97 protein-coding genes and 1 riboswitch are annotated in these 115,343 nt (G+C 63.2%); of the genes, 40 read left to right on the plus strand and 57 right to left on the minus strand.

Annotated features, from left to right (window positions below):
• Positions 1-262: 262 nt before the first annotated feature.
• Positions 263-1,009 (plus strand): sulfite exporter TauE/SafE family protein, encoded by a 747-nt coding sequence (locus tag RB548_RS17805; protein WP_331372544.1) that lies wholly within the window; start codon positions 263-265, stop codon positions 1,007-1,009.
• An 87-nt stretch (positions 1,010-1,096) separates the two neighbouring features.
• Here RB548_RS17805 and trmD read toward each other — a convergent pair whose 3' ends face one another.
• The 7 genes from trmD to RB548_RS17840 form a co-directional block, all read right to left on the minus strand.
• Positions 1,097-1,807: a tRNA (guanosine(37)-N1)-methyltransferase TrmD gene (trmD, locus tag RB548_RS17810; protein ID WP_331375006.1), complete on the minus strand. Its 711-nt coding sequence runs from the start codon at positions 1,805-1,807 to the stop codon at positions 1,097-1,099.
• An 11-nt stretch (positions 1,808-1,818) separates the two neighbouring features.
• A complete protein-coding gene (rimM, locus tag RB548_RS17815; protein WP_331372545.1) occupies positions 1,819-2,382 on the minus strand; it encodes a ribosome maturation factor RimM in 564 nt (187 codons plus the stop codon).
• Between the two features lie 101 nt (positions 2,383-2,483).
• Positions 2,484-2,858: a 30S ribosomal protein S16 gene (gene rpsP / locus RB548_RS17820; protein ID WP_331372546.1), complete on the minus strand. Its 375-nt coding sequence runs from the start codon at positions 2,856-2,858 to the stop codon at positions 2,484-2,486.
• A gap of 36 nt (positions 2,859-2,894) precedes the next feature.
• Positions 2,895-3,230, minus strand: a complete 336-nt coding sequence (locus RB548_RS17825) for a chorismate mutase (RefSeq protein WP_331372547.1) — start codon at positions 3,228-3,230, stop codon at positions 2,895-2,897.
• A gap of 14 nt (positions 3,231-3,244) precedes the next feature.
• Positions 3,245-4,813 carry a signal recognition particle protein gene (ffh, locus tag RB548_RS17830; RefSeq protein ID WP_331372548.1) on the minus strand — a complete coding sequence of 523 codons (1,569 nt, stop codon included), beginning with the start codon at positions 4,811-4,813 and terminating at the stop codon, positions 3,245-3,247.
• A 260-nt stretch (positions 4,814-5,073) separates the two neighbouring features.
• Positions 5,074-5,721 (minus strand): cysteine hydrolase, encoded by a 648-nt coding sequence (locus RB548_RS17835; protein WP_331372549.1) that lies wholly within the window; start codon positions 5,719-5,721, stop codon positions 5,074-5,076.
• Entirely contained in the window at positions 5,718-6,191 is a 474-nt protein-coding gene (locus tag RB548_RS17840; protein WP_331372550.1) for a MarR family winged helix-turn-helix transcriptional regulator, read from the minus strand. The genes RB548_RS17835 and RB548_RS17840 overlap by 4 nt, the downstream gene beginning before the upstream one ends.
• 123 nt (positions 6,192-6,314) lie before the next feature.
• On the opposite strand from RB548_RS17840, the gene RB548_RS17845 reads away from it, so the two are divergent.
• The 6 genes from RB548_RS17845 to RB548_RS17870 all read left to right on the plus strand — a co-directional run bounded on the left by RB548_RS17845 (position 6,315) and on the right by RB548_RS17870 (position 12,863).
• Positions 6,315-7,331 (plus strand): MBL fold metallo-hydrolase, encoded by a 1,017-nt coding sequence (locus tag RB548_RS17845; protein ID WP_331372551.1) that lies wholly within the window; start codon positions 6,315-6,317, stop codon positions 7,329-7,331.
• A gap of 93 nt (positions 7,332-7,424) precedes the next feature.
• On the plus strand, positions 7,425-8,330 hold the full coding sequence (dapF, locus tag RB548_RS17850) for a diaminopimelate epimerase (RefSeq protein WP_331375007.1): 906 nt from the start codon (positions 7,425-7,427) through the stop codon (positions 8,328-8,330).
• The gene (mtaB, locus tag RB548_RS17855; RefSeq protein WP_331372552.1) at positions 8,327-9,601 is read left to right on the plus strand and encodes a tRNA (N(6)-L-threonylcarbamoyladenosine(37)-C(2))-methylthiotransferase MtaB; all 1,275 of its coding nucleotides are present in this window, start codon (positions 8,327-8,329) and stop codon (positions 9,599-9,601) included. Before dapF ends, mtaB begins: the two co-directional genes overlap by 4 nt.
• Positions 9,602-9,835: 234 nt before the next feature.
• On the plus strand, positions 9,836-11,392 hold the full coding sequence (ftsY, locus tag RB548_RS17860; protein WP_408642421.1) for a signal recognition particle-docking protein FtsY: 1,557 nt from the start codon (positions 9,836-9,838) through the stop codon (positions 11,390-11,392).
• A gap of 248 nt (positions 11,393-11,640) precedes the next feature.
• Entirely contained in the window at positions 11,641-12,273 is a 633-nt protein-coding gene (locus tag RB548_RS17865; protein WP_331372554.1) for a septation protein A, read from the plus strand.
• Positions 12,270-12,863, plus strand: coding sequence for a DUF2585 domain-containing protein (locus RB548_RS17870; protein ID WP_331372555.1), 594 nt, complete (start codon positions 12,270-12,272; stop codon positions 12,861-12,863). The genes RB548_RS17865 and RB548_RS17870 overlap by 4 nt, the downstream gene beginning before the upstream one ends.
• Positions 12,864-13,130: 267 nt before the next feature.
• Here the strand turns inward: RB548_RS17870 and RB548_RS17875 are convergent, their stop codons facing one another.
• The 5 genes from RB548_RS17875 to ccmA form a co-directional block, all read right to left on the minus strand.
• Entirely contained in the window at positions 13,131-13,739 is a 609-nt protein-coding gene (locus tag RB548_RS17875; protein WP_331372556.1) for a DsbE family thiol:disulfide interchange protein, read from the minus strand.
• A complete protein-coding gene (gene ccmD, locus RB548_RS17880; protein WP_331372557.1) occupies positions 13,736-13,912 on the minus strand; it encodes a heme exporter protein CcmD in 177 nt (58 codons plus the stop codon). Before ccmD ends, RB548_RS17875 begins: the two co-directional genes overlap by 4 nt.
• Complete coding sequence (locus RB548_RS17885; RefSeq protein WP_331372558.1) at positions 13,909-14,679, minus strand: heme ABC transporter permease; 771 nt, start codon at positions 14,677-14,679, stop codon at positions 13,909-13,911. The genes ccmD and RB548_RS17885 overlap by 4 nt, the downstream gene beginning before the upstream one ends.
• 106 nt (positions 14,680-14,785) lie before the next feature.
• Positions 14,786-15,445, minus strand: coding sequence for a heme exporter protein CcmB (gene ccmB / locus RB548_RS17890; protein ID WP_331372559.1), 660 nt, complete (start codon positions 15,443-15,445; stop codon positions 14,786-14,788).
• A complete protein-coding gene (gene ccmA, locus RB548_RS17895; protein ID WP_331372560.1) occupies positions 15,442-16,065 on the minus strand; it encodes a heme ABC exporter ATP-binding protein CcmA in 624 nt (207 codons plus the stop codon). The genes ccmB and ccmA overlap by 4 nt, the downstream gene beginning before the upstream one ends.
• Before the next feature lie 270 nt (positions 16,066-16,335).
• Between ccmA and acnA the strand changes: the two genes are divergently transcribed.
• From acnA to RB548_RS17910, 3 genes are all read left to right on the plus strand, one after another.
• Positions 16,336-19,026 (plus strand): aconitate hydratase AcnA, encoded by a 2,691-nt coding sequence (gene acnA / locus RB548_RS17900; RefSeq protein WP_331372561.1) that lies wholly within the window; start codon positions 16,336-16,338, stop codon positions 19,024-19,026.
• A gap of 174 nt (positions 19,027-19,200) precedes the next feature.
• Complete coding sequence (locus RB548_RS17905) at positions 19,201-19,974, plus strand: DUF1223 domain-containing protein (protein WP_331372562.1); 774 nt, start codon at positions 19,201-19,203, stop codon at positions 19,972-19,974.
• Positions 19,975-20,283: 309 nt separating this feature from the next.
• Positions 20,284-20,691, plus strand: a complete 408-nt coding sequence (locus RB548_RS17910; protein WP_331372563.1) for a DUF2794 domain-containing protein — start codon at positions 20,284-20,286, stop codon at positions 20,689-20,691.
• A 151-nt stretch (positions 20,692-20,842) separates the two neighbouring features.
• Here the strand turns inward: RB548_RS17910 and RB548_RS17915 are convergent, their stop codons facing one another.
• The 4 genes from RB548_RS17915 to RB548_RS17930 form a co-directional block, all read right to left on the minus strand.
• Complete coding sequence (locus RB548_RS17915; RefSeq protein WP_331372564.1) at positions 20,843-21,403, minus strand: GNAT family N-acetyltransferase; 561 nt, start codon at positions 21,401-21,403, stop codon at positions 20,843-20,845.
• Positions 21,404-21,701: 298 nt separating this feature from the next.
• A complete protein-coding gene (locus tag RB548_RS17920; RefSeq protein ID WP_331372565.1) occupies positions 21,702-22,439 on the minus strand; it encodes a Bax inhibitor-1/YccA family protein in 738 nt (245 codons plus the stop codon).
• Between the two features lie 211 nt (positions 22,440-22,650).
• Positions 22,651-25,206, minus strand: coding sequence for an ABC transporter permease (locus RB548_RS17925; RefSeq protein ID WP_331372566.1), 2,556 nt, complete (start codon positions 25,204-25,206; stop codon positions 22,651-22,653).
• Positions 25,203-25,928: an ABC transporter ATP-binding protein gene (locus RB548_RS17930; protein ID WP_331372567.1), complete on the minus strand. Its 726-nt coding sequence runs from the start codon at positions 25,926-25,928 to the stop codon at positions 25,203-25,205. The genes RB548_RS17925 and RB548_RS17930 overlap by 4 nt, the downstream gene beginning before the upstream one ends.
• 72 nt (positions 25,929-26,000) lie before the next feature.
• Here RB548_RS17930 and RB548_RS17935 point away from each other — a divergent pair, with 72 nt between their 5' ends.
• Both RB548_RS17935 and thpR read left to right on the plus strand, forming a co-directional pair.
• Positions 26,001-26,642 (plus strand): arylesterase, encoded by a 642-nt coding sequence (locus tag RB548_RS17935; protein WP_331372568.1) that lies wholly within the window; start codon positions 26,001-26,003, stop codon positions 26,640-26,642.
• A gap of 114 nt (positions 26,643-26,756) precedes the next feature.
• Positions 26,757-27,347 (plus strand): RNA 2',3'-cyclic phosphodiesterase, encoded by a 591-nt coding sequence (gene thpR / locus RB548_RS17940; RefSeq protein ID WP_331372569.1) that lies wholly within the window; start codon positions 26,757-26,759, stop codon positions 27,345-27,347.
• Here the strand turns inward: thpR and RB548_RS17945 are convergent.
• Positions 27,284-27,760 (minus strand): low molecular weight protein-tyrosine-phosphatase, encoded by a 477-nt coding sequence (locus RB548_RS17945; RefSeq protein ID WP_331372570.1) that lies wholly within the window; start codon positions 27,758-27,760, stop codon positions 27,284-27,286. The genes thpR and RB548_RS17945 overlap by 64 nt on opposite strands.
• Positions 27,761-27,961: 201 nt before the next feature.
• Between RB548_RS17945 and RB548_RS17950 the strand changes: the two genes are divergently transcribed.
• From RB548_RS17950 to RB548_RS17980, 7 genes are all read left to right on the plus strand, one after another.
• A complete protein-coding gene (locus tag RB548_RS17950) occupies positions 27,962-28,279 on the plus strand; it encodes a 4a-hydroxytetrahydrobiopterin dehydratase (protein WP_136505355.1) in 318 nt (105 codons plus the stop codon).
• A 152-nt stretch (positions 28,280-28,431) separates the two neighbouring features.
• On the plus strand, positions 28,432-28,812 hold the full coding sequence (locus RB548_RS17955; protein ID WP_331372571.1) for a YkvA family protein: 381 nt from the start codon (positions 28,432-28,434) through the stop codon (positions 28,810-28,812).
• 403 nt (positions 28,813-29,215) lie between these two features.
• On the plus strand, positions 29,216-29,719 hold the full coding sequence (locus RB548_RS17960) for an invasion associated locus B family protein (RefSeq protein ID WP_331372572.1): 504 nt from the start codon (positions 29,216-29,218) through the stop codon (positions 29,717-29,719).
• Positions 29,720-30,052: 333 nt separating this feature from the next.
• Positions 30,053-31,228, plus strand: a complete 1,176-nt coding sequence (rlmN, locus tag RB548_RS17965) for a 23S rRNA (adenine(2503)-C(2))-methyltransferase RlmN (RefSeq protein WP_408642422.1) — start codon at positions 30,053-30,055, stop codon at positions 31,226-31,228.
• Positions 31,229-31,596: 368 nt separating this feature from the next.
• Entirely contained in the window at positions 31,597-32,550 is a 954-nt protein-coding gene (locus tag RB548_RS17970; RefSeq protein WP_331372574.1) for an ABC transporter substrate-binding protein, read from the plus strand.
• Between the two features lie 132 nt (positions 32,551-32,682).
• The gene (locus tag RB548_RS17975) at positions 32,683-33,561 is read left to right on the plus strand and encodes an ABC transporter permease (protein ID WP_331372575.1); all 879 of its coding nucleotides are present in this window, start codon (positions 32,683-32,685) and stop codon (positions 33,559-33,561) included.
• The gene (locus tag RB548_RS17980) at positions 33,558-34,352 is read left to right on the plus strand and encodes an ABC transporter ATP-binding protein (RefSeq protein ID WP_331372576.1); all 795 of its coding nucleotides are present in this window, start codon (positions 33,558-33,560) and stop codon (positions 34,350-34,352) included. Before RB548_RS17975 ends, RB548_RS17980 begins: the two co-directional genes overlap by 4 nt.
• A 236-nt stretch (positions 34,353-34,588) precedes the next feature.
• Here RB548_RS17980 and RB548_RS17985 read toward each other — a convergent pair whose 3' ends face one another.
• Positions 34,589-35,230, minus strand: coding sequence for a LysE family translocator (locus tag RB548_RS17985; RefSeq protein ID WP_331375008.1), 642 nt, complete (start codon positions 35,228-35,230; stop codon positions 34,589-34,591).
• A gap of 224 nt (positions 35,231-35,454) precedes the next feature.
• Between RB548_RS17985 and RB548_RS17990 the strand changes: the two genes are divergently transcribed.
• Positions 35,455-36,672, plus strand: a complete 1,218-nt coding sequence (locus RB548_RS17990; protein WP_331372577.1) for an argininosuccinate synthase — start codon at positions 35,455-35,457, stop codon at positions 36,670-36,672.
• Between the two features lie 70 nt (positions 36,673-36,742).
• On the opposite strand, the gene RB548_RS17995 is transcribed toward RB548_RS17990, so the two are convergent.
• The 5 genes from RB548_RS17995 to RB548_RS18015 all read right to left on the minus strand — a co-directional run bounded on the left by RB548_RS17995 (position 36,743) and on the right by RB548_RS18015 (position 41,683).
• Positions 36,743-37,981 carry a multidrug effflux MFS transporter gene (locus tag RB548_RS17995; protein ID WP_331372578.1) on the minus strand — a complete coding sequence of 413 codons (1,239 nt, stop codon included), beginning with the start codon at positions 37,979-37,981 and terminating at the stop codon, positions 36,743-36,745.
• On the minus strand, positions 37,978-38,469 hold the full coding sequence (locus tag RB548_RS18000; RefSeq protein WP_331372579.1) for a MarR family winged helix-turn-helix transcriptional regulator: 492 nt from the start codon (positions 38,467-38,469) through the stop codon (positions 37,978-37,980). Before RB548_RS18000 ends, RB548_RS17995 begins: the two co-directional genes overlap by 4 nt.
• A gap of 149 nt (positions 38,470-38,618) precedes the next feature.
• Positions 38,619-40,445: an ABC-F family ATP-binding cassette domain-containing protein gene (locus RB548_RS18005; RefSeq protein WP_331372580.1), complete on the minus strand. Its 1,827-nt coding sequence runs from the start codon at positions 40,443-40,445 to the stop codon at positions 38,619-38,621.
• A gap of 4 nt (positions 40,446-40,449) precedes the next feature.
• Positions 40,450-41,100 (minus strand): thiamine diphosphokinase, encoded by a 651-nt coding sequence (locus tag RB548_RS18010; RefSeq protein ID WP_331372581.1) that lies wholly within the window; start codon positions 41,098-41,100, stop codon positions 40,450-40,452.
• A 97-nt stretch (positions 41,101-41,197) separates the two neighbouring features.
• A complete protein-coding gene (locus tag RB548_RS18015) occupies positions 41,198-41,683 on the minus strand; it encodes a GNAT family N-acetyltransferase (RefSeq protein WP_331372582.1) in 486 nt (161 codons plus the stop codon).
• Positions 41,684-41,874: 191 nt separating this feature from the next.
• Positions 41,875-41,989, plus strand: a riboswitch (TPP riboswitch).
• Between the two features lie 51 nt (positions 41,990-42,040).
• On the opposite strand from RB548_RS18015, the gene thiB reads away from it, so the two are divergent.
• The 5 genes from thiB to ampC all read left to right on the plus strand — a co-directional run bounded on the left by thiB (position 42,041) and on the right by ampC (position 48,703).
• Positions 42,041-43,060, plus strand: a complete 1,020-nt coding sequence (gene thiB / locus RB548_RS18020) for a thiamine ABC transporter substrate binding subunit (protein ID WP_331372583.1) — start codon at positions 42,041-42,043, stop codon at positions 43,058-43,060.
• Between the two features lie 31 nt (positions 43,061-43,091).
• Entirely contained in the window at positions 43,092-44,696 is a 1,605-nt protein-coding gene (gene thiP, locus RB548_RS18025) for a thiamine/thiamine pyrophosphate ABC transporter permease ThiP (protein ID WP_331372584.1), read from the plus strand.
• A complete protein-coding gene (locus tag RB548_RS18030) occupies positions 44,693-45,421 on the plus strand; it encodes a thiamine ABC transporter ATP-binding protein (protein ID WP_331372585.1) in 729 nt (242 codons plus the stop codon). Before thiP ends, RB548_RS18030 begins: the two co-directional genes overlap by 4 nt.
• Before the next feature lie 412 nt (positions 45,422-45,833).
• On the plus strand, positions 45,834-47,279 hold the full coding sequence (locus RB548_RS18035) for a M48 family metalloprotease (RefSeq protein WP_456299998.1): 1,446 nt from the start codon (positions 45,834-45,836) through the stop codon (positions 47,277-47,279).
• A gap of 233 nt (positions 47,280-47,512) precedes the next feature.
• A complete protein-coding gene (gene ampC / locus RB548_RS18040) occupies positions 47,513-48,703 on the plus strand; it encodes a class C beta-lactamase (RefSeq protein WP_331372587.1) in 1,191 nt (396 codons plus the stop codon).
• A 127-nt stretch (positions 48,704-48,830) separates the two neighbouring features.
• On the opposite strand, the gene RB548_RS18045 is transcribed toward ampC, so the two are convergent.
• From RB548_RS18045 to RB548_RS18075, 7 genes are all read right to left on the minus strand, one after another.
• Positions 48,831-49,697, minus strand: a complete 867-nt coding sequence (locus RB548_RS18045; protein WP_331372588.1) for an RNA polymerase factor sigma-32 — start codon at positions 49,695-49,697, stop codon at positions 48,831-48,833.
• A gap of 475 nt (positions 49,698-50,172) precedes the next feature.
• The gene (locus tag RB548_RS18050) at positions 50,173-50,742 is read right to left on the minus strand and encodes a CarD family transcriptional regulator (RefSeq protein WP_209604301.1); all 570 of its coding nucleotides are present in this window, start codon (positions 50,740-50,742) and stop codon (positions 50,173-50,175) included.
• A gap of 411 nt (positions 50,743-51,153) precedes the next feature.
• Positions 51,154-51,492 (minus strand): ferredoxin FdxA, encoded by a 339-nt coding sequence (gene fdxA / locus RB548_RS18055; protein WP_283960910.1) that lies wholly within the window; start codon positions 51,490-51,492, stop codon positions 51,154-51,156.
• A gap of 298 nt (positions 51,493-51,790) precedes the next feature.
• The gene (locus tag RB548_RS18060) at positions 51,791-52,204 is read right to left on the minus strand and encodes an RNA-binding S4 domain-containing protein (protein ID WP_331372589.1); all 414 of its coding nucleotides are present in this window, start codon (positions 52,202-52,204) and stop codon (positions 51,791-51,793) included.
• Between the two features lie 7 nt (positions 52,205-52,211).
• Positions 52,212-55,205: a DEAD/DEAH box helicase gene (locus tag RB548_RS18065; protein WP_331372590.1), complete on the minus strand. Its 2,994-nt coding sequence runs from the start codon at positions 55,203-55,205 to the stop codon at positions 52,212-52,214.
• A gap of 683 nt (positions 55,206-55,888) precedes the next feature.
• A complete protein-coding gene (gene phbB / locus RB548_RS18070; RefSeq protein WP_331372591.1) occupies positions 55,889-56,614 on the minus strand; it encodes a beta-ketoacyl-ACP reductase in 726 nt (241 codons plus the stop codon).
• Positions 56,615-56,804: 190 nt separating this feature from the next.
• A complete protein-coding gene (locus RB548_RS18075) occupies positions 56,805-57,986 on the minus strand; it encodes an acetyl-CoA C-acetyltransferase (protein ID WP_331372592.1) in 1,182 nt (393 codons plus the stop codon).
• A gap of 224 nt (positions 57,987-58,210) precedes the next feature.
• Between RB548_RS18075 and phaR the strand changes: the two genes are divergently transcribed.
• Entirely contained in the window at positions 58,211-58,789 is a 579-nt protein-coding gene (phaR, locus tag RB548_RS18080; RefSeq protein WP_136505331.1) for a polyhydroxyalkanoate synthesis repressor PhaR, read from the plus strand.
• Between the two features lie 254 nt (positions 58,790-59,043).
• Here phaR and rpmF read toward each other — a convergent pair whose 3' ends face one another.
• From rpmF to mtgA, 3 genes are all read right to left on the minus strand, one after another.
• Entirely contained in the window at positions 59,044-59,229 is a 186-nt protein-coding gene (gene rpmF / locus RB548_RS18085) for a 50S ribosomal protein L32 (RefSeq protein ID WP_003535764.1), read from the minus strand.
• Between the two features lie 202 nt (positions 59,230-59,431).
• A complete protein-coding gene (locus tag RB548_RS18090; protein WP_331372593.1) occupies positions 59,432-60,079 on the minus strand; it encodes a glutathione S-transferase family protein in 648 nt (215 codons plus the stop codon).
• Between the two features lie 77 nt (positions 60,080-60,156).
• The gene (gene mtgA, locus RB548_RS18095) at positions 60,157-60,894 is read right to left on the minus strand and encodes a monofunctional biosynthetic peptidoglycan transglycosylase (RefSeq protein ID WP_408642423.1); all 738 of its coding nucleotides are present in this window, start codon (positions 60,892-60,894) and stop codon (positions 60,157-60,159) included.
• A gap of 173 nt (positions 60,895-61,067) precedes the next feature.
• Between mtgA and RB548_RS18100 the strand changes: the two genes are divergently transcribed.
• The 3 genes from RB548_RS18100 (at position 61,068) to RB548_RS18110 (ending at position 63,867) form a co-directional block, all read left to right on the plus strand.
• Positions 61,068-61,979 (plus strand): polyprenyl synthetase family protein, encoded by a 912-nt coding sequence (locus RB548_RS18100; RefSeq protein WP_331372594.1) that lies wholly within the window; start codon positions 61,068-61,070, stop codon positions 61,977-61,979.
• 5 nt (positions 61,980-61,984) lie between these two features.
• Positions 61,985-63,040 (plus strand): histidinol-phosphate transaminase, encoded by a 1,056-nt coding sequence (gene hisC / locus RB548_RS18105; protein WP_331372595.1) that lies wholly within the window; start codon positions 61,985-61,987, stop codon positions 63,038-63,040.
• Between the two features lie 185 nt (positions 63,041-63,225).
• Positions 63,226-63,867 carry a LysE family translocator gene (locus RB548_RS18110; RefSeq protein WP_331372596.1) on the plus strand — a complete coding sequence of 214 codons (642 nt, stop codon included), beginning with the start codon at positions 63,226-63,228 and terminating at the stop codon, positions 63,865-63,867.
• Between the two features lie 68 nt (positions 63,868-63,935).
• On the opposite strand, the gene ispG is transcribed toward RB548_RS18110, so the two are convergent.
• From ispG to RB548_RS18130, 4 genes are all read right to left on the minus strand, one after another.
• On the minus strand, positions 63,936-65,189 hold the full coding sequence (gene ispG / locus RB548_RS18115) for a flavodoxin-dependent (E)-4-hydroxy-3-methylbut-2-enyl-diphosphate synthase (protein WP_331372597.1): 1,254 nt from the start codon (positions 65,187-65,189) through the stop codon (positions 63,936-63,938).
• A 293-nt stretch (positions 65,190-65,482) separates the two neighbouring features.
• Positions 65,483-66,679, minus strand: coding sequence for an MFS transporter (locus RB548_RS18120; protein ID WP_331372598.1), 1,197 nt, complete (start codon positions 66,677-66,679; stop codon positions 65,483-65,485).
• 32 nt (positions 66,680-66,711) lie between these two features.
• The gene (locus RB548_RS18125; protein WP_331372599.1) at positions 66,712-67,098 is read right to left on the minus strand and encodes a VOC family protein; all 387 of its coding nucleotides are present in this window, start codon (positions 67,096-67,098) and stop codon (positions 66,712-66,714) included.
• Complete coding sequence (locus tag RB548_RS18130) at positions 67,095-67,877, minus strand: DeoR/GlpR family DNA-binding transcription regulator (protein WP_331372600.1); 783 nt, start codon at positions 67,875-67,877, stop codon at positions 67,095-67,097. The genes RB548_RS18125 and RB548_RS18130 overlap by 4 nt, the downstream gene beginning before the upstream one ends.
• A gap of 292 nt (positions 67,878-68,169) precedes the next feature.
• Between RB548_RS18130 and RB548_RS18135 the strand changes: the two genes are divergently transcribed.
• The 3 genes from RB548_RS18135 (at position 68,170) to RB548_RS18145 (ending at position 70,768) form a co-directional block, all read left to right on the plus strand.
• Positions 68,170-68,943: an amino acid ABC transporter substrate-binding protein gene (locus RB548_RS18135; RefSeq protein ID WP_331375010.1), complete on the plus strand. Its 774-nt coding sequence runs from the start codon at positions 68,170-68,172 to the stop codon at positions 68,941-68,943.
• Positions 68,944-69,329: 386 nt separating this feature from the next.
• Entirely contained in the window at positions 69,330-70,010 is a 681-nt protein-coding gene (locus tag RB548_RS18140; protein ID WP_331372601.1) for an amino acid ABC transporter permease, read from the plus strand.
• Positions 70,007-70,768: an amino acid ABC transporter ATP-binding protein gene (locus RB548_RS18145; protein ID WP_331372602.1), complete on the plus strand. Its 762-nt coding sequence runs from the start codon at positions 70,007-70,009 to the stop codon at positions 70,766-70,768. The genes RB548_RS18140 and RB548_RS18145 overlap by 4 nt, the downstream gene beginning before the upstream one ends.
• A gap of 153 nt (positions 70,769-70,921) precedes the next feature.
• Here RB548_RS18145 and pyc read toward each other — a convergent pair whose 3' ends face one another.
• Positions 70,922-74,377, minus strand: coding sequence for a pyruvate carboxylase (pyc, locus tag RB548_RS18150; protein ID WP_331372603.1), 3,456 nt, complete (start codon positions 74,375-74,377; stop codon positions 70,922-70,924).
• Between the two features lie 182 nt (positions 74,378-74,559).
• On the minus strand, positions 74,560-75,300 hold the full coding sequence (locus tag RB548_RS18155) for a helix-turn-helix transcriptional regulator (protein WP_331372604.1): 741 nt from the start codon (positions 75,298-75,300) through the stop codon (positions 74,560-74,562).
• A gap of 388 nt (positions 75,301-75,688) precedes the next feature.
• On the opposite strand from RB548_RS18155, the gene RB548_RS18160 reads away from it, so the two are divergent.
• Positions 75,689-77,446 carry a glucan ABC transporter ATP-binding protein/ permease gene (locus RB548_RS18160; protein ID WP_331372605.1) on the plus strand — a complete coding sequence of 586 codons (1,758 nt, stop codon included), beginning with the start codon at positions 75,689-75,691 and terminating at the stop codon, positions 77,444-77,446.
• A gap of 85 nt (positions 77,447-77,531) precedes the next feature.
• Complete coding sequence (locus RB548_RS18165) at positions 77,532-77,909, plus strand: hypothetical protein (RefSeq protein WP_331372606.1); 378 nt, start codon at positions 77,532-77,534, stop codon at positions 77,907-77,909.
• A 34-nt stretch (positions 77,910-77,943) separates the two neighbouring features.
• Here RB548_RS18165 and RB548_RS18170 read toward each other — a convergent pair whose 3' ends face one another.
• The 3 genes from RB548_RS18170 to RB548_RS18180 all read right to left on the minus strand — a co-directional run bounded on the left by RB548_RS18170 (position 77,944) and on the right by RB548_RS18180 (position 89,323).
• Positions 77,944-79,152 (minus strand): OpgC family protein, encoded by a 1,209-nt coding sequence (locus tag RB548_RS18170; RefSeq protein WP_331372607.1) that lies wholly within the window; start codon positions 79,150-79,152, stop codon positions 77,944-77,946.
• 308 nt (positions 79,153-79,460) lie between these two features.
• Complete coding sequence (ndvB, locus tag RB548_RS18175) at positions 79,461-88,070, minus strand: cyclic beta-(1,2)-glucan synthase (protein WP_331372608.1); 8,610 nt, start codon at positions 88,068-88,070, stop codon at positions 79,461-79,463.
• A gap of 359 nt (positions 88,071-88,429) precedes the next feature.
• On the minus strand, positions 88,430-89,323 hold the full coding sequence (locus RB548_RS18180; RefSeq protein ID WP_331372609.1) for a LysR family transcriptional regulator: 894 nt from the start codon (positions 89,321-89,323) through the stop codon (positions 88,430-88,432).
• Positions 89,324-89,436: 113 nt separating this feature from the next.
• On the opposite strand from RB548_RS18180, the gene hglS reads away from it, so the two are divergent.
• The 4 genes from hglS to RB548_RS18200 all read left to right on the plus strand — a co-directional run bounded on the left by hglS (position 89,437) and on the right by RB548_RS18200 (position 95,147).
• Complete coding sequence (hglS, locus tag RB548_RS18185) at positions 89,437-90,837, plus strand: 2-oxoadipate dioxygenase/decarboxylase HglS (RefSeq protein ID WP_331372610.1); 1,401 nt, start codon at positions 89,437-89,439, stop codon at positions 90,835-90,837.
• A 10-nt stretch (positions 90,838-90,847) separates the two neighbouring features.
• On the plus strand, positions 90,848-92,269 hold the full coding sequence (locus tag RB548_RS18190; RefSeq protein ID WP_331372611.1) for an FAD-binding oxidoreductase: 1,422 nt from the start codon (positions 90,848-90,850) through the stop codon (positions 92,267-92,269).
• Between the two features lie 86 nt (positions 92,270-92,355).
• Positions 92,356-93,888, plus strand: coding sequence for an L-piperidine-6-carboxylate dehydrogenase (amaB, locus tag RB548_RS18195; RefSeq protein WP_331372612.1), 1,533 nt, complete (start codon positions 92,356-92,358; stop codon positions 93,886-93,888).
• A gap of 26 nt (positions 93,889-93,914) precedes the next feature.
• On the plus strand, positions 93,915-95,147 hold the full coding sequence (locus RB548_RS18200; protein ID WP_331372613.1) for a pyridoxal phosphate-dependent aminotransferase: 1,233 nt from the start codon (positions 93,915-93,917) through the stop codon (positions 95,145-95,147).
• 199 nt (positions 95,148-95,346) lie between these two features.
• Here the strand turns inward: RB548_RS18200 and RB548_RS18205 are convergent, their stop codons facing one another.
• Positions 95,347-95,895: a cupin domain-containing protein gene (locus tag RB548_RS18205; RefSeq protein WP_331372614.1), complete on the minus strand. Its 549-nt coding sequence runs from the start codon at positions 95,893-95,895 to the stop codon at positions 95,347-95,349.
• Positions 95,896-96,041: 146 nt separating this feature from the next.
• Between RB548_RS18205 and RB548_RS18210 the strand changes: the two genes are divergently transcribed.
• Positions 96,042-97,379, plus strand: a complete 1,338-nt coding sequence (locus RB548_RS18210) for an aspartate aminotransferase family protein (protein ID WP_331372615.1) — start codon at positions 96,042-96,044, stop codon at positions 97,377-97,379.
• A 284-nt stretch (positions 97,380-97,663) separates the two neighbouring features.
• Here the strand turns inward: RB548_RS18210 and RB548_RS18215 are convergent, their stop codons facing one another.
• The 9 genes from RB548_RS18215 to RB548_RS18255 all read right to left on the minus strand — a co-directional run bounded on the left by RB548_RS18215 (position 97,664) and on the right by RB548_RS18255 (position 107,688).
• Positions 97,664-98,935: a glycerate kinase type-2 family protein gene (locus RB548_RS18215; RefSeq protein WP_331372616.1), complete on the minus strand. Its 1,272-nt coding sequence runs from the start codon at positions 98,933-98,935 to the stop codon at positions 97,664-97,666.
• 4 nt (positions 98,936-98,939) lie between these two features.
• Positions 98,940-99,257, minus strand: a complete 318-nt coding sequence (locus tag RB548_RS18220; RefSeq protein WP_331372617.1) for a Dabb family protein — start codon at positions 99,255-99,257, stop codon at positions 98,940-98,942.
• Between the two features lie 13 nt (positions 99,258-99,270).
• Positions 99,271-100,926 carry a GMC family oxidoreductase gene (locus tag RB548_RS18225; RefSeq protein ID WP_331372618.1) on the minus strand — a complete coding sequence of 552 codons (1,656 nt, stop codon included), beginning with the start codon at positions 100,924-100,926 and terminating at the stop codon, positions 99,271-99,273.
• 183 nt (positions 100,927-101,109) lie between these two features.
• Positions 101,110-101,883: a 3-ketoacyl-ACP reductase gene (locus RB548_RS18230; RefSeq protein WP_331372619.1), complete on the minus strand. Its 774-nt coding sequence runs from the start codon at positions 101,881-101,883 to the stop codon at positions 101,110-101,112.
• Complete coding sequence (locus RB548_RS18235) at positions 101,880-103,388, minus strand: GMC family oxidoreductase (protein WP_331372620.1); 1,509 nt, start codon at positions 103,386-103,388, stop codon at positions 101,880-101,882. The genes RB548_RS18230 and RB548_RS18235 overlap by 4 nt, the downstream gene beginning before the upstream one ends.
• Positions 103,389-103,396: 8 nt before the next feature.
• A complete protein-coding gene (locus tag RB548_RS18240) occupies positions 103,397-104,509 on the minus strand; it encodes an ABC transporter ATP-binding protein (RefSeq protein ID WP_331372621.1) in 1,113 nt (370 codons plus the stop codon).
• A 4-nt stretch (positions 104,510-104,513) separates the two neighbouring features.
• On the minus strand, positions 104,514-105,395 hold the full coding sequence (locus RB548_RS18245) for a carbohydrate ABC transporter permease (protein WP_331372622.1): 882 nt from the start codon (positions 105,393-105,395) through the stop codon (positions 104,514-104,516).
• On the minus strand, positions 105,395-106,273 hold the full coding sequence (locus RB548_RS18250; protein ID WP_331372623.1) for a carbohydrate ABC transporter permease: 879 nt from the start codon (positions 106,271-106,273) through the stop codon (positions 105,395-105,397). Before RB548_RS18250 ends, RB548_RS18245 begins: the two co-directional genes overlap by 1 nt.
• Positions 106,274-106,443: 170 nt before the next feature.
• Complete coding sequence (locus tag RB548_RS18255; protein ID WP_408642382.1) at positions 106,444-107,688, minus strand: ABC transporter substrate-binding protein; 1,245 nt, start codon at positions 107,686-107,688, stop codon at positions 106,444-106,446.
• Between the two features lie 330 nt (positions 107,689-108,018).
• On the opposite strand from RB548_RS18255, the gene RB548_RS18260 reads away from it, so the two are divergent.
• On the plus strand, positions 108,019-109,089 hold the full coding sequence (locus RB548_RS18260; RefSeq protein ID WP_331372624.1) for a LacI family transcriptional regulator: 1,071 nt from the start codon (positions 108,019-108,021) through the stop codon (positions 109,087-109,089).
• Positions 109,090-109,194: 105 nt separating this feature from the next.
• Here the strand turns inward: RB548_RS18260 and RB548_RS18265 are convergent, their stop codons facing one another.
• Genes RB548_RS18265 through RB548_RS18285 form a run of 5 tightly spaced genes read right to left on the minus strand, consistent with a single transcriptional unit; the run spans position 109,195 to position 115,135 of the window.
• Entirely contained in the window at positions 109,195-110,703 is a 1,509-nt protein-coding gene (locus RB548_RS18265; protein WP_331372625.1) for an aldehyde dehydrogenase family protein, read from the minus strand.
• Complete coding sequence (locus RB548_RS18270) at positions 110,703-111,482, minus strand: enoyl-CoA hydratase/isomerase family protein (RefSeq protein WP_331372626.1); 780 nt, start codon at positions 111,480-111,482, stop codon at positions 110,703-110,705. Before RB548_RS18270 ends, RB548_RS18265 begins: the two co-directional genes overlap by 1 nt.
• A complete protein-coding gene (locus RB548_RS18275; protein ID WP_331372627.1) occupies positions 111,475-113,088 on the minus strand; it encodes an acyl CoA:acetate/3-ketoacid CoA transferase in 1,614 nt (537 codons plus the stop codon). The genes RB548_RS18270 and RB548_RS18275 overlap by 8 nt, the downstream gene beginning before the upstream one ends.
• A gap of 5 nt (positions 113,089-113,093) precedes the next feature.
• Positions 113,094-114,095, minus strand: coding sequence for a Gfo/Idh/MocA family protein (locus RB548_RS18280; protein ID WP_331372628.1), 1,002 nt, complete (start codon positions 114,093-114,095; stop codon positions 113,094-113,096).
• Positions 114,092-115,135, minus strand: coding sequence for a LacI family DNA-binding transcriptional regulator (locus RB548_RS18285; protein WP_331372629.1), 1,044 nt, complete (start codon positions 115,133-115,135; stop codon positions 114,092-114,094). Before RB548_RS18285 ends, RB548_RS18280 begins: the two co-directional genes overlap by 4 nt.
• Positions 115,136-115,343: the final 208 nt, after the last annotated feature.

A 115,343-nucleotide genomic window follows, 5' to 3' on the forward strand; every position in this document is an offset into this window, starting at 1 on the left:
GGCAGGAGCGGATTCGCCATTCTTTGTTGATGGTCGACGGGCAACGAACCCGAACCGGTGCGGCACATACACCAAACGATCCGCCTTGTCATCCCCGAAAGCCGATTTTCTCGCGCGAACAGCCCTTAAAACTTCGGCTGAAGCCCCTCTCCAACCTCTCCCCACGAGGAGGACGGGTTGGGGAGCGGTTTTGATCCTGGGGCGGGGTTGCGGCCGATTTCGCTAGCAGCTATCCCAGTGCCCACGCGGTTCGGGGATGGCCATGACGATTGTTCAAGCTCTTCTGCTCTTTGTTTCGGGATTCCTCTCCGGTGTCGTCAACGCCATCGCGGGCGGCGGCACCTTTCTGACCTTCGGCGCCATGACGCTCGGAGGCCTGCCGCCAATCGTTGCCAACGCCACCTCGTCGATCATCCAGTTTCCCGGCTACATCACCTCGGCGCTAGCCTACGCCAAGGAAATCCGCGCGGACCGGCGGAACGCGATCTTGCTCGGCGTCATTTCGGCGATCGGCGGACTGGCGGGCGCACTGCTCCTGCTCTCCCTCTCCAACCCGTCCTTCCGCGCGATGGTGCCCTGGCTGCTGATCGCGGCGACCGTGATTTTCGCAGCCGGTCCGCTGCTGAAACCCAAAGCACGCAGCGACGAACACCGGATCGGCCCACTCGGCGTCGCCAGCCAGATGGCAACCTCCGTCTATGGCGGCTTCTTCGGCGCCGGCATGGGCATTATGATGCTGGCCGTTCTCGGCCTTGCGACCGGTGGCGGCTACCATCGCCTGAACGCGCTGAAGAACTTCATCTCGATCGTCATTGCGGCAATCGCCATCGCGGTCTTTGCCGCAGGCGGAGTCGTCTCCTGGCTGCACGCGGCCATCATGGTTCCGGGTGCGGCCCTTGGCGGGTATTCGGGCGTCTGGGCGGCGCGGCGCGTTCCGCAGGCGATCATCCGGGCGCTCGTCGTCGCGGTCGGCCTGCTGCTCGCCGCCTATTATTTCTTCACCGGCTGACCGCCAGTGCGTTTGAATCGCGCGTGATTATTCCGAAAGCCGGTTCCGACTTTTCGGATCACGCTGCAACTTTTGATCCACGCGTGATTAATCTGAAGACCGGCTCCCACTTTTCGGATCACGCTCGAGCAGATCCGGCCGGCGCTCCGCCGTCAATTTTCGCGCTTCCGCCTCGCGCCATTTGGCGATGGCGCCATGATTTCCGGAAGTCAGTACGGCCGGGATTTCATGGCCTTCGAAGACCTGCGGCCGCGTGTAGTGCGGATGCTCCAGCAGGCCGCCCTCGAAACTTTCGTGCACGCCGGACAATTCGTTGCCCATCACGCCGGGCAGGATGCGCACGACGGCATCGAGCAGCACGAGCGCCGCCGGCTCGCCGCCGGAGAGAATATAGTCACCGAGCGACACTTCCTCGAGGTTGCGCGTATCGATGACCCGCTGGTCGACACCCTCGAAGCGGCCGCAGACGATGACGACGCCGGGGCCGGCGGCGAGCTCCCGCACGCGCTCCTGTGTCAGGGGTCGACCGCGCGGGCTCATCAGCAGCCGCGGACGATCATCGTCGGCCGCGACCCGGTCGATCGCGCGCGCCAGCACGTCGGGCTTCAGCACCATGCCGGCGCCGCCGCCGGCCGGCGTGTCGTCGACGGTGCGATGTTTGTCCTCGGCGAAATCGCGGATCTGCACGGCCTCGATCGACCACTGCCCGCGTTCCAGCGCCTTGCCGGCGAGCGAGACGCCGAGATGTCCGGGAAACATCTCCGGATAGAGCGTCAGGACCGTGGCGCGAAAAGACATCGTCGAACCGCTCACTTGCTCTTTTTCGAGAACGGATTGCCTGTGCCGTCCTCCTTGTCGTCGACAAGACCCGCGGCGATCGGGTCAACCAGCAGCCTGCCGGCCTCGAGATCGATTTCGAGCACGGACCATTCAGTAAAGGGGATCAGGACAGGGCGCCTGCCCGGTCCCTTCAGTTCCAGGAGATCGCCGGCGCCGAAATCGAAGACACCGGTCACAGAGCCATAGCTCTTGCCGCTGCCGTCCACCGCCTCCAGCCCTTCGAGGTCGGCGTAGAAAAACTCGTCCTCATCGAGATCGTCGTCGGGGAGATTGTCCCGCTCGATGAACAGCTCGAGCCCGTTGAGGGCTTCGGCCGCATTACGGTCGTTGATGCCGCGAAAGCGCACGACCACCACATTCTTCGCCTCGCGAATTTCGAGCACCTCGAAGACGCGGCCGTCGTCGCTGTGCAGCTTGCCGTAGTCGCCGAGCGCGATCGGATCGGCCGTGAAGGATTTCACCCGCACCTCGCCGCGCAGGCCCTGGGCCGCGCCGATGGCCGCCATCAGGACTGGGTTCTCAAGCTTGCTCATTGTCTCAATCCATTTCCGGACTTCGGGCGCGATCGTGTGCACATAAAACAAAACGGGCGGCATGGAAATGCCGCCCGTTTGTCACGTCGGTTTGACGGATATTATTCCGCGGCAGCTTCGGCAGCGGCAGCAGCTGCATCTTCAGCGCGCTGCTTGGCTTCGGCGGCACGTTCCTGTGCCTTCTTGCCGGGCTGCGCCTTGTTCGGGTTGTTGCGGGCCGGGCGCTTGGCAAGACCAGCCTGGTCGAGGAAGCGCAGCACGCGGTCGGTCGGCTGTGCGCCCTGGGCGATCCAGTGGCTCACGCGCTCTTTGTCAAGCTCGACGCGCTTTTCGTCGTCCTTGCCGAGCATCGGGTTCCAGGAGCCGAGCTTTTCGAGGAAGCGGCCGTCACGCGGGCTGCGCGCATCGGCAACGACGATCTGGTAGTAGGGGCGCTTCTTGGAACCGCCACGGGCGAGACGAATTTTCAGTGCCATTTCATTGCTCCTTGCAGGCTTTCTTGACCGCTTCGTTCAAGCGGAATGTGTGGCGCCGGCGTTGCTCGCGGGCTGCGAGCGATCAGCGGCGATTGCTTCATGATGCCGGATGACTTCCTTGATGATGAAGTTCAGGAACTTCTCGGCGAAATCCGGGTCCAGATTGGCATCCTTCGCCAGATGGCGGAGGCGTTCGATCTGGTATTCCTCGCGCGCCGGATCGGCCGGCGGCAATTGATGCTTGGCCTTCAGAACGCCGACCGCCTTGGTGCAGCGGAAACGTTCGGCCAGCATGTGGACGAGCGCGGCATCGATATTGTCGATCGACTGCCGGTAGCCCGCCAATTCCTCTCTGATCTCGGGATCAACCATTTGTCTCGCGATCCTCACTTCTTCTTCGGCAGGCCGGGAAGACCCGGGAAACCGCCACCAAGACCCGGAAGCTTGGCGCCGCCCAGACCGGGCAATCCTCCGCCGCCAAGACTTGGCAGGCCGCCACCGGGCTTTCCGAGGCCGGCGGCCTCGGCCTGCTTCTGCAGGGCTTCGAGCTGCTTGGGGTCGAGTTTCGACAGATCCGGCATGCCGCCGCCGAGCCCGCCCAGGCCCATCTTGTTGGCAAGGCCACCCATCATCTGCTTCATCATACCGCCTTTGCCCTTGCCGCCCATCATCTTCATCATGTCCGCCATCTGGCGGTGCATCTTCAGAAGCTTGTTGATGTCGGCGGCATCGGTGCCGGAGCCGCTAGCGATGCGCTTCTTGCGCGAATGCTTGAGGATGTCCGGATTGGCGCGCTCGGCCTTGGTCATCGAGGAGATGATGGCGAGCTGGCGCTTGAAGAGCGTGTCGTCGAGGCCGGCAGCGGCCATCTTGTCCTTCATGCCGGCCATGCCCGGCATCAGCCCCATGATGCCGCCCATGCCGCCCATCTTCTGCATCTGGCTCAGCTGGTCGGCGAGGTCGTTCAGGTCGAACTTGCCCTTGGCCATCTTGGCGGCCATGGCGGCCGCCTTCTCGGCGTCGATATTCTCGGCCGCCTTCTCGACCAGCGAGACGATGTCACCCATGCCGAGGATGCGGTCGGCAACGCGGCGGGGATGGAACTCCTCGAGCTCGCCCATCTTCTCGCCGACGCCGATCAACTTGATCGGCTTGCCGGTGACGGCGCGCATCGACAGTGCAGCACCGCCCCGGCCATCGCCGTCCATGCGGGTCAGCACGAGGCCGGTGATGCCGACGCGGTCGTCGAAATTGCGGGCAAGATTGACGGCATCCTGACCGGTCAGCGCATCGGCGACGAGCAGGATCTCATGCGGATTGGACTTCCGCTTGATCTCCGCCATCTCGATCATCAGCGGCTCGTCGATATGGGTGCGGCCGGCGGTATCGAGGATGACGATGTCATGGCCGCCGAGCTTGGCCGCCTGCACGGCGCGCGCGGCGATGTCGGTCGGCGACTGGCCGGCGATGATCGGCAGCGTATCGACGCCGGTCTGGACGCCGAGCTGGCGCAACTGCTCCTGCGCAGCCGGACGGCGCGTGTCGAGCGAGGCCATCAGGACCTTCTTCTTGTCCCGCGTCGACATCCGGTTGGCGATCTTGCCGGTCGTCGTCGTCTTGCCGGAGCCCTGGAGGCCGACCATCATGATGACGACCGGGGCCGGAGCATTGAGATCGATAGGCACGCCCTCGGAACCGAGCATCGCGACAAGCTCGTCATGGACGATCTTGACGACCATCTGGCCGGGCTTGATCGACTTCAGGATTTCGGCGCCGACCGCCTTCTCGCGAACCTTCTCGGTGAAGGTACGCACGACATCGAGCGCGACGTCCGCTTCAAGCAGCGCGCGGCGAACCTCCCGGAGCGCCGCGGAAACATCAGCTTCCGACAGGGCGCCGCGGCCGGTCAGTCCATTCAAGATGGAACCAAGACGGTCCTGGAGGCTCTCGAACATTCTCTCTTCCTTCTGGTTTCCGGTTTCACCAATGGTTCAGCCGGAAACGTGGGTTCCCTCGCGCGGAAAACAAGGCGCAAAGCCAAAAACCACCCGAGGGCGCTACGCGCTGTCGGATGTTGACCTCCGGGCTCTCTTTATACCTTTGCGGGGCCCGGTCGGCGGCTTCGAAGTCATCACTTGCGAAGGAATTTGGCCGCGATTAACAGGAAAGCCGGTGAAAAGTCAAGGATCGGCGGCAAATTCGCTTGAGTCCGCTGTCAGGTCAGCACGGCGCCCCGCCCTTCGAGCGCCTCGGCATGCTTGCGCCACCCAGCTTCGTCGCGGCTCAATACGGCGTTTTCGAGGATTTCGACCCGATAGCCGCGGTTAAGCGCGCCGTTGGCGGTGTTCTGGACGCAATGGCAGCCGTCGAGCCCGGTGAGCAGCAAGGTGCCGATCCTGTTCGCGGCCAGATAGCCCTCGAGTTCCGGCGAGGAGAAGCTGTCGCTGAGCGACTTCACCACCTCGAAATCCGGCGACAGCGGCAGTGCGAGACCGAGCCCCTTCGATCCCGGGATTCCCCGCCCCTCGCCAAAAAGCCAGATCATCAGCCTGATGAGCGGCGCGCGGTAGACATGGCGGATGGCGATCACCGGTATTTCGGCTTCGCTCGCCTTCACGGCAGCCGTGCTGATCATGGCAAGGCGCGACTTCAGATAGGCCTCGTCCCATCCGTATTTTCCGCCGATGGAGGTGAAGTCCTTCTGTATGTCGGTGACGAGCAACGCCAGGTTCGGCCGCATGGAAATGTCGATACGCTCGCCAGTGGTCGGCGTATTGGCCCTCCGCACTTCGTACGTCAAGCGGATGGCGAAGAGGGCAACCGCGACGACGATCGCCGCGACCACCGCGAGAACCGGAATCATCCGCCCTCCTCCACGCCCAGTTGGCGCGCCAGTTCCTCGAATGCCGAGTCGACGCGCGCCATCACCCGAAGAGCCACCACCACCTCGGTCTGGTTGATATCCCCGAGGACAGCATGCAGCAGCTCGAGTTCGCGCTGATGAACGGCGTCGAAGAGCTCGCGACCGGCGGCGCTCGGAACGCAGAAAAAGGCTCTGCGATGCTCGGGATTGGGCTTTTTCTCGATCAGCGCCTTTGCGAGCAGACCCGCCGCAATGCGCTGGACGAACTGCCGCTTCATCGACAGCCGCTTTGCCGCCTCCGGCACCGTCAGCGGCTCGTCGCAAAGCACCTCCAGGACGGCACGCTCGGCAACCGTGATCCCCGCGCCATCAAGCATCTTTTCCACCGTCCTGTTGACGTTGAGCTGGATGGGGCGGACAAGCTTGATGGCCTTGTAGAGCCGTTCCTGTTTGTCGAATCGGACGAGCATCGGCGCATATTAGCAATCGAGTTGTCATCTTCAAGAATTTGTTAGGGACTCCCTTGCTGAACCCTGTGAAGAGGCATCAAGCAGGCCTATCTTGTTTCATCGCAACGGCAGCCGAGGACGGCAATGAAGAAAGGTGGCAATCCCTACTACACCGGCCCCGTTTCGGATCATTTCGACGGCGTTCGCTTCTTCAACCCCGGCGGCACCGCGCCGCGCGGCCTCGGCGCTTTCTTGCGCTGGCAGCTTGGCGGCGGCCGCACGAGATGGCCCGCTCACCGCGCCAGTCCGTTCCTGCAGGCAAGACCGGATCTCAATGTCGACGGTGACGGCCTCCGGGTCACGATGGTCGGCCATGCAACGCTCCTGATCCAGGTTGGTGGGCTGAACATCCTGACCGACCCGGTCTGGTCGCATCGCGCAAGCCCCTTCACCTTTGCCGGTCCGCACCGGCGCAACGCACCCGGCATACTCCTGGACGACCTGCCGCCGATCGACGTCGTCCTTGTCACGCACAATCACTACGATCACCTCGACCTCGACACGCTCATGGCATTGAACGAGGAACACGCGCCACGCGTCGTGACACCGCTCGGCAACGACACGATTATCCGGCGTTCGGTTCCGAACGCGCAAATATCCGTTGTCGATTGGGGCGACCGGGTCGAGTTCGACGACGGGATCACTATCCATGCCGAGCCCTGTCACCACTGGTCGGCACGCCGTTCCGGCGACCGGCGCATGGCGCTCTGGGCGGCCTTCGTCATCGAGACCGCGGCCGGCAAGATCTATCATGTCGGCGATACCGGCTTTCACGACGGCATCAACTATCGGGCGGCCCGCGCCAAGCATGGTCCTTTCCGCCTCGCCAATCTGCCGTTCGGCTGCTACGAGCCGCGCTGGTTCATGGCGTCCCAGCACCAGAATCCGGAGGAGGCCGTCAAGGGCATGATCGCCTGCGGCGCCGGACACGTCGCCGGCCATCACTGGGGCACGTTCCGATTGACCAATGAAGGGATCGAAGAGCCGCTGAGAGCGCTGGAGGCGGCACTCGACAGCGCCGGCATCGAACGGGCGCGTTTCCGGGCGATGCGCCCCGGCGAGATCTTCGACGTTCCTGCGACCGCATCGAAGGCCGAATGAAGCCGGCACTGGTAATTTCCGGGCTTTTCCGCCATATACAGCGCGAATGAAGGACGCCTCCCCGAAGCGGAGGCCAGTTTGGACAATCGCGACATGGCCGACAACGTGCAATTTGCCAGGATGAACGGGCTTGGAAACAAGATCCTCGTCGTCGACATGCGCGGCCGCAAGGATCGCGTCACGCCTCATGCCGCGGTCGCGCTCAATGCCGATCCGGCAACCGAGTTCGACCAGATCATGGCGATCCACGATGCGAAGGCCGCCGGCACCGATGCCTGGATCGACATCATCAATTCCGACGGATCGATGGCGCAGGCCTGCGGCAACGGCACCCGTTGCGTCGTCCAGGCCTTGGCGGCCGAGACCGGCAAAAAGGCTTTCCTCTTCCACACTGTTGCGGGCCTCCTCGAAGCCAGGGAGCATGAGGACGGCACGATCTCGGTCGACATGGGAAGCCCGCGTTTCGGCTGGAACGAAATCCCCCTCGCCGAAGAATTCCACGACACGCGCCGGATCGAATTGCAGATCGGCCCGATTGACGACCCGGTGCTGCATTCGCCGTCGGTCGCCTCGATGGGCAACCCGCACGCGATCTTCTGGGTCGACAACGACGTCTGGTCCTACGAGCTCGATCGCTTCGGCCCCCTCCTTGAAAATCATCCGATCTTTCCCGAGCGCGCCAATATCTCGATCGCCCGGGTCCGTTCGCGCCACGCGATGGACCTCCGAACCTGGGAGCGCGGCGCAGGGCTGACGCTTGCCTGCGGCTCGGCGGCTTGCGCCGCCGCCGTCAGCGGCGCAAGAACCGGCCGGACGGAAAGGACGGTGACGGTGAACGTTCCGGGTGGGCCGCTCTTCATCGAATGGCGTGAGCGCGACGACCACGTCATCATGACCGGGCCGGCCGAATGGGAATGGTCAGGCACCGTCGATCCCGCGACCGGCGCCTTTCAGCGCGACGGCGCTACGGCTGGCGACAGCGGAGCGCGGGCGCTTTGAGCGGCGTCGAGGTCATAACCTTCGGCTGCCGCCTCAACACCTATGAATCGGAAGTGATGCGGGCCGAAGCCGAGAAGGCGGGGCTGAACAACGCCATTCTCGTCAACACCTGTGCGGTGACCGGCGAGGCCGTGCGCCAGGCGCGCCAGGCGATCCGCCGCGCACGGCGCGACAACCCGCATGCCCGCATCATCGTCACCGGCTGCGCCGCCCAGACCGAGAAGCAAGCCTTTGCCGAGATGGCCGAGGTCGACGCGGTGCTCGGCAACGAGGAGAAGCTCAAGAGCGCCTCCTACCGATCGCTGCCGGATTTCGGCGTCTCGGCCGAAGAGAAGCTCCGCGTCAACGACATCATGAGCGTGCGCGCCACCGCGCCGCAGATGGTGAAGCACATCGACGGGCACGTGCGCGCCTTCATCCAGGTGCAAAACGGCTGCGACCACCGCTGCACCTTCTGCATCATCCCCTATGGTCGCGGCAATTCCCGCTCCGTGCCGATGGGCGCCGTCGTCGATCAGGCCCGCCGGCTCGTCGAGGGCGGTTATCGCGAGATCGTACTGACCGGCGTCGATGCGACGAGCTATGGCGCCGATCTTCCCGGAACACCGACGCTCGGTCTGCTTGCCAAGACGCTGTTGAAGCAGGTTCCGGAAATCCTGCGCCTGCGCCTCTCGTCGATCGACAGCATCGAGGCCGATCGGCATCTGTTCGACCTGATCGCCGGCGAGCCGCGCTTCATGCCGCACCTGCATCTTTCGCTCCAGCACGGCGACGACCTCATTCTGAAGCGGATGAAGCGGCGGCATTCGAGTGCCGATGCGCGTGCCTTCTGCGGCGAGGTCCGCCGCTTGCGGCCCGAGATCAGTTTCGGCGCCGACATGATCGCCGGCTTTCCGACCGAGACAGAGCAGATGTTCGAGAATGCCGCGCGCCTTGCGGAGGGTTGCGGCATCGCGCATCTCCACGTCTTCCCCTATAGCCCGCGCCCCGGAACGCCGGCCGCGCGCATGCCGCAGCTCGATCGCGCACTCGTCAAGGAGCGCGCGGCGCGCCTGCGTGCGAGGGGAGCGGAGCTCTACGCCGCCCATCTCGGTCGTATGATCGGCAGCGAGCAGACGATCCTGGTCGAGATGAACGGGCTGGCGCACACCGAAAACTTCACGCTCGTCGATGCGGCCGGGCTTAAGCCGCGGTCGCTCGTTGCGGTCACAATTACCGGCCACAATGGCAAGCATCTGACGATGCAACAAAAACAGATGGCTGCGGCCTGAGATCCGGACATTCCCATGGCGATTGGTTTCATCAAGAAGATCTTCTCCTTCGGCAAGGGCGCCGTCGAGGAGAAACCTGCGCCGCCGCAGGAGGCACCGGAGGCGGCACCGGATGCGACGATACCCCCCTCTGTTCCTTCGGAAGATCTCCCCGACCAAGCGAGAGAGCCGGCGGCTGAAGCGACCGCCGAGGATCGGACCGCCATCGAGGAGGCGAAGGCTGGCGCAGCGGAGATTGCGCCCTCGGCCGAGCGCGCGGCGAATGAGGTCGGTAGCGGAGAGGTCGATGCAAGCGCCGACACCGCTGCCGACGAAAGCGTTGCGATCGAAGACGAGATCGCCCCACATCCGATCTCCCCCCCTGTGGGGGAGATGCCCGGCAGGGCAGAGGGGGGTGAGCCCCCTTCCGAACACGCCACGCTTCGCGATGAGGCGGCGACACCCCCCTCTGTCCCTTCGGGACATCTCCCCCACAAGGGGGGAGAGCAGGCGGTGGACGATCGCACCGCCCAAGAAGAGACGGCTGGCGGAAACGACCTCGCCGCCTCGACCGAAACCGAAACCGAAGCCGAAGCTACCAAGCACCGGGAGCCCGAGACAAACGCGGACCTCGCTGCCGACGAAGCCGTCGCAATGGACGACGAGAGCGCCGCGATGCCAATCTCCCCCCCTGTGGGGGAGATGCCCGGCAGGGCAGAGGGGGGTGAAGCCTCCTCCGATCGCGCCGCGCTTCGCGATGACGCCGCGACACCCCATTCTATCCCTTCGGTACAGCTCTCCCCCCAGGATGAGACGGCCGCACCCAGCCTGCCCAAGGGCTTCGCCACCTCCGACAAGCGCCCCAAGGAGCAGCCCCCCGCCCCCCAGGCGAAGGTCAACTGGTACCAGCGGCTGCGCCGCGGCCTCGCGCGCACCTCGTCGCAGCTCAGCGGCCAGATCGCCAGCCTCTTCACCAAGAGAAAGCTCGACGAGGCGACGCTGCAGGATCTCGAAGACCTGCTGATCCAGGCCGATCTTGGCGTCGAGACGGCGATGCGCATCACCGATACGCTCGCCTCCGAGCGCTACGGCAAGGATGTCTCCGGCGAGGATGTGTCGCGCATCATGGCCGGCGAGATCACCAAGGTGCTGGCGCCGGTCGCCAAGCCGCTGGAGCTCGATCTCAGCCACAAGCCGCACGTGATCCTCGTCGTCGGCGTCAACGGCACCGGCAAGACGACGACGATCGGCAAGCTCGCCGCCAAGCTTTCCGGCGCCGGCCTGAAAGTGATGCTTGCGGCCGGCGACACCTTCCGCGCCGCCGCGATCGAACAATTGAAGATCTGGGCCGAGCGGACGAAATCCGACATCGTTTCGTCCAAGCTCGGCGCCGACGCGGCCGGCCTTGCCTATGAGGCGTTCCAGCTTGCGCGCGAGAAGAAGTCGGACGTACTGATCATCGACACCGCCGGGCGCCTGCAGAACAAGGCCGAGCTGATGGCGGAACTCGAAAAGATCGTCCGCGTTCTCGGCAAGCTTGACCCCGACGCACCGCATACGGTTCTGCAGACGCTCGACGCGACGACCGGGCAGAATGCCCTGCAGCAGGTCGAGATTTTCCGCAACGTCGCGGGCGTCAGCGGCCTGATCATGACTAAGCTCGACGGCACCGCGCGCGGCGGTATTCTCGTGGCGATCTCCGCCAAGCATAAGCTGCCGGTCTATTTCATCGGCGTCGGCGAGGGCGTCGACGATCTCGAGCCTTTTGAGGCGAAGGACTTCGCCGACGCGATCGCCGGCGTTGCCGCCTGAGGGACAGGCGACCGAGCTTGGAAGAACGGCGGACGCGGCGTTGATATGGTTTTGCCGCAATGCTGGTGTTATGAGCAGCCGAGGGGGCGAGGAAGTAATTTCCGCCCGCGTCCCGCTCCGCTGCACTCTCCTTAAATCGGACCCGATTTAAGGAGAGTGCAGGAACTCAAGTGCTACAGCGACCTTTGCGTGTCTCGTAAGACGCGCGGCGCGGTAGAAGGCGCGATATGCAAGAACAGGATCCGCATATGTCGACAATCGAAGCCGCCAAACCGCGGACAGAGGTGAACCCGCTCCTGAAGCTCGTGCTGGAGCTCGGGCCGCTCATGGTCTTCTTCTTCGCCAATTCCCGCGGCGACTGGCTGGCGAGCCGCTTTCCCGTGCTTGCCGAGCTCGGCGGACCGATCTTCATCGCCACCGGCCTCTTCATGGCGGCAACGGCGATTGCGCTTGTCGCTTCCTGGATGCTGACCCGAACGCTGCCGATGATGCCGCTCGTTTCCGGGATCGTCGTCTTCGTGTTCGGCGCGCTGACGCTATGGCTGCAGAACGATACGTTCATCAAGATGAAGCCGACGATCGTCAACACGCTCTTCGGCGCGATCCTGCTCGGTGGTCTCCTGTTCGGCAAATCCCTGCTCGGCTACGTCTTCCATTCCGCCTTCAAGCTGGATGAGGACGGCTGGCGCAAGCTGACGATCCGCTGGGGTCTGTTCTTCCTCTTCCTCGCCGTGCTGAACGAGCTCGTCTGGCGTACCTTCTCGACGGATTTCTGGGTGGCCTTCAAGGTCTGGGGAACGATGCCGATCACGATTCTCTTCACCCTCGCCCAGATGCCGCTGATCATGAAGCATTCGCTCGAACAGGATAGCGCCGAGTGACGATCGCGGCCGGGACCGACGACAACAGACAGCGCTGGGCCCGGTTCTGGCTGATCGCCTGCCTCGGCGTGGTCGCGATCCAGATATTGACGCAGCATCTTATGGGTCGGCTGTGGATCTGCGAATGCGGCTACGTCAAGCTTTGGGAAGGTGTGGTCAAGTCCAGCGGCAACTCGCAGCACATCACTGACTGGTACACGCCGTCCCACATCATTCACGGCTTCCTGTTCTACGGCCTCGGTCACTTGGCTCTGCGCGGCAAGCCGCTGAGCGCGCGTTTGCTCCTTGCGACCGTCATCGAATCCGCCTGGGAGATTGCCGAAAACACGCCGATGGTGATTAACCGCTATCGTTCGGCGACGATCTCGCTCGACTATTTCGGCGACAGCATCCTCAATTCGACCATGGACACGCTTGCCATGGCTGCAGGATTCCTGCTGGCATCGCGGCTGCCGGTGGCGTTGACGGTCGTGATCGCGATCGTGCTTGAACTCTTCACCGGCTTTATGGTGCGCGACAACCTGACCCTTAACGTGCTGATGCTCCTCTGGCCGCTGGATGCGGTGAAGGCTTGGCAGGCGGGGTTTTAATGTTAACGCGACTTACCCCTCATCCGCCTGCCGGCACCTTCTCCCCGCACGCGGGGAGAAGGAACTTGCGGCGCCCGCTCGCCTTTCCTCACTGAGGCGGCGCGTTGCATGGGTGAGAAGAGCGAGCGGCGAATTTCCAGCCTCTCTCCCTGCAAGCGGTGCGAGAGGGTTTAGTCTAGATGACTAGCACGAGTCTCCTTCGCCCCGCGTGCGGGGAGAAGGTGGCCGGCAGGCCGGATGAGGGGCATGTGCGAAGAGAGCGGCCGCTCACGAGCCCGCCAACGCCTTCTCGATCGCCGGCATGAGCCCTTCCTTGAGGCTCTTCTCATCAAACGGGCCGACGCGCTTGTAGAGGATCGTGCCGTCGGGGCCGACGAGGTAGGATTCTGGGATGCCGTAGACGCCCCAGTCGATCGCGGCCTTGCCGCGCGGATCGATGCCGATCGCCGAAAACGGATTGCCGAGCTCGCCGAGGAAACGCAACGCGTTTTCGTTCTGGTCCTTGTAGTTGATGCCGACGACGAGAAGCCGCGGATCCTTGGAGAGCCCAAGGATGATCGGGTGCTCCTGCCGGCAGGGCACGCACCAGGAAGCCCAGACATTGACGAGCGTCAGCCTGCCCTTGATCGCCGCGTCGTTGAGCGCCGGCATCGGCTGGCCCGCGAGCGTCGCGCCTTCAAGCGGCGGCAGATCGAGCTTCGGCGCCTTCGTGCCGATCAGCGCGGAAGGGATTTCGCTCACATCCTTGCCGGAATTCAGCTGGCTCCAGAAGATCAGTGCCAGTGCCGCGAAGATGATGAGTGGCAGCGCTGCGAAAATGAAACGCATTGTGCCGGGCTTGCGCTCGTCCGGCTGGGGCGCCTGGGTGCTGCTCATCGGCCGGCCCCGCCAGAAGCCTCCGCAGAGCGGCGTCGGATGCCGGCCTCCTCGAGCTCCTTCAACTCACGCTGACGGGCGCGGCCATCGCCGATGACCCAGAACACGAGTCCCGCCACCGTAACGGCGGCGACGGCATAGCTGGCAAAAACGTAAGCCGCGTGGCTCATCATAGTGCCTGTGCCTCCCGGCCGGCGTTCCGAACAGCCTGACGGCGGAGCGAGGTGACCCGGCGGCGCCAGATCTCATTGCGCATCGCGGCGATGTGCAGCGTGAAAAACAGCAGCGTGAAGGCGACCGCCATCATGAGAAGCGGCCACAAGAACTCGGGATCGATCGTCGGCCCACCGAGACGCATGACGCTCGCCGGCTGATGCAGCGTGTTCCACCATTCGACCGAGAACTTGATGATCGGAATGTTGACGAAGCCGACCAGCACGAGCACGGCGGAGACGCGGGCCGAACGGGCAGGATCATCCATGGCGCGATTGAGCGCGATCAGCCCGAGATACATGAGAAAGAGCACGAAGACCGAGGTCAGCCGCGCATCCCAGACCCACCAGGCGCCCCACATCGGCTTCCCCCAGAGCGAACCGGTGACGAGCGCGAGAAAGGTGAAGCAGGCGCCGATCGGCGCCGCCGCCTTGGCGGAAACATCGGCCAGCGGGTGGCGCCAGACGAGCGTGCCGAGCGCGGAGATCGCCATCACCGTGTAACACATCATCGACAGCCAGGCGGCCGGCACATGCACATACATGATGCGCACCGTCTCGCCCTGCTGGTAATCGCCTTCGGTGGTGAAGGACAGCCAGAGGCCAGCGACGAAGAACAGGGCGGTGGTGGCGGCAAACCAGGGCAGCACACGGTCCGCCAGCGCCAGAAACCGGGTGGGATTGGCAAGGTCGCTGAATTTGCGGATAGCCAGGCTGTTTTCGCTCATGACGGCTCTTTAACGCGGAAAGGCCTCTTTCGCAATTGACCCCCATCAATCACGATAGCGTCAAATCGCGCCGATTTCGCGTCTTCGACGCTTTCGGCGGCACCTCTCAATCGGCCGAATGCCTCAGCGCAGAGGCTGCCGCCACCGGACCGATCACCGCGAAGAACAGGGTTATCGCCATCAATATCATGAAAGGCGGCAGAAACGGAGCGGGATCCTCGATCGCCGCATAAACCGCACTGACGCCGAAGATCAGCACGGGGATGGCAAGCGGCAGAACGAGGATCGAGACAAGCAGCCCGCCGCGCGGCAAGGCGACCGCGACCGCGGCACCGACCGCGCCGATGAGGGTGATCGCCGGCGTTCCGGCAAGAAGCGTGAGCATGGTCGCGCCGATCGCCAGCTCGTTCATATTCATGAAGAGGCCGAGCAGCGGCGAGGCGATGACAAGCGGCAGGCCCGTCGCGGCCCAATGAGCCGCGCACTTGACGAACACCGTCAGAATGAGCGGTGTTTCCTGCATCAGCAGGAGATCGAGCGACCCATCCTCGCGCTCCGCCTGGAAAAGACGGTCGAGACCGAGCAGCGAGGCCAGCAGCGCGCCGATCCAGAGCATCGCCGGGCCGATGCGCGACAAGAGATTGAGATCCGGTCCGACCCCGAAAGGGACGACGGCAACGACCGTCATGAAGAACAGCACCCCGATCATAGCGCCGCCGCCGGCGCGCACCGAGAGTTTGAGGTCGCGGAAGAAGAGGGCGATCAATGCGCGAACCCCTTCATCTGCAAACTCTGCGTCGACCCGAGCCCCAGTGGCTGATGGGTGGCGGCAATGAGGATGCCGCCGCGTTCGAGATGAGCCGTCACTAGCCCGGCGAACAGCCTGTCCGCCCCCGCATCGAGCGCGGCGGTCGGCTCATCGAGCAACCAGATCGGTCGATAGGCGACGAGAAGCTTGGCCATTGCCATGCGCCGCTGCTGACCGGCCGAAAGATAGCCGAAGGGCAGGTGCGTGATGCCGGCAAGACCGACGGCTTCGACGGCCGCGGCGATGTCGACGCCGGAGCCCCCAGGCGAATCACCCATGAAATGCTGCCAGAAGGAAAGATTTTCCCGAACGGTCAGTTCCCGCTTCATTGCATTGCGATGGCCGAGGTAGTGGCTGAGCTCGTAGGGATGGGCGAATTCCGCTGGTCCGCCCTCGATTCTGAGCCTGCCCGATTCGGCCCGCAAGAGACCCGCAAGAACGCGAAGCAAGGTCGACTTGCCGGAGCCGTTCGGACCCGTCACCACAAGGGCCTCCCCAGGCCCGAGCGCAAAGGAAATATCGTTAAAAATCAGGTCCTCGCCGCGCCTCGCACTCAAACCTTCAGCCAGCAGGCGCATGTATTTTCAGCTTCCCTTGACGCTCTTTGCCGCACAGCAAAAAAAGTTCCGATTGAACCTTGGTTGGTCTGGCACCATCTGGAGAAATTATCTATAACGCGGCCAACACGCCAGCGGTCGGCGTGAATTTCATCCAAGCGCCGAACATGGAATGACATTCCACGTACGGACAGCGGAAATGGCCGCACCCGCATCCCATTTCGCGCTTCACAAGCGCTCGGGCGTTCGTACGTCAGCTTTTGGCGATCAGACGGAACGGGGTATTATCCAGTGTCCAAATCCCTAGACAGCTTCAATTGTCGCTCCACGCTCACCGTCAACGGCGTGGATTATGTCTATTACAGCCTTCCGAAGGCGGAAGCGAACGGCCTCGCCGGCGTTTCGAAGCTTCCCTATTCGATGAAGGTGCTGCTGGAAAACCTGCTGCGCAATGAGGATGACCGCTCGGTCACCAAGAAGGACATCGAGAACGTCGCCGCATGGCTCAGCGACAAGGGCACCGCGGAAAACGAAATCGCCTACCGTCCGGCACGCGTTTTGATGCAGGACTTCACCGGCGTTCCGGCCGTCGTCGACCTCGCGGCCATGCGCGACGCGATGGTCTCGCTCGGCGGCGATCCGGAGAAGATCAACCCCCTCGTCCCCGTCGACCTCGTCATCGACCACTCGGTCATCGTCGACGAATTCGGCACGCCTCAGGCCTTTGCCCGCAACGTCGAGTTGGAATACCAGCGCAATGGTGAACGCTACCGCTTCCTGAAGTGGGGCCAGCAGGCCTTCAAGAACTTCCGCGTCGTGCCGCCCGGCACCGGCATCTGTCACCAGGTCAATCTGGAATATCTCGGCCAGACGGTCTGGACCCGCGAAGAGAACGGCGAAGTCACCGCCTACCCCGACACCTGCGTCGGCACCGACAGCCACACCACCATGATCAACGGCCTCGGCGTGCTCGGCTGGGGCGTCGGCGGCATCGAGGCGGAAGCCGCGATGCTCGGCCAGCCGGTCTCCATGCTTCTGCCGGAAGTCATCGGCTTCAAGCTGACCGGCAAGCTCAAGGAAGGCGTCACCGCAACCGATCTCGTGCTGACGGTCGTCCAGATGCTGCGCAAGAAGGGCGTGGTCTCGAAGTTCGTCGAATTCTTCGGCCCCGGTCTCGACAACATGACGCTCGCCGACCGCGCGACCATCGGCAACATGGGTCCGGAATACGGCGCGACCTGCGGTTTCTTCCCGGTCGATGCCGAAACGATCAACTATCTCACCATGTCCGGCCGTGAAGAGCAGCGGATCGCGCTGGTCGAAGCCTATTCGAAGGCTCAAGGCATGTGGCGCGAAGGCGACGGCTCCGATCTCGTCTTCACCGACACGCTGGAACTTGACCTCGGCGACGTGGTGCCGTCGATGGCCGGCCCCAAGCGCCCGGAAGGCCGCATCGCGCTCGAAAACATCGCCTCCGGCTTCGCAACCGCGCTCGAAGGCGACTACAAGAAACCCGGCCAGCTTGCGAACCGCTATGCGGTCGAAGGCACGGATTTCGACATCGGCCACGGTGACGTTGCGATCGCAGCCATCACCTCCTGCACCAACACCTCGAACCCGTCGGTACTGATCGCCGCCGGCCTCTTGGCGCGCAACGCGGTCGCCAAGGGCCTGAAGACGAAGCCGTGGGTCAAGACCTCGCTCGCACCCGGATCGCAGGTCGTCGGTGAATATCTGGCGAAGTCCGGCCTGCAGGCCGACCTCGACAAGCTCGGCTTCAACCTGGTCGGCTTCGGCTGCACCACCTGCATCGGCAACTCCGGACCGCTGCCGGGTCCGATCTCGAAGACGATCAACGACAAGGGCTTGATCGCCGCCGGCGTTCTCTCCGGCAACCGCAACTTCGAGGGCCGCATCTCGCCGGACGTCCAGGCGAACTACCTCGCCTCGCCGCCGCTCGTCGTCGCCTACGCGCTTGCCGGCACGGTCCAGAAGGACCTGACCAAGGAGCCGATCGGCGAGGACAAGGACGGCAAGCCGGTCTACTTGAAGGACATCTGGCCGACCTCGCAGGAAATCCAGGACTTCATCTTCAAATATGTCACCCGCGAACTCTACGCGACGAAATATGCGGACGTGTTCAAGGGCGATGCCAACTGGCAGGCGGTTCAGGTTCCGGCCGGGCAGACCTATGCCTGGGACGAGGCTTCCACCTATGTCCAGAACCCGCCCTACTTTGTCGGCATGGGCAAGAGGGGCGCCGGCATTTCCGACATCAAGGGCGCCCGCGTCCTCGGCCTCTTCGGCGACAAGATCACCACTGACCACATTTCGCCGGCCGGTTCGATCAAGGCCCAATCTCCGGCAGGCTCCTACCTGCTCGGGCATGGCGTCGGCGTCGCCGACTTCAACCAGTACGGCACGCGTCGCGGCAATCATGAGGTGATGATGCGCGGCACCTTCGCCAACATCCGCATCCGCAACCACATGCTCGGCCCGAACGGCAAGGAAGGTGGCTACACCATCCACTATCCATCGAAGGAGGAGATGTCGATCTACGATGCCGCCATGCAGTACAAGGAAGAGGGCGTTCCGCTCGTCATCTTCGCCGGTGTCGAATACGGCAACGGTTCCTCGCGAGACTGGGCAGCCAAGGGCACCAACCTGCTCGGCGTCAAGGCGGTGATCGCCCAATCCTTCGAGCGCATCCACCGCTCGAACCTCGTCGGCATGGGTGTCATCCCCTTCGTCTTCGAAGAAGGCATGACCTGGGAATCGCTGGGTCTCAAGGGCGACGAGGTCGTGACGATCGACAACCTCGTCAATGTCCAGCCGCGCGAAAGGCGCGTGGCCCGGATCACCTATGGCGACGGCTCGGTCAAGGAAGTTCCGCTGATCTGCCGCATCGACACGCTTGACGAAGTCACCTACGTCAACAACGGCGGCATCCTGCAGACGGTTCTGCGCGACCTCGCAGCCTGAGTCTGCTGACCGTCTTAAGGCTTGAGAGCCGGGGCATCGAATGGTGCCCCGGCTTTTTCACGTCCCCGTACCGGTAAGCGGCGAAATGCTCACTCCAACGTGACTTTCCGTTGAAGAACGGCCGTCGTATGTATGAATTCCAGCATTCGAGCCTGCCCATAACAAAGTGACGTCATGACATTCGCCTTTAGAACAACCATCCGGCGTCTCGCCCTGACGTTAGGGATTCTGGGAGCAGGCTGCGGAGCGGTTGCGGCGGACGACGGGAAAACAATCAAGGGCGTCGTTGAACTCTTCACCAGCCAGGGCTGCTCCTCCTGTCCGCCGGCGGATGCGGCGCTCAAGAAGCTCGTCGATGAGGGCGACGTCGTCGCGCTCGCCTATCACGTCGACTACTGGAATTATCTCGGCTGGGCAGACACGCTCGCTTCCAAGGAAAATACCGAACGGCAATATGCCTATGCCCGCATGCTCGGCCGCAACGGCGTCTATACGCCGCAGGCGGTCCTCAACGGGCGCGACCATCTCAACGGCGCCAATCTGCAGGCGATCAGGAGCCGGCTCGACGCGATGAACGCGGAGGGCCGGGGACTGGCCGTGCCGGTCCAGGCGGCGATTGGCGACGATGGAATCTCGATCAAGGTCGGGGCCGGCGAAGGCAAGGCAAATGTCGTCGTCGTCTATTTCGAGCGGGCCAAGGTGGTCGATGTCGAGAAAGGCGAAAACAGCGGCAAACAGATCGCCTATTGGCATGCCGTACGCGACATACAGACGATCGGCATGTGGGATGGCAAGCCGGCCGAGTTCACGTTGCCCGCCTCCGTCCTGATCGAGGGAAATGGCAACAGCGGCTGCGCCGTCCTGCTGCAATCGATGAAGGATGCGGAAACGCCGGGAGCCATTATCGGAGCGGCAGCGGTTCTTGCCGGCCCGCAGGGCAAGCTCTGAACCCGATGATTGAGACGGAGGGTGGTTCGGCCCGGCAGCATCGAGGGGCTGGGGCTGAGGGTTCGAAGTTACCGGACCGAACCGGTCATGTCTGCGTTCGTAATATCTCCCGCAGCATGACGACCTGTCCGGACATACGGTGGCAACGACTCTGTCCGGCAGCGGTCGAAGTTTTGCCGTGAATTGGGGCGCCGATTTGACTGAATTGCGGCAAGGACAAGAATTGCCGGCATTGTTCACCGGCTTCCGGCTTGCTTTTCCGTTCGTGTCAGGCACACTGTCGTGGTCCTGTCACATCAGAAGGCCAAAATGCTGATGACCGATCAACCGGATTTACCGGAAGGCGAAACGCGTCGCCAGGGCCAGACCACATCACAAGTGGTCGATTTTCACGAATACAAGAACGCCAGGAATCCCCCTCCCGTTACATTTCATCGCCGCGAGCTGGACCAGATTTTGCGGGTCTATGGCCGCATGGTCGGCGAGGGCGAATGGCGCGACTATGCGATCGACCACACGAAGGATCGAGCTGTTTTCTCCGTGTTCAAGCGATCGGGGGAAACGCCGCTCTATCGGATCGAGAAAAACCCGAAGCTTGCGGCAAAGCAGGGCGCCTACTGCGTGCTCAACGCCCATGGCACGATATTGAAGCGCGGCCATGAACTTGCCCTGGTGCTCAAGGTGTTCGACAAGGTCCTGAAGCTCGTCGAGACCTGACTCGACATCTCCTTTGGATTTGCCCCTCATCCGCCTGCCGGCACCTTCCCGCGCAGGCGGGCGAAGGGACTCGCGGGCTGCGCCAATGCCAGTCCCTCTCCCACCTGTGGGGAGAGGGTTAGGGTGAGGGGCCAATTCAACCCCGGACTCGTCAGTTCCGGTGGAGCGTATCCGGATAGACGCCCTCGTCCGGGTCCGAGGCTGCTCCGTCTCCGAGCGCGAGCTGCATGATCGCCGTGTCGAGCCAGCGGCCGTGCTTGAACCCGGTCGCCTTCATGAACCCCTGATGCTCGAAGCCGAGCGCGCGATGCAATGCGATCGATGACGGGTGCGCGCCGCCGATCACCGCCACCATCTGGCGGAAGCCAAGCGCGGTGCATCGCTTGACCAGCTCCGCGAGCAAGGCCCTGCCGACGCCTTTGCCCCGGGCTTCCGGCGCCAGATAGATGGAATCCTCGACCAGGAACCGATAGGCCGTCCGCGTGCGGAATGCGGAAGCATAGGCGTAGCCGACGATCGCTCTGCCGTAGTCCTCCTGTGCCACGATGTAGGGATAGCCGCTGCCGGTTATCGTCGAAAAGCGGAGCGCCATCTCCGCCTCGGAAGGCGGCGTTACCTCGTAGGTCGCCACGCCGTTCAAGACGGACTCGCGGTAGATTTCGGTAATTGCGGGAAGATCGGCAGCGACGGCGTCGCGGAGAGTGACAGACATGGGACTTCGTGATGTTGGCTTATCCCGATCAGATCGCATGGATCGGACGAGGCGATCAAGGCCGTCCTACTGTGCGGTTCTTTGAATCGGAGGCAGTTCAGGTGTTACGGCGATCGCTGCGCATCTGAAAGGACCCGCGGCGCTACTGCATGTTTCCACAAACCGTAACCGATTTAATGACAAAAACATGCAGCAATTCAAAGTACTACAGCTTCCTTTGTGCGTCTGAAAAGACGCACGGCGCTGTAGGGCAACAAAAAAGGCGGCCGAAGCCGCCTTTTTTGTGAATGCGCCTCGACTACTCGTTCCTGTTGCCCAGGAACTGCAGCAGGAACATGAACAGGTTGATGAAGTCGAGATAGAGCGTCAGGGCGCCCATGATGGCCTTGCGGCCAGCAACCGCGACGTCATCGGCCTCAAAGTACATTTCCTTGATCTTCTGCGTGTCGTAGGCGGTCAGGCCGGCGAAGACGAGCACGCCGATCACCGAAATCGCGAAGGCGAACGCGGAAGACGCCAGGAAGATGTTGACGATCGACGCGATGATCAGGCCGAAGAGGCCCATGATCAGGAACGTGCCGAAGCCCGACAGGTCCTTCTTCGTCGTGTAGCCGTAAAGCGACAGGGCGCCGAAGGAGGCGGCCGTGACGAAGAACGTCTGCACGATGCTCTGGCCGGTGAAGACCAGGAAGATCGAGGACAGCGAGAGCCCCATCAAGGCGGCGTAGATCCAGAACGTCGTCTGCGCTGCGGAGACGCTCATCGAATTGATGCGGAAGCTCATGAAGAAGACCAGCGCCAGCGGCGCCAGCATCACGACCCACTTCAAGGGCGAAGCGTAGATGAGCTGGGCGAATGCCGGATTGGAGACGGCAAGCGCATAGGTTCCGTAAGCTGCTACACCTGTGATCGCCAGCCCGAGAGCCATCAGGTTGTAGACCTTCAGCATGTAAGCGCGAAGGCCTTCGTCGATCACGGCACCCGCCTGAGCGCCGGCGGGCGACATTCGGGTTTGGTAGTTTCTCAGATCAGCCATTGTTTCCTCATTTAAGCCCCGGTTGAAGTGACGGTGTCGGGCGCGGTAAGTGTTTGTCCTTCAAGCGCCCAGGCGCCGCTGCGGGGCTCCAGCATGCCTGTGGACAATATGATGTCGAAAGCCGTCAGGCACAAGACCTGGAGGGGCCGGAATCGCGCAAAGCCGGGCCTTGAACCATCAAACAAGGGTGATTTACGGTTAATCGCCGCCCTCACAATTCGCGCAGCACCGGAGCGGCCTTCTGGCCGAGAATACGCCAGGTTCCGGCAAGTCCGATGCCGACGGTCATGACGAGTGCGACGACGATCGTGGCGACCGCGACATCCGGGAGGAAGTCGGACGGCAGGGTCATCACGCGGCTGACGACGAACCAGGCGGAGACGCCCCCGGCAAACAGCGCGAAAACGGCGGTTGCGAGGCCGAGAATGATGTATTCGTAACTGAAGGCGCGGATGAGCGTGCCGCGCGTGGCACCCAGTGTCTTCAACACCACCGCGTCGTGAATGCGTGCACGATTGCCGGCGGCGAGCGCCCCCGCAAGAACAAGAACCGACGCGATAAGGGCAACGGCCGCGGCGGCGCGGATGGCCGTTGCAAGCTGCGCGAGAAGCGTATTGACGATATCGAGCGCATCCTTGACGCGCACGCTGGTGATCGTCGGATAGGTATTGGTGACCGACTTCAGCACAGCCGCCTCCTCCTTGGCCGTGGCATCCGGATCGATGACGGTTGCGAGCCAGGCGTGCGGCGCACCGGCAAAGGTGTTCGGCGAGAAGACCATGACGAAGTTGATCGACAGCGATTCCCACTCGACGTTGCGGAAATTGACAATCTTCGCGGTGACGTTGCGGCCGAGCACGTTGACGGTCACCGTGTCGCCGAGTTTCAGGCCGAGTTCACGAGCTTCCTCTGCCGAGAACGAAACCAGCGGTTCGCCCTGGTAGTCCTCGGGCCACCAGGTGCCTTCGGTGAGCGCCGAGTTCTCCGGCCGATTTTTGGCATAGGTGATGCCACGGTCGCCGCGCAGTACCCATTGCCCGCCGGGCGGTACGTTGCGGCTGTTCACGTCCTCGCCGTTGAACGCCACGATGCGCCCGCGCAGCATCGGCACTTCGACGACCTTGCCCTTTGGCATCGCTTGGGAAAGCAGCGACCGGAAGCCTTCGATCTCGCTTCCCTGGATGTCGACGAAGAAGAAATTGGGCGCCCGCTCGGCCATGTCACCTGTGAGTTCGCGCCGAAGATTGCCGTCGATCAGCGCCAGCGTCACGAGAAGCGCGAGACCGAGACCGAGAGAAAGCACGACTGACGGCGTCAGGGCGCCGGGCCGATGGATATTGCCGATCGCCAATCTCAGCGCCGGTGAGTTCACCCGCGGGCTGCGCCGCGCGAGCCAGGAAATGAGCCACGACACGCCGCGCAGCAGAATGAAGGCAAAGGCGATTGCGCCGAGGAAGATCAGCGAAATGCTGCGATCGTACGCCGTCCAGACGGCAAGTCCGGCGAGCGCCGCAAGGCAGGCAAGCGCCCCTGCGAGATAGGGCCAGGCCGGAAAGCCGGTGGGATCGAACCCCTGTTGCCGGAAAAGCGCCGTTGCCGGCACCCGGCGCGCGCGGCCAAGCGGCAGGATGGCAAAGGCGAGCGCCGTCAGCAGGCCGAAAAGCGCCGCAAGGCCGAGCGCCGACGGGTAGAGCTGGAACGACGTCGGGACGGGCAGCACATCGGCGAGGAACTGGGCCGCGACGAAGGGGATCAGGGCGCCGAAAACGAGGCCGATGCCGATGCCGATCAGCGCAATCATCAGGATCTGCGCGAGGTAGACCATTGCGACCAGTGACGCCGGGGCGCCGAGGCACTTGAAGGTTGCGATGACGCTGCGCTTTCCATCGAGATAGGCGCGCACGGCATTGGCGACGCCCACGCCACCGACGATCAGCGCCGTCAGGCCGACGAGCGTCAGGAACTGCGAGAAACGCGTGATATTGGCGTTGAGCGACGGGGCGGCATTGCCGCTCGTCCGGATCGACCATCCGGCCGACGGGAATCGCTTCTCCGCCTCGGAGCGAACGGATGCGACGCGCTGAGGATCGGCAAGCCTGACCTTGTAGCCGTGCTCGACGAGGCTGCCGGTCTGCACCAGGCCCGAGGCGGCGAGTGCCTCCGCCGAGACCATCAGCCGCGGCGCAAAACCGAACCCGTCGGAAAGCGAGTCCGGCTCCCGGACGATCGTGGCATTGATGCGAACCCGCGCATTGCCGAGCAGGATTTCTTGTCCGGACCCGATACCTAAACGCTCCAGAAGCAGCGGCGCGGCCACCGCGCCGAACACTTCCCCCTGTTTCGACAAGAGTTCGGCGAGCGGCCTCACCGGTTCGCTTTCGAAAGTGCCGTAGAGCGGGTAGGCATCGTCGACGGCCTTCAACTCGACGAGCGCCTGGTTGGAGCCATCGGGGAGCCGCGCCATGGAGCGCAGGCCCGAGGAAACGGAGACGCTGCCGAGACTGTCGAGGAAGGCGCGCTCCTCGGCCGTCGTCACGCGATTGTTGAGTTCGAAGCGAATATCGCCGGCAAGCAGCTCCTGCCCTTGCGACGCGATCGTCGCGCTGATCGACTGCGAGAGGGAATTGACGCCGGCGATCGCCGCCGTGCCGAGCGCGATGCAGGCAAGGAAGATGTAGAAGCCCTTGAGCCCGCCGCGCATTTCGCGCAACGCCAGTCGGAGGGCGAGAAGCGGGCGAAAGCGGCTGATTGCGCCCGTCTCGCTCATGCCGACGCCGCCTCCTGGTGAACGGAAGCGGCCCTCGATTCGGGATGTCCGCCGGAGACGATCTCGCCGGAGCGCACCTGAACCTGCCGCGCGCAGCGTCCGGCAAGCGCGGCATCATGCGTAACGAGAACCAGCGTCATGCCGCGTTCGCGCTGTTCCGCAAAAAGAAGATCGGCGATCTGCCGACCCGTCTCGGCGTCCAGATTGCCGGTCGGTTCGTCGGCGATCAGCAGCTTCGGTGACGGCGCCAACGCTCGGGCGATCGCGACGCGCTGCTGCTCGCCGCCTGACAGCTGCCCCGGATAATGCGTCAGCCGATCGCCCAGGCCGACTGCGACAAGTTCCTGGCGCGCGACGTCGAAGGCGTTGCGGACATTCGCAAGCTCAAGCGGTACCGCGACGTTTTCAAGTGCGGTCATATTGGGGATGAGGTGAAAGGACTGGAAGACGATACCGACGTTGCGACCCCGGAAATCCGCAAGCCTGTCCTCGCTCAGGCCGTGCAGGGGCGTGCCGTCGATGACGATTTCGCCGCTGTCCAGCCGCTCCAGGCCGGCAAGAACCATCAGCAGTGTCGATTTTCCCGATCCGGACGGGCCGACGATCCCGACGGATTCGCCGGCGTCGACTGTGAGGCTCACGCCTTTCAGCACATGGACCGCAGCCGCGGCCTCGCCAAGAGTCAGGTCGGCATTTTTCAGCTCGATGATGGTTCTTGCCACGCGCAAACAGCCCTATATGAAAATCAGATCGGATGACGAAACGGTTGCCCTCGGGGATTTAGGAACGAGCCTATGGCATTAAAAGATTTTCTGCGCTTTTTCTTGAGCCTGGCAATGACAATTGCGTTATCGTCAGCGGTGCGCGCCGAGAGTGTGAGCCTCGTCGGCTTGGGCGACAGCCTCATGGCCGGTTTTCAGCTCCCGCCCGAGGACGCCTTTCCTGCCCGCCTCCAAAAGGCCTTGAAAGACAAAGGCTTCGACGTCACCATCGCCAACGCCGGCGTTTCCGGCGACACGACCTCCGGCGGCCTTGCCCGCATCGACTGGTCGGTGCCCGACGGAACGAAAGGCGTGATCCTCGAGCTCGGCGCCAACGACGCGTTGCGCGGTATTCCGCCGGAAGAGTCGCGGAAAAATCTCGAGGCGATGATCGCCCGGCTGAAGGAGCGCGGCATCGCCGTGCTGCTCGCCGGCATGGTGGCGCCACCCAACATGGGAACCGACTATGCCGCCCGCTTCAACCCCATCTACCCGGAGCTGGCGGCGAAATACGATCTCCAACTCTATCCGTTTTTTCTCGACGGCGTGGTGACGGACGGCGCGTTGAAGCTCGAGGACGGAATGCATCCGAACAGCCGGGGCATCGGCAAGATGGTCGAACGCTTCCTGCCTGTCGCCGAACGATTCATTGCCGCGCTGGCGAAAGGAGATTGATCAATCGGTCCACAGTTAAGAGAAAGTTAACGCTCTGTCGCGCTAAATAACAGTTGCGTGCAGACTCGATGCGTGATTCGCTAAGACATCTGCAAGAGATTCGGGGAGCTCGCCATGCCGAGACTGTTCACCGCCCTCGAAATTCCGCGCAATGCAGCAATGAGCCTTTCTTTGCTGCGCGGAGGTCTTCCCGGAGCTCGATGGATTGATGTGGAGAACTATCACATCACTCTGCGTTTCATCGGCGATGTTGACGGACGTACCGCCGATGAGATCGTCGAAAGGCTCGACCGGATCGAACGCCCCGAATTCCAGCTGCAATTGACGGGCACCGGCGCCTTCGGCTCGAAAAAACCGCATTCGGTCTGGGCCGGCGTCAGCAACGAACCGGAAATGTTTGCGCTTCAGGCGGAAATCGAGCGCATCTGCCAGCGCCTCGGCCTGCCGCCGGATCCGCGCAAGTTCACGCCCCATGTGACGCTCGCAAGGCTGCGTTCATCGCGCGTCGAGGACGTCGTGAACTATCTCTCGGGGCGCGGCAATTTCCTCACCTCACCATTTGCGGTCTCCCGCTTCGTTCTCCTGTCGTCGCGCGATTCCGTCGGCGGCGGTCCGTACCTGACGGAAGAGGTATTTCCGCTTCACGAGGCGCGCTCCTCGAGCCTTGCCAGCAAGGACAAGCACCCTGCTTCCAGCGTCTGGTAGAGCGTTTCGAAAACGTCCGCCGCTTCGTAATAGGGATCCGGAACGTCTCCCGCCTGACCTGTGGCATAACGCATGAAAAGATGCACCTTGCCCGCCATTGTCGAAGGCGCGAGCGCGCCAAGGTCGCGGACGTTGCTCATGTCCATGCCGAGGATCAGGTCGAAGGCGGCAAAATCCGCCACGCCGACCTGGCGCCCGCGTAAAGCTGCAATATCGATGCCGTGCGCCTTGGCCACCGAAATCGACCGCTGATCCGGCGGAGCGCCGACATGCCACGCGCCGATGCCGGCGGAATCGACCGAGACCGCTTGCCCGTGGCCGGCCCTGTGCACGAGATCGAGCATGACGCCCTCGGCCAGCGGCGAACGGCAAATATTGCCAAGGCAAACAAAGAGAATTCTGACCGGTTTCATGTGATCCCGTTGGCATTGAGAGCAGGTGGCATGGCCTATAGCGCCGCGCGTCCTATCAGACGCGCAAAGGACGTTGTAGCACTTTGCATTGCTGCATGTTTTTATCCTTAAATCGGGTACGATCTAAGGAAAAATGCAGTAGGCGGAGTTTATCCGCGATAATGCCGTTGTTAACCACGAAAGATCGCAGGGAGAAACAGCATGAGGCCGGAAAAACTGGATGCCGAGGCTGTCGCCGAGCATTTGCACAAGATGGAGGGCTGGGTTCTTGCCGAGGATGGCGCATCGATCTGGAAGGCGTTCCGGTTCAAGAATTTTGCGGAGGCATTCAGCTTTATGACGCAATGCGCCCTCGCTGCAGAAAAACTCGATCACCACCCCGAATGGTTCAACGTCTACAACAGGGTCGACGTCACGCTTTCGACGCACGATGCGAACGGGCTGACGGAGCTCGATTTCAAGCTGGCGGCAAAAATGGATCGCGCGGCGGCCGGCCGGATGCCCGACCATTTGAAATAGCGGATACCCTTCCCATATCAGGCTCCTGCATGTTTCCTTAAATCCTAGGCGATTTAAGGATAAAAATATGCAGCAATGCAAAGTGCTACAGCGACCTTTGCGCGTCCGAAAAGACGCGCGGCGCTGCAGGGCCCAAATCGGAAACGGACGCGATGGACGATATCAAGATCGGTGAAATTCTTCTTCCTGGCGAGGAATCCGAACAGGAACGCCGGGAGCGCAAGGTGCGCCGCCGGTTCTGGCCGACCTTTCGCCGCGCAGCCCGCCAGATTCCCTTCAGTCGCGATCTCGTTGCCGCCTTTTATTGCGCGGTGGATCCGAAGACGCCGACGCGGACACGCGGTATTCTGCTCGCAGCCCTTGCCTACTTCGTCCTGCCACTCGATTTCGTGCCGGACATGCTGGCCGTCGTCGGCTTTTCCGACGACATCGCCGTGTTGACGGCCGCCTTCGCCGCGATCAGCGGCCAGATCAAGGAAGCGCATTACCAAAGAGCCGACGAAGCCCTGCGCGACAGGCCGGATGAGGAATGATCGCCGGAATGCGAGGCCGCCGCATTTCTGCCTGAAAGACAAACTCTTGCCTGATTCTTTGTGACATAGATTCCGCAAACGTAACGGCTGTGGGCGAATTGGCTGCAGGACAGTGCGTTGCGGCGAGATTTGAGACAGGGAACTCCTACCGGCCACGGCCCTCCAGAATTGACGATCGACCGAACCGGCAAATCCGCAGGAACGAAGAACGGCACGCCGGATGAGCGCGCTAACTTTGTCTGCCGGGTGTGTCGCGGCCTGTTTCGGGGCGGAAACGAGCGGATTGCAGTGATCGTTGACGGTTTAGTAACCTGAATTAAGTCAAAATAAATCAAAACGTGACTATGCGTTGCCCGTCTCACACGTTTCGGGCGATCGCAAGCAAGACAAGCGGCAGGACCTCATGTTTGTAAGAAAGATCGCAACTGCAATCGCACTCGTACTGGCGGCAGCCGGCGTTGCTTCCGCTCAATCTCCGACCCGGATCCAGCAGTTCCAAGCCTGGGGCGCCTATTCCTACCAGGCCGGCGCCGGCAAGGTCTGCTACGTCCTGTCCGTTCCGAAGGACAAGAGCCCTGCCGGTGTCGACCATGGCGATATCTTCTTCCTCGTCTCGCAGCGCCCGGGGCAGAACATCAGCTACGAACCTCAGGCGATGATGGGCTATCCGCTGCAGGACAATTCCAAGGTCAATGTGGTCATCGACGGCAAGACTTTCGTCATGTTTACCAAGGGCAATTCCGCCTGGGTCGAAAACGCCGCGGAAGAGCCGGCGCTGGTGGCGGCGATGAAGTCGGGCAAGGACATGTCGGTCAACGCGAAGTCCCGCAAGGGAACCGCGACTTCCTATTCCTATTCCCTCTCCGGCATCTCCGCCGCGCTGAAGCAGATCGAAGCCTGTAAGTAACCCTTAGGGTGGCATAAATCGATCCGAAGGCCGGCCTTGGCGCCGGCCTTTTTGCATTACAGCGCCGCGCGTCCTATCAGATGCTCAAAGGACGCTGTAGCAGTTTGAAATGCTGCATGGTGACTCGCGGCGAAAAGAATGCTAAAGCGCCGCCAAATTCAGAGCCCCGCGCCTATTGCCGCGCCCGAAGGCTCGCCAGTTTTCAATTCGAGCATCGGAACATGATCCGGAACCCCCTCCGGACGGGCCTTCGCTGTATGACAGGACATCGCAAGCATGGCAGCCACTGAGATCTTGAACAGGGCGGACATCAAGGCGCCACAGGTGCGGCTGATGCCCCAGGCCGAGAAGCCGTCGCTGATCGGCCTTCAGCGCGAAGACATGGCCAGGCTGCTCGTCGAGAGGGGCGTGCCCGAGCGCCAGGTCAAGATGCGCGTGAGCCAGCTCTGGCACTGGCTCTACGTCCGCGGTGTTGCCGATTTCGATCAGATGTCGAACGTCTCCAAGGACATGCGCGAGATGCTCAAGGAGCATTTCACCATTGCCCGGCCGGAGATCGTCGAGGAGCAGATTTCGAACGACGGCACGCGCAAGTGGCTCCTGCGCTTTCCGCCGCGCGGCGCCGGCCGGCCGGTCGAGATCGAGACCGTCTACATCCCGGAGGAAGGCCGCGGCACGCTCTGCATCTCGAGCCAGGTCGGCTGCACGCTCACCTGCTCCTTCTGTCACACGGGCACCCAGAAGCTGGTGCGCAACCTGACGGCGGAAGAAATCCTCGCCCAGTTGCTGCTTGCCCGCGACCGGCTCGGCGATTTCCCCGAACGCGACACGCCGCAAGGCGCCATCGTGCCCGCGGAAGGCCGCAAGATCACCAATATCGTGATGATGGGCATGGGCGAGCCGCTCTACAATTTCGAGAACGTCAAGACCGCTCTCCTGATCGCGTCCGACGGCGACGGTCTTTCGCTCTCGAAGCGCCGCATCACGCTCTCGACCTCCGGCATCGTGCCCGAGATCTACCGCACCGGCGAGGAGATCGGCGTCATGCTGGCAATCTCGCTGCATGCCGTGCGCGACGACCTGCGTGACATGCTGGTGCCGATCAACAAGAAGTATCCGCTGAAGGAGCTGATGGAGGCCTGCCGCGCCTATCCCGGCCTGTCGAACGCCCGCCGCATCACCTTCGAATATGTGATGCTGAAGGATGTCAACGACAGCCTCGAGGACGCGAAGGAACTGGTGAAGCTGTTGAAGGGCATTCCGGCAAAGATCAACCTCATCCCCTTCAACCCCTGGCCGGGCACCAACTACCAGTGCTCGGACTGGGAGCAGATCGAGGCATTCGCCGACTTCATCAACCAGGCCGGCTACGCCTCGCCGATCCGCACGCCGCGCGGCCGCGACATTCTCGCCGCCTGCGGCCAGTTGAAGTCGGAATCCGAGCGCATGCGCAAGGTCGACCGCCTTGCTTTCGAGGCGATGATGATTGCCAATCACGGCGAGGACTGAGGCTGGAGGAAGCGCGCGAGGCGGTTTTCGCTGGCATTTGCCGCTTGTTGCCCCTCACGGCATTTGCCGCTTGTCGCCCCTCGCCCTAGCTCTCTCCCTGCCCGCGGGTAGGGGGGACTGCGAGTGCGCGGCATACCCCTTCTCCCCGCTTGCGGGGAGAAGGTCGCGGCAGCGGGATGAGGGGCAAATACGACTCGCCCTCCAAAGTCACCACGATCGATGAAGAAGTTTGATGGATGAAGCTACTCCCATCGATTGATTTCATCCTTCCGCTTTCCTAAGAAGGCGGCGAAATCATCTGGAGCGGAATGAGGAAGGCTCGCTGTGGCCTTGCCTCACAATCCCACGCCAAAAATCGGAGAACATCCATGCGCTCACTTCTTATAGCTCTTGCCGCCACTGCGGCGCTCTCGCTCCCGGCGCGCGCAGACGAAGTCACGGTTGCCGTGACGGCAATCGTCGAGCATCCCGCCCTCGATGCCGCCCGCGACGGGGTCAAGGATGCGCTTGCTGCCGCCGGGTATAAGGAAGGCGAGAACCTCAAGTTCATCTACGAGTCGGCGCAGGGCAACCCGGCGACCGCAGCGCAGATCGCCCGCCAGTTCGCCGGCGAAGCGCCGAGCGTCATCGTGCCGATCTCCACGCCCTCGGCACAGGCGGTGGTTTCCTCGACGCGCGACATCCCGGTGGTCTTCACCGCCGTATCCGATCCGTTGGGCGCGCAGCTCGTCAGGGACATGGAAAAGCCCGGTGGCAACGTCACCGGCCTTTCCGACATGTCGCCGGTTGCCGAGCATGTGACGCTGATCAAGGAGATCCTGCCGAACGTCAAGTCGATCGGCTATCTCTATAATTCCGGTGAAGCGAACTCCGTCTCGCTGCTTGCTGCCCTCAAGGCCGAAGCCGAGAAGGCGGGGCTTACCGTGGTCGAGTCTGCCGCGACGAAATCAGCCGAAGTCCAGGGTGCCGCCCGCGCCCTCGTCGGCCGCGCCGACGCGATCTACGTTCCGACCGACAACACGATCATCTCCGCGCTTGAAGGTGCAGTCGCGGTCGCCGAGGAAAGCAAGCTGCCGCTCTTCACCGCCGATACCGATTCCGTCTCCCGCGGCTCGGTTGCGGCCCTCGGCTTCAACTACTACGACGTCGGCAAGCAGACCGGCGACGTGGTTGTGCGTATCCTGAAGGGTGAAAACCCGGGCGACATCGCCGTCAAGGTCGCCGCCGGCACCGATCTCGTCATCAACAAGGCTGCCGCCGCCAAGATGGGTGTGACCCTGCCGGAAAGCGTGATCAAGCGCGCGACCCGCGTCATCGAATAACGACGGCGCGCCTCGAGGACGCAAGTTTATTTGCCTTTTTGCCGCCCCCGTTCCATACGGGGGCGGTTCGTTATCAACAAAGACGTTGCGCGCATCCCTCTTGCGCGAAACATGACTGAAAAGGGCCGAGCGTTGAGTCAAATCGCTTTCTGGGGAGCCGTGGAGTTGGGGCTCGTCTATGCCTTTGTCGCCGTCGGCGTCTTCCTTGCCTTCCGCGTGCTCGACTTTCCTGACCTGACGGTCGACGGGTCGTTTCCGCTTGGAGCCGCCGTCACCGCGGTGCTGATCATTGCGGGCGTCAATCCGTGGCTTGCCGCGGCCGTCGCGATGGTCGCCGGTGCCGCGGCCGGCATCGTCACGGCGCTCCTCAACGTGCGCTTCCGCATCCTCAATCTGCTCGCCTCGATCCTGACGATGATCGCGCTCTTCTCGGTGAACCTGCGCGTCATGGGCAAGCCGAACGTCGCGCTGATCAATGCCGACACCATGCTTTCGCCGTTCTACGGGCTGGGGCTTAGGGACTTCTACGTTCGCCCGCTCTTCGTCGGCATTCTTGTGCTTGTGGCCGTCGTCGTCGTCTGGCGCTTTCTTGAGAGCGACGCCGGCCTCGCCATGCGGGCGACCGGCGCCAATGCGCGTATGGCCCGGGCGCAAGGGGTCGATACCAGCCGCCAGATCTATCTCGGCATGGCGATCTCCAACGCGCTTGTTGCCTTCGGCGGCGCGCTCTTCGCCCAGACCAACGGCTTTGCCGACGTAACCTCGGGCGTCGGCACGATCGTCGTCGGGCTTGCCGCCGTCATCATCGGCGAAACGCTGTTCGGCGCTCGCGGCATCCTGATCGCGCTCGCCGGCTGCGTGCTCGGCTCGATCCTCTACCGCATCGCCATCCAGCTCGCGCTTTCGACGGACATGCTCGGCCTGCAGGCCTCCGACCTGAACTTCGTGACCGCGGCGCTCGTCACCGTAGCGCTCGTCCTTCCTCGTCTGCGCCGCGGAGGTGCCGCATGATCAGCGTCAAGAACATCAAGGTCGTTTTCGGCAAGGGCACACCCTTGCAGAAGCAGGCGCTGAACGGCGTAAGCCTGACGATCGAGCAGGGCTCGTTCGTCACCGTGATCGGCTCGAACGGGGCCGGCAAATCGACGCTGCTCGGCGTGCTCGCCGGAGATGTCCTGCCGAGCGAAGGCGAGGTGACGATCGGGCACACGGACGTCACCCGCAAGGGAACGGCGGCGCGCGCCGGCCTCGTTGCGCGCGTGTTCCAGGACCCGCTCGCCGGTAGTTGCGGCACGCTTTCGATCGAGGAAAACCTGGCGCTTGCCGCGAGGCGCGGTGAAAGCCGCGGCCTGACGCCGGCGCTTGGCGCGAAACGGCGCGAGCATTTCCGCGAGCGGATCGCCGAGCTCAATCTCGGCCTCGAGGACCGCCTCGGCGACCGCATGGATCTCCTGTCAGGCGGCCAGAGGCAGGCCGTGTCGCTGGTGATGGCGACGCTGGCCGGATCGGAAGTTCTGCTTCTCGACGAGCACACCGCGGCGCTCGATCCGGGCATGGCGGAATTCGTCATGAATCTCACGCAGAAGATCGTCACCGAGCGCAAGCTGACGACGATGATGGTCACCCATTCGATGCGCCAGGCGCTCGACTACGGCCATCGCACGATCATGCTTCACGGCGGCGAAATCGTACTCGACGTCGCCGGCGACAGCCGCAAGACGCTGCAGGTCGAGGATCTTATCGCCATGTTCCGCCGCATCCGCGGCCAGACGCTCGACGACGACGCGCTGCTGATCGGGTGAACCGAGTGCCGCCGCCGCTTGCATCGCCGCTGCCCCTCATCTGCCTGCCGGCATCTTCTCCCCGCTCGCGGGGAGAAGAATGGGTGCTGCGACGCCGACGCCAAACGGCGGCCTTCAACGAATTGTCATGCCTTCGGCCGAGGAAGGACTGAGCGGTTGCCGCTTGTCTCTTCTCCCCGCCTGCGGGGAGAAGATGCCGGCAGGCAGATGAGGGGCAAAACCAGCCGCCGCGTACCTCAGCGCGCCTGGGTCAGGAAGATCTTGACCGCGAAGACTGAGAACACGCCGGCAAAGCTGAAGTCGAGGGCGCGCATGAAGCGCTTGTTCCTCTGCAGCCAGGCGGCGAGCCAATCGGCGGCAAGCACCACCATGGCATTCACCGGCATGCCGATGACGATGAAGAAGAAGCCGAGGAACAGGAGCTTGCTTGTGACCGACGGATCGGTCGCGCTGACGAATTGCGGCAGGAAGGTCATGAAGAAGATCACGACCTTCGGGTTGAGGATATTGACCGAGAAGCCGGTCGCAACGTTCGAAAAGACAGTTCCCTTCGCCCCCTCGATCTTCTTCACCGAGAGCGTCGAGCCGTGGCGGATCGCCTGGACGGCAAGCCAGAAGAGATAGGCAGCCCCGCCGGTCTTCAGCACCAGAAAGGCGGTCGGCGACGCGGTGATGAGCGCCGAAATACCGAAGGCGACGAGCATCGTGTGAACGACGATGCCGAGGCCGGTGCCGAGCACGACAAAGAGCGCGGCCTTCCTTCCCTGCGCCAGGGATCGGCTGATCGAAAGGGTCATGTCCGGTCCGGGCGTTGCCGCCAGAAGCAGGCTGGCGGCAGCAAAGGCGAGCAGCGTCGGCAGGCTGGGCACGAAGTCCATGGCGAATTCCTCAACGAGACGATTGCCGGTGATACCGCCGGACATGCTTTTTTGCCAGTGGATTCGCCGTGTCCTGTCGCGATGCCGCCTGTCGCGGCGCCTCCTGACGCGTCAAATTACGGCGCGGGGTACTGTAATGCTTGTATCCCTTCAAGTTCTGGCTAAAGTGCCGCAGATTTTGCACGCGGCATTGCCGCCCTTCCCAGAGCAGACGGACAGAACCCATGGCATCGCATAAAGACGTGAAGAAGGTCGTTCTCGCCTATTCCGGCGGTCTCGACACCTCGATCATCCTCAAGTGGCTGCAGACGGAACTCGGCGCCGAAGTGGTGACCTTCACCGCCGATCTCGGCCAGGGCGAGGAACTGGAGCCGGCGCGCAAGAAGGCCGAGATGCTCGGCATCAAGGAAATCTACATCGAGGACGTGCGCGAGGAGTTCGTGCGTGACTTCGTCTTCCCGATGTTCCGCGCCAATGCCGTCTATGAGGGCGTCTACCTGCTCGGCACCTCGATCGCCCGTCCGCTGATCTCCAAGCATCTCATCGACATCGCCAAAAAGACCGGCGCCGACGCGATTGCCCATGGCGCGACCGGCAAGGGCAACGACCAGGTCCGCTTCGAGCTGTCGGCCTATGCCTTGAACCCGGGCATCAAGATCATCGCGCCCTGGCGCGACTGGTCGTTCAAGAGCCGCACGGATCTGCTCGAATTTGCCGAAAAGCACCAGATCCCGGTCGCCAAGGACAAGAAGGGCGAAGCGCCCTTCTCCGTCGACGCCAACCTGTTGCACTCCTCCTCCGAGGGCAAGGTGCTCGAAGACCCGGCGCAGGAAGCCCCGGAATATGTTCATATGCGCACGATTTCGCCGGAAGCCGCGCCCGACAAGGCGACCGTCATCAAGGTTGGCTTCGAGCGCGGCGACGCCGTTTCGATCAATGGCGTGCGCATGTCGCCGGCGACTTTGCTTGCCAAGCTCAATGAATATGGCCGTGACAATGGCATCGGCCGCATCGACCTCGTCGAAAACCGCTTCGTCGGCATGAAGTCGCGCGGCGTCTACGAAACCCCCGGCGGCACCATCCTGCTGGCGGCGCATCGCGCGATCGAAAGCATCACGCTCGATCGCGGCGCCGCCCACCTCAAGGACGAGCTGATGCCGCGTTATGCCGAGCTCATCTACTACGGTTTCTGGTTCTCACCGGAACGCGAAATGCTGCAGGCGGCGATCGACAAGAGCCAAGAGCATGTCGAAGGCGAAGTGACGCTGAAGCTCTACAAGGGCAACGTCATGGTCACCGGCCGCGAGAGCGCGAAGTCGCTCTATTCCGACAAGCTCGTCACCTTCGAGGACGACCAGGGCGCCTACGACCAGAAGGACGCCGCCGGCTTCATCAAGCTCAACGCGCTGCGCCTGCGCACGCTTGCGGCGCGCAACCGTTAAAAGCTGGCAAGACCAATCGAACCAGAAGCCGCGGCGGACAACCTGCCGCGGCTTCTGGTTGGCAGCTTGCTTATTCCGCCGCTTCGCGCAGCTTGTCGTCGGACGCTGTCGGCGCGATGAGCGGCCTCGAACGCACGGTCCTTCGATACCAGAAATAGCTCGCTATCGAGATGAGACCGAAACCCGGAATGATCGTGCCGAGCGCCAGCGCCGGGGCGCCGACGAGAGCGGCGAGCGCCCCGCCGATGAGCCCCGAGCTCATCTGAATGAAGCCCATCATGGCCGATGCCGTGCCGGCGATATGCGGGAAGGGCACCATGCAGGCTGTCATCATGTAGGGCATCACAAAAGCAATGCCGAAAGCGTAGATGCCGACCGGCGCCATCACCGAGAGGAAGGTCGGCTCGAGCGCATGCATGGTGAAGGAGAGGACAAGGCTGGCCATACCGATGAAGGCGAGGCCAGCAGGCACGAGCGCCTGCGGCGTGAAACGCCGCATCAGGAGCCGCACCGTGACGGTGCCCGAGAAGAAGAGGCCCGATTGCATGAGCATGCCGACCCCGAATTCGGTCGGCGTCAGGCCCACTTGCCCGATTAGCACGAAGGGCAGCATGGTCGCCCATGCGTAAAGCGCGCCGACAGCACCGGCGATCACAAACGTCGAGGACACGAAGCGACTGTCCGTCAGCAATTCGCCATAAGCCCCGAGAATCGGCCGCAAATGCCCCTTGCTGCGGTCCGGCGTCACCGTTTCCACCATGAAGAACTGCACGGTGAAGCACGCCATCAGGGCGAAACCAACCATCAGGAAGAAGATCGACTGCCAGCCGAAGAGCCCGAGCGCGATGCCGCCGAGCGTCGGCGAAACCGCAGGACCGAGCGCCAGCATCATGCCGATCATGTTCATGATGCGGGCGGCGGGGGTGCCGGTGAACTGGTCGCGCACGATGGCGCGCGCCACCGTCATGCCGACGGAGGCGCCGGCCCCCTGCACCAGGCGCCCGGCGAGCAAGACGCCGACCGAGGGGGCGAAGGCCGCCATCAGGCTGCCGGCAAGATAGATCGCCATGAAGATCAACGTCGCCGAGCGGCGTCCTATGACGTCGGAGAGCGTGCCCGAGACGAGCTGGGCAAAGGCGAAGCCGCCGAAATAGAGCGACAGCGTCATTTTGATCGCCGCCTCGCTGGTGGCGAAGGCGCGAACGAGTTCCGGCATGGCCGGCGTATAGAGCGCCATGGAAACCGGGCCAAGCGCCACCAGGAACGCGCCGATGATGCTCGTGCGCCGCTCGCTCATCCTGAGCGTCATTCGGCTGCCCCTTTATCCCTATTGCTTTCCTTGCCGGCAAGGCAGGGATCGAGTCGGCGAAGGTTGTCGCGCAGGATCCGGAGATTGCCACGCAACAGTTCCAGCCCCCCCTCGCCCAAGCCCTCGGTATAGGCGCCCATCATCTCGCGTAGGCCCGCCATCATCTCGTCGATGAGCGCATCGGCCCGATCGCTGACGACGACGTTCTTGGCGCGCCGGTCGGCCGGATCCGGCACCCGCGCGACAAGCCCCAGCGCTTCCAGGCGATCGAGATAGGCCGAGAGCGTCATCGGTTCGATACCCATTCGCGTGGCGATTTCCGCCTGCTTGATGCCTTCCGTCGTGGCGACCTGGATCAGCGTGCGCGCTTCGCCGGGCGTGATCCCGAGCTGCATGGCGTTGACCTTGCGGTCGAAGGCACCGCGGAGCAGCCGCGAGACGTCGTTGAGCAGCATCCCGATCGTTTCGGATTCAAGTTTTCTCGGCATCTCAATCGTTCACAAGGAATATAGTAAGTTTTACTTATCATATTCCTTGGACGCGTTCAATGTGGGGATGCGTGGTGCCCGCCTACAGTAGCGGCCCAATCAAAACCCTCCCCTTGGCGGAGGGGTCTTGTCGTGTCTGGAGAACGATCTCAGCCTTCGAGCTCTTCGCGCAGCATCTCCAGCTCCAGCCATTCTTCTTCCATCCGCGCGAGCCCTTCTCTCAGCTTTTCCAGTTCAGCAGCGATTTTGGCGAAGCCGTTCGGATCCTTCGAAAACAGATCGGGATCGTGCATCCTCTCTTCCCGTTTCGCGATCTCCGCTTCGGCCTTGGCTATCTCCTTCGGAAGGTTTTCGAGCGCGAACTTCTGCTTGTAGGAGAGCTTGCTCTTGGCCTTCGGCGCTTCGGATGCAGCCGCAGGAACGTCGGTCGATCTGGCTTTCTCCGACTTTTCGACCTTCCGCCTGTCCTCGATTGCGCCTTTGCGCTGCGCCATCATGTCGGAATAACCGCCGGCATATTCGATCCAGCGGCCGTCCGGCGCCTCCGGATTGGCCGGCGCGATGGTCGAGGTCACCGTGCGGTCGAGAAAGTCGCGGTCGTGGCTGACGAGGATTACCGTGCCCGCGAATCCGGCGACGATCTCCTGCAGGAGATCGAGTGTTTCGATGTCGAGATCGTTGGTCGGCTCGTCGAGGATCAGGAGATTGGTGGCGCGCGCCATGATGCGCGCCAGCATCAACCGCGCACGCTCGCCGCCCGAAAGCTCGCGGATAGGGGTGCGGGCCTGCTCCGGCTGAAAGAGGAAGTCTTTCATGTAGCCGGTGACGTGGCGCTGCTCGCCGTTAACGAGAAGGGTCTCCCCGCGCCCGTCGGTCAGGTAATGCGAAAGCGTATCGTCGAGTTTCAGGTCCTCGCGCTTCTGATCGAGCGTCGCCATCTCGAGATTGGTGCCGAGCTTGACGGTTCCGGAGTCCGGCTCGATCTGGCCGGTCAGAAGCTTGAGCAGTGTCGTCTTACCGGCGCCGTTCGGGCCGACGAGGCCGATCCGGTCGCCGCGGTGCACGCGGATCGAGAAGGGCGCGACGATCGTGCGATCGCCATAGGCCTTGGTGATCTTTTCCGCCTCGATGACCAGTTTGCCGGATTCCCTGGCATCGGCGGCCGTCGCCTGAACCGTGCCCTGCGGTCCCTTGTGGCCGCGATAGCGCGCCCGCATGTCCTGCAACTCGCCGAGACGGCGCATGTTGCGCTTGCGCCTTGCGGTGACGCCGTAGCGCAACCAGTGCTCCTCGCGCTCGATCGCCTTGCCGAGCTTATGCTGCTCCAGCTCCTCGGCCTCGAGCACCTCGTCACGCCATGCCTCGAAATGGGCAAAGCCGCGATCGAGCCGGCGCGACTGGCCGCGATCGAGCCAGACCGTCGCCGTCGAAGCCTTTTCGAGGAAGCGCCGGTCGTGCGAGATGAGCACCAGCGCCGAGCGGCTGCGGACGAGCTCGTCTTCCAGCCATTCGATTGTCGGAAGGTCGAGATGGTTGGTCGGCTCATCGAGGAGCAGGATGTCGGGCTCCGGCGCCAGCACGCGGGCAAGTGCGGCGCGCCGCGCCTCGCCGCCCGAAAGTCGCCTTGGATCCTCCTCCCCCGTCAGCCCCAGATGCTGCAGCAGATAGGCGGCGCGATAGGGATCATCGCTTGGGCCGAGCCCCGCTTCCGCATAGGCCTGGACCGTGTCGAAGCCTTCGAAATCCGGTGCCTGGTGCAGGTAGCGCACCGTCGCCGAGGGATGGCGGAAGATTTCACCCGATTGCGGCTCGACGAGACCGGCGGCCGTCTTCATCAGCGTCGACTTGCCCGAGCCGTTGCGGCCCACGAGGCAGATGCGGTCGCCGGGCTCGACCTGCAGGTTGGCGCCGGCAAGCAGCGGCGTGCCACCGAAGGTCAGGAAAATGTTATCAAGCTTCAGAATGGGTGGCGCCAAGGTTTCAGGCTCCGGAAAGATCATAGGGTCGAGCGAGAATGACCGCCCGGCCGGATTTCAAGGAAAAGCGGACCGGCCCCTCCGCAACGTTGGAAATGGTCCGTGACGAGCCGAAGGGCAGCGCGAAGTCATCGAGCGGATAACGCGCATTGTCGATGGAAAGACCGGAAAGTGCGCTGAGTCCGAGAATCGAAAAAAGGCTGCCCTTGGGTAGGTCGATCTCGCGGGAACCGGGCAACAAGGGATGGGCCTCCTCCTCGCCGGAGGTCATCAGCACCGGCAACCCCTCTTCGGCGATCGCCACGGCGCGCAGCAGATGCAGGAAGGCATGGTCGCTTCTGGTGCCGCCAAGCGCTCCGACGAAGATCAGCGACGTTGCGCCCCGCGCAAGCGCCGCCTCGACCCCGATCTCGCCGTCGGTCGCGCTCTTGGCCGCCGGATAGCGCTCGCGCGGCACCGCGGCGAATGCGGCCAGCAACGCGTCGTCAGTCGAATCGAAGTCGCCGACCCAGAGCTCGGGAACGATACCAAGCGCCTTCGCATGGCGCATGCCACCGTCGGCCGCGATGAAGCGACTGCCGGAAAGCTGCTTTGCGAGCCGCTCGGTGCGGGTGAGCGCGCCCCCGAGAAGGATGGTGAAGGTCTGTTGGGCCATGGCAGAAGCCCATAGCGCAAAGGGACGACAAAGGAAAAGGCCGAAAGCCATTTTGCGGCGGCAAGGCTGCGCTTTTCGGCGGCTGCGTCTCCGGCGATCAGTCCTCCGGCGGAGCTTCACCGGGAAAAAGCATGCCGGCATAAATGCCGGGCGTCGAATCCGGTATCTCCACCGCGCCGACGGTGCGGGCGTAGAAATCCGCGGGACCGACACCGCCGATGATGGCGTAGCCGTAGCCGGCGGTGCGCATCGCCATCAGGCTTTCGATAAGCAGTGCCTCGCCGATCCCCTGACCACGCATCGCCTCGTCGACGCCTGTCGGCCCGAAGAAACCAAGCGCCGTCACGTCATGGCAGGCGAAGCCGACGATCCGGCCTTCGTGGACGGCGACATGGATCCGCGTCGGGGTTGAGGAGAAGGCAGCCTCGGCCTCACCTGCCCAGCCGGCGCCGAACCGTTCTTCGATCCAGGCGAGCACGATACCGCGTTCCGGAGCCATCGCCCGGCGAATGCTGATGCCAGGACCGAGCCGGGAAGCACGCCTTTCAGGCAAGGCATAGAGACGAACGAGCATGTCTGGCATGAGAATACCTCCCCACTACGGCGCCGCGCGTCTGATCAGACGCGCAAAGGACGCTGTTGCACTTTGAATTGCTGCAGGAGACGAACAAACGCCGCCGACAAGTGTTTGGTCTAATAGCGCAGATGGCTTGGACGGCAAATGTTTCCGCCGAAACTCGGCTTGCCAGACCTGCCGCCGAAAGCTAAATCTTTGCTGCTCTAACGGGGTGCCTTCGGTCCGCTTGCGGAACCAAGGCTGAGAGGCTCAAGCCAACCCGCGGAACCTGATCCGGCTCATACCGGCGGAGGGATTAGAAGCGATCGGACCGATGCGCCTCCTTTTCCCGCAACATCAACAAAAGGGAGAGAGGTGCCCGTCATGTCCATTTACACCAAATTGCTTCGCCGGCTGGCGATTGCGGCGACGGCCGCGACTTTGCCGTTCGGCGCCAGTGCCGCCGAAAAGACGCTGACGATCTACACCTATGAGAGTTTCATCAGCGAATGGGGCCCTGGCGCGAAAGCCGCCGAGGCCTTCGAGAAAACCTGCGACTGCGAGGTCAATTATGTCGGCGTCGCCGATGGTGTCGAGCTTCTGACGCGACTGAAGCTCGAAGGCGAGCAATCGAAGGCGGACATCGTGCTCGGTCTCGACACCAACCTCGTCGCGGAAGCCAAGGCGACGGGCTTTTTCGCCCCGCACGATCTCGACACCGCCGCCTTGAAGGTTCCGGGCGGCTTCTCCGACGACACTTTCGTTCCGTATGACTACGGCCATTTCGCCGTGATCTACGATACCGAAACCGTGAAGACCCCGCCGAAGAGCCTGAAAGAACTGGTCGACGGCGATCCTTCGCAAAAGATCGTCATCGAGGATCCCCGCACCTCGACACCGGGCCTCGGGCTGCTGCTCTGGGTGAAATCGGTCTATGGGGACGAGGCAGCCGCCGCCTGGGCCAAGCTCAAGGACCGGGTGTTGACCGTGACCCCCGGCTGGTCGGAAGCCTACGGCCTCTTCACCAAGGGCGAAGCGCCGATGGTGCTGTCCTACACCACCTCGCCCGCCTATCACATGGTGGCGGAAAACACCGAACGCTATCAGGCCGCGCCCTTCGCCGAGGGCCACTACATCCAGATCGAAGTGGCCGGCGTGACGAAGAACACCAAGGAACCGGAACTCGCCAAAGAGTTTCTGGCCTTCATGACCGGTCCGGAATTCCAGTCGATCATTCCGACGACCAACTGGATGATGCCGGTTGCGGAAACCAAGGAACCCCTGCCGGACGCCTTCGGCAAGCTCGTCAAGCCGGAAAAGACATTCCTGATGTCTTCCGAGGAGGTCGCCGCCAATCGCAAGGCGTGGATCGACGAATGGCTGGCGGCCATGAGCAAGAACTGAGGCAGGCTTGTCCGGTGCTACCGAAAGACGGATGACGATAGCCGCCGGGGCCTTCAGCCTCGGCGGCATTCTGCTGTTCGTCGCCCTCGCCGTCGTCGCCCTCCTCGCGCAGTCGAGCGGTGGTTATGCCGGCGCCCCGTTCGACGCCTATGTCTGGCGCGTCACCCGCTTCACGCTGCTTCAGGCGAGCCTCTCGACGATCCTCTCCGTTCTATTCGCGATCCCGGTGGCGCGTGCGCTTGCCCGGCAGGCAAGTTTTCCCGGCCGCATCTGGCTGCTGCGGCTGATGGCGCTGCCGCTCGGCCTGCCCGCTCTCGTCGCAGCGCTCGGCCTCATTCAGGTCTGGGGCCGGCAAGGCTTTCTCAATACCGTCCTCGTCGCGATCGGGCTCAACGATCCGATCAGCATCTATGGGCTTTTCGGCATTCTTCTCGCCCACGTCTTCTTCAACATGCCGCTTGCGGCGCGGCTGATGCTTGCGGGGATCGAGCGGATTCCGGGCGAATACTGGCGTACCACCGCCAATCTCGGCATGCCCTCGGTCGCAATCTTCCGCTTCATCGAATGGCCGGCGATCCGAGGGCTGTTGCCGGGCATCGCCGGTCTCATCTTCATGCTCTGCGCCACCAGTTTCACGCTCGTGCTGACACTCGGCGGGGGACCTGCGGCAAGCACGATCGAAGTGGCGATCTATCAGGCGTTGCGCTTCGATTTCGACCCGCCGCGTGCGATCGCCCTTTCCGGCCTTCAGGTCGCCTTGACGGGTGCCCTGCTTCTCGTTCTGAAGGTGCTGGCGCCGCCACCGCCGGAGAGCGAGACGACCGGCAAGGCAATGAGGCGGTTCGACGGCGTGAGTGGCCGGTCACGACTCGCCGACGGGCTCTGGCTCATCCTTGCGCTCGCTTTCGTCGGACTGCCGTTCGCCGCGATCGCCTATTCCGGCCTGCAGGCGGACTTGCCGAGGCTCGCCCGCGATGCTGCCGTACACCGTGCCTTCGCCACCAGCGCTGTGATTGCTTTTCTTTCGGGCGCGACAGCCGTTGGAGCGACCGCCGTGATGATCCGCGCGCAGCAGGTTACCTTGATGCGACGACAGGCGGGAGCCGCCGCCCGCGGGTTTACCGGCATGATCGGCGCCAGCACCTCCTTCGTCCTGCTGGTGCCGCCGGTCATCCTCGGCGCTGGCTGGTTCCTGCTGTTGCGCCCCGTCGGCGATGTCGCGCGTCTTGCGCCGGCCGTCGTCATCGCCATCAATGCTCTGATGGCGCTTCCCTTCGTCCATCGCGTGCTCGCTCCGGCAATGGCCACCCATGCGGCACGGACGGATCGACTGGCGGCGAGCCTCGGTATCGCGGGCTTTCATCGCTTGCGATGGATCGACTGGCCACCGCTGCGTCGACCCTTGCTCATGGCCTTCTCTTTCGCCATGGCCTTGTCCCTCGGCGATCTTGGGGCAGTGGCCCTGTTCGGCTCGCAGGACATGACAACCTTGCCTTGGCTGCTCTACAGCCGCATGGGAAGCTACCGCACCGCCGACGCTGCGGGACTTGCATTTATCCTCGGCCTCATCTGCCTGGTCCTCACCGTGCTCGGTACGGCGGGAGACAACGGCGCGCGCGAAGGAAGAGACGCATGAATTCGCCCGCCTCCGTTTCCGCGGCTGTTTCACTCAAGGACGTCGAAGTGCGTTTCGAAACGACGACGCTCATGTTCGACTGCGTGATTCCGCCCGGCCAGATCGTCGCGGTCGCCGGTGCTTCGGGGTCTGGGAAGTCGACACTGTTCAACGTCATCGCCGGATTTGAAGAACCGGGGCAAGGCGCAGTTCATATTCTCGGCGAAGACATGGCGGCGCGCCTGCCGGCCGAACGCCCGGTGTCGGTCATCTTCCAGGAGCATAACCTCTTTGTCCATCTCGACGCGGCAACCAATGTCGGCTTCGGCATCAACCCGGCGCTGCGCCTGTCCGCCGTCGACCGCGCCAAGGTGGCCGATGCGTTGAAGCGTGTCGGCCTCGACGGCTTCGGCGGGAGATTGGCGCCGACGCTTTCCGGCGGCGAACGTCAGCGCGTGGCACTTGCCCGTGCGCTCGTCCGCCACCGTCCGCTGCTCCTGCTTGACGAACCCTTTGCCGCTCTCGACCCGGGCATGAGAGCGGAAATGCGCGAACTTTTGCGCGACCTCCACGACGAGGAAGGCAATACGATCCTGATGATCACGCATCATCCCGATGATGTGAGACTGCTCGCCGACAGCGTGCTTTTCCTCGACCGGGGGCGTATCATCGCTCATGACCCCGTCGATCGTTTTGTCGAACGGCGCGACATCACGGCGATCAACCGCTTCCTCGGCCGCGAATGAGGCTGGCCGTCGGCCGGCCACGGCAGCAATTCAAGGCGCATTTGAAAACACACACGGCGCAGGAGAGAATTTTTCGCCAAATTGCCGTTCGCCACAATTTGACCGCCGCGCTGTGCGACGCGCGGAATATCTGACGGTTGGCGCGATGTTCGCGCATCCGTTGCTGTGATACCACGGGGCAACTATTTCTACGGGGATCAGCTAGGCAGACGGCGCTGAAATCGTTACAGCACGATCATGGCTGAAACACCCAGGCTGGGACACTGTATCCGGCTGAAAAAGTAGGATTTTTCAACGTCGGCGCTCAAGTTGTGGCATGCGCCGGCGGAGGGGAACGGGCTGAGGCATGATTAGGCGTACAGTCATCGATGGCCGGATTCCGACGCGACGCGGCGGCAAGAATGCACGATTAATGGTTGCATTCCTGGCGACTGCGCTCCTGTCCGCCTGCCAATCGGTGATTGAACAGACCTACGAGCCAACCGTTTCGCCGTCGTCAAATCCGCAGATCGTCGAGGAAGTGCAGAAGAACGATCCGCGCGCCCAGCTCGGCGCGCGCGAACACCCGCGGATCGTCGCGAGCTACGGCGGCGAATACAAGGACGCCAAGACCGAACGACTGGTGGCGCGCATCACCGGCGCGCTGACGGCGGTTTCGGAAAATCCGCAGCAGTCCTATCGCATCACCATTCTCAATTCACCGGCGATCAACGCCTTTGCGCTTCCCGGCGGTTATCTCTACGTCACGCGCGGTCTCCTGGCGCTTGCCAACGATGCCTCCGAGGTCGCTGCCGTGCTCTCGCACGAGATGGCGCACGTCACCGCAAACCACGGCATCGAGCGCCAGCAGCGCGAAGAGGCCGAGGTGATCGCGAGCCGGGTCGTCTCCGAAGTGCTTTCCTCCAATCTGGCTGGGAAACAGGCGCTTGCCCGCGGCAAGCTGCGGCTCGCCGCCTTCTCGCGCAATCAGGAGCTCCAGGCCGACGTGATCGGCGTGCGCATGCTCGGCGAGGCAGGATACGACCCCTACGCCGCCGCCCGTTTCCTCGATTCGATGGCGGCCTACGCCCGCTTCACGGCGGTCGACCCGGAAGCCGACCAGAGCCTCGACTTCCTGTCGAGCCACCCCAACGCGCCGCAGCGCGTCGAACTGGCGCGCCGCCACGCGCGCGCCTTTGGCGTCGAGGGCACGATTGGTGATCGCGGACGCGATTACTATCTGGCCGGTATCGATGGCATCCTCTATGGCGACAGCCCGCAGGAGGGTTATGTCCGGGGCCAGACATTCCTGCATGGCCAGCTCGGCATCCGCTTCGACGTGCCGGTCGGCTTTCAGATCGACAACAAGGCCGAGGCGGTGCTCGCGACCGGCCCGGGTGACATCGCGATCCGCTTCGACGGGGTCGCCGATACGGCTGGGCGCAGCCTCACCGACTACATCGCCAGCGGCTGGGTCACCGGCTTGCAGCCGGATACGATTCATCCGATCTCCGTCAATGGCCTCGAGGCAGCAACGGCGCGGGCGTCCGCCGATCGCTGGGATTTCGATGTCACCGTGATCCGCATCGACAACCGCATCTACCGTTTCCTGACCGCCGTACCCAAAGGATCGAGCGCGCTCGAAAGCGCGGCGAGCCAACTGCGCAGCTCTTTCCGCCGCATGACCCGGGCGGAAGTTCAATCGCTGAAGCCGTTACGCATTCGCGTGGTCACTGTGAGATCCGGCGACACGATGGCGACGCTCGCCGCCCGGATGATGGGGACGGATCGCAAACTCGATCTCTTCCGCTTGATCAACGCGATGCAGATCACCTCCACCGTCAAACCTGGCGACAAAGTGAAGATCATTTCCGAATAGGGTGGTGGATAGCTTTTCTCTGTGGCCGGCGTGCTACTGCCTGTTTCCCTGAATCGTAACCGAATTGAGGATAAGAGCATGCAGCAATTCAAAGTGCTACAGCGCACCTGATAAGACGCGCGGCGCTTAACGTGCTGGCGAATGCTCCTTTCGGGAATTGCCGCGATCGGATTCGTCGCCGGCCGCTCGGAACAAATCCTGTCGATTGCCACAGCCACGAGGATTTATCTTCAATGAGAAGCCTCCGCCCGACAACGCTCAAAGTTTTCGCGGCCGCATCCCTCTTCTTCAATCCGTTGACCCACGCGGCCGCCAGCGATGGCCGAGTAGCGCTCCAACGCGTCGTGAACGAAGCGATCCGCCCCTTGATGGAGCAATACGACATTCCGGGGATGGCTGTCGCGGTCACGGTTCAGGGAAGGAAATACGTCTATAACTATGGCGTCGCCTCGAAAGAGAGCCGGCAAGAGGTCACCGACGCGACGCTCTTCGAGATCGGCTCGATCAGCAAGACGTTCGCAGCGACCCTTGCCTCCTACGCTGAAGTGCGCGGGGCCCTCTCATTCTCCGATCATGCCAGCAAATATATGCCAGCGCTCGCCGGAAGCAGCTTCGATAGGATCAAGCTGCTCGAACTCGGCACCTATACGGCCGGTGGCTTGCCCCTGCAGTTTCCGGATTCCGTCGCGGACCCGAAGGAGATGATCAGCTATTTCAGAAGCTGGCGCCCGAGCTACGAGCCCGGCACGTATCGGGTCTACTCGAACCCCAGTATCGGACTGTTCGGCCACCTGGCCGCCGAAAGCATGGGCGAGCCGTTCGACGATCTGATGGAGAAGAAGCTTTTCCCGGAGCTTGGCCTTACCCAGACCTTTATCAGCGTCCCTGAGGATCACATGGGCGACTACGCCTACGGCTACTCGAAGGAGGGTAAACCTGTCCGAGTAAACCCGGGTGTTTTGGACTCGGAAGCCTATGGCGTGAAGACGACTGCGGCGGATTTGCTTCGTTTCGTCGAGGCAAATATTGACGCATCAAAGCTCGACGAAATGCTCCAGCGGGCGATCGCTGCTACGCATGTCGGCCACTACAAGGTGGGCGACATGACGCAGGGACTAGGGTGGGAGATGTATGCCTATCCGGCCGATCTCGAGCAACTGCTGGCCGGAAACTCGGCTGAGCTGAGCTTCAAGCCGAACAAGGTGGCCAAGCTTGCGCGGCGACTGCCACCGCGAAAAGACGTGCTGATCAACAAGACGGGCTCGACGAACGGCTTCGGCGCCTATGCCGCCTTCGTCCCCGCGAAAGGCATCGGCATCGTCTTGTTGGCCAACAGGAACTACCCTATTCCGGCTCGCGTAACAGTCGCCTATCGAATATTGGCGGCCTTGGACAGTGAGCTCGGAACGGCGAGTGCACGCTAAAGCGCCGCGCGTCTTATCAGGCGCGCGAAGGACGCTGCAGCACTTTGAACTGCTGCATGTTTTTGTCCTTAAATCGGCTAGGATTTAAGGAGACATGCAGTAGAGTTCTGCAGCGGTTTCGCGTTGGTTAGTGTATCCCGGAAGCCAATGCCGGCGCCCTGGCAGCGAGCGCGGCACGCAACTTTTCCAGCGCCCGGGTCTCGATCTGCCTGACGCGCTCCTTCGAGATGCCGAGGTCGACACCCAGCTCCTCCAGCGTCGCGCCGTCCTCCGACAAACGCCGGGCGCGGATGATCTTCATCTCACGCTCGCTCAACTCCCCAAGCGCGATATGAAGCCAGCGCCGAGCACGTTCGCCGTCAATCATGTCGCTGACCTGTTCGTCGGGCAGCGGCGCTTCGCTCGCAAGGAAGTCGAGCCGCTCCCCGCCGTCCGAGTCTCCGTGGCCGACAGGGGCCTGTAGCGACGCGTCGCTTCCGGACAGGCGCGCATCCATCGTCTGCACGTCGGCAAGGCTGACGCCCAGCGCCGCGGCAATCTCCTCATGCATCGCCTGCGAGGTCAGTTGCCGGTCGCCTTGGGCCAGACGCGCACGCAATCTCCTGAGGTTGAAGAACAGCGCCTTTTGCGCCGAGCTTGTTCCGCCGCGCACGATCGACCAGTTGCGCAGGACATAGTCCTGCATCGATGCGCGGATCCACCAGGTGGCATAGGTCGAGAAGCGAACGTCCCGACTTGGCTCGAAACGCGCCGCCGCCTCCAGCAGGCCAACGTGCCCCTCCTGGACGAGATCGCTCATAGGCAACCCAAAGCTGCGGAATTTGGCCGCCATGGCGATCACCAGGCGCATATGCGCCATGGCGATCTTGTTGCGCGCCTCCTGATCGTTGTTGTCCCTCCAGGCCTGCGCCAGGGCATGCTCCTCGTCGCGTTCGAGATAGGGCGCATCCATGGCAATCTTGATCATGCGCCTGTCTGCAGTAAGGGTCTTCATCGGTCGCTCCGTAGCTGGCGCCGGGGCGCCGTTAACGATTGAACTCGAAGGGCCAAACGCTGGTCGGAGCATCCGGCGACGGGGGACGGCGAGCGCCAGGATCGTACTTGAAGAACCGGTGTAGCGCCCTAAATCGAAGATACGAACCTGAAACGGTGAACGAACACAGAACCAAGGTCGTCCGGGCAGCAAAGGCGAAGACCTTCGTACCGGCCAATCCTAACGCGTGCCAGCGCAAAAAGTTCCCCCGCTTGCGATGATTTCCGAACGATCGCTTCTGCAAAGAGCCGATCGTTGATCGGGGTCCAGAGCCGCGCGCCTTGTCAGATGCCCAGAGGACGCTGCAGCACGTTGAATGCCGCATGGCTTTTTCGTCCTTGAATCGGTTGCGATTTCAGGAACATGCAACAACGGACAAAGAAAAAGCCCGGCGCGAGGCCGGGCTCTTGGGTTTTGGTTGTGTGGGACTGCGGCTTTAAGCGGCCTCGTCCTGGGTATCGTCTTCGTCGATGGCCTTGCCGCGCTTCGGCCCCTTGTTCAGGTTGGCTTCGACGAGGCGTACCGCCTCCGTTTCCGACATCTTGTTGACGGCAGCGATTTCGCGCGCCATGCGATCAAGAGCGGCTTCATAAAGCTGGCGTTCGGAATAGGACTGTTCGGGCTGGTTTTCCGCACGATAGAGATCGCGCACCACCTCCGCGATGGAGATAAGGTCGCCGGAATTGATCTTGGCATCGTATTCCTGGGCACGACGGGACCACATGGTCCGCTTCACGCGTGCCTTGCCCTGCACGACCTTCAGCGCACGATCGACGAAATCGGTTTCGGACAGCTTGCGCATGCCGATGCTGACGGCTTTCGCCACCGGCACCTTGAGACGCATCTTGTCCTTCTCGAAATCGATGACAAAAAGCTCGAGCTTCATGCCAGCGACTTCCTGCTCCTCAATCGCAACGATCTGGCCAACACCATGAGCCGGATATACGATCGATTCACCGGTCTTGAAGCCTTGGCGCGTTGAAGATTTTTTCTGCTGGGTCGTCATTCGTTTCAAAAACTCCCTATTGCGCACCCGGCCTCTCAAAGGCCGGGGCCGGGTCGGTCAGGCCCGGGATAGACGGGGATACCGCCGGGTGGGGTCAATCCTGGTCCGTCCAACGGAACGCAAACGCCTCATAGATCGCGGTCACAGGCAACGGAACGTTGCGTATTTGGGAAGAGCCGCGCCGTGGAAATCGTTTGCTTTCGTGATGGTTTTCGGGCGCGCAAAAACACCCTCGGTGGATCAGTAATAGAAAGCTATCACAAAAAAGTGCGCAAATCAATAATTTGCTGCATGGCAGCGATCAAGCTGCCACGCACACAATTGTGAGGCTGAGGCCGGATTTCCCCAGATTTCGGCCCTCGCTTTGTATCCGTTTCGTCAGCGTCGGCGAACCGAGCGCGGACGATTGCGTCAATCGCCCTGTCCCGGCTCAGCAGAGAAATACTTCTCGTATTTTCCCTCGACGCCGTCCATCTCCTTGGCCTCCGGCAAAGGATCCCGCTTCACCGTGATATTCGGCCACTTCGTCGCAAAATCGGCGTTCAATTTCAACCACATGTCAAGGCCCGGCTCGGTATCCGGCTTGATCGCCTCGGCGGGACATTCCGGTTCGCACACCCCGCAATCGATGCACTCATCGGGGTGAATGACGAGGAAATTCTCGCCTTCATAGAAGCAGTCCACCGGGCAGACTTCCACGCAGTCCGTATACTTGCAGCGTATGCAATTGTCGGTCACGACATACGTCATGAGGTACTCCAGCCAATGCTCACATTTGATGGCAGACGGCAATCAACGGTGATGCCCATCGTCCGTGCATGCTAGGAATGTCCGACGCGCATAGCTGCCGAAGCAGACCCGAATGCCATTCAACGTGGCTTGTCAGGTAACGGCTTTGAGTGCCCTTTGCAAGAATAATCCATGCGCCGTTGAGCGGGAAGCGGGCAGAGTTTTCCAGAGTGGAATGATTTTCGATCGCTTCCATCCAAAATCGCGGATTTGACCGATTTTCACGGGGCGAGGCGGCACGAAAACCGCCGCTCTCTGCTCAATCGTCCCCCTCGCCGAAGTCGGGTTTGAGCCGATCCGTGTCGCGCCGCTCCCGCTTCGTCGGGCGCCCGGCACCCCGTTCACGCGTCGCCTGTTCGAAGGCCGTGAGCCTCTGAGAGGAGGCTGGCGGGGTCAGGTCGTCGTAGAGCAGGCGGGCCTCCTCATAGGGTCCCCGCCGCGTCCCGGGTAGGAGCACGCGAACGACGAGGTCCCGTCGCTCCAGCGACAATTCGAGCGTATCGCCGGTCTTGACCTGAGCGGAGGATTGCGTCACCCGCGCGCCATTGACCGCGACATGACCGGCCTCGATCGCCTTCTGGGCAAGCGAGCGCGATTTGATCAGCCGCGCGAAGAACAGCCACTTGTCGAGCCTCTGGCGAGATGCAGGCGCGGACGCTGGCTGTTTCTCCATTGCCTTCCTACTTTTTCAATTGCTCCTTGAGAGCAGCAAGTTTTGCAAAGGGCGAATCCGGATCCAGCGGCTTCTCCTTGCGCGGCGGGCGCCCCTCGAACTTCGAGCCGCCCGGCTTGCCGCCCCGATCGTGGCGATCAGGCCGATCCTTGCGCTGGCCGCCAGCCGGCCTGCTCTCCTGTGCCTTGCCACGCATGGGCGCTCCGCCCTTGCGGCCGCCCTCCCTGCCTTCGCCCTGGCCATGCCGCTGGCCACCGCGGCGTTGATCGCCCTGGTGGCGGCCACCCTGGCGCTGGTTGTCCTGGCGCGTGCCGGGACGCCAGAGGAGGACGGGTCTTGCTTCCGCAGGCTCTTCGGCAGGCTCTTCTGCCGGGCTTTCTTCAGCCGGCGCGTCGCTGGTTTCCTCGGCTGCGGGCGCGTCCGTCTGCATTACGTCGGCCGGCTCGCGCTCCACCTTCGTATCCGCGTCGACGCTCTCGGCCGCGGCACTTTCGACCGGCGTCTCCGCCGAGGTCGCCTCTCCGCTCTGGCTCGCGAGGAACGTGGCCGCCTCCTCGGCGGTCACGCTATCGGCGCGATAGCCAAGCCCCTTCAGGATTTCCTCCATGTCGTCGGGCGTTGCGCCGAGAATGGACAACATCGCGGTCGTCGCCATGAAGCGGCGGCCGTCATACGCGCCGTCAGGACGCGGCTCAGCGCCCGGCTTCCACTGCAGCAACGGACGAATGAGATCGGCGAGCCGCTCAAGAATGTCGATCCGTACGGCCCGCTTGCCGAGGAAACGGAAACCCGCGAGCTTGTAGAATGTCCGCTCGAACGACGGATCGGTGACCACAGAGGTACGGCCGGCGGCAAGCATCGGAATGAGTTCGCCATAGCCGGGCTTGTCGAGTCCGTCGTTCTTTAGTGCCCAGAGCAGCGTGATGAGCTCCGCCGGCGCCGGCTTCAGGAGAGCTGGCAGGAAGATGTGATAGGCGCCGAAGCGAACGCCGTATTTGCGGATAGACGCGCGACCGTCCTGGTCGAGCGACTTCACCTCCTCGGCGACGTCGCGGCGGAAGAGCACACCGAGATTCTCGACGAGCTGGAAAGCCAACCCCTTGGCGAGGCCTTCGAGGTCCTCCGCACGGGAAATATCGTCAAGCGGCTTCAATATCGTGCCGATATGGTGGTTCACGAACCGTTCGATCCGGGCGAGTACGTGCTCGCGGGCATTGGCCTGGAGCTGTTCGTCGGCGAGCAGGATGACGCGGGGACGCATGACGTGATCGCTCGCGGCAAGCCGCGCCACCGGATCGCCGAGCCAGCGCACGAGGCCGTCCGACGAAAGCGCTAGATCACCGTTGCCGGCCGCATGCAGACGCGCGGCGCGCGCCTCGAACTCCAGCGCGAGCGCCTTCTGGGCAGCACCCTGCACGGCCTTCGCGTCCGACCCCTCGCCACCGGCCGCCAAAGTGAACCGGAAACCGGTTAATTGGCCTACGTGATGCCCCTCGACGAAGACATCACCATTCACACTGATTTCAGCTTCCAGCATCGCATTCTCTCTCAGGCGCTTCATGAGCACAGATGTCCTGCGATCAACAAAGCGTTTCGTCAACCTTTCATGTAGCGCGTCGGACAATCGATCTTCAATTTCCCGCGTCTTTTCTTGCCAGTGTGTCGGATCGGCAAGCCATCCGGGCCGATTGGACACATAGGTCCAGGTCCTGATCTGCGCAATTCGCGCCGAAAGTGTGTCAATCTCGCCATCAGTGTGATCCGCGCGGCGGACCTGCTCGGCCATGAAGTCTTCGTTGACGGTGCCCTCGCGAACGAGATCGGCGTAGATCGTCGAAATCAGGTCCGCGTGCTGCGCCGGTGTTATGCGCCGGTAGTCGGGCAGGGCGCAGGCCTCCCAAAGCGTCTCGACCCGCTCGGCCGTGGTGGCAACGTCCACCACTTCAGGATAACGCATCAGGTGCTCCAGCGCCTGCTGGTCGACGGCCGGAAGGGCGCGCGTCAGACCGGCAACGGCCGGCGCCGCCTCGAGACTTTTCTTGAGCGCCTTCAACGAGGAATAGTCGACCGCCTTCGAGCGCCACTGCAGAACCTTGACCGGATCGAATTCGTGCGATTCCATCCGGTGCACGAGTTCGTTGTCGAAGGGATCGACGCGCCCGGTGACGCCGAACGTCCCGTCCCGCACATGCCGGCCTGCCCGCCCCGCGACCTGGGCGAGCTCTGCCGGGTTAAGATTGCGGTACTGGTAACCGTCGAACTTGCGATCCTGCGCGAAGGCGACGTGGTCGACGTCGAGATTGAGGCCCATGCCGATGGCATCGGTCGCCACAAGATATTCGACGTCACCCTCCTGGTAGAGCGCGACCTGGGCATTGCGGGTGCGCGGCGACAGCGCCCCGAGCACGACCGCGGCGCCGCCGCGCTGTCGCCGGATGAGCTCGGCGATGGCATAGACCTCATCAGCCGAGAAAGCGACAATCGCGGAACGATGCGGCAGCCGGGTGATCTTCTTCGACCCTGCATAAAGAAGCTGCGACAGGCGCGGCCGATCGATGATCGTGATCCCCGGCAGGAGCTGCTGGAGAATGGGCCGCATCGTCGCGGCACCGAGCAGCAGCGTTTCGCCGCGGCCGCGCAGATGCAGCAGCCTGTCGGTAAAGATGTGGCCGCGCTCCAGATCGGCGGAAAGCTGCACCTCGTCGATCGCGACGAACGACGCCGTCGTTTCGCGCGGCATGGCTTCGACCGTGCAGACCGAATAACGCGCGCGATGCGGGGTGATCTTCTCCTCGCCCGTGATCAGCGCGACGTTGTGGTGGCCCACCTTTTCGACCAGACGCGTATAGACCTCACGCGCGAGCAGACGCAGCGGCAGGCCGATGACTCCGCTGTCATGCGCAACCATGCGCTCGATCGCATAGTGGGTCTTGCCGGTGTTGGTTGGCCCGAGCACCGCGGTCACGCCACGGCCACTCAGGATCATGGATTGAAAGGACACTTCATCGATCCTGGGCATTCTCAACGCGCCGGCCCACTTTCGGGTGCCGGCGGGGAACACATGCCCACGCCGCGGGCCAAACGCAAGGGGCGCGGGCAATTAAAACTGCTTTCGGCCTTCTCCCCGAGCCATATTTTCGTGCCTCCGCATTAACACTCGGAACAGCGGTGGAACGAATCAGCGACGAATCGCTGACTCGCGTCGATTCACTGTATGTTCACGGCTATATCTAGATTACCGCGGCAAGAGTCGCACCATATGCTGAATCTGCCGGAACATCGCGCAAACGAATGCCGTCGGCGCCGTTAACTTTCCCTTCCAGAGCGTTAACCGCCATCAAGGATTCGGAATCCAAGACTCTGGAAAGTTTGGAAAATTTTAACTCAGATTCGTTTTCGGAGTCGGCGAATCAAGGAATAAGAATCGTCGCATTAACCTTTCGATCAAAGCCGGAACGAATCGGCGACGAATCGCAGACACGACAGTTTTCCCGTTTTGTTCACCACAACATATGGTATCTCTGGTGCCCGCGGATCAATAGAATCGCGGTTCGATTTTTCGCAATCCGGGCATCGCAAGGCGACGTCATTAACAATTGCATCCCGCCGGCGACCTCCGCTGCCGCAAACAAAAACGGCGCCCGTGAAGGCGCCGCGAGTGATGATATTGTCTTGACGTCGGGGTCAGGCGAAGAACTGGCCGCCATTTGCCGAAATCGTCGAACCTGTGATGAAGCCGGCATCGTCCGATGCCAGGAACACGACGCAGCGTGCGATTTCTTCCGGTTCACCGAGGCGCCCGACCGGAATCTGCGGAATGATCCGTTCGTTGAGCACCTTTTCCGGCACGGCCCTGACCATCTCCGTGCCGATGTAACCCGGGCAGATTGCGTTGACGGTGACGCCTTTGGCCGCCCCTTCCTGGGCGAGTGCCTTGGTGAAGCCGAGATCACCCGCCTTCGCCGCAGAATAGTTCGCCTGGCCCATCTGCCCTTTCTGACCGTTGATCGAGGAGATATTGATGACGCGCCCGAAGCCGCGGTCGCGCATGCCCGACCAGAGCGGATGCGTCATGTTGAAGAGGCCGGTCAGATTGGTGCTGATCACTTCGCCCCATTGTTCCGGCGTCATCTTGTGAAACATCGCGTCACGAGTGATGCCGGCATTGTTGACGAGAATGTCGATCGGCCCGAGATCGGCCTCCACCTTGGCGATGCCCTCGGCGCAGGCCTGATAGTTGGAGACATCCCACTTGTAGACGGGGATGCCGGTTTCCTGCTTGAAGGCCTGGGCCTTCTCGTCGTTGCCGGCATAGTTTGCGGCCACCCTGTAGCCTGCCGCTTTCAGAGCCACCGAAATGGCCGCACCGATGCCGCGGGATCCACCCGTAACCAACGCTACCCTGCTCATGCTCGCCTCCCACAAGATTGGTTTCAATTTTGCATAGATAACCCGTATATGCCCCGGCCTGCAGCATGCAGTGGCCGGGCCACATGTGCTCGATCAATTTTGCGGATGTCACACAGGAACAGCAGGCCAGCGGACCGGCGAATGCACCGGAAAACTGTTCGGCCGGCCTGCTGCATAGGATTGTGGCCGGCTACAGCCGCTCGACGCACATGGCGACACCCATGCCGCCACCGATGCACAAGGTGGCAAGGCCCTTGGAAACGCCGCGCCGCTTCATCTCGAAGAGCAATGTGTTGAGAACGCGGGCACCGGAGGCGCCGATCGGATGGCCGATGGCGATCGCGCCGCCATTGACGTTGACGATCGACGGATCCCAGCCGAGGTCCTTGTTGACGGCACAGGCCTGTGCGGCGAAGGCTTCGTTCGCCTCCACGAGCTCGACGTCGCCGACGGACCAGCCGGCCTTCTCCAGCGCCTTGCGCGAGGCCGGGATCGGCCCCGTCCCCATGATCTGCGGATCGACGCCGGCCGTCGCCCAGGAAACGATGCGGGCAAGCGGCTGGATGCCGCGCTTTTCCGCCTGCGCTTCGGTCATCAAAAGCGTTGCAGCCGCACCGTCATTCAGGCCGGAGGCGTTTCCGGCGGTCACCGTCCCCTCCTTGTCGAAGGCGGGGCGGAGCTTGGCCATGGAATCGAGCGTTGCACCGTGGCGGATATATTCGTCCTGGTCGACGGTCACGTCGCCCTTGCGGGTCTTGACGATGAAGGGCACGATCTCGTCGACGAAGCGGCCGGCCTTCTGTGCGGCTTCGGCCTTGTTCTGCGAAGCGAGCGCAAATTCATCCTGCTCCTCGCGGGTAAGCTGCCACTTGCGCGCGACGTTCTCGGCGGTGATGCCCATGTGATAGCCGTAGAAGGCGTCGGTCAGGCCGTCCTTGATCATCGTGTCGATCATCTTGAAGTCACCCATCTTCACGCCACCGCGAAGGTGCGCACAATGCGGCGCCATCGACATCGACTCCATGCCGCCGGCCACGATGATATCCGCATCGCCGGCGACGATCTGCTGCATGCCGAGCGCCACGGCGCGCAGGCCCGAACCGCAAAGCTGATTCATGCCCCAAGCCGTCTTTTCCTGCGGGACGCCTGCCTTCATCGCGGCCTGGCGGGCCGGGTTCTGCCCTTCGCCGGCGGCAAGAACCTGGCCGAGGATCACCTCGTCCACCTCTCCCGCGTCGACGCCAGCCCGCTCGAGCACCGCCTTGATGGCGCCGGCACCCAACTCGTGCGCAGGAGTGTTGCCGAAGGCACCGTTAAAGGATCCGACGGCGGTGCGAGCCGCGCTGGCGATCACGACGGAGGGATTGCTCATGGGACGTTTCCTCATATTTCGTTTGCCTGATGTAGCCAGACTGGCAAAGCCTTGAGCGCAAGTCAAACGCCTTGATGCGCTGCCGCAAAAGCTTCACGTTTCGCGCGGTTACCATATTTCGCAGGTGCGTCGCCGCATTGCACAAATAGATTGTCAGAGCCTCGATTTTGCGGATACTCTAAAAAATACAATAAAGACGGGACGATGGGTAAGAGGAGACCCTGATGGCGAAGAATGAAGGCCAGATCGTTATCAAGAAATATGCGAACCGGCGCCTCTACAATACGGGCACCAGCACTTACGTGACCCTCGACGACCTGGCAGTGATGGTAAAGAAGGGTGAGGAGTTCGTGGTACAGGACGCGAAGTCCGGCGAAGACATCACCCACTCCGTGTTGACGCAGATTATTTTCGAGCAGGAATCGAAGACCGGCAACACGCTTTTGCCGATTTCCTTTCTACGCCAGCTGATCTCCTTCTATGGCGACCAGATGCAGATGGTGGTGCCGAGCTATCTCGAACACTCGATGCAGGCCTTCACCGAACAGCAGGCGCAGATGCGCGAGCAGATCAACAAGGCGTTCGGCGACACGCCGCTTGGCAAGAACCTGCAAGTGCCGCTGCAACTGGTCGAGGAGCAAGTGCGACGCAACACCGAAATGTTCCATCAGGCCATGCAGATGTTCTCGCCCTTCATGGCCGCCCCGCCGGCCAAGGAAACAAAGAAGGCCGAGGCCAAGGATATCGACGAGCTCAAAGAACAGTTGCGCGCCTTGCAAACTAAGCTCGACAATCTCGGTTAGCAGTAAAATCCCTCGCCAAACCTGATTACCCCTCCCCACCCCCTCGCCACAACGGGGAGGGGCTAATTTGCCGCGCCCTTCACGCATGATCCAATTCGTCACCACTTGTGGCGACGTTGAATTGGGCGGAGCGGTGACGCACAAGCCTCTCCCCCTTGTGGGGAGGGGTTGGGGAGGGGTTATTCGGGCCACGGCACCAAAAGAAAAAGGGCCGGCAAAGCCGGCCCTCGAACTTCATCCGCGAACGGCAACGCTTATGCGTTTTCCTTCGGCGTCAGGACCTGGCGACCGCGGTACATGCCGGTCTTCAGATCGATGTGGTGCGGACGACGCAGTTCGCCGGAGTTCTTGTCTTCGATGTAGGTCGGAGCCTTGAGGGCGTCAGCGGAACGGCGCATGCCACGCTTGGACGGGCTCGTTTTTCTTTTCGGTACAGCCATTTCATTCTCCACTTATCGGGCAAAACACTGTTCAGCAGCCGAAAATGGCCGGGTCAAACAGATGTCGATCTCGGAAATTTCGCGCGCTTATACATGGCCAACCACGGTTTGACCAGTCCCCGACCGCAATTTTTCGAGTCGGCGCGGGACGAGGAAAAGTGTGAAGCGGTTTTCCGCCCGCGTCCCGCACCAATTCAAGAGCTCAGGCCTCGTCTTCCGGCACGATCCATGGCTCCGCTCTTGCAGCCACTTCCCACTCCTTAAAGGCCGGGTGCGTCTTGACGGCATCCATATAGGCGAGCGTGGCGGGATCTGTCACCAGTTCGTAGACATCAAAACGGTTGACAACCGCGGCAAACATCGCGTCTGCCGCGCTGAAGCGGCCGAAGAGAAACGGCCCGCCGGAGCGCGCGATCGATTCCCGCCAGATCTCTTCGATGCGGGCGACGTCGGCCTGGACATCGTCCGGCAGCTCGATCGCCCTGCGCGGCCGGCGGATATTCATCGGGCAGGCGCCGCGCAGCGCCCGAAAGCCGGACAGCATCTCCATCGAATAGCTGCGGGCGCGGGCGCGATCCTCGCGGTTTTCAGGCCAGAGTCCGGCCTCGGGGAAAAGCTCCGCCACATATTCGATGATCGCCAGCGATTCCCAGACACGGACATCGCCATGATGCAGCACTGGCACGCGTCCCGTCGGCGAGATCTCGCGGAAGCGCGGATTTCCAGCGGGGAAATCGAAGGGAATGACGACATCCTCGAACGGAATTCCGCAGGCTTCCAGCGCCAGCCAGGGTCGAAGCGACCAGGAGGAATAGTTCTTGTTGCCGATATAAAGGACGAGCTTCGTCATGTGCGTGTCTCCCACCTGCTTTTCAGGCGGCAGGCTTGCCACATCCATGACAGCGAGGCCAATGAATTGCTGTCATCTTAATCATAAAGGCATGTGATGTAACCGCCGGAGCGGCTGGCGCGGCGCTCGATGAGCGAGGCAAGCCGCCGCAGGCCCCGCCCGGGCTTGCCGGCGTTGCGGTCGATCGGATTGGGCAGCGATACGGCAAGCAGAGCAGCCTGGCGACGCGTGAGCTTCGCAGCCGAAACGCCGAAGTGGTGCTGCGCGGCCGCCTCGACGCCGTAAATGCCGTCGCCCCACTCGGCGACGTTCAGGTAGATTTCCATCATCCGGCGCTTGCTCCAGACGAAATCGGCGACGATCGCAAGCGGCAGTTCCATCGCCTTGCGGACAAAGGAACGGCCGTTCCAGAGAAACAGGTTCTTGACCGTCTGCATCGGGATCGTGCTTGCGCCCCGCGTCTGTTCGCCGTCCAGCGCATCCTCGACGACGCCACGCATCTGGTTCCAGTCGATACCGGCATGCGAGCAGAACTGGCCATCCTCCGACATCATCACCGACTGGACGAGCACAGGGGCGATGTCGTCGAACGCAACCCATTGCCGGTCATAGCCGCGCAGCAGCACGAGGTCGCGCAACATCAGCGTCGAGATCGGGCGAACGAAATCCAGGGCATAGAAGACGATCAGCACATAGGGCAGCACGAGGAGGGCAAGGACGACAAGAAAGAGGCGACGAACCCTCGCCCGCCATGCAGCGGACCAGCGATTGGCGGACATCTCCCCCTCCTCCAACGCTTCCGGAACGATGTCCACGCTCTGACTGTCCACCTCTTTGTCCATCCGCCTCTCTTATTTCATGGGCGAGCAAAGTTGAATGGCGTTTCTTACAAAAGGCAAGACGCTTGCACGCTCATCCCACGTAAAGCAGGGCCCTGCGACGCGAATGCCCGTTGAAAGCCTCTCTCCCGCGTGCCAAAGAGCGCTGCATGAAAGAGACGTCATCCTTTTCCGCACACCTGAAGGCCAATGCGCTGGCGGTGGAAGACCTGCTTTCCGACCTTCTGGGGCCGGTCGTCGGCGCAGATGAGATCGCGCGTCCCGCAAACCTGCTTGCCGCGATGCGCCACGGTGTCCTCAACGGCGGAAAACGCCTGCGCCCCTTTCTCGTCAGCGAGTGCACCGCACTTCTCGAAGGCGATGCCAATGCGGCGCTCCGGATCGGCGCCGCGCTCGAATGCGTGCATTGCTACTCGCTCGTCCACGACGACCTGCCGGCGATGGACGATGACGATTTGAGACGCGGGCAGCCGACGGTGCACATCGCCTTCGACGAGGCGACCGCGATTCTGGCCGGTGACAGCCTGCTGACCTTCGCCTTCGACATCATTGCCGCACCGGAAACGCCGCTTTCCGACCGGCAAAAGACGGCGCTGATATTGGCGCTTGCACGCGCTTCCGGGCACGGCGGCATGGCCGGCGGGCAGGCGCTTGACCTCGCCGCCGAGAAAACGGCGCCCGGCGAGGCGGGCATTGTCACGCTGCAGGCGATGAAGACCGGGGCGCTCATTCGTTTCGCCTGCGAGGCGGGCGCAATCATCGCCGATGCGTCGGACGAGGATCGGCGGCGGCTGCGCGCATTCGGCGAAAAGATCGGCCTCGCCTTCCAGCTCGCCGACGACCTGCTCGACCTGACCGCGGATGCGGAGGCGATGGGCAAGGCCACCGGCAAGGACGCGGCGCGCGGCAAGGGCACGCTCGTGGCGCTTCACGGCCAGGCCTGGGCCGAGCGCGAACTGGAGGAGCTGGTGGCGCAGGCGGAAAATCTGCTTCAGCCCTATGGCGCCCGCTCGGCCATCCTCGTCGAGACTGCCCGTTTCGTCGCCAACCGCAGGAGCTAAAGCCCGTGAGCAAATACTGGTCGCCGATCGTCTCCGCGCTGAAACCCTATGTCCCGGGCGAACAGCCGCGCATGGCGAACCTCGTCAAGCTGAACACCAACGAAAACCCCTACGCGCCTTCGGACAAGGTGATCGAGGCGATCCGGGCTGCGGCAAATGCCGATCTCAGGCTCTATCCGGATCCGCTCGCGCTCGACTTGCGGGCAGCGATCGCGGCGCGATATGGCGTCGAACCGGAGGAGGTCTTCGTCGGCAACGGTTCCGACGAAGTACTGGCGCACAGCTTCGCCGCGCTCTTGAAACACGATCGGCCGCTGCTCTATCCGGATATCTCCTATAGCTTCTATCCGACCTATGCGGGCCTCTTCGGCATCGACGCCGTCGAGGTGCCGCTCGACGATGCCTTCCGCGTCGACATTGCCGACTACCGTCGCCCCACCGGCGCGATCATTCTTCCCAATCCGAACGCGCCGACCGGCATCGGCCTGCCGCTTGCGACGATTGAGACACTGGTGGCCGAGCATCCCGATCAGCCGGTGGTGATCGACGAGGCCTATGTCGACTTCGGCGGCGAATCCGCGACCGCTCTGGTCCCGAAATACGAAAACCTGCTCGTCGTGCAGACCTTCTCCAAATCGCGCGCGCTTGCGGGCTTACGCGTCGGCTTCGCGATCGGCCAGCGGCCGCTGATCGAGGCGCTGGAGCGCGTCAAGGACAGCTTCAACTCCTATCCGCTCGGGCGGGCAGCCCAGGCCGGCGCCATCGCCGCGATCAAGGACGAGGCCTGGTTCCAAGCGACGCGCGGCAAGATCATTGCTTCGCGGGAGAAATTGACGAGCGAACTCAAAAGGCGCGGTTTCGAGGTCCTGCCGTCGCAGGCGAACTTCGTTTTCGCCCGGCATCCGAACCATGCGGGAGGGACCTTGGCCGCGAAGCTGCGCGAACGGGCGGTTATCGTGCGCCATTTCGCCAAGCCGCGAATTGCGGATTTCCTGCGCATCACCATCGGCACCGATGAGGAATGCGCAAGGCTGGTCGCGGTGCTCGACGAGATTCTGTGAGCTCACCCCTCCCCAACCCCTCCCCACAGGTCCCCAACCCTCCCCACAGGGGGGAGGGGTTGGGGAGGGGACTGTTCCTTCCGTGCGCCGATGGAGTGGTCTTCCGCGCCTGTTCCCGCCTCCAGTTGGCACCGCCGGAAGCCTCGGCTACTGTTGCCTGCGCAATCATCGACGGACGCCGCACCATGCTCGACCTCACGCCCTATCTGCCGCAGCTTTTGGTCGCCTGGACGGCCTATATCATCGCCGTCGTATCGCCGGGGCCGGCGGTTCTGGCGATCATCGCGACATCCGTAAGCCAGGGACGAAAGGCGGGCCTGGCACTAGCCCTCGGCGTGCTGAGCGGCAGCTATACCTGGGCGATGCTGACGGCCTCGGGCCTCTCGGCGCTCATCCGGACCTACGGACAGGCGATCGTCTTCCTGAAGATCGCCGGCGCCTGCTATCTTTTCTGGCTTGCCTACAACGCGCTTAAGGCGGCGATGCGCGGCGAGGTGTCACGGGCAGCGCTTCGTGTTCCGCTGCAGATGTCGTTGAAGAAGCTCTACCTCAAGGGGCTCGGCATCCACCTGACCAATCCCAAGGCGATCTTTGCGTGGATCATGCTGGTTTCGCTCGGCATGCCGGCAGGGGCGCCGGTCACCGTTACCGCCGCCTTCATCGGGGGGTGTATGCTAATCGGCCTCGTCAGCTTCTGCGGCTTCGCGATCGTCTTTTCGCTCTCGCCGGTCCACCGCGCCTATCTCAAATCGCGGCGCGTGATCGAAAGCCTGATGGCAGGCTTCTTCGCCTTTGCCGGCCTGAAGCTGCTGACGACGCGGCTCTGATTCCGATTGGATCAAAACGCGGGACGCGGGCGGAAAACCGCTTCACACTTTCCTCGTCCCGCTCCGGACTACTCCGCGGCCGCCTGACCGCGGCCGTAGCGCTTCTCGATATAGTCGGCCACGAGAAGCTGGAATTCTTCGGCGATCTTTGGTCCACGCAGCGTCATCGCCTTCTGGCCATCGATAAAGACGGGCGCCGCCGGCATCTCGCCGGTGCCGGGAAGCGAAATACCGATATCGGCGTGCTTGCTTTCGCCCGGGCCATTGACGATGCAGCCCATGACGGCGACCTTCAAAGCCTCGACACCCGGATATTTCTCGCGCCAGACCGGCATGCTTGCGCGGATGTCCTCCTGGATCTTCTGGGCAAGCTCCTGGAAGACCGTGGACGTTGTGCGGCCGCAGCCGGGACAGGCGGCGACCACGGGAATGAACTGGCGGAAGCCCATGACCTGCAAGAGTTCCTGCGCCACCTGCACCTCGCGGGTGCGGTCGCCGCCCGGCTCCGGGGTCAGCGAAATGCGGATCGTGTCGCCGATGCCCTGCTGCATCAGGATGCCGAGCGAGGCGGAGGATGCGACGATGCCCTTGGTTCCCATGCCGGCTTCGGTAAGCCCGAGATGGAGCGCATGATCGGAACGGGCGGCGAGCATTGCATAGACCGCGATCAGGTCCTGCACGCCGGAAACCTTGGCGGAAAGAATGATGCGGTTGCGCGCCAGGCCGAGCTCTTCGGCCAGCTCCGCCGAGAGAAGTGCCGACTGCACGATCGTCTCGCGCGTCACCTGCTGTGCCGTCAAGGGCGAGCCGTTGGCCTGGTTCTCGTCCATCAGCCGGGTCAAGAGTTCCTGATCGAGCGAACCCCAGTTGACGCCGATGCGTACCGGCTTGTCGTAGCGCATCGCCATCTCGATAATCTCGGCGAACTGCTTGTCCTTCTTGTCCTTGAAGCCGACATTGCCCGGGTTGATGCGGTATTTCGCCAGCGCCTCGGCACAGGCCGGGTGATCGGCCAGGAGCTTATGGCCGATATAGTGGAAGTCGCCGACAAGCGGCACGTCCATGCCGAGGCGCAGCAACCGCTCGCGGATCTTCGGCACTGCGGCGGCACTTTCGTCGCGATCGACGGTGATGCGCACCAGTTCAGAGCCCGCCTTGTGGAGCGCCGCCACCTGGGCGACAGTCGCGTCGATATCGGCCGTATCGGTGTTCGTCATCGACTGGACGACGACCGGCGCGCCGCCGCCGACGATCACACCGCCGACATCGACGGCGACGGAGGCGCGGCGCGGCTGTGGCTCGAAATCGAAGGCAGAAGACATTTGGGCCTCTTCTTTATCCCATCATAGCGGAGCGGAAACGGACTGAGAAAAGCTCCGCGCTTTTCGCCTCCTGAGGTGGAGGACGAATCCGTACTTGTCAACGGCAACATCACGCGCTGACGGCGAATTGATGGCGGGGCGGCCGCGTAGGCGCGAAAGCCCCTCGCCCCTGGCCCTCTGCCCGCGCGTGGGGAGAGGCGACTTCGGCGGCGCCGCGAGTCCCTTCTCCCCGTCAGAACGGGGAGAAGGCGCCGGCAGGCGGATGAGGGGCCTGTCGCCCGTGCGTCGTCGGACTACGAATGTGCCTTGCCGTGATCCGCATGGACGGCGTGATGCGAGAGCAGGAGCACGACGATGAAGAGCGCGGGGACGGACATGAAGATGATCGCGAAGCCCGAACGCTCGGCCACGAAGCCGATCAGCGAGGGAGCGAAGAGCATGCCGGAATAGCCCATGAACGTCGCGACCGAGAGACCGATGCCGGGTTGCAGCCCCGGCATGTTGCCGGCCGCCGAAAACGCGATCGGCACCATGTTGGAGATACCGACCCCGGCGATGGCGAAGCCGAGAATTGCGACCAACGCATTCGGCGCGAGGCCCGCAAGCACAATGCCGACGAGCGCCGTCACCGTGCAGATACGCAAGGTCCGTTTCGCGCCGAGGAGATCGCGGACATGATCGCCTGCAAAACGCATCGCGGCCATCGTCGCCGAGAAGGCAGCGAAACCAAAACCCGAGAGTTCGACGGAAGCGCCGAGTTCGTTGCGCAAATAGAGTGCGCCCCAATCGAGCACCGTGCCTTCAGGCACCATCGAGAACAGGGCCATGATACCGATCAGCCAAGGCAGGGGCGTGAGCGGCAGGCGCAGCTTCTCCTTCGCCACCGCCGGATGAGGCCGGTCGGCAAGGATCATCGGCCAGGCGACAGCCAGAACCAGAATGCAGAGGACCGTGACGACAAGCACGTGCGGCAGGACGCCGAAGCGCACCATCAGGAAGCCGCCGATGCCGGCGCCGATCAATCCGCCGAGACTCCAATAGGCGTGGCAGGAGGACATGATCGCGCGGCGCATCGACTTTTCGACCTCGACCGCGTTGGCATTCATCGCCACGTCCATGGCGCCGACGAAGCCGCCGAGCAGGAACATGCCGATCGCCGCCGTCCAGACATTCGGGGCCAGCGTCAGGATGAGGAGCAGCGGCGACAGAATGATTGCCGTGACCTTGACCACCTTCTGCGAGCCGACGCGGGCAATGAACCCGCCGGCAATCGGCATCAGCACCAACGAGCCGATGCCGAATACCAGGATCAGGAGGCCGAGCACGCTCTCGCCGATCCCGAGCCGATCCTTGAACTCCGGAATCTTCGGCGCCCAGCTGCCAGTGACGAAGCCGTTCATCAGGAACAGGAGCGACACGGCAAGCCGGTTCTTCGACATGTAAGCGTGCCGGACGTGGCCTTTGGAGGCGGTTTGCGTGCGCTGATCCATGTGTAACCTTCCCGCAGCCGGAACCGTCCGGCTCAAATGGTGATTTCGATGAGATTGCCGTCAGGATCACGGATCACGGCCTCGTAGAAGCCGTCACCCGTCCATCGTGCCTTGGAAACGAGAACGCCCTTGCGGTCGGCCCGGTCCGCCATGTCGTCCACGGCCTCGCCGCTGCCCAGCGAAAGGGCGACATGCGCATAGCCTACGCGTTCCACCGTCGCTTCGTCACGGGGCGCAAGCCAGGGCCCCTCCATCACCTCGATCGATGGCCCGCTCTCAAGCGTCAGGAAACGCGAGCGGAAACCGGGGCGGCGGCGGCTTTCATAGATTTCGCCGGCCTCGGCACCGAAGAATTCGTGCCAGAAGGCGGCGACCCGGTCGATATCCTTCGTCCAGAGGGCGACGTGCGCGACATTCATCGAGCCGGCTCCTTCGCCACAACGACGTCAGCGCCGCGCGCGCCGAGCGCGGCGATCTCAGCTTCGGGCGCATCGGCCTCGAGAACCAACGTCGTCACCGCGTCGATGCCAATCACCGCATGCGGCGCGGCCGTGCCCAGCTTGTCGCTGGTTATGGCGGCGAGAACCGAGCGGCTTCGCGAGGCGATGAGGCGCTTGAACGCCGCGTCCTCGAAATGGAAGGCCGTCAGTCCCCCTTCCGCGTCGGCACCGCAAGCGCCGAGAACGCAAAGGTCGGGGCGGAGAAGCTCGACATCGCGCTGCGCTCGCGCGCCGACGGCCGCACCCACGGCACGATCGAGCGGGCCGCCGACAAGGATGAGCTCCACACCCGTCTTGTCCATCAAGGCAGCCGCAATGAGCGGCGTGTTGGTGACGATCGTTACCGGGAGGTCCGGTTCGATCGCCTCGGCGATCGCCAGATTGGCCGAACCCGCATCGAGGAAAACCGTCATGCCCGGCCGGATGAATCCGACCGCGGCCCGGGCAAGCGCCGCCTTGCGCTCCGGCGCGAGGGAGGCGCGCCGGCTGAGCGACCCGGCCATCGGCGCGAGCGGCAAGGCTCCGCCATAGACGCGCTCACACAGGCCGGCCGCGGCCATCTCGCGCAGGTCGCGACGGATCGTGTCTTCCGAGACTCCGAGTTCGCGCGCGAGATCGGCGGCCAGCACACGGCCGTCGGTTCTCAGCCGTTCCTGGATCAGGAATTTCCTCTCGCGCAGCAGCAGGTCCGTCGTCATGTTTGAAATCGTGCATAAACGTGCATGAATCGGTTGAAACGTGAATAGCAGCCTTTCGCGGCGAATTCAATTGCCGCTGCGCGGGAACCTTCGCCCGCTCGTGGAACTTCGATTGGCTGAGCACATTCACCAACGGGAGTGTTTTCGCCGAGATTTCGCGCCGGTCTGAGGAAAAATCTTCATCGAAAGCCGGTTAATTGGTGTTTTATACGCTCAGATGCGCCCGGTTTTATGCGAATCTCGCCGCAATCCGGACGACGGGCCGGAGAACAAAAAGATGGAAAACAAGACGATGAAATTCCTTCCGACGCTTTTCGCTGCCGCCCTTCTGCAAATTGCCGCCTTCGCTCCCGCCCATGCGGAATCGAGTCTCGATCAGATCAAGTCCGCCGGCGTTCTGAAAATCGGCACCGAGGGCACCTACGCCCCCTTCACCTATCACGATGCCAGCGGCGCGCTGGTCGGCTTCGACGTCGAAATCGGCCGGGAGGTCGCAAAGCGTCTCGGCGTCAATGCCGAATTCCTCGAAGGCAAGTGGGACGGTCTGATCGCCGGCCTCGACGCCAACCGCTACGACACGGTCATCAACCAGGTCGGCATCACCGAAGAGCGGAAGAAAAAGTACGACTTCTCCGAGCCCTATATCGCTTCCAAGGCCGTGCTGATCGTCAAGGGCGACAACGAGGAGATCAAGGGCTTCGCCGACCTCAAGGGCAGGAAGTCGGCCCAGTCGCTGACCAGCAACTTCGGCAAGCTCGCCCAAGCCTCGGGCGCCGAGCTCGTCGGGACCGACGGTTTCGACCAGTCGATCCAGTTGGTGCTGACCGGCCGCGCCGACGCGACGATCAACGACAGCCTGTCCTTCCTCGACTTCAAGAAGCAGAAGCCGGACGCGAACGTGAAGATCGCCGCCGAACAGGCCGACGCCGACTATTCCGGCATTATCATCCGCAAGAATGAGCCGGACCTGCTTGCAGCGATCAACAAGGCGCTTGCCGAAATCAAGGCCGACGGCACCTACGACAAGATCTCGCAGAAATATTTCGGCGCCGACGTCTCGAAATAGCGTGTCGAAGGCGCCGCATCGGCCCCTCATCCGCCTGCCGGCACCTTCTCCCCGCAGGCGGGGAGAAGGGCCACGCGGCAACCTCTCGCCCTTTTGGAAGAAGTCATGCGTCGCAGCGCCCTCGTCCCCTCTCCCCGCGCGCGGGGAGAGGGGACTGCATGTTTCCTTAAATCGTAGCCGATTTAGGGATAAAAACATGCAGCAATTCAAAGTGCTACAGCGTCCTTCGCGCGTCTGATAAGACGCGCGGCGCTGTAGGGTGAGGGGGCAATCGGCCTCTTCCCACGTCGCATGGATGCGGGCTTCACACCTTTCCCCGTCCTGCTTTATGAATCGCGATCCGTCCCAGATGGGACGGATCGCGCGCTTTTTTGAAAGGCTCTCCCTTGCCCCAATGGCTTCAATTGATGGCGGATTCGCTGCCGACCCTGCTCTGGGCCGGACTGATCTTCACGGTCCCGCTGACCCTGCTTTCCTTCGTCCTCGGCCTGTTGTTGGGTCTCGTCACTGCGCTCGTCCGCCTCTTTGCGCCAGCGCCTTTCGTCGCCGTGGCGCGATTCTATGTCTGGGTGATCCGCGGAACACCGCTCCTCGTCCAGCTCTTCGTCATCTTCTATGGTCTGCCGAGCATGAACATCTTGCTCGATGCGTTCCCCGCCGCGTTGATCGGCTTCACGCTCAACATCGGCGCCTACACATCCGAAATCATCCGCGCGACGATCTCCTCCGTGCCGCGCGGCCAGTGGGAAGCGGCCTATTCGATCGGCATGAGCTGGAGCCAGGTGATGCGCCGGACGATCCTGCCGCAGGCGACCCGGGTTGCGATCCCGCCCCTCTCGAACACCTTCATTTCGCTGGTGAAGGACACCTCACTGGCCGCCGCCATTACAGTGCCAGAACTCTTCCAGACGGCGCAGCGCATTGTCGCGACCACTTATGAACCACTCATCCTTTATATCGAGGCGGCGCTGATCTACCTTGCCATGAGCTCCGTACTGTCGGCCCTTCAGGCGAGGCTGGAGCACCGCTTCGCCCGCTATGGCGGTTTCCTGGAGGCGCGCGCATGATCGAACTCACCGAAATCGAAAAGCGCTTCGGCACCAACCTGGTGCTCAAGGGAATCAGTGTGACGATGGCCGAAGGCACGGTAACGGCGCTTGTCGGCCCGTCAGGCGGCGGCAAGAGCACGCTTTTGCGATGCGTCAACTTGCTGGAGATCCCGACACAGGGCGCCATCCGGCTCGGTGACGAACGGCTGGAGTTCGCGCCTCACCGCACGGTCGGCTGGAGAGCGATACAAAAGCTGCGCCGGCAAACCGGCATGGTGTTCCAGAATTTTCAGCTCTTTCCCCACCAGACCGCGCTCGGCAATGTGATGGAAGGTCTTGTGACCGTTCTCAAATGGCCGGCCGACCGTGCCCGCGCCCGCGCGCTCGAACTCCTGGAAAAAGTCGGCATGGCGCACAAGGCCGATGCCTGGCCGGCAACGCTCTCCGGCGGCCAGCAGCAGCGCGTGGCGATCGCCCGGGCGCTCGCGCCCTCTCCGCGCGTCCTTCTCTGCGACGAGCCGACCTCCGCACTCGACCCGGAACTTGCCGAGGAAGTTGTGGAAGTCTTGAGCCGCCTCGCGCGCGAGGGCACGACGATGATCATGGCGACGCACGACCTTCGCCTCGCCTCACGCGTCGCCGATCACGTTATTTTCCTCGACGGCGGCGTCATCGTCGAGAGCGGCCCGCCCAGGAAGATCTTTTCGACGCCCGAGCGCGAGCGCACGAAGAAGTTCATCGCCTCGCTCAGCGCGCCGATGAGCTACGATATTTGAACAATCGGGCGGACGAGCCGAGTCCGCCGTCGCCACGGCGCCACCAATAGCCGGGGCACTTCTCGCTCCGCCGTCACTCCTCGCGCTTGACCCGAGGATGACGGCGGGAGAGCTTTCTCCGGACCGCTGCGCCCATCTGCAGTTCCGGACGCATCAACCAAACACGATCAGCAAATCCTTGGCGTCGATCTGGTCGCCGGCCCTGACCAGCACCTCCGCGATCACCCCGTCCTTCTCCGCGTGCAGCGCGGTCTCCATCTTCATCGCCTCGATCGACAAGAGCACGTCGCCGGCCTTGACCGGCTGGCCGGGGTGAACCGCCACCGTCGAGATGACGCCCGGCATCGGCGCGCCGAGCTGGGCGGCGTTACCGGCTTCGGCCTTGCGGCGGATCGCGGCGGAGGCGCCGCGGTTGCGGTCCGGTACCTTGATCGAGCGCGGCTGGCCGTTCAATTCGAAGAACATCTTGACCATGCCCTTCTCGTCGATCTCGCCCTGGGCCTGGTTGAGGATGACCAGCGTCTTGCCCTTCTCGATATCGGCGAAGAGCTCCTCGCCCGGCGCCATGCCGTAGAAATAGGCCGGCGTCGGCAGGACGCTCACCGGACCGTAGGTTTCCGCGGCCAGCGCATAGTCGGTGAAGACCTTCGGATACATGAGGTAAGAGGCAAACTCGAAGTCGGTGACCTCGCGGCCGAGCTTCTCTTCGATCGCCTTGCGCTCCGCGTCGAGATCGGCAGGCGGCAGCAGCGAGCCCGGCACCGCCGTGTACGGCTCTTCGCCCTTCAGCGCCTTCTTCTGCAGCGCTTCCGGCCAGCCACCCGGGGGCTGGCCGAGATCGCCCTTGAGCATCGAGATGACCGATTCCGGAAAGGCGATGTCCTTGGCCGGGTTCTCGACGTCGGCGACCGTCAGGTCCTGGGAAACCATCATCAGCGCCATGTCGCCGACGACCTTGGAGGACGGCGTCACCTTGACGATGTCGCCGAACATCCGGTTGGCGTCGGCATAGGCCTGCGCCACCTCGTGCCAGCGGGTCTCTAGCCCGAGCGAGCGGGCCTGCTCCTTGAGGTTAGTGAACTGCCCGCCCGGCATTTCGTGCAGGTAGACTTCCGAGGCCGGTCCCTTGAGGTCGCTTTCGAAGGCCGCATATTGGTGGCGCACCGCCTCCCAGTAGAAGGAGATGCGGCGGATCCATTCCGGATTGAGGCCGGGGTCGCGCTCCGAGCCGGAAAGCGCCTCGACGATCGAGCCGAGGCAGGGCTGCGAGGTGTTGCCGGAAAGCGCATCCATCGCCGCGTCAACGATATCGACGCCGGATTCGACCGCGGCAAGCACGGTCGCGGCAGCAATGCCGGTTGTGTCGTGCGTATGGAAATGGATCGGCAGGTCGGTCGCTTCCTTCAGCGCCTTGAACAGCACGCGCGCGGCGGCCGGTTTCAGAAGGCCCGCCATGTCCTTGACCGCGATGATGTGGGCGCCGGCCTTCTCCAGTTCCGCGGCGAGCGCCGTGTAGTACTTGAGATCATACTTCGGCCGGGCGGAATTCAGGATGTCGCCGGTATAGCAGATCGCCGCCTCGCAGATCCTGTTCTCTGCGGCGACCGCGTCCATTGCGACGCGCATGTTCTCCACCCAGTTCAGGCAGTCGAAGACGCGGAAGACGTCGATACCGCCCTTGGCCGCTTGGGCGACGAAGTATTTGACGACGTTGTCGGGATAGTTCTTGTAGCCGACGCCGTTGGCGCCGCGCAGAAGCATCTGCAGGAGCAGGTTCGGCGCACCCTCGCGCACCATTGCCAGCCGCTCCCACGGGTCTTCGGTGAGGAAGCGCATCGACACGTCGAAGGTCGCGCCGCCCCAGCATTCGAGCGAGAAGAGGTTCGGCAGCGCCCGGGCATAGGTTCCGGCGACACGGGCGATGTCGTAGGTGCGCATGCGGGTGGCGAGCAGCGACTGATGGCCGTCGCGCATCGTCGTGTCGGTCAGCAGCACCTGCGGCTGCGCCTTGACCCATTCGGCGAATTTCTTCGGCCCGAGTTGATCGAGAAGTTGCTTGGTGCCCGGCTTCACTTCGCCGTTGATGAACGGCACGACGGGCGCGGCGATGTCGTCGTTGGGTTTCGGCCGGCCCTTCGCCTCCGGATGGCCGTTGACTGTGACGTCGGCGAGGTAGGTCAAAAGCTTGGTGGCGCGATCCTGGCGCTTGACCTGCTGGAACAGCTCCGGCGTCGTGTCGATGAAGCGGGTGGTGTAGCTGTTGTCCTGGAAGCTCGGGTGGCTGATGATCGCTTCCAGGAAGGTCAGGTTGGTGGCGACGCCGCGGATGCGGAATTCGCGGAGCGCGCGGATCATGCGGCGAATCGCCTCGTCCGGGTTCGGCGCCCAGGCCGTCACCTTCTCGAGCAGCGGATCGTAGTAGCGGGTGATCACAGCGCCGGAATAGGCGGTACCGCCGTCGAGCCGGATGCCGAAGCCGGTGGCGCCGCGGTAGGCGGTGATGCGGCCGTAGTCCGGAATGAAGTTCTGCTCGGGATCTTCGGTGGTGATGCGGCACTGCAGCGCATGGCCGTTGAGGCGGATGTTCTCCTGCGACGGCACGCCCGATTCCGGCCTGCCGATGGCATAGCCGTCGAGGATGTGGATCTGTGCCTTGACGATGTCGATGCCGGTGACGACCTCGGTCACCGTGTGCTCGACCTGGATGCGCGGATTGACCTCGATGAAGTAGAACTTTCCGGTGTCGGCATCCATCAGATATTCGACGGTGCCGGCGCCGATATAGTTGGTCGCCTCGGCGATCCGCTTCGAATAGGCAGCGAGCTCCTCGCGCTGTTGAGCGGTGAGATACGGCGCCGGAGCGCGCTCGACGACCTTCTGGTTGCGCCGCTGGATCGAGCAGTCGCGCTCAAAAAGGTGAACGACGTTGCCGTGGGTATCGCCCAGAATCTGGCTTTCGACGTGGCGGGCACGCTCGACCAGCTTTTCCAGATAGACCTCGTCCTTGCCGAAGGCGGCCTTCGCCTCGCGCTTGGCCTCGGTCACCTCGCGGATCAGATCTTTCGGATCGCGGATCGCCCGCATGCCGCGGCCGCCGCCGCCCCAGGAGGCCTTCAGCATCACCGGATAGCCGATCTCTGCGGCCAGCCGCTTGATCTCGTCGGGATCATCCGGCAGCGGCTCCGTCGCCGGCACGACCGGTACGCCGATCGAGATCGCGAGGTTCCGCGCCGCCACCTTGTTGCCGAGCTGGCGCATCGTCTCCGGCTTCGGGCCGATGAAGGTGATGCCGTTGGCGGCGCAAGCTTCCGCAAATTCCGGGCTTTCGGACAACAGGCCGTAGCCCGGATGGATGGCGTCGGCGCCGGAAAGCTTGGCGACGCGGATCACCTCGTCGATCGACAGATAGCTCTCGATGGGCCCGAGATCGCGGGCAAGATGCGGGCCGCGGCCGACCTGATAGCTCTCGTCCGCCTTGAAGCGGTGCAGCGCCAGTTTGTCCTCCTCAGCCCATATCGCGACCGTTTTGAGTCCCAGCTCATTGGCCGCGCGGAACACGCGGATGGCAATTTCGGAACGGTTGGCAACAAGGATCTTAGAGATAGGCAAGTCGGACTCCTCAAGACTTGAAAACGCGGGAATGCTGCACCGCGAAATGAAGTTTTAGCGAGTCACTTGAGGAAGTGCAATTTCAGATGCGACATCGAGCGGGACGAGAAAGTGTGAGCGGTTTCCCGCCGCTGCATCCCGCTCTAATCTTTAAAATCGATCACGGCCGAACGGAGTCGACCTCAGGAAATGAGGCCGAGACGGAAGGCGATGGCAACGACGTGATGGCGGTTCTTCGCCTTGAGCTTTTCCTGGATACCGTTCATGTACCAATCGACCGTGTGGCTCGATATGTCGAGGACCTTGCCGATATCGTTCGACGTCATGCCGTCGGCAAGATAGTTCAGCGCTTCCATTTCGCGCCGCGTCATCTGGACTTCGACGCGCGAGACGAGTTCGGCCATGATCTCGGGATCGGTGAACTCCAATAGCTTCCAGAAGAGCCTTTTGGCGATGGCGTCGAAAAGGCTCAATTCGACGGGGCTGAGATCGACCACCCGACCGCCGACCGTGAGGTTGCCCATCAGCCCGCGCCGGCCGTGCACCGGGAAAATATAGCCGTCGAAGAGGCCGTGATTGCGCGCCTCGACCATCATGCTTTCCATGCGCTTGCGGTGCGGGTCCGAGCGGAAGGCGGCGAGCGTGTCGCGCCAGCGGAAACCGCGCTGGGCATGGCCGAGATAACGGATCGTCGGATCGATGACGACATATTTCTTGCGGATGTAGATTTGCGGCCACCCGTCCGGCCAACGGCCGGCAAGCAGCAGCCTCAGCGGATTCTCGTTGGGCTTCGGTTGGCGCACGACGCCATAGAAGTCGAAGCCGCAACGATCGAGCAGCCGTTCGAACTCGGGCAGAATCTCCTCGCGCGTCTTCATCTCCTCCAGGAGCGCCAGAAACTGTACGAGCAACGTGATATTCATGGAACACCTTCAGGTCGAGAATGCGACGGACGCAGCGCTTGAGAACCTCACATGAACGCCCCGTTCAGAAGCCATTCATGTTGCAACCGCGATAATTCTTCTTATCACGCCCGGTCTTGCACGAAACCTGCAAAATATCGGAGTGGAGGCATAAAGATAGCGGACTATGGATTATCCCGCCAATCCTCCCTTGGCACCGGATCTTCCCGCAGTCGGCAGAGTTTAGCCTCCACGTTTTCGGCAGGGACTTCACAAGGCCGCCCAGTAGGGCTTTGACGGCCGGCACAGTGGCGAAGTTCCGCCACCCCGGGACCGTCAGAGGCGCAACGCACTGCCGCATCGAAACATTGCTGCGGCGCAACATCCGATGCCCAGAAGGGGTGAGACAGTGTCTTTGTTCCAGGTGTATGCAAGAGCCCTTCAGTATCTTGCCGTTCACAAATTCCGCGTCGGGGCGATCGTGATCGCCAACATCGTTCTTGCCGTCATCACGATTGCCGAGCCGATCCTCTTTGGCCGCATCATCGATGCGATTTCGTCGCAAAAGGACGTCGCGCCGATGCTGCTCATGTGGGCGGGCTTCGGCGTCTTCAACACCGTCGCCTTTGTCCTCGTCTCCCGTGAAGCCGACCGGCTTGCGCATGGCCGCCGCGCAACGCTTCTGACCGAAGCCTTCGGCCGGATTGTCTCCATGCCGCTCTCCTGGCACAGCCAGCGCGGCACCTCCAACGCGCTGCACACGCTGCTGCGCGCCTGCGAAACCCTCTTCGGCCTCTGGCTCGAATTCATGCGCCAGCACCTCGCGACGGGCGTGGCGCTTACCCTCTTGGTGCCTACTGCCTTCGCCATGGATTTTCGCCTCTCGCTCGTCCTCGTCGTCCTCGGCGCGGCCTACGTGGCGATCAGCAAGGTCGTGATGAACCGTACCAAAGACGGCCAGGCCTCCGTTGAAAACCACTACCATACGGTTTTCTCGCACGTCTCCGACGCCATCAGCAACGTTTCCGTGGTGCATAGCTACAACCGCATCGAGGCCGAAACGCGCGAACTGAAGAAGTTCACCGAGCGGCTGATTTCTGCCCAGTATCCGGTGCTCGACTGGTGGGCGCTCGCCAGCGCGCTCAACCGCATGGCTTCGACCATCTCGATGATGGCGATCCTCATTATCGGCACCATTCTCGTGCAGCGCGGTGAACTCGGCGTCGGCGAGGTCGTTGCCTTCATTGGTTTTGCCAACCTGCTCATCGGTCGCCTCGACCAGATGAAGGCCTTCGTCACGCAGATCTTCGAGGCACGCGCCAAGCTCGAGGACTTCTACCAGCTCGAGGACTCGGTGCGCGAACGCGAGGAGCCGGCCGGCGCCAAGGAACTGACGGGCGTCGTCGGCGAGGTGGAATTCCGCGACGTCTCCTTCGACTTCGGGAACTCCGGCCAGGGCGTGCGCGACGTCTCCTTCACGGCGAAGGCCGGCCAGACGGTGGCCATCGTCGGCCCGACCGGCGCCGGCAAGACGACGCTCGTCAACCTCCTGCAGCGCGTCCATGATCCGAAGCACGGCCAGATCCTGATCGATGGCGTCGATGTCTCGACCGTCACCCGCAAGTCGCTGCGCCGGTCGATCGCCACCGTCTTCCAGGATGCGGGCCTCATGAACCGCTCGATCGGCGACAACATCCGCCTTGGCCGCGAGGACGCCTCGCTCGACGAGGTGATGGCCGCCGCCGAAGCCGCCGCCGCGTGCGGCTTCATCGAGGGCCGCCTCAACGGCTACGACACGCTCGTCGGCGAGCGCGGCAACCGCCTCTCGGGTGGCGAACGCCAGCGCGTCGCGATCGCCCGTGCGATCCTCAAGAACGCGCCGATCCTCGTACTCGACGAAGCGACGAGCGCGCTCGACGTCGAGACCGAGGCGCGCGTGAAGGACGCGATCGATGCGCTGCGCAAGGACCGCACGACCTTCATCATCGCCCACCGCCTGTCGACGGTGCGCGAGGCCGACCTGGTGATCTTCATGGACCAGGGCCGGATCGTCGAAATGGGCGGCTTCAACGAGCTCAGCCAGAGCAACGGCCGCTTCGCCGCGCTGCTGCGCGCAAGCGGGATCCTCACGGACGAGGATGTCCGCAAGAGCCTCACGGCGGCTTGACGCTTACAGGCCTCGACGAGATAAATGCCCCGGAGTTTTCCGGGGCATTTTTCATTGGATCGAGGGAAGGGACTGAAGCTCCGCCTTGGTTGTCCAGGAGCGCCCGCACGAAGCCCTCGGCCAGCGACCGCCCGCCGACGTCTATCGGTCCGCGGCCACACGCCCGATGCCGAAGCGTCTCGACGATCCCTGGTATGATGCCGATCATCAGGTTCGGCGCGTGCGCGACTGCGGCGAGATCAAGTGGAAGGGACGCCGCCTCTTCGTCAGCGAAGTCTTTGCCGGCGAACTCGTCGGGCTGGCCGAGCTGGAAAACGGCGACCACGTCGTGCGCTTCGGCACTTTGGATCTCGGGCTGGTCGACCGCGGCGGCGTGTTTCATCGCTTCGCACCGCCGCGTTCGCCCCGCCAAGCGACAAAACACATGCAACAACCGAAACTGTCGACTATCCTCCCGGTCTGAAACGTCGACCATCACCCCGGTCGTTCAGTCACCCTCACGCAGCCCTGAGCGGCTTCGCCACCGCCACGTCCTTCAGCCAGTCGAGGTAATAGGCATAGACGAAATGCAAGGCGATGCCGGCGACGACGAAGAGCGAGCCGATGATCGGGTCGCGGCCGGTGACGAAGAGAAGCACCTGGCCCGCCATCGCAAGGATTGTCCCGAAGATGAAAACCGCCAGCGAATGGCGCCCGATCATCACCAGTGGATGATTGTTCTCAAGCCTGGTCAACCGGCTGATGACAGGGGTGATCGCCAGCAGATAGGCGAGCGCCAGCACATGCAGGAGCCGCGTCAGCGACAGGAACGTCTTGTCGAAGCCGGTCAGCACCGCCGGTAGTCCGAAGGAGAAGTCGATACTCCACCAGGAGAACATGACCCAGAAGGCGGAGACGGTGAGATAGGCGGCGGAAACCCCGATCAGCAGCCAGTGCCGTGGCAGGCGCCCCCCGGCCCGTATGTGGCTCATGCACAGGATGCCGATGACGAAAAGGAACTGCCAGGACCAGGGATTGAGGAACCAGTAGCCCTCGTCGAGGAAGTTCGACGGCACCAGCTTGAACCAGCCGGCGGCGAGCCATAGCGCGGCCGACAGTGCGAGGAGCACCCAGCGCCCCACCGCCCTCAGCCACAGGATGCCCGGCAGCATCAGGAACAGCGCCGCATAGAGGGACAGGATGTTGTTGTAACCGAGCTGATGCCCAAGCAGGACCATCGCGACGATGCCCTGCTCCGTCTGCTCGACGAACGGCCGGATGTTGATTTCACCGATCAGGTCCTGACGGCCGAAATAAAGAGCGCCGCCCGCAAAAATCGCCAGCGTGACGACGCTCGTCATGATATGCGCGACATAGAGCGTCAGCGCGCGCCGCCACATCTTCAAGGTCAATGCCAGCCTTGCGCCCGTCATGAATTTTCCGCCATAGGCGGCGCCGACCGACAGGCCGGAAATCAGCACGAAGGCCTCAGCGGAGTCCGAGAAGCCTGCGTTCTTGTGGGTGAGATATTCGAGATATTGGCCTGGGACGTGGTTGATGAAAATCGTCAGCAGGCAGAGCGCGCGGAAGACGTCGAGGCGTGTGTCGCGCTCGGTAAAAGCCGGCACAGGACGAGGAACGCTGATCCTGGGCTGGTTGGAGCCGGGGTCGTTGTGACCCGGGTCGGCAGCCTTGATCGCGTCCTTGCCAAATGTCGTTTGCAGCATGCGGTCTGGTATCCGGGATTTGGCGCCCCGCCCCACCCCTGTTGGAAACAGGATGCCGAAGACGCGCTCCGGCGATCTCCGGGACGACTTCAGCACCGTCGATGAAGCGCGATCCGACTACTGCATGTTTCCTTAAATCGTAGCCGATTTAAGGAAAAACCACGTAGCAATTCAAAGCACTACAGCGTCTCCGCGCGTCTGATAAGACGCTGGGCGCCGTAGTGGATCGCGGCCGAAACCGAGCGGCAAAAAACCGGCCTTGCCCGTCTGGTACAAAGCCGGTTTCCTCCCATGCTCAATTCCGGCGGTTACAGCAAAATCCCTTCATGCGCGTTTTTTGTGACACTATTATTTACGCTGACGATCGGTTCACCAGTTTTTGAATCGCGCCCCACGGAAATCCGGTGCGTTGCGCCATTCACCCGGACCTCGGCGGAGTAGCCTGCCCAGTCCGCCGGCAGCACGGGCCGAATCACCAGCTTCTTACCCTTCAGGCGAATGCCGAGAATGCCCTCGACGCCCGCGCGATAGAGCCAGCCGGCCGAGCCTGTGTACCAAGTCCAGCCGCCACGCCCCGCGAGCTCGCCCTCGCCGTAAACATCGGCGGCGACGACGTAGGGTTCCACCCTGTAGTGCTCGGCATCGTCGCGGCTGAGCGCATGCGATACGGGGTTGAGCATCTGGAAGGTCCGCCACGCCTCTTCCGCCCGCCCCTGAGCAGCAAAAGCGAGCACGACCCAGGTCGCCGCATGTGTATATTGCCCGCCGTTTTCGCGCACGCCCGGCGGATAGGCCTTGATGTAGCCCGGGTCCTGCTGCGTCTTTTCGAGCGGCGGCGTGAAGAGCCGCACGATCCGTTTTTCCGGATCGACCAGTTCCGCCATCACCGCGTCCATGGCAAGCCTGGAGCGTTCCGCCTCGCCTTCGCCGGAGAGCGCACTCCACGACTGGGCGATGGAATCGATGCGGCATTCGACGTTTTCGGCGGATCCAAGCGGCGTGCCGTCGTCGTAGTAGCCGCGGCGATAGTAGTCGTCGTCCCAACCCGCCCCGTCGAGCGCTGCTTTCAGCATCTCGAGATGCGTCTCCCAAAGCGTGGCGCGCGAACCATCCTTCCGCTCGCGGGCATGCGGCAGGAAGGCACGCAGCGCACCGGCCAGGAACCAGCCGAGCCAGACGCTCGTGCCCTCCCCGGCAATACCGACCCGGTTCATGCCATCGTTCCAGTCGCCGCCGAGAATGAGCGGCAGACCGTTCGCCCCTGTCCGCTTGATCGCGAGATCGAGCGCGCGGGCGCAATGCTCGTAGATATCGGCCGTCTCGTCCGCACTCTCGGGCTGGAAGAAGTTGTCATGCTGGCCCTCTTCGAGGGAGGGTCCGACAATGAACGGCACCTTCTCGCCGAGGATGTCCGTGCTGCCGGTGACCGCGCAGTAATGCGCCACCGCGTGGGCGAGCCAGACGACATCGTCGGAGATCATCGTGCGGACGCCGGCACCGGTGCCGGGCAGCCACCAGTGCTGCACGTCGCCCTCGACGAACTGCCGCGCGGCCGCGTTGAGGATCTGCGCGCGCGCAAGCTCCGGCCGGTGCACGAGGAAGGCAAGCGTATCCTGCAACTGGTCCCGGAAACCGTAGGCCCCGCTTGCCTGATAGAACGCGGAGCGTGCCATGATCCGGCAGCCCAGACTCTGGTAGGGCAGCCAATGGTTGACCATGTGGTTGAAGGATCTGTCGGGCGTCTCAACCTTCACGACACCGGTGAACTCGCTCCAGAATGCCTTCGCCGCCTTGAGCGTCGTGTCGAAGGCCGTCCCCCGCAATTCGGTGAGGATCGACTGCATCTGGTCGCCGTTATCGGCATCGCCGAGGAAGAAGGTGATCTGCCGCTCCGCACCCGGCTCGATGACGAGATCGGACGAAAGGGCCGCGCAAACATCGCCATCGGTCTCCGTGAAACCGGTCAATTGAGCACCGGCGATGACCGCTTGCGGCGCCAGGATGCTGCCGGCCTGGCCCAGGAATTCCCTCCGGCTCGCCGTATAGGAACCGACCTGCGCGTCGATCGCGAGGAACGCCGAACGGCCGGCATAGTCGAGGCTGTATGGGTTGGTCGCGACGAGCGCCTTGGCGCCGTCATGCCATTCGGGCAGGACAAAAGGAGCCATCCGGCCGCGAATATTGCCGAGGACCCATTCGGCATAGCCGTAGATCCGCAACTGCCGCGCGGAGGCACCGCGGTTGCGGATCGAGAGCCGCACGAGCCGCGTCGGCAGGTTCCTGTGCACAGTGTGGACCGCCTCGATTTCGAGCTCTTCCTGGGTGCTTGCAAAGCGCGAATAGCCGAGCCCGTGACGGGCTTCGAACACGACCGACTTGCGCCGAGAAAGCGCGGCATAAGGCGTCAGCACCGAGCCGCTCGCCATATCGCGAACGAAGATCGCTTCGCCCGGCCGATTGACCACCGCATCGTTGGTCCACGGCGTCAGCTGGTAGTCACGCGAATTGCGGCTCCAGGAGAACGCCGAGCCCTCGGCAGAAACATGGAAGCCGAAGTGCTCGTTGGAAATGACGTTGATCCACGGATGCGGTGTCGCTTCGCCGCCGCGCAGCCGAACGACATATTCACGCCCTTCATCCGCGAAGCCGCCAAAGCCGTTCCAGAATTCCAGGCCGTCGCCGCTGATTTCCGCTGCAGCAGTCTCGCCCGCCTCCTGGATCACCGGCAGCAGCATCTGAGTGCTCTCGGTGATTTTCGCGGCAGGCTTCGAATAAAGCGCCGTGGCACGCGCGATCTGGTCGGAGATCGTGCCGTTGCGGGCGTGGAAGACAGCGCGCGAGGCCGATAGCAGCGTCGACCAGGTCTCGGGCTCCATCAAATCGCGACGCACCGCGAAGATATGCTGCCGCGGGCCGTCGGAAAGCCCACGCAGCCGCAGGTTCTCGCACATCGAATCGAGCGTGTGCTGCAGATCCTGGGCATAGGAGGACGCCCGCTCGTTGATGACGACGAGATCCGCGGTGATGCCGCGCGCTCTCAGATATTCCTGCGCACGCAGCGCCTCGCGCGCGATGCCGAGATCGCCGTCGTCGTTGATCCTCAGGCAGAAGATCGGAAAATCGCCCGAGATCGCCAGCGGCCACAGCGCGGCCTGCGAGGCGAGCCCCGACTTGACCGTCGCCGTATCGGCGCGAAGGTGCATGTCGGGATAGACAAGGTAGCGACCGAGCATCTGGAAGGTTGCCGCCTCCTGCGACGTCACCCCGACATGGCGCATCTGCACCTGGCTGCGCGTCCAGGCATGGATCAGTTCGTGATTGAAGGTTTCCGGGTGCCGATAGCGATCGATCGCACGATCGACTGTTTCGCGGTTCGGTGCGGCGATCGTCCAGAAGATGACACTCACCTTCTTGCCTGCCGGAACGCGCACGACGCGGCGAAGCGACATCACCGGATCGAGCGTAAACCCGTCGGTGCCCGAAAGCGTGACACCTGGGTCGAAGGCGGCAGCCTCCGAAAGCGTGCGCCCCTGGCCGATGAAGCGGCGGCGGTCGGTTTCCGCCTGGGTGTGGCGATCGCTGCCGGCATTGTCCGTGATGAGGTGCGCGACTTCCATGTCGGCATCACCAGGGCTGCGCTTGTTGCGCGAGACGCGGATGACGTCGCCCTGGCGGCTGATCTCGGTACGCAGGAACATCTTGGAGAAGGCGAGATGCGCGCTGTCGGCATCGTCCGTCGCAAGCACCGGCTCCGCGTAGGACGTGACTTCGATGAAGCGGTCCTCCGTGCCCGTATTGAGCAGGATGACCCGGCGGCCCTCCGCGTCGTGTTCGGTCGCGACGATGCATTCGACTTCGCTGGTCAGGTCACCGACGACCTTGACGAATTCCGCCTTGTCGTCGCCGAAACGGGTCATGGTCTTTTCGCCGGCCGCACGGCGCGGTTCGGCGGTGGCCGACCACCAGTCGCCCGTCACGGTGTCGCGCAGGAAGATGAACGTGCCCGTCCTGTCTTCGACCGGGTCCGGCTTCCAGCGTGTGACCGACTGGCCGTTCCAGCGCGCATAGCCGGCGCCGGTCGCGGTCAGCATGATCGAATAATGCCCGTTCGACAGGAAGACCGTTTCGCGGTCCTGCGTGACCGGATCCTCGATAACGCGGACTTCTGGTCTGAGGAGATCGGCCTGGCCCTTGCCGAGCGATTCCGGCTCGCGCCTGGCGTTCATCACCGGAATGTCGCGCGGTGCCTTCTCCTGCAGCAGCAGTTCCGCCGCTTCGATCACAGGATCGGCATGGAACCACTCGCGCAGGCGCCCGTTGAAAACGACGTTCGCAACCGCCGCGACCGACATGCCGTGATGGTGCGCATAGTAGTTGCGCACAACGGCGCATTTCTGCCCTTCGGGAATACGCGTCGGCGTGAAATCGACGGCGTCATGGAAGCCGTAGGCGCCGAGAGCACCGACCTCCCTGAGCCGCGCCAGATTGGCGAGCGCAGACTTCGGATCGTACATGCAGGCGAGGATCGACGCGTAGGGCGCAATCACCGCGTTCTGGCCGAGGCCGCGCTTCAGCCCGAGAGTCGGCACGCCGAAATTCGTGTACTGATAGGTCAACTCGTGATCGCGCGCGTTGAAGGCGGCTTCCGAGATGCCCCACGGGGTCCCGAGGCGACGGCCGTGGTTGATCTGCTCCTGCACCACCAGATTGTTCGTCTGGTTGAGAATGCCGCCCTGCCGCTCCTGCATGACCAGCGGCGGCATCAGATATTCGAACATGGAGCCGGACCAGGAGACGAGCGCGCCGCGCGCGCCGATCGGTACGATCGGGCGCCCGAGCTTGTACCAGTGCTCCGTAGGCAGATCGCCCTTGGCGATCGCAAAAAGGCTCGTCAGCCGCGCTTCGGAAGCAAGCAGATCGTAGCAGGCCTCGTCGAGCTCGTTGGCATTGACACGGTAGCCGATGGAAAGCAACCGCCGCTCCGGCCGGAACAGGAAGCCGAAATCCATCGAGAAGGCGATGTCGCGTGCGCGCTCCTTGAGCACCAGCAGCCGCTGGCGCAGTGCCTCGATCGCGCCGAGGTCGAAGACGCCGTCGGCGATATGCGCCTCGCAGGTGGAGACGAGCGAACCCGCCCATTTCTCCACCTCGGCGCTCTGGGCGGTGCGTACCTCGTGATCGAGGTTGGCAGCAAGCTTGTGCATGTCGCGCGCAAGCACTGCCAGGTTGATCACGCGGATCGACGCGAATTCACGCTCGCGCTTGACGGCGGCAAGCGCGTTCTGGAAGCCGGCGATGCGCTCTTCGATCAGGTGGCGCAACGGCCGGACGGTCTTGCGATCGTCGGGCAGTTCGTTGAGCACTTCCGAGAGAATGGCGGCGACGTCGCCGATGCCGTCGAGACTGCCCTGCACATGGGCGGAGGGTGCCTCGGCCCATTCCCGGCACATGGACGAAACCGAGATCAGGTGGCCGGCGAGGTTGCCGCTATCGACGGACGAGACGTAGCGCGGCTCCATCGTTTCGAGCGATCGCGTCCGGTACCAGTTGAAGAGATGGCCGCGGTATTTCGGCATGCGGTCGATCGTCGCGATCGTCTGCTCGAGCCGCGTGATCGTGTCTTCGAAACCGATCCAGCCGAAATCGCGCGCAGACATCACCGACAGGAGATAGACGCCGATATTGGTGGGTGACGTACGCTCCGCCAGCACCGGCTGCGGGGTTTCCTGGAAATTGTCCGGCGGCAGGAAGTTCTGCTCGGCGGTCACGAAGGTTTCGAAATAGCGCCAGGTACGCCGGGCGATCTTGCGCATCTCGTCGATTGCTTCATCCGACACGACCAGTTGGTCCTCGGTCTCGGCCGACTGGCTGACAAACCACGCAACCAGAGGCGAAGCCGCCCAAATCAGCGCGAAGGGGATGCCGATGTAGGGCAGTCCGGTATCGGACACCGCGGCAAGCGCCAATGAAATGACCGAGAGAGCCGGCGCCGTCCACATCGCGCCGAAATAATCGCGGATCGAGCCGTGGCCGGCGCTCTGAACCTGCGCGGCGGTGCGCCACTCGAGCATCAGTTTGCGGCTGACGAACGTGCGATAAAGCGAACGAACGGTCGCATCCGCCATCATTGCCGCATTGTGGGCGATGAAAACGATGCGGAGCGCAACTTGCGCGTTGGCAGCGCGAATCTCCGAGAGCACCGTATGCAGATGCGCCCGTGCGACGATGTCGTTGCGTCGCGGCATGATACCGTTGATCAGCGACAGGGTGGGAGCGACGAACAGGCTGAAGATCAGCACGATCTGCCAGATCAGCGCCTCGGTCGGCTCCATGTAGTACCAGCCCATGACCGAAGCGACGAGCCAGGCGACGGGGATCAGCGATCGGCGCAGGTTGTCGTACATCTTCCAGCGGCCGAGCATCGACAGGCCGTTCGCCGGATTGAAGATATAGGGCAGCAACTGCCAGTCGCCACGCGCCCAGCGATGCTGGCGCGACATTTCCACCTCGTAGCGGGTCGGGAAATCTTCGACGAGCTCGACATCGGTGACGAGCGCACAGCGAGCATAGGACCCTTCGAGCAGGTCGTGGCTGAGTACGGCATTTTCTTCGATCCGGCTCTTCAGCGCCGCCTCGAAGGCATCGACATGGTAGAGACCCTTGCCCGTGAAACTGCCTTCGCCGACGATGTCCTGATAGACGTCGGAAACCGTGAAGACATAGGGATCGATACCGCGGTTGATCGAGAAGATGCGCTGGAATGCGGAAGCCTCGCTGCCCGTGGTAAGCGAAGGCGTCACACGCGGTTGCAGCAGGCTGTAGCCGGTGAGCACTTCCTGCTTCTTGTTCACGACCGGCCGATTGATCGGATGGTAGAGCTTGCCGACCAGCTTCGTCACCGCGTCGCGCATCAGGCGGGTGTCGGAATCGAGCGTCATGACATACTGGACGCCGTCCGGTACCATGTTGGCGCCCTGCAGGAACGAGGTGTCACGGTCGCCGCGGAGCAGAAGGTTGAGCTCGTGGAGCTTGCCGCGCTTGCGCTCCCAGCCCATCCACACACCCTCGGCCTCGTTGAAGAGCCGGCGGCGATGCAGCAGGAAGAAGCGCGTCTTGCCGTCGTAGGCGTAGCGAGCGGCGAGCGAGGCGATTTCGTGCTTGGCATATTCGAGGACGTCCATGTCGGCCGGCGTTTCCTCGAACTTGCTGTCGGCCCAGTCGCTGAGCAGCGCGAAGGAGATTTCGCCCCGCGGGTTGGCGAGATAGTGGACCTCCAGATTGCGGACCAGTTCATCGACATGATCGCGCTTGGCGATCAGGCACGGGACGACGACGAGCGTGCGCGCATCTTCCGGGATGCCGTCGAGGAACTCGTAGCCGACAAGCCGCGAGGGTTTGACGACGAGCGTGACCAGCGTGTTGAACAGCCCCATCGCGCCTTCCGAAGCCGGCAGCGCGAACAATAGCAGCATGATCAGCTTCGCCCCGCTTGGAATTTCCATGGGGCTGACGAAGGCATAGACCGCGACCATCGCGAGAATGGTCAGAAGGATGTTCGGTCCGGCGATCGCGAACCAGCCGAGCTTGCGGCCGAAGCGGATGATGTGCTGGAGCGGCGACGGCGAATAGCCGATCCTGTTCTCCAACTCCTTGTACTGCGTGCCGACCAGGAAGGAGCCGACGTTCGGTTCCTGCAGCGGCGCTTCGACGGCCGCGGCGGCCCTTGCTTCCTCGACCATCTCGATCGCGATCTGGGTGACTTCATGCTCGCTGTGACCGGAGCGGCGCGCCAGTTTCTCGATCGTGTCCCGGTACTTGTTGCGCGAGCCGAAATCGAGCGAGGCATAGTCGGAGCCTTCGCGAAGCGTCGCGTCGATCTTGCTTACGCTCTCGAACCAGACGGCCCAATCCGTGTCGTCGATTTCGCGCAGGCTGCGGATGATGTTGCTCATCGTCGCGTTGCCGGAGCCCAGGCGATTCTGCTCGGCGACAAGCGCCTCCTCGACGTCGGTGCCGCGCCTTTCTAGCCGTTCCTCGATCCAGCCGATCACCGCGCCCGAAGTCTGCGAACCATCGCGCATGCGATAGAGCAGCTGCGCGATGAACGTGTTGTCGGCGGAACGTGCCTCCGATTCCGCAAGCAGCGTCCGGCACCTTTCGGGATCGTTCAGGCGCACGATCTGGTCGGCGACCTCGTTCGCCTTCTGCCGCATGCCGCGCGAGCGCTCGACCCGGATGGCGATCCGGCGCAGGTTCTCGATCAGCACGAAACGCAGGATCGACGGCAACGCCCACAACTCGCCGATCTTGAAGGTTTCATGCTGCTGGAAGCCCTCGACCATCGCGGTGATGTTTTCCCGCGAAACCATGCTGTGGGTGTGGGCGACATAAAGCCAGGCCAGCGCCATCGTGCGCGGGATGACGAGACCCGAGACCGAAAGCGTCGGCAATTGCCGATAGAACCTGCGCGGAAAATCGCGTCGGACTTCCTGGATCGCTTCCTCGACGACATGGTGGTTGTCGAGCAGCCACTCGGCCGCGGGCGTGATCGAGGAGCCGGCTTCGACGTCGGCCGCCGTCGTGCGGTAGACGCGCAAGATTTCCTTCTCGTTTTCGCGATGCCGCGCGCGGAAATCGAACGAAAAGAAACCGGGAAGCGACGAAGTGCCCTTCAGGGCGAGATTTTCACCGCATTGCCGAAGGTCGTCGATCGAGAAATAGGTCGAACGAATCGAATCGTTATAGTCGATCTGTTTCGCTTCGGGGTCGCGCGGTGAATGGGACGGCTTGTTCTGAAGGAGCATGGCTGCAGTTTCTGATTCCAACCGGGGTTGATCGGCCCGGCTTTCGTTGTTCGGCCAGGTCGATTGCGGCCCTGATGGTCCAAGCGGAGTCGGCGCGTTTCTAGACACGGTCATGTGTCCCCCCATCCGCCGTCATCCTCCCGAAAGTGGGAAGGCGCCGGAAGCGGGCGCCGCCGGGGACTTGGGCATCGGAGATCGCAAGGCCGACGGCGCGTTGGATTTCACGGCCGCGTGATGCATGAAAGTGGCATTTTTTAGCCACAGTGTCAGCAGCTTGCAAGGATTGCGAGCGCAGGTTCGGACGAATTGGGCGAGTCCGGAGCGGGAGAAAGCGGACCACCGCGCAGACTCCCGCCGGTTCGATGAACGTTCCTGTCAAGTCAGCCCCTTCCTGGTCGTGTTGCGGCATGGCGGCACGAGATACGGAGCCGCCGGCAAAGGTCCCGCTTCAGGCGGGCCGCGACGGGTCGAACTCAACCGACCTGTTCGGCAATCCATTCCCTGAAGGCGAGGCTGATCGGATTTTCACGCTTGCCCTCCGGAACGGCGAGGTAGTAGCTATTTTCGGTCTGCATCGGTCGATCGAGAACGATCCGCAGCGTGCCTGCGGCAAGTTCCTGTTCGATGAGATAGCGAGGCAAAAGGGCAAAACCGAGACCCGCGGTTGCCGCCTCGATCACCATCGAGAACTGGTCGAACCGGTTGCCGCGATAGGCGCCATGTCCATCCACCCCGTTTGTCTCGAACCAATGCGCCCAGAGCTTGGGGCGCGTGGCAAGATGGAGGAGTGGGCCGCCGCCGATATCCTCCGGCGCCTCGACCGGATTGGCCTTCAGGAGTGAGGGACTGGCGGCCGGAACGATGACCTCGTTGCAAAGAAAGCTGCAGGTTGCCCGCGCCCAGACAGGCTGGCCGTAGTGGATCGCCAGATCGAAATTCTGCTCGTCGAAATCGAACGGTGCCGAGCGCGAGGCGATATTGATGACGGTGCCCGGATGACGCCTCAGGAAATCGGGCAGGCGCGGCACCAGCCAGCGGCTGCCGAAAGTCGGCAGCGATGCGATGGACAACGTTGAATCGGCGCGCGCGGAGGCCATGGCGCGCACCATGAGCTCCTCGGTCTGATGCAGGAGCCGCCGGACTTCCGGCAAGAACTTCTGCCCGGCGTCGGAAAGGATGACCCGCTGGCGCACGCGTTCGAAGAGCAGGACGCCGAGCTGGGTTTCGAGATCCTTGATCTGTCGGCTGACGGCGCTTTGCGTGAGGTTGAGCTCGGCCGCGGCCTGGGTGAAGCTGCCGTGGCGCGCGGCGCATTCGAAGGCCTGCAGCGTCGTCACGTCAGGAACCAGTCGTCGGCTTAACTTCATTCCGGCCTCGCATCAACATAGTCAGAAGCAACGCGATCCAAGGCCGCTTCGTTCGGATATGATCAAAAATAAGAATGATCTTGTCCTTCACCCTTAGCGCGAGGCGAGCCACAGTGAAAGAAAATAGTTTCGTATCCGCCGACGAGGTCCGCTCGGCTTTCTCTGCCGCCATGTCGCTCATGTATCGTGAAGAGGTGCCGGCCTACGGCACGCTCATGGAACTGGTGGCGAAGGTCAACGCCGATACGCTGGTGGCGGACGCGACGTTGAAGGACCGTCTTCAGGCGACCGACTCGCTCGACCGCATCTCGGAGGAGCGCCACGGGGCGATTCGCCTTGGCACGCCGGCCGAACTCTCGATGATGCGCCGCGTCTTCGCCGTCATGGGCATGTATCCCGTTGGCTACTACGACCTTTCGACCGCCGGCGTGCCGGTCCATTCGACCGCCTTCCGGCCGGTCGGCGACGCGGCGTTGAAGCGCAATCCCTTCCGCGTCTTCACTTCGCTCCTGCGGCTCGACCTCATAGCCGACGAGACCCTGCGTGCCGAGGCGGAAGCGATTCTGCGCGAGCGCCGGATCTTCACCTCCGGCGCGATCGAGCTCACCGAAAAAGCCGAGCGCGACGGCGGGCTCGACAAGGCCGATGCCGAACGGTTCGTCGCCGAGGTGCTCGAAACCTTCCGCTGGCACGACAAGGCTAATGTTGGCGCCGATATGTACAAGCGCCTGCACGACGCGCACCGGCTGATCGCCGACGTCGTTTCCTTCAAGGGACCGCACATCAACCATCTGACGCCGCGCACGCTCGACATCGACAAGGTCCAGGCGCTGATGCCCGAATACGGCATCGCCCCGAAGGCGGTCGTCGAGGGCCCGCCGACGCGCAAATGCGCGATCCTGTTGCGCCAGACGTCGTTCAAGGCCCTGGAAGAGCCCGTCTCCTTCCGCGACGGAGAGGGCGCGTGGAAAACCGGTTCGCACACAGCCCGCTTCGGCGAGATCGAACAGCGCGGCATCGCACTGACGCCGAAGGGGCGCGGCCTCTACGACCGGTTGCTGGAGGAGTCGCGCAAGATCGTGCGGCCTGCCGCCGATGGGTCGAATGCGAAGCAGTACGAAGCAGCGCTTGCCCGGGCCTTCGAGGCTTTCCCCGACAGCTGGGCGGAGATCCGGGAGGCAGAACTCGGCTATTTCAGCTATTCTCTGACGGCAAAAGGCCGGCAGACGAAGCTCACCGGCCGTCGCGACCTCGATATGCTGATCGCCGACGGCCTCGTTGCGTTCGATCCGATCGTCTACGAGGACTTCCTACCGGTTAGTGCCGCCGGTATCTTCCAGTCGAACCTTGGCGACGGTGGCCAGCAGGAGTTCGTTGCAAGTCCGAACCAGAGGCGCTTCGAGGCCGATCTGGGTGTCGCCGTGCTCAATGAGTTCGATCACTATGCCGGTATCGAACAGGCATCGATTGAAAGCTGCCTTCAGGCGCTCTCAGCGGCGATGGCAGCGGAATGATACGCTTACCATGATTGCGAAGGACCATATCGACGCGTTGACGAACATCCTTGGCGACAAGGGCGTCGTCGCGCGTCAGGAAGACATGCAGGCCTATGAGACCGGCGCGCGTTACGACCAGGGCCGTGCAGCCGCCGTGCTGCGCCCGGCGACGACGGCGGAGGTTTCTGCGGCCGTTTCCTATTGCGTCCGCAACGGCATCGCCCTCATCCCGCAATCTGGCAATACCGGTCTCGTCTCTGGCTCGACCCCGGACGTCTCCGGCAGCGAAGTCGTACTCAGCCTCGACCGGCTGACCAGGCAGTTTGAGCTCGATAGCGACAACCGCTCGGTGCGCGTCGATGCCGGATTTCGGCTCTCCGATCTCAACCGGCGGCTGGAAGAACATGAGCTGCTTTTCCCGATCGATCTCGGCGCAGATCCGCGCATCGGTGGCATGATCGCGACCAACACCGGCGGTTCGCGCTTCTTGAAATACGGCGACGTGCGTCGCAATACGCTGGGCTTGAAGGTCGTGCTCGCCGACGAGGACGGCACCGTTCTCGATCTCGGCTGCGACCTGCGCAAGAACAATACCGGCGTCGATTGGAAGCAGATCTTCGTCGGCACCTCCGGCGCCTTCGGCATCGTCACCGAATGTGTGCTGAACCTCGAGCGGGTGCCGAAACAGACTGCGACGGCTTTCCTCGTCCCGGCAAGCGGCGCCCATGTGCTGCCGCTGCTGAGAGCCATGGAACAGCGGTTAGGCGCCTATCTTTCGGCCTTCGAAGGCATGTCGAAGAACGCCATCGCCGCCGCTTTTGCTCACGTATCGTCGCTGAAGAATCCCTTTCAGGGCGGCAACGTGCCGGACTATGTAATCCTCGCGGAAATCTCCCGCACCTGGGAGCCGCGCGAGGGCGAGCAATCGCTCGATGCCGTGCTCGAAGGCGTGCTCGCCGAAATCTGGGAATCGGAAGAGGCGCCGCTCGCCGACGCCTTCGTCGGTCCGCCGCACGAGATCTGGGCGCTTCGCCACGCGCTTTCCGAAGGCGTGAAGCACCTCGGCAAGCTGATCGCCTTCGATCTTTCCTTCCGCAGAGGTGATATCATGGCCTTCTGCGACCATATGAAGGCCGAGATGCCGGAGAAGTTCCCGGGCGTTACGGTTTGCGATTTCGGCCACATCGGCGACGGCGGCGTGCACTTCAATCTTGTCGTGGCAAAGGATAGCCCGCTATTGACCGAGGCGGATTTCGAACAGCGCCTGCGCGAATGGGTCTTTGCGGTGGCTGTCGAGCAATATGGCGGCAGCTTCAGTGCCGAGCATGCGATCGGCCGGCGGAACCAGGCCTTTTACGATTTCTACACGCCGGAAAAACTCAAAGAGATGGCCGGCGGCCTGAAAACACTTACATCGCCGGGAAGGCTCGGCAGCGTGCGTTTTGGTTAAGTCCGCGGGATGAGGGAAAGTGTGAAGCGGTTTTCCGCCCGCATCCCGCGCAACCGATATATGAGACAAAACGGGAGTCAGATCAGATGAACATTGCAACGAAGAAAGTCGACGTCGCCAAGGAGGCCGCCGCCCTCCTCGACAAGATGGGCGTCGCCCGCGAACTCTACGTGGGCGGCGACATGCCGTCTTATAGCCCGGTCACCGGCGAACAGATCGCGAGCCTCAAGACCGTTTCGGCCGCTGAGGCCGCCGCCCGGATCGAAAGAGCCAACGAAGCCTTCCGCGCCTGGCGGCTCGTGCCGGCGCCGAAGCGCGGCGAGCTTGTCCGCCTGCTTGGCGAGGAGCTGCGCGCCTTCAAGGCCGACCTCGGCCGCCTTGTCTCGCTCGAAGCCGGCAAGATCCCGTCGGAAGGCCTTGGCGAAGTGCAGGAAATGATCGACATCTGCGATTTCGCCGTCGGTCTCTCACGCCAGCTCTATGGTCTCACGATCGCCACCGAACGCCCGGGCCACCGCATGATGGAAACCTGGCATCCGCTCGGCGTCGTCGGCATCATCTCCGCCTTCAACTTCCCGGTCGCCGTCTGGTCCTGGAACGCGGCGCTGGCGCTTGTGTGCGGCAACGCCGTCGTCTGGAAGCCGTCGGAAAAGACGCCGCTCACCGCGCTTGCATCGCAGGCGATCCTTGAACGCGCCCTCTCCCGCTTCGGCGATGCGCCGGAAGGCCTGTCGCAAGTGCTGATCGGCGACCGCGTGATCGGCGAAGTGCTCGTCGATCACCCGAAGGTGCCGCTCGTTTCGGCAACCGGCTCGACCCGCATGGGCCGCGAAGTCGGCCCGCGTCTTGCGAAGCGCTTTGCCCGCGCCATCCTCGAACTCGGCGGCAACAACGCGGGCATTGTCTGCCCGTCGGCCGATCTCGACATGGCGCTCCGCGCCATCGCCTTCGGCGCCATGGGCACCGCCGGCCAGCGTTGCACGACGCTGCGCCGCCTCTTCGTCCATGAGAGCGTCTACGACCAGCTCGTTCCGCGCCTGAAGAAGGCTTACACGTCGGTCTCCGTCGGCAACCCGCTGGAAAGCACGGCACTCGTCGGCCCGCTCGTCGACAGGGCCGCCTTCGACAACATGCAGAAGGCGATCGCTGAGGCCAAGTCGCATGGCGGCGCCGTCACCGGCGGCGAGCGCGTCGAACTCGGGCATGAGAACGGCTACTACGTGAAGCCGGCACTCGTCGAAATGCCGAAGCAGGCTGGCCCGGTTCTCGAAGAAACCTTCGCGCCGATCCTCTATGTCATGAAGTACAACGATTTCGACGCCGCGCTCGCCGACCACAATGCGGTCGCTGCCGGCCTTTCGTCGTCGATCTTCACCCGCGACATGCAGGAATCGGAGCGCTTCCTCGCGGCTGACGGCTCGGACTGCGGCATCGCCAACGTCAACATCGGCACTTCGGGCGCCGAAATCGGCGGTGCGTTCGGTGGCGAGAAAGAAACCGGCGGCGGCCGTGAATCCGGTTCCGACGCCTGGAAGGCCTATATGCGCCGGGCAACCAACACGATCAACTATTCGAAGGCTCTGCCGCTGGCGCAGGGCGTCTCGTTCGATATCGAATGATTGGCGACATCGAATAGGGATCGGCCATGGCTATCAATGCAACCGTGAAGGAGGCGGGCTTTCTGCCCGCCTCGCGGATCGCCTCGATCGGCGTTTCCGAAATTCTGAAGATCGGCGCCCGCGCCAATGCCATGAAGCGTGAAGGCAAGCCGGTGATCATCCTCGGTGCGGGCGAGCCGGACTTCGATACGCCGGACCACGTCAAGCAGGCGGCCTGGGACGCGATCCAGCGCGGCGAGACGAAGTACACGGCGCTCGACGGTACGCCGGAACTGAAGAAGGCGATCCGCGAAAAGTTCCAGCGCGAGAACGGCCTTGCCTACGAGCTGGATGAGATCACGGTTGCCGCCGGCGCCAAGCAGATCCTGTTCAACGCCATGATGGCGACGATCAATTCCGGCGATGAGGTGATCATCCCGACGCCCTACTGGACCTCCTATTCCGACATCGTCCAGATCTGCGAAGGCAAGCCGGTCTTGATCGCCTGCGATGCATCGTCCGGTTTCCGCCTCACCGCGGAAAAACTCGAGGCGGCGATCACCCCGAAGACGCGCTGGGTACTCTTGAACTCGCCGTCGAACCCGTCCGGCGCCGCCTACAGCGCTGCCGATTACCGACCGCTGCTCGAGGTGCTTCTCAAGTATCCGCATGTCTGGCTGCTCGTCGACGACATGTACGAGCATATCGTCTATGACGGTTTCCGCTTCGTCACGCCGGCGCAGCTCGAGCCCCGGCTCAAGGAGCGGACGCTGACGGTCAACGGCGTCTCGAAGGCCTACGCCATGACCGGCTGGCGGATCGGCTATGCCGGTGGGCCGCGCGAGCTCATCAAGGCGATGGCCGTGGTGCAGAGCCAGGCGACCTCCTGCCCGTCCTCCGTGAGCCAGGCAGCCTCGGTCGCGGCGCTGACCGGCCCGCAAGATTTTCTGAAAGAACGCACCACGAGCTTTCAACGCCGCCGCGATCTCGTCGTCAGCGGGTTGAACGCCATCGACGGCCTCGATTGCCGCGTTCCGGAAGGCGCCTTCTACACGTTCTCCGGCTGCGCCGGCATGCTCGGCAAGGCAACGCCATCGGGCAAGACCATCGAAACCGATACGGACTTCTGCGCCTATCTGCTCGACGACGCCCATGTCGCCGTCGTCCCGGGCTCGGCCTTCGGCCTTTCGCCTTTCTTCCGCATCTCCTATGCGACGTCGGAAGCGGAGCTCAAGGAAGCACTGGAGCGAATCGCCGCGGCCTGCGCGCGGCTGTCCTGAGTCAGCAAAAGAGGGGCGGAAAAGACCCCTCCCCAACCCCTCCCCTCAGGTGGGAGGGGCTAAACGTGGCGCGCCGCTTCAGCCGCATCTTGACCGCCACAGAAGACGGTACGCCATTGAAGTAGCAAGAGATTGCCGCGAACTCCAAGCCCCTCCCCCTTGTGGGGAGGGGTTGGGGAAGGGCTTTCAGCAGGAGCCCTCAAAACGTCGGCGGCGTGCAGGCGCTGATCACCTCGCACGGCACCGGCCCGACACAGCGAAAGCGATGCGGCCGGCGACTTTCAAAATAATAGGCGTCGCCCGGCCCAAGGATGCGCCGCTCGTCATCGACGGTCACCTCCAGCCGCCCGGAAAGCACGATCCCACCCTCCTCACCCTCATGCACCAGCGGCACCTTGCCGGTGTCCGCCCCCGGCTGATAGCACTCCTTCAGGATCTGCAGGCTGCGGCCGAAGAGATTGTCGCCGATCTGGCGATAGGAAATCGGTCCCTTGCCGATCTCCACCAGTTCGTCGGCCGCATAAAAAGCCTTGCGCGGCTTTTCCGGTTCGAAGGAAAAGAACTCCGCAAGCCCGATCGGAATGCCGTCGAGAATGCGCTTCAAGGCGCCGACCGACGGGTTGGAAGCATTCGATTCGATCAGCGAGATGGTGGAGTTCGTGACGCCCGCCCGTTTGGCGAGTTCGCGCTGGGACAGATTGTGCATCAGCCGCACATGGCGGAGCCGGTTGCCGATATCGACACTCATCACAGGTTCCCGTGTTGACGTTGTTCGAAATATCGAAACTCTAGCAGGCAGTATCCATGTAATACAATGGCTTAGCTTAGAGAAGAAAAGGACTTGTTCGGCAAAAGAAATCATGGCGTCAATCGCCAAACCGACAGGAGGATGCCATGGACGCCCACAACAAGCCCAACGCCCCGGTGCTCGACAGCTACTGGATGCCCTTTACCGCCAATCGCCAGTTCAAGGCAGCACCGCGCCTGCTCGCGAGCGCCGAGGGCATGCACTATACCAGCGTCGACGGCCGGACGATCCTCGACGGCACCGCCGGCCTTTGGTGCGTCAACGCCGGTCACGGCCGCCGCCAGATTGCCGCCGCGGTCGAGCGCCAGCTTTCGACGATGGACTTCGCCCCTTCCTTCCAGATGGGCCATCCGATTGCCTTCGACTTTGCCCAGCGCCTCGCCGAAATCGCCCCCGGCCCGGCCGGCGCCAAGCTCGACCGGGTGTTCTTCACCGGCTCCGGCTCGGAATCGGTCGACACGGCGCTGAAGATCGCGCTCGCTTACCAGCGCTCGATCGGCCAGGGCACGCGCACGCGTCTCATCGGCCGCGAGCGCGGCTATCATGGCGTCGGCTTCGGCGGCATCTCCGTCGGCGGCATCGTCAACAACCGCCGCGTCTTCCCGCAACTCCCGGGGTCCGATCATCTGCGCCACACCCATGACCCGGCAAGGAACGCCTTCGTCAGGGGGCAGCCGGAACATGGCGCGGAACTCGCCGACGATCTCGAAAGGCTCGTGGCACTGCACGGCGCCGAAACGATCGCTGCCTGCATCGTCGAACCGGTCGCCGGCTCCACCGGCGTCTTGATCCCGCCGAAGGGTTATCTCGAGCGGCTGCGCGCGATCTGCGACAAGCACGGTATTCTCCTGATCTTCGACGAAGTGATCACCGGCTTCGGTCGCCTCGGCGCCGCCTTCGCAACCGACTATTTCGGCGTCACACCGGATCTCGTCACCACCGCCAAAGGCCTCACCAACGGCGCCATCCCGATGGGCGCTGTATTTGCGAGCCGCAAGGTGCACGATGCGCTGATGCACGGGCCGGAAGGTCAGATCGAACTCTTCCACGGCTACACCTATTCCGGCCATCCGGCGGCTTGCGCCGCCGGCATCGCGACGCTCGACATCTATCGCGACGAGGGCCTGATGACTCGCGCCGCCGAGCTGCAGGACGACTGGCACGAAGCGATGCATTCGCTGAAGGGCCTGCCGCATGTGATCGACATCCGCACCATCGGCTTGATCGCCGGTATCGAACTCAAATCGCGTGATGGGGCGCCCGGCGCCCGCGCCTATGACGTCTTCGTCGACTGCTTCGAGAGAGGTCTGTTGATCCGCGTTACCGGCGATATCATCGCCTTCTCGCCGCCGCTGATCGCCGAAAAGCAGCATTTCGACGAGATCGTCTCGATGCTCGCCGATGCGCTGAAGCGGGTGAAGTAAGGAACTCGATCAAAACCCCTCCCCACAGGTGGGAGGGGCTTTCGCGCCCGCAGCACTCGACTACCATTTTCAGGCCTGGCATCAGACGGAAGGTCCAAAAACAAGGTGCAAAGGTATGGCCAAGGCAACCTTCCTCTTTGTGGGAAGGCAAAGATGTCTGCTCCTGTCCATCTTGGCGTCAGGCGCGAGGGATCAGATGGAGGCGCGCCGGTGCGGCGCGGTAGCCCCTCCCCCTTGTGGGAAGGGGTTGGGGAGGGGTGCACTTGCACGCTCGTCCCCATTACTCAGCGTATCAAAATCGCCCGAAAATCATTGACATTCGTCCCGGTCGGACCGGGCACGAAAAGATCGCCGCTGGCGGCAAAAGCCGACCAGGCATCGTGGCGGGCGAGATGGGCGCGTGGGTCAACGCCCGCCGCCCGCATCCGGGTGACACTCGCCCCGTCTGCAAAGGCACCGGCATTGTCCTCCGAACCGTCGATACCGTCCGTGTCGGCGGCGAGCGCCTCGATGCCATTGACGCCGTCGATGTCGAGCGCCAGCGACAAGAGGAACTCGCTGTTGCGTCCACCTTTTCCGTAGCTGTTGCCGGAAATCGTCACTGTCGTCTCGCCGCCGGAAAGCAGCGCCACAGGCTTTGCGAAGGGTCGATTTCGCAACGCCACTTCGCGCGCAAGCGCCGCATGCATCCGGCCGACGTCGCGCGCTTCACCCTCGATTGCGTCCGAGAGAATTGCGGCCTCTATGCCGAGTTCCCGCGCCCGCGCCGCTGCTGCCTCCAGCGAGACGCTGGCCGAGGCGATCACGTGAACTTGGTTACCGGCAAGGGCAGGGTCGTCGGGACCGGGGGCTCGCGCGACATCAGACGCGAGATGCGCCATCACGCGCTCGGGAAAGGTCATGCCGTAGCGGGCGACGATCTCACGCGCGTCTTCCAGGCTCGACAAATCGGGCACCGTCGGGCCGGAGGCAACGAAGGCGGGATTGTCGCCCGGAACATCGGAGACGACGAGGCTGATGACGCGCGCCGGCGATGCGGCAAGCGCAAGCCGGCCACCCTTGATGCGCGACACGTGTTTTCTGACGACATTCATCGCCGAGATCGGCGCTCCGGAGGCGAGCAGCGCGCGGTTGACCGCGATCTCGTCTTCGAGCGTCAGGCCGCTTGGTGGCGCCGGCAGGAGTGCCGAGCCGCCGCCGGAAACCAACGCCACGACGAGATCATCGGCCGTCAGTCCCTCGACCAACTCGAGAAGGGCGGATGACGCGGCCAGCCCTGCCTCGTCCGGCACCGGATGCGCCGATTGCAGCACCTTGATGCGCTCGCACCTCTCGACCGGTCCGTGGCGGGCTACGACGACGCCCGTGAGCGGTGCGTCCCAGAGCCGCTCGAAGGCCGCCGCCATCTGGCTTGCGGCCTTGCCGGCGCCGATGACGATCGTGCGCCCCTTCGGCCTCTCGGGCAGGTGGGCGCGAATGGCGGCGTAAGGATCGGCCGCCACGACGGCAGCCTCGAAGAGGGAGATCAGGAAGGAGCGCGGCTCGATCGATGCCATGGAATCAGTCCGGGATTTCGAGATCGTAGACGAACACACCTTGGACGCCGCCTTGCGCCGCCGCAACGATTTTTGCGCCGGTCTTTTGATGTTCTGCGTCATCGAGATAGCCGTCGCGCGCCGCCGCATCGGCGAAATCGACGATGAAGCCTTCGCAGTAACCTTTGTCCATGCCGGTTTCCGGGCTGACATTCACACCGCTATGCACCGCCAGCAGACCTGGGAGGCGGCTCTTTAGCGCGGCGATCTCGGCGAAGATCGCCGCCTTCTCGGAACTCGTCACGTCCGGACGGAAGCGGATGAAAACGCAGTGTCGGATCATGGTGGTGTCCCGCCTAACGAACGTCTGCACGTGCCCGTGGACGTGAGTCGTTGCGCTCGTGCTGGAAGATCGCGGGCGGTAGCGCCGGCAGGCCGCGAATGATATCCGCCCCCTTCTCGCCCATCATGATCGTCGGCCCGTTGGTGTTGCAGGATGGCACGCGCGGCATCACCGAACTGTCGCAGACCCGCAAGCCGTCGAGCCCGCGCACCTTCAGCTCCAGGTCGACCACTGCCATCTGATCGGTGCCCATCTTGCAGGTGCCGACCGGGTGATGGTCGGTCTTGGCATTGGCGCAGCCATATTCGAAAAGCTGCTCTTCCGTCCGGATATTGTTGCCCGGCAAACGTTCGGCGAGAACATAGGACTTCAGCGCCGGCTGCTGCATGATTTCGCGGGCGATCCGCAGGCCTTCGAGCGACATCCTGCGGTCGTGCGGATCCTCCCAATAGTTCGGGTCGATGAGCGGCGCGGCGGCCGGGTCGGCGGATGAAAGCCGGACGGTGCCGCGCGACCGCGGATGCAGATAGGCGGAGTTGAGCGTGACGCCAGCGTTCTTGAGACGCGCGACGCCGGCCTCGATGCCCGAGCCGAGACCGAGATGGAACTGGATGTCCGGCGAGCGTGCAGCCGGATCGGCATACCAGAAGCCACCGGTCTCGAAGAGCGAAGAGGCAACGGGGCCGGTGCGGAAGAGCACGTATTGCAGGCCTGCCCAGAGCGTGCGGTGCAGCTTGGCGACATTGTCGTAAGTGTGATCGCCGGTGCACTCGGAGATGACAAAGAGATCAAGATGGTCCTGCAGGTTGCCGCCGACACCGGGGAGATCATGGCGAACGTCGACACCGACCGCGCGCAGGTGGTCGGCCGGACCGATGCCGGATTGCAGGAGCAGTTTCGGCGAGCCGATCGCACCCGACGAGACCAGCACCTCGCGGTCCGCGCGGATGGTTTCGCTCCCCTTGGCCGTCACCACCTCGACGCCGATCGCACGGCTGCCTTCGAGCAGGATGCGGGCGACCCGGGCACCGGTGTGCACCGTCAGGTTTTTTCGGTCCCTGATCGGCGAGAGATAGGCAAGCGACGCGGAGGAACGACGCCGGTTGCGCTGGGTCAGCTGATAGAAGCCGACGCCCGCCTGCTGCTTGCCGTTGAAGTCGTGATTATAGGGAATGCCAAGTTCCTGGCCGGCGCGGATATAGGCGTCGCAGATCGGCAGCGTCGAGACCGGCATCGAGACACCAAGCGGCCCGCCGTAGGAATGATAGTCGTCGGCGAAACGCTGGTTGTCCTCGGCGCGCTTGAAATAGGGCAGCACGCTTCGATAGTCCCAGCCGCTGCAGCCGTCTTCGCGTGCCCAGAGATCGTAGTCGACGGCGTTGCCGCGGGTGTAGAGCTGCGCATTGATCGAGGAGCCGCCGCCGATCACCTTCGCCTGGGTATAACGCAGCACCCTGCCCTTCATGTGCTTCTGCGGCACCGTGTGCCAACCCCAGCTCGCAACGCCCTTGGTCATTCTGGCGAAGCCGGCCGGCATGTGGAACAGCGGGTTCCAGTCGCCGCCGCCGGCTTCGAGCAGCAGCACCTTGACCGTCGGGTCCTCGCTCAACCGGTTGGCGAGCACGCATCCGGCCGGCCCGGCGCCGGTGATGATGTAGTCATAGGTCATTCACATCGTCCTCAAGGTCACGCGCCTCGGCGCGATCATCTGTAACCATCGGTCTTGCCGGCCCCTCATCCGGCCTGCCGGGTCCCTTCTCCCGCGGCCCGTCGCCGGGCACGTCCTCTCTCCCCGCCTGCGGGGAGAGAGTTAGGGTGAGGGACAGGTCCCACATTCGTGTGAGGGGCAAATTCACAACCGGCTGATTGACAGCCCCCCATCGGCCTGGACGACCGAGCCCGTGGCGAAACCGAACTGCCCTCCGGCGAGTCCGGCGACGATCTTGCCGATGTCTTCGGGCTCTCCCCATCGCCGCATCGGCACCAGCCCATCGGCAATCAACGTGTCGTATTTGCCGGAAACGGTCGCGGTCATGTCGGAACGAATGATGCCCGGCCGAACCTCGAAGACAGATACACCGGTCTCGGCCAGTCTCAGCGCCAGGCCCTGGCTGAAGGCGGCAAGCCCCGCCTTGCTCATGCAGTAGTCGAGCCGTTCCGGCGATGTCATCGCCGCGGAGACCGAGGTGATGTTGATGATGGATCGGGGCGCTATCGCCTGCATCGGGAGCATCGCCTTCAGAACGGCCTGAGTGAAGAAAACCGTGCCGCGCAGGTTGATGCCGACGATGGTGTCGAAGTTCTCCGGCTTGAGATCGAGAAAATCGCCGCGCACGACGGAAGCGATCCCGGCATTGTTGACGAGGCAATCGATCCTGCCGAACGCCTCGGTTACCGCGGCCACAGTTGCCTGGTGGGTGGCGAGATCCGCGAGATCGGCCTGTAGAAAGATCGCACGGACACCGAAAGTGCCGAGCTCGGCGAGCACGGGTGCTACACCATCGGCATCCCCGATGCCCGTGATGGCGATATCGAAGCCGGCCGCCGCCAGCGCCCGGGCGATACCGAGCCCGATGCCGCGCCGGCCGCCGGTGACGATCGCGACGGGACGTGCTGTTTCCGTCATGACCGAAGGTCCTCTTTAACGATGTGATCCGCGACGCGGAGCGCCTGCGCAGCCACGGTCAGCGCCGGATTTACCGCCGCCGAAGTCGGCAGGAAGCCTGCATCGACAACGAAAAGGTTCGGGTGATCGAAGGCGCGGCAATAGACATCGAGCGGCGCCTTATTCGGGTCCTCGCCGATCCTAACGGTGCCGCACTGATGCGACGGTGTGCGATTGTCGAAGGCGCGGGCGAGAACGACCGGAAAGCCCGCCTTGCGCAGCACCGCCTTCAACTTGGCGACCAGATCGAGATGCGCCTGCCAATTGGTGCGCACCCATTGGAGCACGACGCGATCGCCGTCGACCGTGACCCGGCTATCCGGCGACGGCAGGTCCTCGCTCATGGCGTAGAAGTCTATACCGCGGGCCGAGACCTGGTTCAGCAGCCATTCCGGAACGGCCGGCATGTTCGCCTTCAGGATCGCGCCCGACACCCGGCCGAGAAGCTGGATGTTGCCGAGCGGCGGCCCGCCCGTTCCGTCCGAGAGGTAGAAGTCGTTGAGGCCGAAGGTCTTCTGGTAGATGGAATCGTTGCGGTACCAGGGGCTGAGCGCTATCACCGCACTCGAATTGTGGTTCATGAAATTGCGGCCCACCTGGTCCGATCGGTTCGCAAGCCCTGCGGGATTGCGGCCGTCGGCCGAGCGCAACAACAGGACGGCCGATTGCACGGCCCCGGCAGCGAGGATCACCAGCTTCGGCGAAACGCTGTGCTCCTCGCCGTCCTTGACATAGTGAACGGTCTCGATCGCCTTGCCGTCCGACGCCGTCGCAAGCTGCGTCACGCGCGAACCGGTTTGCAGCCGGACATTCGGATATTCGAGCGCCGCGGTCAGCGCCGCCGTTTCCGCATCCATCTTGCCGTCGAAACTGTTCGGATGCGCGTCCCACGGGGTCTTGCCCTTGGCGAGCCAACGGTCAATGTCAATGCCGAGCGGCAGCGAATAGGGATTGAGCCCGATCTCCGCCAGGCGCTTGCGAACCTTGGCGATCGCCGGTTCGTCGGGGACGGGGCCGTAGGCGTAGTCGTTCGAGTGGGCGGGCTCGGTCGGATCCTCGCCAAGGCGTCCACGCACCTGATAGAGCGCCTCCGCCTTGGAATACCACGGCTCCAGCTCTTCGTAAGGAAACGGCCAGGCCGGCGAAACGCCGTCGAGATGCTGCATCTCCTCGAAATCCTCGCGGCGGTAGCGGGTCAGCACCGCGCCGTAGAATTTCGAGTTGCCTCCGACATTGTAGTAGTTGCCGGGATTGAAGCCGACGCCGCCCGCCTCGTACCAGGTCTCCTTCGGCCGGAAATGGCCGCGCTGGAAGATCGCCCGCTGGTCGCGGTTTTCCGGACGGTCCCCGATGTGAACGCCCGCCTCGAGGATCAGGATCTCGGCGCCTGAGGGGGCAAGGCCCGCCGCGACGGTCGCGCCGCCAATCCCCGATCCGATGATGACGATATCCGGCTCAGTGCGCATGGCCACGCTCATGCAATCCGCATCTGGCTCTGCGGGTCGAAGAACACCGCCTTGTCGAGATTGAAGGCGAGCCGCGACGTCTGGCCCGGCGCGATGCGCGCGTCGGCGCGCAGCCGGGCGACGATCTCCTTGCCGCCAAGGCGAGTGACCGCAAAGGTGTCGGAGCCGGCCGGCTCGACCACTTCGATCAGGCAATCGCCCTCGGCGACGAACTTTGCGTTGCGGTCGGCGCCGTCGGGATCGGTCAGCGCCTCCGGCCGGATGCCGAACACGACTTCCTTGCCGGCATAGGCCGACAAAGCGCCATCATGCGGCACGGCAAGCCTCAAGGGCTCGGCGTTCGGCCGCTCCAGTGACACCGCGACATCTGCCCCGGCGGCCTCGATGCGGGCCTTTAGCAGGTTCATCGCGGGTGATCCCATGAAATCGGCGACGAACATGTTGGCGGGATTGTTGTAGATGTCGGCCGGCGTTCCGAACTGCTGCAGCACGCCATCCCGCAAGACGGCTATCTTTGTAGCGAGCGTCATTGCCTCGATCTGGTCGTGCGTCACGTAGACGATCGTCGTCTTCATGCGGTTATGCAGGCGTTTGATCTCGGTGCGCATGTCGACGCGGAGCTTTGCGTCGAGGTTCGACAGCGGCTCGTCGAAGAGAAAGACCTGCGGATTGCGCACCAGCGCGCGGCCCATGGCGACGCGCTGGCGCTGGCCGCCGGAGAGCTGGCTCGGCTTGCGGTCGAGCAGGTGGCCGATCTGCAGCATGTCGGCGACTTGGCGGATCGCCTTCTCGCGCTCCTCCTTCGGCACGCCGCGGATCTCCATGCCGAAGGCGATGTTTCCGGCGACCGTCATGTTCGGGTAGAGCGCGTAGGACTGGAACACCATGGCGATGTCGCGCTTCGACGGGTGCAGCCCCGAGACCGACCGGCCGTTGATGGCGATGTCGCCCGAGGTGATCGGTTCCAGGCCCGCGATCGTGTTTAGGAGGGTCGACTTGCCGCACCCGGACGGGCCGACGAGCACGAGGAATCCGCCCCTTTCGATCTCGATATTGATGTCCTTGAGAATCTCCAGTGAGCCGTAGGACTTGCGCAGGTTGCTGATTTTCAAGAAAGACATGAGCTTATCCTTTCACGGCGCCGGACATCAGCCCGCGGACGAAGTAGCGGCCGGACACGATGTAGACGACGAGCGTTGGCAGGGCGGCAAGGATCGCGCCCGCGAAGTGAACGTTGTATTCCTTGACCCCGGTGGATGACGAAACGAGATTGTTCAGCGCGACCGTCATCGGTGTCGAATAGGGGCCAGAGAACGAGGCGCCGAACAGGAAGTCGTTCCAGATGTTGGTGAACTGCCAGATGACCGAGACGACGATGATCGGCCCGGAGGACGGCAGCATGATCCGGCGGAAGATCTGGAAAAAGCCGGCACCGTCGATCTGCGCCGCCCGCACCAGTTCGGTCGGGAAGGCCTCGTAGTAGTTGCGGAAATAGAGCGTCGTAAAGCCGATGCCGTAGACCACGTGGACGAGGATCAGCCCCCAGATCGACCCCGCAAGGCCCAAAACGCCGAGGATGCGCGCCATCGGAATCAGCACGATCTGGAAAGGGATGAAGCAGGAGAGCAGCAGCATGCCGAAGAAGATATTGGCACCCGGGAAGCGCCACTTGGTCAGGACGTAGCCGTTGAGCGCGCCGACGACCGTCGAGATGGCCACTGCGGGAACTACCATCAGGATCGAGTTGATGAAGAAGGGGCGAAGGCCTGTCGGCTGAACGCCGATCTGCGCCGTCGACCAGGCCGAAAGCCAGGGTTCGATCGTCCAGGTCTGCGGCAGGTTCAGCATGCCGCCCTGGCGGATCTCGTCTAGCGGCTTCAGCGAATTCACCACCATCACGTAGAGCGGCAGCAGCGAATAAAGCGCGAAGATGATCAGAGCCGTGTAGATCAATGCCCGCGTCAGGCGGTTGTGCGAGATGACATTGTCTGGACTGGGGGCGCGCATCAGCGTTTTCCTCCCCGGATTTCGGAATAGAGGTAGGGAATGATGATCGAGAAGATCATGATCAGCATGATGATCGCCGAGGATGCGCCGATGCCCATCTGGTTGCGGGTGAAGGTGTAGGAATACATGAAGGTCGCCGGCAACTCGGTCGCCTGCCCCGGCCCGCCGCCCGTCAGCGCGATGATCAGGTCATAGGCCTTGATCGCGAGATGCGCGAGAACAACGAAGGCCGAGAGGAAGACGGGCCGCATCAACGGAATGATGATCCGCCGATAGATGGTCATGGTCGTCGCCCCGTCGATCTGCGCCGCCTTGATGATTTCGTTGTCGACGCCCCTGAGGCCTGCGAGGAACATCGCCATGATGAACCCGGTCGACTGCCAGACCGCGGCGATGACGACGCAGTAGATGGCGAAGTTGCGGTCCTTGATCCAGTTGAAGGAGAAGCTTTCCCAGCCCCAGAGATGCATCGTGTTCTCGAGCCCGATGCCGGGATCGAGGAACCACTTCCAAGCCGTTCCAGTGACGATGAAGGACAGCGCCATCGGGTAGAGATAGATCGGCCGAAGGAACCCTTCCGCCCGGATCTTCTGGTCGAGCAGGATGGCGAGCGCCAGGCCCAGCACCGAGCAAATGACGATATAGAGCGACGCAAAGATCGCCAGGTTGCTGACCGCCCGCCACCAGTGCGGCAAGGCCCACAGTTTGGCGAAGTTGCTTAAGCCGACGAAATTGTAGGACGGCAGCATCTTGCTGTCGGTCATCGACAGGAAGCCGGTATAGGCTATGAAGCCGTAGACAAAGATCAGGACGATGAGAAAGCTGGGGGCGAGCACGAGCTTGGGCAAAAGCTCCTGCAGCCGGGTGCGGCTATCCATGTTTGTTACCACCGTATCGTTTCGTGTGGCGGAGCGGCTGCCCCTCATCCGCCTGCCGGCACCTTCTCCCCGCCTGCGGGGAGAAGGGATATGCCGCGGCGTCTCCGTCCCCTCTCCCCGTTGGCGGGAAGAGGGTCAGGGTGAGGGGCAAATCCCGCCCCTCGCGTCGCCTACTTCGCGGCCTCGACCGCAGCGGCAAGTTCCTTCACCGCGTCTTCCGAGCTGAGCTCGCCGTTGAACTGGCGGGTCACGACGTCGTAGATCGCGTTCTTGACGGCGGCCGGATTGGCATGGCCGTGGGCCATGGAACCCATGAGCGTGCCGCTGGCGTTGGCTTCGGCGAGGTCCTTGATGCCCTTCTTGCCGCAGGCGTCGAAGTCGGTGTCCGGAACGTCGGTACGAGCCGGAACGGAACCCTTGACGACGTTGAAGGCCGACTGGAAAGTCGGGCTTTCGATGGCGGAAGCCATCTGCAGCTGGGCCGGAACCTTGTCATCCGAGACCTTGAACATCGCGAACTGGTCGGAGTTGAAGGTGACGGAGCCCTGCGTTCCCGGGAAGCGGATGCAGACGAAATCGGTACCCGGTACCTTCTTCGCCTTAAGGAATTCGCCCTTGGCCCAGTCGCCCATGAACTGCAGGCCGGCCTTGTCTTCGATGACCATCGCCGAGGCGAGGTTCCAGTCGCGACCGGAGAAGTTGTCGTCGACATAGGAGCGCAGCTTCGTCATGCGGTCGAAGGCTTCCTTCATCTTGTCGCCGCCGAGCGCTGCCGGGTCGAGGTCGATGAAGGCCTGCTTGTAGAAGTCGTTGCCGAGCGAGAGCACGACGGCATCGAAGATCGTCGCATCCTGCCAGGGCTGGCCACCGTGAGCGACCGGGGTGATGCCCTGTTCCTTGAACTTGTCGAGCAGCGCGATCAGCTCATCCCAGTTCGCCGGCTCCTTGCCGCCGGCCTTGTCGAGGGCGGCCTTGTTGATCCAGACCCAGTTCGTCGAATGGACGTTGACCGGGGCGGCGATCCAGTGGCCGTCATATTTCGAGAATTGCTGCAGCGCGGACGGAACGACCTTGTCCCAGCCTTCCTTGCCGGCAATATCGTCGAGGTTGCCGAGCGCACCTTCCTTCGCCCAGTCGAGAATGTCGAAGCCGAGCATCTGTACCGCGGTCGGAGCGTTACCAGCGGTGACGCGGGCGCGAAGCACGGTCATCGCTTCCGTGCCGCCGCCGCCGGCGACCGGCATATCGGTCCAGCCGATGCCCTTGCCTTCCAGGTCCTTTTTCAGAACATCAAGTGCCGCAGCCTCGCCACCGGACGTCCACCAGTGCAACACTTCCACGTTTTCTGCTGCGCGCGCGGCTGTCGCCGCCAACATCAGTGCTGCAACAGCCGTCGTCGTCATCAACTTGCGCATCGTTATCCTCCCGTTTGCAAGTTACCGAAGCGGAATCTCCTCCCGCTTTATTCGATGCCGCCGGTCTTCACCGGCCGGCAATGGGCCTGCGGCGTGCGCCGCCCGGCCAATTTAAAACGTTACAAATACCGCCAAGTCAAGCGCACCGGGTCTTTCCATAGCCCTTCCACCCAAACTGACTGAAATTGCTGGATTATACGGCATCGCCGACTTGGTGCAACGCAACAAATCCGGCTCCTTTGGTCGATTTAAAACGTTTTCATCATACGATTGCCTAATGGTTCGCGTCACGTTACAAAACCGCTCTCGATCGCTCGCAGGAAAGAACCCTTGGCCGCTCCCTCCAAACCCGTCAGTTCCGGCACAAGACCGGCAAACAGTCGCGGCAAGCCGACCCTGCGCACCATAGCGGACATTACCGGCCTTGCCGTCACGACGGTGTCGCGGGCGCTCGCCAACGCCCCGCAAATCTCGATCGAGACACGCAACCGCGTTCGCCAGGTGGCGCTCGATATCGGTTACTCGCCGGACCGCGCCGCCCAGCGCCTGAAAACCGGCCGCACCAATGTCATCGCAGTTCTGCTCGAACCCCATGAGGAAATCCTCGGATACGGAACCTCCGTGATGGCCGGCATCGCCAAGGCGCTTCAAGGCACGCCCTATCACCTGATCGTCATGCCGAATTTCCTGAATGCGGCGAACATCGATGCGATCAACTACATCATCCGCAACAGCATGGCGGACGGCCTGATCTTCTCGCGTACGGAGCCGCTCGACCCCCGCGTCATGCTGCTCTCCGAAAATGGCTTCCCTTTCGTCACGCATGGCCGCACCGAACTCGCGACGCCGCATCCCTTCGTCGACTACGACAATTTCACTTTCGCCTACGAAGCGACACGCCGGCTGATCGCCAAGGGGCGGCGCAAGCTGGCGCTGATCAACGGACCCGCAGGCTACACCTTCGCCGGCCATATCCAGCACGGCTTCATGACCGCCGTGCGCGAGGCCGGCTGCGCCTATGAGGTCCTTTCCGACATCGATCTCGATAGTTCGGCGGGCGCAATCCGCGACCGCATCCGCCGGCGCTACGCCGAGAAGGACCCGCCGGACGGCTTTGCCTGCGGCGGCGAGGTTTGCGCGCTCGCGACGATCACCGGCATGACCGACTGCGGCCTGACGCTTGGGCTCGAATACGACATCGTCGCCAAGCAGACGTCGCAGCTGCTGAGTGCGATCCAGCCTCGGGTCGACACGATCTACGAGGACCTGACCGCGACCGGCGAACATATGGGCCGCATCCTTCTGCACCGCATCGCCGGCAGCACGGACATCAACGAGCTGCAGCTGTTGCTGAGCCCCGCGCTTCCCTTCGAGACGCAGCCGGTGAGCGTTGCAGACTGAACCCGGCGCGACGGGCCTACGCGCACGGGCGTGCGAAAATCGCCTCCCGATCCTCTCCGCGCTTGCCGTCCGCGTCCGCATGTTCAGCTCCCCTCCCAAACCGCCTCAGCGCGGCATCCACCAGTTGGTGCGCTGGCCGATATGCATGTTGAGGGTCTTGGTCTCGGTGTAGTCCTCCACCGCGTGCCGCCCGAGTTCTCGGCCGAGGCCGGACTGCCGGTAGCCGCCGAAGGGCAGCTCCGACGCGCCGTCCATGAAGGTGTTCAACCAGATCGTGCCGGCGCGCACGCGCCGTCCGATCGTGAGACACGTATCGAAATCGCGGCTCCAAACGCCGGCCGAGAGCCCGTAGTCGATGGAGTTGGCGATGCGGATCGCCTCTTCCGTCGTCTCGAAGGTGAGGACGGACAGGACCGGGCCGAACACCTCTTCGCGGGCGACCGCCATTTCCGGCTTGACGGCCGAGAGGATGGTCGGCGCCATGAACTGCCCCATGCCGAGGTCGAGCGCCGCACCGCCATGGGCGACGGTCGCGCCGTCACTGGAGGCGGCGGAAACATAGCCGGCAATCTTTTCCAAATGCTGCGGCGTGATGATCGCCCCCACCTGCGTTTCGGGATCGAGCGGGTCGCCGACCTTCACCTTGGCCGAGAGGCTAGCGATCTGCGCCGTCACCTCGTCGGCGATATCGCGATGGAGAATGAGCCGGGAGCCGGCGTTGCAGCATTCGCCGGCGTTGAAATAGGCGCCGAAGACGGCGGCATCGATGAACTCGTCGAGATTGGCATCCGGGAAGACGATCTGCGGGTTTTTGCCGCCGAGTTCGAGCGAAACCTTTTTCAAGGTCTGCGCGGCGTTCGTCATGGTCAGCCGACCGACGCCGGTCGAACCGGTGAAGGAAACCATGTCGACGTCCGGATGGCTCGTCAGCGGCGCGCCGGCCTCCGATCCCGTGCCGACGATGATGTTGACGACACCGGCCGGCACGCCCGCCGCCTCCAGGATCTCGCCAAGGACGAGCGTCGAGGCGGAGGTGAGCTCCGACGGTTTCACCACCGTTGTGCAGCCGGCGGCAAGAGCAAACGGCAGCTTCTGGCTGACGATCAGGAAGGGAAAGTTCCAGGGCGTGATGATCGACACGACGCCGATCGCCTCGCGCAGCACGACGCCGAGCGTGCCGTCGCCGAGCGTATTGTAGCTTTCGCCGGAAAGATCGCGGGCGAGTGCTGCGGCATAGCGCCAGATATCGGCGGCTCCCGCCAGTTCGCCCTTCGCCTGGTTGATCGGCTTGCCCGATTCGATCGCATCCAGAAAGGCAAGCTCGTCGGCGCGCGCGGCAATTATGTCGGCGGCACGCAGCAGAACGAGCGAGCGCTCCGACGCGGTCATGCGCGGCCAGGAACCCTCGTCGAAGGCACGCCGTGCCGCCGCAATCGCGCGTTCGGCATCGATCTTCGTTGCCGCCTGATAGCGGCTGACGGTCACACCATGGCCGGGCGCCACCCGCTCGATCGTGCGGCCTTCGGCGCCATCGACCCACTTGCCGTCGATCAGCATCCGGAATTCACGAACCTTGTAGTCGCCAAGCGCCTTGGGCCTCACCAGAACCGTCATCACCATTCTCCCTTGAAGCGCGCTTCGCGCTTTTCGCTGAAGGCCGCGACGCCCTCCTTGAGATCGCCGGTCTTGGCGACGAGGATCGAGCCGAGCGCCTCGACCGCCGCGCCGTTGTCCTCGCCGTTCGCCGAGGCGATCATCAGTTTCGATATTTCGAGCGCCGCCGGCCCGCGGCTTGCAATGCGGGCGGCATAGTCCCGCGCCGCAGCCATGACCGTGCCTGTCTCGACCACCGCGTCGACCAGCCCTTCGGCCCTCGCCTCCTCCGCCGGGAACATCTCGCCGCCGAGCACCATGCGGCGCACGATCTGCGCACCGAAGCGGGCGACCAGGCGTTGCGTACCGGACCAGCCGGGCACCATGCCGAGGCTCGTTTCGGGAAGGCCGATCTTTACTTGGCGTTCAGCGATGCGGATGTCCGCGGCCGCCGCCAGTTCCAGCCCGCCGCCGAGTGCATGGCCGTTGAGCGCTGCGATAACCGGCATGCGGAGCGTCGCGAGCCGCTCGAAGACGCGGTGGCCGAAACGCACCCAGTCGTGGCCGAATTCGGCCGCGTCCATGCCGCCCCAGGCCTTGATGTCGCCGCCAGCGGAAAAGGCCTTGCCCTCCCCGGTCAGGATGGCGACGCGCACATCGCGGTTCGCCTCGACCGCATCGCAGGCGGCGGCAAGAGCCTTCAGCATGTCGATGTCGAAAGCGTTGAGTTTTTCAGGCCTCGACACGGTCATGATGGCGACCGCGCCTTCGACCCCGACCCGAATGCGTTCGTCAGCCATGCGCGCCTCCCGCAATCTTCCGCGCGGCCTTCGCCGGCAGCGTCAGACCGAGCGGCGCCTCGTTGAACAGCGCGCTATCCATCTGCTTCAGCCGGTCGGACACGATCAGCGGAAATTCCGACTGGTCGAGGATATGTTCCTGCAGGTCCGCACCGGGCGCGATTTCGGTGAGCACGATGCCCCCGGGCGTCAGCTTCATCACGCAGCGCTCGGTGACATAGGTGACGTCCTGCCCCTGCTCGACCGCCCGGCGACCGGAGAAGGTGACGTGCTCGACCGCATTGACGAGTTTCTTCAGCTTGCCTTCCCTCTCGATAACAAGCCTGCCGTCGGCGACCGCGAGCTTCGCGCCGGCATTGAACATGCCCGAGAACACGATCTTCCTCGCCCGCGCGGTGATGTCGACGAAGCCGCCGGCGCCGGCGGTCACATGCGGCCGGAAGCTGAGCTTCGACACGTTGACAGAGCCGGTGCGGTCGATTTCGAGGAATGAAAGCAGCGACGCGTCGAAACCGGCGCCCTGGAAATAGGTAAACTGGTAGGGCGACGGCATGAAGGCGTCGGCATTGGACGCGCAGCCGAAGGCGAAATCGAGAAGCGGCACGCCGCCGACCGCCCCCTGCTCGATCACCCAGGTGACGGCGCCATGCAGACCTTCTTCCAGCAGGATCCGCGGTACATTGGCGGAAATGCCGAAGCCGAGATTGACGGCGCTGCCCGCTTCGAGCTCCTGGGCGACGCGGCGGGCAATCACCTTCTGGATGCTGAATTCGGGAACGCGGAAGCTGTCGAGCGGGCGGAAAATCTCGCCTGAAATGGCGGGATCGTAGGGCGTCTGCGTCGTCTGCTTCTGGTCTGGATCGACGATCACATAATCGACAAGCACGCCCGGCACACGCACGTCATGGGGTTTCAGCGAGCCTTCCTTGGTGATGCGCTTGACCTGCGCGATCACGATGCCGCCATTGTTGCGGGCGGCGAGCGCCTGGTCCAGACCGCCGAGATAGGCGCCCTCATGCTCGTAAGTGAGATTGCCGCGCTCGTCCGCCGTCGTCGCCCGGATGATCGCCACCTGAGGCGCGATCGCCTTGAAATAGAGCCAGTCCTCGCCCTCGAACGCGATCTTCTTCACGACCGGCTCCGCTGCGGCGGACGCATTCATGGCGCAGCCTTCGCGCGACGGATCGACGAAAGTGTCGAGCCCGATCTTGGTCAGGACGCCCGGCCGTTTCGCCGCCGCCTCGCGATGCATGTCGAAGAGAATGCCGGACGGAATGTTGTAGGCCGCCAGTTCGTTGGCGCCGATCATCTGCCAGATCTGCGGCGGCTCGGCGCTCGACGGACCCGAGGGGTAGGATCCGCCAATGATCTTTTTTAAAAGGCCCTTCCTGGCGATGTAGTCGACACCCTTGATCCCGCTCATGTCGCCGGCTGCGATCGGATGCAGCGTCGTCAGGTCACGCGGGTGGCCGGTCGCGTCGAAACGCTCACCGATCGCCTTCAGCATCAGGTCCGGGCAGCCGAGGCCGCTTGAGGAGGAGACCGAGACGACCGCGCCGTCCGGTATCAGGGCTGCCGCTTCCGCCGGTGAAATGTGTTTGCTCATGGAATTCAAAGTCCCGTTTCAATTGCCGCGGCCGTGCCGGTCGCCGCCGCCTTGAGCACGGCAAGGCCGGTCGCCAGCGACCAAACGCCGTCCTCGCCGGTGGCGGAGGGCGCGCCCTTGCCTTCAATTGCCGCATGGAAAGCGGAAAGCGCCGCCTCATAGAGATTGTGATGGTCGAGCGGCAATTCGCTCTCGCCCTCTTCATTGCGCAGCACGACGGTACCGACGGGCCGTTGCGTCATCACGTTGCGGCCGATCAACGAGCCTTCGGTGCCATGCACTTCGAGCCCGGTCTCGGCATATTTCGTCGTGAAAGCATCGTGGAACTGGGCGATAACACCGGAGCGGAAGCGTAAGACCCCCATGACGCCGTCCTCAAGCCCCTCCTTGCCCATGCCCGCGCTATGGCTGATTGCCACAGCCTCGAGCGGATCGTCGTCCAAGATGAAGCGCAGCGTGTCGGCGTCGTGCACGGTGATGTCGAGGATGACGCCGCCGCCCGCCTCCGGCCTGTCGAGCCGCCAGCCCTGAAGATGCGGCGGCAGATAGACGGCGTGAAAGACACGCGCTGCGATCGGTCGGCCGATCCTGCCGGCGGCGATCGCATCGCGCATGGCGCGATGGGTCGCGGCATTGCGCAAGTGGTGGTTCGTGCCGAGCACGACACCGGCCTCGCATGCCGTTAGCACCATTTCACAGGCATCATTGAGATTCATCGCCAGCGGCTTTTCGCAGAGCACGTGCTTGCCGGCGCGGATCGCCACCAGCGCCTGGTCGTGATGCAATTCATTGGTGGTGGAGATGTAGACGGCATCGACATCCGGATCGCCGACGAGGTCGGCGACGCTGGTGACTGCCTTGGCGATGCCGTTTTCCGCCGCATAGGCCTGGCCGCGCTCCTCGCTGGAGCTCATCACCGAGACCGCCTCTCCGCCTGCGGCGCGGATGGCGCCGATCACCCACTCATGCGCGATCGTGCTCGCACCGATCAATCCCCAGCGAATCATGACGATACCTCCTTCACTCTGCGCTCGACGGCGGCCCCACAGCTCTGGCGAATGACGAGCCGCACTGGACTGACAATTGCCTCCGGTTCCGCACGCCCCGCCTTGATCTGCTTCAGGAGCAGTTCGGCAGCACGCTCGCCCATGCCCTGCGGATCGACGGAGACCGTAGTGAGCGCCGGCACCGCCGTCTTCGCCTCGATGACGTCATCGAAGCCGATCACCGCAAAATCCGCGCCCGGCTCCAGCCGCCGCGCCCGCAAGCCGTCGCAGACCCCGAAGGCGACGGCATCGTTGAAGCACAGCGCCGCGGACGGCCGGTCCTCCAGCATCATCGCCTGCTCGATCGCGGTCACGCCGCCGGCGCGCGACGGTGCGGAGCCGATGACGAGGTCATCTTCCGCGCGAAGGCCCGCCTCACGGAGCGCGTCGCGATAGCCGCGCACGCGCGCCTCGAAGACCGCGGTATCGGCAAAGCCGCCGAGAAAGGCGATGCGGCGATGGCGGCGCGCAATCAGGTGGCGGACGGCCGCCAGCGCCCCGGCGCGATTGTCCGAGATCAACGATGAAACGCCCGCCCCGGCGATGTCGCGCACGACGAGCACCACGGGAATGCCGCTCTCGACAAGTGGCACGAGATCGGCGGCTTCCGTTCCGCGTGCCGGCGAGATGATGAGCCCTGACACGCCATGCTCGCGCATCGAGGCGATCACTTCGCGCTGGCGCTCGCTCTTCTCGCCGGTGTTGGCAAGGAATTGCACGAAGCCCGCGGACTGCACGACGGCATCGACGCCGACGGCGAGTTCCGCAAAGAAGCTGTTGGTCAGGTCGTTGACGACGATGCCGATGATCTTCGATTTCGCCTGGCGCAGGTTGGCGGCGCTGCGATTGTAGACATAGCCGAGCTCGCGGATCACCGCGTTCACCTTGGCTCGCGTCACCTCGTTGACCAGCGAGCTGCCCTGCAGGACGAGCGACACGGTCGACTTCGACACGCCGGCGGCGCGCGCAATGTCGACAACTGTCACCCGCTCCTTTGCCATCGATATCCTCCCGACCGGTATTCATCTCTTTCATACTTATTAATTGGAACGTTCCAATGTCGTCAAGAGGCTCTTATTCACTTTTTTAGCGGCCCACACTTGGCCCTGGAAAACCAGGCAACACGACGGCAAATAGAAATATTCTCATAACTTCCGCGGCTTAGGTTACAAAACAGCCTTTCCTCGCGAAGAACGACACACCTCGGAT

It is taken from the genome of Sinorhizobium chiapasense (assembly GCF_036488675.1).
Taxonomy (GTDB): Bacteria; Pseudomonadota; Alphaproteobacteria; order Rhizobiales; family Rhizobiaceae; genus Sinorhizobium; species Sinorhizobium chiapasense.

Bases quoted from the DNA above. Each gene is read 5' to 3' on its own strand.
- RB548_RS17805 (WP_331372544.1), top strand. From the start codon at position 263: ATGACGATTGTTCAAGCTCTTCTGCTCTTTGTTTCGGGATTCCTCTCC.
- trmD (WP_331375006.1), bottom strand. From the start codon at position 1,807: ATGTCTTTTCGCGCCACGGTCCTGACGCTCTATCCGGAGATGTTTCCC.
- rimM (WP_331372545.1), bottom strand. From the start codon at position 2,382: ATGAGCAAGCTTGAGAACCCAGTCCTGATGGCGGCCATCGGCGCGGCC.
- rpsP (WP_331372546.1), bottom strand. From the start codon at position 2,858: ATGGCACTGAAAATTCGTCTCGCCCGTGGCGGTTCCAAGAAGCGCCCC.
- RB548_RS17825 (WP_331372547.1), bottom strand. From the start codon at position 3,230: ATGGTTGATCCCGAGATCAGAGAGGAATTGGCGGGCTACCGGCAGTCG.
- ffh (WP_331372548.1), bottom strand. From the start codon at position 4,813: ATGTTCGAGAGCCTCCAGGACCGTCTTGGTTCCATCTTGAATGGACTG.
- RB548_RS17835 (WP_331372549.1), bottom strand. From the start codon at position 5,721: ATGATTCCGGTTCTCGCGGTGGTCGCGGCGATCGTCGTCGCGGTTGCC.
- RB548_RS17840 (WP_331372550.1), bottom strand. From the start codon at position 6,191: ATGCTCGTCCGATTCGACAAACAGGAACGGCTCTACAAGGCCATCAAG.
- RB548_RS17845 (WP_331372551.1), top strand. From the start codon at position 6,315: ATGAAGAAAGGTGGCAATCCCTACTACACCGGCCCCGTTTCGGATCAT.
- dapF (WP_331375007.1), top strand. From the start codon at position 7,425: ATGGCCGACAACGTGCAATTTGCCAGGATGAACGGGCTTGGAAACAAG.
- RB548_RS17865 (WP_331372554.1), top strand. From the start codon at position 11,641: ATGTCGACAATCGAAGCCGCCAAACCGCGGACAGAGGTGAACCCGCTC.
- RB548_RS17875 (WP_331372556.1), bottom strand. From the start codon at position 13,739: ATGAGCAGCACCCAGGCGCCCCAGCCGGACGAGCGCAAGCCCGGCACA.
- ccmD (WP_331372557.1), bottom strand. From the start codon at position 13,912: ATGATGAGCCACGCGGCTTACGTTTTTGCCAGCTATGCCGTCGCCGCC.
- RB548_RS17885 (WP_331372558.1), bottom strand. From the start codon at position 14,679: ATGAGCGAAAACAGCCTGGCTATCCGCAAATTCAGCGACCTTGCCAAT.
- ccmA (WP_331372560.1), bottom strand. From the start codon at position 16,065: ATGCGCCTGCTGGCTGAAGGTTTGAGTGCGAGGCGCGGCGAGGACCTG.
- RB548_RS17905 (WP_331372562.1), top strand. From the start codon at position 19,201: ATGACATTCGCCTTTAGAACAACCATCCGGCGTCTCGCCCTGACGTTA.
- RB548_RS17910 (WP_331372563.1), top strand. From the start codon at position 20,284: ATGCTGATGACCGATCAACCGGATTTACCGGAAGGCGAAACGCGTCGC.
- RB548_RS17915 (WP_331372564.1), bottom strand. From the start codon at position 21,403: ATGTCTGTCACTCTCCGCGACGCCGTCGCTGCCGATCTTCCCGCAATT.
- RB548_RS17920 (WP_331372565.1), bottom strand. From the start codon at position 22,439: ATGGCTGATCTGAGAAACTACCAAACCCGAATGTCGCCCGCCGGCGCT.
- RB548_RS17925 (WP_331372566.1), bottom strand. From the start codon at position 25,206: ATGAGCGAGACGGGCGCAATCAGCCGCTTTCGCCCGCTTCTCGCCCTC.
- RB548_RS17935 (WP_331372568.1), top strand. From the start codon at position 26,001: ATGGCATTAAAAGATTTTCTGCGCTTTTTCTTGAGCCTGGCAATGACA.
- thpR (WP_331372569.1), top strand. From the start codon at position 26,757: ATGCCGAGACTGTTCACCGCCCTCGAAATTCCGCGCAATGCAGCAATG.
- RB548_RS17945 (WP_331372570.1), bottom strand. From the start codon at position 27,760: ATGAAACCGGTCAGAATTCTCTTTGTTTGCCTTGGCAATATTTGCCGT.
- RB548_RS17950 (WP_136505355.1), top strand. From the start codon at position 27,962: ATGAGGCCGGAAAAACTGGATGCCGAGGCTGTCGCCGAGCATTTGCAC.
- RB548_RS17955 (WP_331372571.1), top strand. From the start codon at position 28,432: ATGGACGATATCAAGATCGGTGAAATTCTTCTTCCTGGCGAGGAATCC.
- RB548_RS17960 (WP_331372572.1), top strand. From the start codon at position 29,216: ATGTTTGTAAGAAAGATCGCAACTGCAATCGCACTCGTACTGGCGGCA.
- rlmN (WP_408642422.1), top strand. From the start codon at position 30,053: ATGCCCCAGGCCGAGAAGCCGTCGCTGATCGGCCTTCAGCGCGAAGAC.
- RB548_RS17970 (WP_331372574.1), top strand. From the start codon at position 31,597: ATGCGCTCACTTCTTATAGCTCTTGCCGCCACTGCGGCGCTCTCGCTC.
- RB548_RS17980 (WP_331372576.1), top strand. From the start codon at position 33,558: ATGATCAGCGTCAAGAACATCAAGGTCGTTTTCGGCAAGGGCACACCC.
- RB548_RS17985 (WP_331375008.1), bottom strand. From the start codon at position 35,230: ATGGACTTCGTGCCCAGCCTGCCGACGCTGCTCGCCTTTGCTGCCGCC.
- RB548_RS17990 (WP_331372577.1), top strand. From the start codon at position 35,455: ATGGCATCGCATAAAGACGTGAAGAAGGTCGTTCTCGCCTATTCCGGC.
- RB548_RS17995 (WP_331372578.1), bottom strand. From the start codon at position 37,981: ATGACGCTCAGGATGAGCGAGCGGCGCACGAGCATCATCGGCGCGTTC.
- RB548_RS18000 (WP_331372579.1), bottom strand. From the start codon at position 38,469: ATGCCGAGAAAACTTGAATCCGAAACGATCGGGATGCTGCTCAACGAC.
- RB548_RS18010 (WP_331372581.1), bottom strand. From the start codon at position 41,100: ATGGCCCAACAGACCTTCACCATCCTTCTCGGGGGCGCGCTCACCCGC.
- RB548_RS18015 (WP_331372582.1), bottom strand. From the start codon at position 41,683: ATGCCAGACATGCTCGTTCGTCTCTATGCCTTGCCTGAAAGGCGTGCT.
- thiB (WP_331372583.1), top strand. From the start codon at position 42,041: ATGTCCATTTACACCAAATTGCTTCGCCGGCTGGCGATTGCGGCGACG.
- thiP (WP_331372584.1), top strand. From the start codon at position 43,092: ATGACGATAGCCGCCGGGGCCTTCAGCCTCGGCGGCATTCTGCTGTTC.
- RB548_RS18030 (WP_331372585.1), top strand. From the start codon at position 44,693: ATGAATTCGCCCGCCTCCGTTTCCGCGGCTGTTTCACTCAAGGACGTC.
- RB548_RS18035 (WP_456299998.1), top strand. From the start codon at position 45,834: ATGGTTGCATTCCTGGCGACTGCGCTCCTGTCCGCCTGCCAATCGGTG.
- ampC (WP_331372587.1), top strand. From the start codon at position 47,513: ATGAGAAGCCTCCGCCCGACAACGCTCAAAGTTTTCGCGGCCGCATCC.
- RB548_RS18045 (WP_331372588.1), bottom strand. From the start codon at position 49,697: ATGAAGACCCTTACTGCAGACAGGCGCATGATCAAGATTGCCATGGAT.
- RB548_RS18050 (WP_209604301.1), bottom strand. From the start codon at position 50,742: ATGACGACCCAGCAGAAAAAATCTTCAACGCGCCAAGGCTTCAAGACC.
- fdxA (WP_283960910.1), bottom strand. From the start codon at position 51,492: ATGACGTATGTCGTGACCGACAATTGCATACGCTGCAAGTATACGGAC.
- RB548_RS18060 (WP_331372589.1), bottom strand. From the start codon at position 52,204: ATGGAGAAACAGCCAGCGTCCGCGCCTGCATCTCGCCAGAGGCTCGAC.
- phbB (WP_331372591.1), bottom strand. From the start codon at position 56,614: ATGAGCAGGGTAGCGTTGGTTACGGGTGGATCCCGCGGCATCGGTGCG.
- RB548_RS18075 (WP_331372592.1), bottom strand. From the start codon at position 57,986: ATGAGCAATCCCTCCGTCGTGATCGCCAGCGCGGCTCGCACCGCCGTC.
- phaR (WP_136505331.1), top strand. From the start codon at position 58,211: ATGGCGAAGAATGAAGGCCAGATCGTTATCAAGAAATATGCGAACCGG.
- rpmF (WP_003535764.1), bottom strand. From the start codon at position 59,229: ATGGCTGTACCGAAAAGAAAAACGAGCCCGTCCAAGCGTGGCATGCGC.
- RB548_RS18090 (WP_331372593.1), bottom strand. From the start codon at position 60,079: ATGACGAAGCTCGTCCTTTATATCGGCAACAAGAACTATTCCTCCTGG.
- RB548_RS18100 (WP_331372594.1), top strand. From the start codon at position 61,068: ATGAAAGAGACGTCATCCTTTTCCGCACACCTGAAGGCCAATGCGCTG.
- RB548_RS18110 (WP_331372596.1), top strand. From the start codon at position 63,226: ATGCTCGACCTCACGCCCTATCTGCCGCAGCTTTTGGTCGCCTGGACG.
- ispG (WP_331372597.1), bottom strand. From the start codon at position 65,189: ATGTCTTCTGCCTTCGATTTCGAGCCACAGCCGCGCCGCGCCTCCGTC.
- RB548_RS18120 (WP_331372598.1), bottom strand. From the start codon at position 66,679: ATGGATCAGCGCACGCAAACCGCCTCCAAAGGCCACGTCCGGCACGCT.
- RB548_RS18125 (WP_331372599.1), bottom strand. From the start codon at position 67,098: ATGAATGTCGCGCACGTCGCCCTCTGGACGAAGGATATCGACCGGGTC.
- RB548_RS18130 (WP_331372600.1), bottom strand. From the start codon at position 67,877: ATGACGACGGACCTGCTGCTGCGCGAGAGGAAATTCCTGATCCAGGAA.
- RB548_RS18135 (WP_331375010.1), top strand. From the start codon at position 68,170: ATGAAATTCCTTCCGACGCTTTTCGCTGCCGCCCTTCTGCAAATTGCC.
- RB548_RS18145 (WP_331372602.1), top strand. From the start codon at position 70,007: ATGATCGAACTCACCGAAATCGAAAAGCGCTTCGGCACCAACCTGGTG.
- RB548_RS18155 (WP_331372604.1), bottom strand. From the start codon at position 75,300: ATGAATATCACGTTGCTCGTACAGTTTCTGGCGCTCCTGGAGGAGATG.
- RB548_RS18170 (WP_331372607.1), bottom strand. From the start codon at position 79,152: ATGCTGCAAACGACATTTGGCAAGGACGCGATCAAGGCTGCCGACCCG.
- ndvB (WP_331372608.1), bottom strand. From the start codon at position 88,070: ATGACCGTGTCTAGAAACGCGCCGACTCCGCTTGGACCATCAGGGCCG.
- RB548_RS18180 (WP_331372609.1), bottom strand. From the start codon at position 89,323: ATGAAGTTAAGCCGACGACTGGTTCCTGACGTGACGACGCTGCAGGCC.
- RB548_RS18190 (WP_331372611.1), top strand. From the start codon at position 90,848: ATGATTGCGAAGGACCATATCGACGCGTTGACGAACATCCTTGGCGAC.
- amaB (WP_331372612.1), top strand. From the start codon at position 92,356: ATGAACATTGCAACGAAGAAAGTCGACGTCGCCAAGGAGGCCGCCGCC.
- RB548_RS18200 (WP_331372613.1), top strand. From the start codon at position 93,915: ATGGCTATCAATGCAACCGTGAAGGAGGCGGGCTTTCTGCCCGCCTCG.
- RB548_RS18205 (WP_331372614.1), bottom strand. From the start codon at position 95,895: ATGAGTGTCGATATCGGCAACCGGCTCCGCCATGTGCGGCTGATGCAC.
- RB548_RS18210 (WP_331372615.1), top strand. From the start codon at position 96,042: ATGGACGCCCACAACAAGCCCAACGCCCCGGTGCTCGACAGCTACTGG.
- RB548_RS18215 (WP_331372616.1), bottom strand. From the start codon at position 98,935: ATGGCATCGATCGAGCCGCGCTCCTTCCTGATCTCCCTCTTCGAGGCT.
- RB548_RS18220 (WP_331372617.1), bottom strand. From the start codon at position 99,257: ATGATCCGACACTGCGTTTTCATCCGCTTCCGTCCGGACGTGACGAGT.
- RB548_RS18225 (WP_331372618.1), bottom strand. From the start codon at position 100,926: ATGACCTATGACTACATCATCACCGGCGCCGGGCCGGCCGGATGCGTG.
- RB548_RS18230 (WP_331372619.1), bottom strand. From the start codon at position 101,883: ATGACGGAAACAGCACGTCCCGTCGCGATCGTCACCGGCGGCCGGCGC.
- RB548_RS18235 (WP_331372620.1), bottom strand. From the start codon at position 103,388: ATGCGCACTGAGCCGGATATCGTCATCATCGGATCGGGGATTGGCGGC.
- RB548_RS18240 (WP_331372621.1), bottom strand. From the start codon at position 104,509: ATGTCTTTCTTGAAAATCAGCAACCTGCGCAAGTCCTACGGCTCACTG.
- RB548_RS18245 (WP_331372622.1), bottom strand. From the start codon at position 105,395: ATGCGCGCCCCCAGTCCAGACAATGTCATCTCGCACAACCGCCTGACG.
- RB548_RS18250 (WP_331372623.1), bottom strand. From the start codon at position 106,273: ATGGATAGCCGCACCCGGCTGCAGGAGCTTTTGCCCAAGCTCGTGCTC.
- RB548_RS18255 (WP_408642382.1), bottom strand. From the start codon at position 107,688: ATGCGCAAGTTGATGACGACGACGGCTGTTGCAGCACTGATGTTGGCG.
- RB548_RS18265 (WP_331372625.1), bottom strand. From the start codon at position 110,703: ATGACGGTTCTGGTGAGGCCCAAGGCGCTTGGCGACTACAAGGTTCGT.
- RB548_RS18270 (WP_331372626.1), bottom strand. From the start codon at position 111,482: ATGGCTGACGAACGCATTCGGGTCGGGGTCGAAGGCGCGGTCGCCATC.
- RB548_RS18275 (WP_331372627.1), bottom strand. From the start codon at position 113,088: ATGAGCAAACACATTTCACCGGCGGAAGCGGCAGCCCTGATACCGGAC.
- RB548_RS18280 (WP_331372628.1), bottom strand. From the start codon at position 114,095: ATGATTCGCTGGGGATTGATCGGTGCGAGCACGATCGCGCATGAGTGG.
- RB548_RS18285 (WP_331372629.1), bottom strand. From the start codon at position 115,135: ATGGCAAAGGAGCGGGTGACAGTTGTCGACATTGCGCGCGCCGCCGGC.